Genomic DNA, 112,561 nt, shown 5'->3' on the forward strand with positions numbered 1-112,561 from the left:
GGGCACTTGGATGCTACACTGAATTTAAAGATCTGTTAAACTTTTTTTATACCTACTGTTGACGACCTATAAACTCCGTAACACTTTTCTCTCTCTTGAATTATAAATCAGGATTATTCTGTTGTTGCTCGGCATACTCTTTAGGAGATACGCCGTAATACGATTTAAATGTGGTTGAAAAGTGAGATAAGCTGGAATATCCTAATGAATAGGCCACATCACTTATATTAAGCTTTTTATTAACTAAAATATAAGCCGCTTGCTTCATCCTTACATTCTTTATTAAATCACGTGCCGACTGATTGGTAATTTCCTTTAATTTACGATGCATATGCACACGGCTAATACCTATTCCGTCGGCAAGCATCTCTACATTTAAATCATTATTAGAAATATTATCTCTAATGATTGTCATTACTTTTTGCATTAAAATTTCGTCGTGCGACTGAATTTCAATGGGCTCCACTTGGTATTTCTCCGACTTATTTTCCGATTTAGCAAATATCTTTTTTCTATTTTCGATAAGGTTGGCAATCGATTTTTGCAGAAAGTTGGTGTTAAACGGCTTAACTAAGTACATATCGGCACCTGTTTCAATTCCTTCGGCTTTGTCCTCTTCTTTACTTAAGGCAGTAAGCAGTATTACAGGGATATGATTCGTTTCCACATTGCTTTTAATTTTTTTGCAGAAGGTAATACCATCCATTTCCGGCATCATAATATCGCTGATAATTAAATCAGGTTGCTCGCTTAACACAATAGCATGCGCTTCTTTTCCATTTTCGCACGAAACAACTTTATAGCGTTTCGAGAGCTCTGCACTAAGGTAATTTCTAATATCAATTTCATCCTCAACAACCATTATTTTATAGGCCGTTTTAGGTTTTGTACTTTCCTCAAAATCAGTTTCGGGCTGCGTGTTCTTTCTGAAAGAATTGGAGGGAGCAGGCAGTAAATTTTTGTCTACAATTAAATCCTCTTCTGGTAAATGATCTTTACCTAAAGGAATTTGAATATAGAATTTGGTGCCTATGCCATTGTCGCCATTTTCTGCAAATAGCTGTCCTTTATGTAATTCAACTAACGATCTGGATAAATGAAGCCCAATGCCTGTACCAGTAATATGCCTTGTTTCTGGTGTGTTTACCTGGTAAAAACGATTAAATACTTTTTCTAAGTCTTGTTTTTTGATACCCATACCAGAATCGGATACGGTTATTTGTGCATAAGCATGGGAGGTTTCGTTATTCTGAATTAAAGCAATGTCTACCGTTATATCACCATTGTTAGGCGTAAACTTAAAGGCGTTTGATAACAGGTTAATAATCACCTTTTCAAAGTTTAAGGGATCCATCCAAATATTAATATCCGTTTCCGCTGCATTTATATTGAATTGGATGTTTTTAGAACTTGCCATGTATTTATACGATTCACAAATTTCTTCAACAAAAGCAATTAAGTTGGTTTCTTGATATTTAACTAACATCCTACCTTTTTCTATTTTTCGCACGTCCATTAACTGGTTAATCAAACGAAAAATTCTGTTGGCATTTTGCTGCATAATAGCATATAACCTTTTGGTTTCTTTATCAGGACCTAGTTCTAATAGTTTCTCCAGAGGGTCGATAATTAAGCTTAAGGGCGTTCTAATTTCATGAGAGATATTAATAAAGAACTGCATCTTTTTTTCATTTAACTTCTCTACCTCAATTCGTTTAAATGTTTGTTTATATAATTGAAAAATAGCGAAGGTTAAAATGCCCAATAAGGATACCCATAACATTTTGGCTGCATTAGTTTTATACCAAGGTGGATGAATGGTAATGGTCAGTTTACGCGGTTCAGAATACAATTTTTTATCCACGCTTCGCACCAAAAAGTTGTAAGAACCAAAGGGGAGGTTTGTATAGGTGGCCATTCTACTCAACGAATTACTTTTTACCCAAGTCAAATCAAAACCTTCCATCATATACTCGTAACTGATGCTGGACTGTTTAGCTAATTCGGCCGAAGTAAACGAAATGGAAAATACATTGTCTTTTTCGCTAAGATGAATACTATCGGCAACGGTTATCGATTTATTTAAGATGGTATACTTCCCTGACTTATCTCCAATTTTCACGGCCTGGTTTAATCGTTCAAACCCTGTTAGCATTACTTTGGGTTTGCTGGCCTTATAATTATTATAGTCTTTTCTAACTTCTGTAATCCCATTAATTCCGCCAAAGTAAATGGACTTATTGTTGGATTTAAAAACAGAGTTTCGGTAAAATTCGTTGGCTTGAAGACCATCGGAAGCATAGTAATTAACAAAGGTATTGTTTATAGGGTTTAGTCGGCTTAAGCCAGTGTGCGTGCTTATCCATAATTGGTTGTGTTCATCTTCTTCAATGGCACAAACCACATTGCCACTCATTCCATCCTCCGATGTAAAGGTTTTAAACGTCATATCTAAGGTAGATACTTTAACTAAGCCTTTGTACGTTCCCAACCAAATATTCCCCAAAGCGTCTTGTTTTATACAATACACCACATTGCTCGGTAAATAATTTTGGTATGCATTAAAAACTGAAACACGTTGCTGTTGAGGATTGGCCAAAACAATACCATCGTAGGTGGCAATCCAAAAGTTTCTGTTCTCGTCTATAAAAATATCATTAACCCAAAGTGGTATTAAACTATTTAAGGAGTCATTCATATTTAAACCAGGAGTAAACAGGTTGGTTTTGGTGTTGAGTTGCGTAATGCCATTACCAAGCGTTCCTATCCAAAGTTTTTCTTCATTTTCTTTAATAATACATCCAATCCTGTCACCAGCAATACTATTAATGTTATCCTTTTCATTTTTAAATGTGCGTACGTCACCAGTTTGTTTGTTATACTTAATTAACCCGTTGGAATATGTTCCCACCCACAAAGTATTATCGTCCGAACTATTTAAACTAAATACATTGTTACTCACATGCTCGTTGGGTTTACTCTTAAGCTGAATATGCTCAACTGCTTGAGTGCTTTTATTTAATTTGTAAACACCATCTCCATCTGTACCAATCCAAAGTGTTTCATTGTTACCATCCAAAGCTGTAACACAACTAGAGCCTATACTATTGTCGCCAAAAGCGCGATATCCGTAATGGTTAAATATTTGTTTTGATCTAGAAAACAGGAATAAACCTTTCTGAAATATTCCCGTCCATAAATTGCCATCGTTATCATCCATTAAACAGTGAACCTTACTTTTTGAAAAGTCAAAGGTGGAGTTAGATGGCGCATGTTCTTTTAATGATTCAGATTTTTCGTCATATAAATAAAGTCCTAAACCGTCGCTTCCCACCCATAATTGCTGTTCAGAGTCAATCATCAACTTTTTAACAGGTATTTGAAATTTATTGTAACGAGGTACATGTATTCGAGTTACTTCACCAGTTTCCTTGTTCAGTTTACAGAGGCCTTCTTTTAAACTACCTATATAAATATGCCCATTTAAGTCTCCTGTGATGGAGCTAATATCATTACCCGGAATGTGAAGTGCATTATCTATAGAACTGGAATAGTTTTTTATTTCCCCAGTAGTCGGATTATAAGTATTCATCCCATCATTATCTGATCCAATCCATAAAAGGCCGTCTTTATCCTCAAATAAAGCACGAATATGAAGGCTTGAGAATTTATTATTTAAACGGGTGGAGTATTTAGGTCTTCCTGTTTCTTTAGGAATTTGAACCAGTCCGTAACCAGAAGTTGCAATCCAAATGTCGCCATTTTGGCTTTCTATTATGGCTGTTACAAAAGGATTGATTTGTTGATCTTCAATATAGATTTCAATTTCACTAAAGGTTTCTTGTTGATGGTTGTAAACTTGAACACCATTTACATATCCTATCCAAATATTGTTTTCTCTATCTTGTGTTAAGGTGGTAACGTAGTTGGCCTTTAATTGATGTTTTTCTTCTGTAAAGGTGGTAAATTGAATGCCATCAAAACGATTTAATCCATCTTCGGTAGCTACCCAAATAAAACCTAAATGATCTTGATATACATCATTAATTAGGCTATTGGATAATCCCTCATTGTAATCAAAAAACTGTTTATTCTGGGCTCCTAAACCAAATGATTTTAGGAGAAAAAAAGCAATAATTAATAGAGATATATTTTTTGTCATAGAGTGCATCATCTGTTAAAAAACTAAAATAAGAAAAAAGCACCATTTGGAGCTGTCAAAAGTGTAAAACATTTAATGTAAGTGTAATATGTTACTGTTGATAAAGAATTTGTAACGTATACTAAAACGATGTTACCAGTTTTAAAGCATCTGTAACGTCTCATAATTCCCAAAGGCGGGCTTATAGGTATGTTTGTATAACAAGTTTTAACACTTGAAAACGCAAATTAAAACATACCTATAATGACAGCATTTATTAATATACGTTTTTTCATAACAGTCACTTTATTTGTGCTGTTATTCTCATGTACTCCTAAAGATAAATATACGGACGTTACTTTAAGTTTTGAGGAAAGGGTGGAGGATCTAGTATCTCGCATGACCTTAGAAGAAAAAGTATCGCAACTGGTATATAATTCTCCTGAAATTGAAAGATTAGGAATTCCTGAGTATAACTGGTGGAATGAATGTTTACATGGTGTTGGAAGAGCTGGTGTAGCAACTGTATTTCCGCAAGCCATAGGAATGGCCGCTATGTGGGATGATAGCACCATGTTTGAAGTGGCAGATATTGTATCGGATGAGGCAAGAGCTAAACATCATGCGTTTTTAAAAGAGAATAAAAGAGGCATTTATCAAGGCTTAACTTATTGGACTCCTAATATTAATATTTTCAGAGATCCGCGATGGGGTAGAGGTATGGAAACCTACGGAGAGGATCCTTATTTATCTGGAAAATTAGGAGTGGCGTATATTAAAGGTTTGCAAGGAGACGATCCTAAATATTATAAGTTAATTGCTACAGCTAAACACTTTGCAGTACACAGTGGTCCAGAGTCTACCCGACATAGCTTTAATGTTGTACCGAGTAAATATGATTTTCTGGAGACTTATAGTCCTCAGTTTAAAATGGCTGTAGAAGATGCGAATGTATATTCAGTAATGTGTGCCTATAACCGCTACGAAGGCCAGCCTTGTTGCGGAAATACAACCCTATCTAATTTACTTAGAAATGAATGGGGTTTTAATGGATATATTGTTTCTGACTGTTGGGCTGTTAAGGATTTTTATGCACAAGATGCCCATGAAATAGTAAATACAAAAGCTGAAGCGGCGGCTATTTCAATAAAAGCAGGTACCGATTTAAACTGTGGAGATTCTTATCCTGGTTTAGTAGATGCAGTAAAAAAAGGTCTAGTTGACGAAGAGGTAATTAATACTTCTATTAAAAGATTGTTTATTGCCAGAATGAAATTAGGGATGTTCGATTATCCTAATGATGTACCATTTTCAAAAATACCATATGAAGTAGTAGATTCAAAAAAGCATCAGCAAAAAGCTTTAGAGGCAGCTCAAAAATCGATGGTGCTATTAAAGAATGAAAATTCTATTCTTCCATTCTCTAAAAAAGTTAGTACGGTAGCCGTTATCGGACCTAATGCAAATGATAAGGATGTACTACTTGGTAATTATAATGGATATCCATCCAATTCAATTACGCCATTCGAAGGAATTAAATCTAAACTTCCTAACGCTACTGTAAGCTATGCAGCGGGTTGCCACCTTGCAGATAGTCTTCCATTACTATCAGCAATACCTAATCGTGTATTATTTACCGATGAATCAAAAAGCTCTAATGGTTTAATGGGGGAATATTATAACAACAAAGCCTTTGCAGGAAAACCACAAATGCATAGAATTGATGAAAAAGTCGATTTTAATTGGTGGAACGCTTCTCCAGATGTAACCATTAACACAGATACATTTAGCGTAAGATGGACCGGTGTAATTATACCCGAAGTATCAGGTACATATGCTATAGGAATTGAGGCTTTCCCAAAGATGAGCCTTTGGATTGATGGAGAAGAAATAGTGAATTATCAGAGTGAGCACCATGCTAATAAAGAGTACGAACATATTGAATTAGAGAAAGGTAAGAGCTACCAGTTTAAGTTGGAATATGTACAGCTAAAAACAGAATATGCCAAGGTGAGATTTCTTTGGGAAGAACCAGGGAAAGACTTAAAAAACGAGGCATTGGCTTTGGCAAAACAATCTGATTTAGTGGTGATGTGTATGGGCTTGAGTGCCATGTTGGAAGGGGAAGAAATGAAGGTGAAAGTGGAAGGTTTTTCGCATGGAGATAGGGAAGATATAAAACTACCTGCAGTACAAACAGAACTGATTAAAGCAATTCATGAATTGGGCAAACCTACCATTTTAGTACTGTTAAATGGTAGTGCATTGGCTTTTAACTGGGAGGCCAAAAATATACCAGCAATTTTGGAGGCTTGGTATCCAGGACAGGCGGGAGGAGCAGCAATTGCCGATATTATTTTTGGAGACTATAATCCTTCAGGCCGATTACCATTAACTTTTTATAAGTCTATAGACCAACTGCCTGCCTTTGATGATTATAATATGGAAGGAAAAACCTATAGGTACTTTTCTGGCGAACCACTTTATGCTTTTGGTCATGGTTTAAGCTACACCAAGTTTGAGTATTCAAGTTTAAACTTACCTAAAAGTATTTGCACAGGAGAGGACTTAACTTTTTCGGTACAAGTGACTAACACAGGAGAAATGACAGGTGATGAAATTGTTCAGGTTTATGTTTCTCATCCAGATACCCACTACAAAAAAGCCATAAGAAGCTTAAAAGGATTTAGGCGCATTAGTTTAAAGCCCAAGGAGAGTAAACAGCTTGATTTTAAGTTATCTCCTAAAGATTTCGCATTACTTAATAATGAGTTTAAGTACATGCTAAGCTCAGGTGATATCCAAATTTCTGTGGGAGGCAGTCAACCTTTTTCAAACTATGCTGGTCTATCGCAGCAGGTTAAAGTGGAACTAAAAGAAGGTGAAGAATACTTGATAGAATAAAGAACAAGAGGGGATTTAAAATCACTATAAATTAAAATCTAACAAAATTTAAAAAAGATGGAAAGAAAGATTCAAACTTGAAAAGGGACAGGTAATTAAGTATTTTAATTATGCCATTGGCAATAGATCGTTATTTATCTAACAAAAATGAAATGAACCCATTAACGAGCTATAAATTATTTTAAATCTATATTTTATGAAATTTAAAGAAATGTTGAAGAAAGGGATTATGCTCATCTTTTTCGTTTGTCTGCAAATAACAATGTTTGCACAGAATATGCAAGTGTCAGGTAAGGTAGTTGACTCTACAGGAGAAGCTATACCTGGTGTTAATGTATCAATACAAGGAACCACCACAGGTACAATTACAAATTTTGATGGAATTTATACGTTAGAAGTTCCTTCAGATGCCAAGTTACAATTCAGCTTTATCGGTTTTCAACAACAAATTGTTGAAATTAACGGTCAAATGGTTATTGATGTAACCTTAGTTGAAGATCTTAAAAACTTAGATGAAGTAGTAGTTGTAGGGTATGGCTCGCAAAGTAGATCTGCCGTAACAGGAGCTATTGCAACGGTTGATTCAGAGAAAATTACGGCCGTTCCAGTAACCAATGCGGAGTCTGCATTACAAGGTAGAGCTGCAGGTATTACTGTTGCCAATAGTGGTGTGCCAGGATCTTCACCATCCGTTTTAATTAGGGGATTAGGTTCTGTAGGAAATAACTCACCTTTATATGTAATCGATGGAGTTATTGTTGGTAACCTATCTGGTATCAGTCCAAACGATATAGAATCTGTATCTGTTTTAAAGGATGCTTCTACTACTGCGGTTTATGGGGCGCAAGGTTCAAATGGAGTTGTAGTTGTTACCACCAAAAAAGGTAAATCAGGAAAAGGACAATTAAATTTTAACGCTTATACTGGTTTTCAAACCGTATCTAAAAGGTATGATGTACTAGGAACGGTAGATTACTTAAAATATGCTGCAGAATTAGGAACATTTCCGAATAGACCATTATCTACTTACAAAACCAATACAGATTGGCAAGATGAAATTTTTAGAGTAGGTATGATTCAGGATTATAACCTAAGTTATTCTGGAGGAAATGAAAATTCATCACATCTTTTCTCTGCTGAATATTTAGAGCAAGAAGGAACTTTAATTAATACTGGATTCGAACGTTACTCGTTTAGAGCTAATAGCTCAGCAAAATTCGGAAGACTTAAAGTCGGAGAATCAATGTCTGTTTCTTTTGGAAAACAAAATCCGGAGTTAAATTCAGGAGGTAGAACCGTTGTAGAACATGCGATTAAATCTGCACCTTATTTGTCTGTATATAATCCAAATAACTTAGGCGGTTTTCAAGGACCTTCTTCATCAGCAGATGGACAAGATGCTGAAAATCCAGTAAGAGTTCAAACGCATAGTGATGCCGTAAATAAAACAGTATCTATTATTGGAAATATTTACGCTGAGTTAGAAATTATCAAAGGATTAAATTTTAAAACTCAAGTAGGTTTAGATTATTACTCTTACAATAATAGCAATTTCACACCTTCTTATAGTGATGACAGTGTTGAGGGAAGTACTACGCACGCACAAAATTATGCCAGCATTGGAAGATATAGTGGTTATGGGCAAACCATCATATTTAATAATAGTTTAACATATAATAAAACCATAAATGATGTACATAATTTTGAATTATTAGCATTGGTTGAAAAATATGAAGGAAAAAACCAAAGTCAAAGTGCTAGTAGTAGAAATGCTGTTACCGATGAAGTAGATCAACTTTCTAATGAAGATTCTAGTCTTAGTTCAGGTTCTTCTGAAGTAAATAAAATTGGATACTTAGGGCGTGCAAACTATAATTATGACCGTAGATATATTGCATCTGTATCGTATCGACGTGATGCTTCATCAAGATTTGGGGCAAACAAACGTTGGGGTAGCTTTTACTCAGCATCTGCTGGTTGGAATATAGCTAAAGAGAGCTTTATGCAAGACTTAAATTTTAGTAATCTAAAATTAAGAGGTAGTTACGGTACGGTTGGTAGTGATGCTATTGGAGATTATTTATATGCTCCTTCTTTAACTGGTGGTTTTGAATATCCTATTGGTGGCGAAGTTGGATTTGGTGTAACGGCTAACGGAGGTGCAAATCAGGATTTACAGTGGGAAACTAAAGAAATGATAAACGTAGGTTTAGACGTAGGTTTATTTAATGAAAAATTCACGGGTTCTTTTGAGTATTACAAAAATACAAGTAACGACCTATTAATTTATATACCTGCGGTATTATCAAGTGGAATTAACGCTGGAAGTTTACCTGTAAATGCAGGTTCTGTTGAAACAAAAGGTTTTGAAATTATTTTAGGATATAATGATTTCGAAGGAGACTTTACTTGGTCAGCTAACTTAAACCTTGGAACTTCAAGAAACGAAGTATTAAGTTTAGGTGCAAGAGATAACATTACAGGTTCTCCTCATAAACTTGGAGGAGCCGATATTACACGTACAGTGGTAGGCGAATCATTATTCCATTTTTATGGTTTGGAATCTGATGGTATTTACCAAACTCAGGAAGAAGTTGATGCTGTATTTTGGGCAAATCCAGGGCAAAAAACTGTAAAACCAGGTGATATTCGTTTCAAAGATTTAAATAACGACGGATTGATAAATGCGGATGATAGAACTATTATTGGTAATCCATTTCCAGATATAACTTACGGTTTAAACTTAGATGCTCAATATAAAAATTTCGATATGAGTCTGTTTATTACAGGCGTTGCAGGAAACGAAATTTTTAACACCAGTACTTACGATTTAGTAGGAGGAGCAAACAGATTATTTAATGTAAGTGAAACTTACTACAAGAATAAATGGTCTGCAGCAAACCCTTCAGGAACAGAACCTAGAATTTTAGGAGCACCTCAAAACAATGGAGTATCTGACCGTTTTGTGGAAGATGGATCATACACTAGGTTAAAAAATATCTCTTTAGGCTATACCTTACCAGAGGGAATGTTAACAAATTACGTTTCAAAATTACGCTTGTATGTTAGTGCTCAAAACCTTATAACCATAAGTGATTATTCTGGTTTAGATCCTGAAATTGGAGGTGGTGAATTTGGAATTGATAGAGGTAGATATCCACAACCTAAATCTGTTTTGGTAGGAGTTCAAGTTTCATTTTAGAAATTAAACAATTATGAAAAAATATATATTTATAGTTATAGCACTTTTCGGAATTATTTTAACCTATTCTTGTTCCGAAGACGATTTGGAGTTGTCAAACCCAAATCAATTATCACCAGATACTTTTTTCTCTACTGAGTCTCAAGTAGAATCAGCAGTAAATGCAGCTTATGCAAATTTACAACCATTCGGCTTGTATGGTAGGTTGATGTTTTATATGTTAGACAATATGTCTCATGAACAATCTGGTAACGGACAGCAAGAAGGTGACAAAGTAACCTTTGCCGATTTTTCATTCGATTCAAGTTTAAATTCTATCAAAGATTATTGGGATGGATGTTATAGAGGTATTAATAAAGCAAACTTCGTAATTGCCAATGCCGATAAAATTAATGCATTGCCAGAAGGTACATTAAGCGCTGCTAAAAAAGCCAAATTTATAGGTGAAGCACGTTTTTTAAGAGCACATTATTACTGGCTTTTAGTAACTCGTTATGGAGGAGTTCCTATTTATTTAGGTGATGGAACAGATAATCCATTAGGTCAAGCAAGAAGTTCAAAAGCAGATGTTATTAATTTAATTATATCCGATTTAGCATATGCTTCTACTCATTTATTAGATAAAAGTATAGAAACTCCAGGTAGAGCAACAGTGGGCGCTGCACATGCCTTTTTAGGAAAAGTATACTTATATGAAAAGTCTTATGATTTAGCTTTAGCTGAGTTTAAGAAACTATCGGGTTACGCGCTTGAAACAAATTACTACGATAATTTTATGGAGGAAACGGAGCATGGTATCGAATCAATTTTTGAAGTTGAGTACGATATCGCTTTAGGAACCGAGCAATTTTGGTGGTCTCCAGTTAATGGAACAGGTCCAAACCACTGTACAATGAGAGGTCAAGATTATGGCGTGTTAAATTGGTTTAACGTATATCCATCAGATGATTTAGTGGCTGAATTTGAGTCAGGAGATAATAGGTTTGCCGGTTGTTTTTATGTAGTAGGAGACACATATAACAATGGAGAAAATACTTTTGTAGAATCAGATTTTGCTGAAAATGGAGGTAATATTAGACCTGTAGCTTGGAAAAAATATCAAAATTATTACAAGCAACCTTCTGAGAATAACGAATCAGGAATTAATGTGAAAATCATCCGTTATTCTGATGTTTTGCTAATGATGGCAGAGTGTGAAAATGAAGTTGGTACTCAAGCTACAGCGGTTGGATATATTAATGATGTTCGAGAAAGAGCTGGCTTAGCTGATTTAGCAACAAGCCTGTCTAAACAGCAAGTGTTTGAAGCCATTGTTCATGAGCGTAAAGTTGAGCTTTGTGGTGAGCAGGTACGTTTTGATGATATGATTAGATGGGGAATTGTGGCAACAGAGTTGGCAGGTACCAATTTCCAAGAAGGAAAACATGAATTATACCCAATACCAGATGCTGAGATTAGCTCTAATGCCAATATCTCTTCTAAGGATCAAAATCCTGGGTACTAGCATTTGAGTCTTAATTTAAATGGTTAATAGTTTTTAGTAATGGTGAATAGTAACCATCACCATTACTAAAGCTTTTTAAAATAGAGGATAGCCTTTTAATTGAATAAACTTCCGAAAAATTGCTTATTCAATGATGTGCTATTCTTATTAAAAAATAATTATTAATAAAATACATTATGAAAATATATAACATTGTAGGCTTATTATGTGTGATTATATCTTTTTGGTCTTGCTCAGACGATGATGAGGTAGAAGCAAAGCTACAGCAACCCACATTTACAATTACACAATCAGAGGATAATTCAGCACTTTATTATTTCGAGAACACGACTCCAAATAAAGATCAATTTTATAGTTATTGGGAATTTGAAGTTGCAGGTGAAAAAGCGGCAGATTTAGCAGGACCGGTAGAGCATACGTATAAAGTTGATGGAGATAAATTGGTTACTTTAACTATGGTTAGTAGTGTTGATGCATTACAAGCTTCAGAAACTATTTCTGTAACAGTACCAGTGGATGAAGGATATCCTGAAAATGCTGAAAACTTATTGGTTAATGCTTACTTGGTTGAAGGTAGCGGCGATGATTTTGATAATTGGGCTAAGCAGAATGGAGGAGATAGAATGTCTGCAACAACTGATGCACTTATTGGTGGAAGAGCAATTTACGTTAATAACGCAGCAGCAGGAAATGCATGGGATGCACAATTGATAAGTGATGCTATTGAAACTGTTGTAGGTGACGAGTATACTTTTTCTTTCTGGGCTAAGGGTGAGGGTGTAATAAGATTTTCAACAACACCTAGTGCGCAATATGGACCAGATTATACATTAACTTCAGATTGGCAACAATACTCTTGGACAATTACAGCTAACGAAGCTAATACTAGCATTGCGCTTGATATGGGAGCAGCAGCAGGTTCTTTTATTATTGATGTAATTGAAGCTGTAAAAGGAGCCGAAGCATTGCCATTACCGGGTGATAATGGTTTAATACTAAATGGTGGATTCGAAGAAGGAGAAGGTGATGAGTTTACAAATTGGGCGGTATATAATGGAGCCGTTAGTGAAGAAACTGAAAATGTTAAATCAGGCTCAAGAGCAGTTTATGTGAACAATGCAGCTGATGGAAATGCATGGGATACCCAATTTGTAAGTGATGCTGTTGAAACAGAAGTTGGTGCAGATTATACTGTTTCATTTTGGGCAAAAGGAGATCCTTGTGCTGTTCGTTTCTCTACAAAACCTGATGCAACTGCATTATATGGGCCTGACTATACCGTTACAGAAGATTGGACACAATTTTCGTGGACATTTACCGCAGTTGAAGCTATGACAAACATTTCACTTGACATGGGTGCAACAGCAGGTTCTTTTGTATTAGACGATGTTAAAATGTCAAAGGACTAATTAATTAATAACGAAAAGAATAAATTATGAAAATAAGTAAGCTGATACTTTTATTATTTACAGCACTTTTAGCTTTTTCTTGTTCAGAAGATAAGGAAGAAGAGTTTGTACCTCCTGTAAATATTCAGGCATCATTTGAGTATACTATTTCTGAAGCAGATCCATTTGTAATACAGTTAAATAATACAACGGAAGGAACAGTTTCTTTTACCAGTGTATGGGATTTTGGATTGGGAAATGGTTTAGAAGATGATATGCCAGGAATCGAGGAAGTTCGATACAATGAAACAGGAGAGTATGTTGTTAAATTGTATGTGATCTATGATGGATTAACAACTATAGATAGTAAGATGGTTAAAGTGGATGAAAATGGAATTTGTCCAGATGGATTTTGTGGAAATGCTGATGATTCAAGTTTAAAAGCAGCAGCAACTACTTTTTCAGTTGGAACAATTACACGATCAGGATGGGTAACTGCCGGAGGAAAGCACACTGATATTTTAAAGAAGGAGTTTAACAATTTAACTTCGGAATATGAAATGAAAATGAATGTGATGTATCCTTCAGAAGGAAGTTACAATTTTAGTGCTGGAGATGCCATTGTTGATTTTGCAATGGCAAATGATATGAATGTTCATGGTCACGCTTTAATATGGCACAATGCAACGCCTTCTTGGGTTCAAAATTTTTCAGGTACCAATGCTGAATTTGAAACCATGGTGGAAGATTATATTACTACCACTGTTACTAGATATAAAGGAAAGGTACGCTCTTGGGATGTTGTAAATGAAGCATTGGAAGATGGAAGTGGAAACCCTTTAAGAAACTCTGTATTTAGACAAAAAATGGGAGACGACTACATTAGAAAATGTTTCCAATTTGCTCGAAATGCCGATCCTGATGTATTGCTTTTTTACAACGATTATAATATGGCATCTAGTTCTGGAAAAAGAGCAGCTATGTTTGATTTGGTGGATGATCTTGGAGATTTGATTGATGGAGTAGGCGGTCAAATGCATATTTCATATGATGGACCTTCAGCTTCTCAAATTCAAAGTTTAGCAGATGGTGTTGTTTCAAGAGGTTTAAAACTTCATTTTGCTGAATTAGATATTAGAGCAAATCCTAATAAAGATCAAACATCATTAACTTCTCAGAGAGCTGAAGAACAAAGAGCAAAATACAAAGAGGTGGTGAAAATCTACAACTCAATTCCTTTGGATAATAAATTTGCTTTAACTGTTTGGGGAGTAAGAGATAATGAATCGTGGTTGATAGATTTTTGGGGAGCTCAAGACTGGCCTTTATTGTTCGATAAAAACTACAATAAAAAATCAGCTTATTTCGGATTCTTAGAAGGTTTACAATAATTAAGATTAAAGAGTCAATTAGCTGTTGACCAGCGATTGTTAGAGTTATAAATTAATATTCCACGGTATTAATAAAATGGTTTAAGCATGTCAACGGGAACATGTTTATATTTCGATCCATGAAAATCAAGAGGGTGTTCATTAAATTGAACATCCTCTTTAAATAAAAAAAATGAAAGCAAAATATCTTATAAAACAAGCTTGCATAATGCTGATTTTTATGTGTTTTATAGCGTGTAATAATTCTAAAATAAAAAAAGAGAATATTGGGTTAAAGAATGCAGCAACTTTTCCAATAGGTACAGCAATAAATATTAGTACCTTACTTAATGATGCTAAACTTCAAAAATTACAAATTGAAAATTTTAATAGCATTACAGCAACAAGTGATATGAAAATGCATGCCATTTTACCTGCTGAAAATAAGTACAATTGGAAAACAGCTGATACTATACTGTCTTACGCAAAAAAACATAAGCAAAGATTATTTGGTCATAATTTAATTTGGCATAGTTCTACCCCAAAATGGGTGAGCGAAAAGGGTGAAAAAGATAGTGTTTGGCTGGATGATTTTATGCAACAGTATATCAAAACGTATGTAAACCGCTACAAAGGTAAAGTAGCTGCTTGGGATGTAGTTAATGAAGCTTTTGAATCTAGTGGAGGAAATTACAGAGAATCGTTTTGGTATAAAAATCTAGGTAAGAGTTATATAGAGAAAGCTTTTAGGTATGCACACGAAGCAGACCCCAATGCAGTATTGTTTTATAACGACTTTAATATTGAAAGAGATACAGTTAAGTTAAATGCTGTGTTGGATATGGTAAACGAATTTAAGGCCAAAGAAGTCCCAATTTCCGGAATAGGTTTTCAAATGCATATTAGAATGGATATTCCTGACGAAATAATCGCCTATTCGCTTAAAAAAGCTGCGGCAACAGGTTTACAAATACATTTATCTGAAGTTGATATTATTTTTAATACACATAATGATGAACGATTAGGCGGTATTCAAAACTATAGTGTTTTAAGAGATGAAATGAAACAAGCACAAGCCGAGAAGTATAAAAATCTGATTAGAATGTATAAAGAAATTGTGCCGAAAGAACAACAATTTGGGGTTACTTTTTGGGATTTTACAGATAGAGACTCTTGGATAAAGGGCTTTTTTAATATGAAAGATTGGCCTTGTATTTATAACGATAGCTTACAGCCTAAACCAGCCTATTATGGTGTGCTAGATGGATTATTACAATAAAAAAACAACATGGATAATAACACAAATAAAATATCGGTAATCGAAAAAATAGGGTATAGTCTAGGGGATTTGGCTGCTAACCTAATCTTTCAAACGCTAATGACCTTTTTAGCATTTTTCTACACGGATGTATACAAAATTCCACCAGCTAGCGCTTCTGCTATCATATTTTCAGGGGGTATGATTGGGGCTTTTTTTAATCCTATTATGGGAGCCATTGCAGATCGTACCAATACCCGTTGGGGGAAATTTAGACCATGGATTTTATGGACAGCCGTACCTTTTGGAGCAATGGCGATTTTTGCCTTTAGTACACCTAATTTTGGTCCACAAGGTAAAATTGCTTATGCCATGATCACCTACGTTTTGTTGGTGTTAGTTTATTCGGCTAGTAACTTGCCATATTCTGCCTTGAGTGGAGTAATTACAGGTGATATGGCTGAGCGAAATAGTATTTCTTCCTATCGTTTTGTGGCGGTAATGGTTGCACAGTTTACCATTCAGGGACTACTGTTGCCGTTAGTGCTAATTTTTGGAGAAGGTGATAAAGCACTTGGCTTTGAAAAGGTAATGACAGTATTTGCTGTGGTAGGTGTTATTTTCTTACTGATTACTTTTTTTACCACCAAAGAAAGAATTGTTCCTACGCAGGATCAAAAATCATCATTAAAGGAAGATTTAGGCGATTTATTTAAAAATAAACCCTGGATTGCTATGTTGGTGCTTACCATTTTAGTTTTTATAACGCTCGCACTTAAAGGGGGTATGTATATTTATTACTTCGATAATTATCTGGATGAAGCTGCATTAGCCTCTTTTTTAAATAAAGTGGGTTTTATCGATTTTATTGAATATCTAAAGGTGTCGTTTTCTGGTTTTGATTGGCCTAAAGATCCTGTAACATCTGCATTTAGTTTGTTTAACGCGGGCGGAATCATTTTTATGATTGTAGGTATTGGTTTTTCAAAACCATTGGCCGATAAATTTGGAAAGCGTGATGTATTTGTAGTTGCTTTAATCATCTCTACATTATGTGTTTTAGCATTTTGGTTCTTTCCTGCGGATAAAATCGGGGTTGTTTTTATATCTCAGATATTACATGGTTTTTTCTATGGTATTACCATCCCATTACTATGGGCTATGATTGCCGATGTAGCTGATTATTCTGAGTGGAAGAATAACAGACGTGCTACAGCCATTATTTTCTCAGCTATGATATTTGGATTAAAAGCAGGTTTAAGTATTGGAGGTTCTTTAGTTGCTGGCATATTAGCAGGATATGGTTACAATGAGCAATTAGTTACTCAAGCTCCTGAAACTGTAAATGGAATTAAACTATCGGTAAGTGTTTTTCCAACCATCACGTTTTTAGCCAGTGCTGCATGCCTTTTCTTTTATGAGATTAATAAAAAAATGGAAGTGCAAATAGAAGAGGATTTAAAATCTCGCAGAAATTAATTTTAAAAAAAAAAGACACATGAAACGACCAAACAAATTCAATTAATAGAGTTTCACAAAGGGCAATGATTGAATTTATTTGGGAGTTCCATCTGACAAATAAAATAAATTTAAACAGATGAATTTAAAGACAACATTATCATATATACTAGTAGGAATAATAGCATTAGGTTCAATTTCTTGCCAAACTACTGCAAAAAAAACTGAAGTTAAATCGACCTCTCTTGCACAAACATTCGAAGGTAAGTTTTTAATAGGAACAGCCTTAAATACAGCTCAAGTTTTAGGTGAAGATACATCATCCTTAAAAGTTGTTGGAACTCATTTTAATTCAATTGTGGCCGAAAACTGCATGAAAAGCGAGGTGCTTCAACCACAACAGGGTTTATTTGACTTTAAACAAGCAGATGGTCTTATAAAGCAAGGAGAGCAAACGAACTCTTTTGTTGTGGGACATACTTTGGTTTGGCATTCGCAAGCTCCTGCGTGGATTTTTGTGGATAAAGCAGGCAACGAGGTATCTAGAGATACATTAATTGAAAGAATGAGAACCCATATCGCAACCGTTGTTGGACGCTACAAAGGTAAAGTTCATGGTTGGGATGTGGTTAATGAAGCTTTAAATGAAGATGGTACTTTACGTGAAAGTAAATGGTACAACATAATTGGACCTGACTTTATAGAGCTGGCTTTTAAATTTGCCCATGAAGCTGATCCAGAAGCTGAGTTATATTACAATGATTATAACATGTATAAACCGGAAAAGCGTGAAGGGGCAATTAAGCTAGTTAAAAGTTTAAAAGAAAAGGGAATTAAAGTAGATGGCATTGGTATGCAAGCTCATTATGGTTTAGATATGGAAGTAACTTCCGATATTGAAGCAAGTATTAAAGCTTTTGCTGCTGCAGGTGTGCATGTAATGATTACCGAATTAGATGTATCCGTTTTACCTTTCCCTGCAGAGGAACTAACTGCAGAGGTGAGTCAGTCTTACGAAAATAAGCCTGAGTTCAACCCATATGTTACTGCAGTACCTGACTCAATTCAACAGGCTTTAGCTAATCATTATGTAGACTTATTTAAAGTTTACTTGAGGAATCATGATAAAATTAGCAGAATTACTTTTTGGGGAGTTAATGATAGTCAGACTTGGCGTAATTACTGGCCTATATCTGGACGTACTGATTACCCTTTATTGTTTGATCGTAACAATCAAACCAAACCTGCTTATGATGCCCTTATTGAGTTAAGCAAAAATTAAGATACAACTATATTAAAGTGGTGATTATTGATAAGAAGATAGTCACTATGAGAAAAATATAACAACATGAAACGACCATGCAAATTTGATTATCCAATTTACACACAGGAGGATGATTAAATTTATTTGGGAGTTCCATCTGACCATTGAAAAATAAAATTTAAACAGATGAAAAAAGCCAAATATTTAGTTAAAGATTTATTTACAGCTGATCCTTCAGCTCACGTTTTTAATGATAAATTATTCATCTATCCTTCTCATGATTTTGAGTCGGGAGTTCCTGAAAATGATAATGGTGATCATTTTAATATGCGCGATTATCACTCTTATTCTATGGATACTATAGATGGGGAAATTACAGATCATGGAGTGATATTAGATGTGGAGGATGTACCATGGGCAAGCCGTCAAATGTGGGATTCTGATGTGGCAGAAAAGAATGGTAAATATTATTTATATTTCTCGGCGAAGGATTATAATGATGTTTTTCATATAGGTGTTGCAGAAAGTGATACGCCAGAAGGGCCATTTGTTCCTCTTACTCATCCAATGCGTGGTAGTTATAGCATCGACCCATGTGTTTTTAAGGATGATAATGGTGATTACTTGATCTATTTTGGCGGTATTTGGGGAGGACAGTTGCAGCGCTATCGAAATAACAAAGCCATTGAGTGTGGTGCTGAACCAGCAGATAGCGAGCCTGCTCTAAACCCTATAGTGGCAAAGTTAAGCGATGATATGTTGGAGTTTGCCGAAGAACCTAAACAGTTGGAAATTATTGATGAGGAAGGCAAACCTCTTTTAGCAGGAGATCATGATCGAAGATTCTTTGAAGCTTCATGGATGCATAAATACAAGGATAAGTATTACTTTTCTTATTCAACAGGAAACACACATTTGCTGTGTTATGCCACAAGCGATAGTCCTTATGGGCCATTTGTATATCAAGGGGTGATATTAACACCTGTAGTTGGTTGGACGACCCATCATTCCATTGCCGAATTTCAAGGAAAGTGGTATTTGTTTCATCACGATTGTGTTCCTTCGGGAGGTAAAACATGGTTACGCAGCATGAAAGTGGTAGAGTTGGAATACAACGAGGATGGAACCATTAAAACGATAGAAGGTGAAGAATAACAGAAGAACTTTCATTCAATATTTATTCCTTGCCTGTATTGTATTCAGTGTTGTTGCCTGTGGAAATAAAGAAGGGAACTCGCAAGAAGTAATTCATAACCCAGTACTGCCTGGGTTTTATCCCGACCCTAGCATATGCAGGGTTGGTGATGATTTTTATATGGTAAATTCTACCTTTAGTTACTTTCCTGGTATCCCAGTTTTTCATAGTCGCGATCTGACCAATTGGAAACAAATTGGGCATGTTCTCAACCGTCCGTCTCAAATTGATTTGGAAGGTTTAGGTGTTTCTCAAGGAATTTTTGCGCCAACAATAAGGTATAATAAGGGTACATTTTACCTTATAACAACTTTAGTCGGGAAAAATGGTAATTTCTTTGTCACAGCAAAAGATCCCTCAGGCCCTTGGTCGGATCCGGTATGGCTTCCTGAAATTGATGGGATAGATCCGTCTATTTTTTTTGATGATAATGATAGTTGTTACATTGTTAATAATGGACCAGCTCCTAATAACGAACCATTATATGAAGGTCATCGTGCTATTTGGATTCAGCAGTTTGATTTGAATGCAAATAAACTTGTTGGAGAACGAAAGATTATCGTTGATGGCGGATCTGATATTGGCAAAAAGCCAATATGGATTGAAGGTCCTCATATTTATAAAAAAGAGGGTAGTTATTTTCTGTGTGCTGCAGAGGGAGGAACTGCTGAAGATCATTCGCAAGTAGTATTTAAAAGTAAATCCGTTTGGGGGCCTTGGCAGTCATTTTCAGGTAATCCCATTTTAACACAAAGTACCCTTCCTGTAGATCGTCCACACCCAATAACTTGTACAGGTCATGCGGACCTAGTGGAATTACCTAATGGTAACTGGTGGGCTGTTTTTCTTGGTTGTCAGCCTTATGATCCATCGAATGAAAATTATTTCAATACAGGTCGAGAAACATTTATGGCACCAGTTGATTGGACTTTAGGTTGGCCAATTATCGGCGAAAAAGATAAGGCGTTAAAACGTGAATATCCTAAGCCTATGTTGGACGAATATGCACCTGAAGGTTATCAAGCTTTGAATGGAGCATTTACAGTAAGGGATAACTTCGAAAAGGATACGCTTTCGTTAATTTGGAATTTTTTGCGCGTTCCGACGGATGATTGGTATGAATTAGAAAATGAAAAGTTGGTGATTGAATGTCGCCCAGTGCCATTAACCGAAGCTGGGAATCCTTCTTTCATCGGTCGGCGACAGCAACACGCTTTTTGTTCATCAACGGTTAGTCTGAATTTTCAAGCGCAAAATCCAAAAGAAGCAGCAGGATTAACGGTTTTTCAGAATGAAAATCACTTTTATGGCTTACTCGTTTCTAAATCAGAAGGACAAGATATTGTTCGGTTCGTCAAAACAGAAGAAGTATTGGCTGAAATGCCCATTGCAGACGAAGACTTTGACGGCTCCATTCAATTGCGTATAACAGCTCGTGGTAATTCATACGATTTTGATTATAGTACGATTGATGGAGAATGGGTTTCTATTGCTGCTAATATGGATGCTACTTTTCTGAGTACACGTACCGCTGGCGGTTTTGTAGGCGCTTATTTTGGCATGTATGCCTTTGGAGATTTGGGTAATCAGGCTGCTTTTGAGTGGTTTGAATATTCGGGTAAATAGAGAGGGTTATTTAGCGTGAACCCATGAAGTCATTTTATGCCAGCGGCGGTCTTTTTTGTTTACTCGACTGAAGGAAGAAAGTAAAAGCCTGTCTGGCTTGAAGACAAGGTTCTGCATTATATAAGCATAAAGATTTTGTTGGGTACTTGTGAAAGACTAACACTAATAAAAGTCTGTGGTGAAAATTAAATAGTATAAGTGGAAGTTCTAGTGGTATAGCAAAAACGTAATTCTTACTTGGGGAATATAATATACCATTAGGCTTTTGCTTACTGTATAGAAACTCAAATTATAATTAAAAACCATGCGTTATTATATACTGATTACCTTTGTTTTACTTGCTACATTTCTTAAACCTTGTGAATTATTTGCGCAAGAATATAGTATCTCCACTCAAAAAGATTGTTTGCATCAATACGCTGGTCATTGGGTGAGTACCATTCATCCTAATACCGATTCTATAGCACCCATTCCGCATCTTAAGATGATTAATACATCTAACTTTAATCATCATTCTTTAAACGTAGAAGTACTGCAATTTAAGGATGATTTGTATCAACCCATTTTACAGGAATTAATTGGTTATGATATTCTAAGTCAGAAGATTTTTGCCTCTGGGCACAATGCAAAGGGAGAATTCTTTACAGGTAAAGGCGGCTTTATTTCTCCATCAGAATGGCATATGCAAGATTCTGACTTAAAGGGTAATAAGACAATAAGTGTCGTTTTTAATTTTATGAGTCAAACCGATGTTGTTGTAGAAGGTTTTAATACTGATAATAAGAGTATATGGAAGACCAGGTATATCAAGCAAAATCCGAAAGATAAAAATATAGGTATTCAGTTAGTATCTGTGAAAGAGGCAATAGAAATAGCTCCATTAAAAACCTTAGAACAATTAAGTAGGATGGGATTTAGCTACGTGGAGACTTTTGTATACGACAAGGGTCTTTTTTATGGTATGAGCCCTGCCGAATTTAAGCAAGAAGTAGAAAAAGTAGGGATGAAATTTATAGGTTCCATGACCTTTTATGATAAACCGAGTAAGGACAAATGGGATGAGGCTTTAAATTGGTGGAACAAGTGTATCATAGATCATAAAAAAGCAGGAGTAAGTTACATTTCAACATCGAATCATCAATTGAAGCAAGTTAAAACAAAAGCTGAGTTACTGGAGTATTGCGATTATTATAATAAGGTTGGGGAGCTATGTGCCGAAAATGGAATCAACTTCGTGTATCATAATCATAGTGATGAATTTTTAGAGGTGGAAGATGTTATCATTTATGATTATTACCTCCAAAATACCAATCCCCAATGGGTATTCTTCCAACCTGATTTTTACTGGATGCACATAGGTGGCGCCAATCCAATTTTTTACTTCAAAAAATACCCCAATAGATTTATTAGTTGGCATGTAAAGGATTTTCAAGAATTAGGTAGAAGTGGGAAAATAGATTTTGATACGATATTTATTTTCAGCAAAATAGCAGGACTTAAACATGTAATTGCAGAGGTGGAAGATTATAATTATCCTCCTATATACAGTATCAATTTGGCATGGGAGTATTTGTACTATAATAGTTTAAAAGATGAATAAAGCTTTATTGATTGTTGTTTTTATTATTTTCTCATTAGTAGATATGTGCGCACAAGATCAATTTAAATTATTGCTATTTACACATCATGACGAATGGCATTCTGAATGTATTCCTGCAGCTGTTCAGGCTTTTGAAAAGATGTCGGAAGAAAATCAATTTCATTTTGATTGGACACAATTACCCAAAGAACTAGAAACTAAGTTACCCGAATATGATATTGTGGTATTTGTAAATGCGAATACAGATGTGTTAGATAGTGCTCAAATACAAGCCTTAAAACGTTTTGTAAATCGAGGGGGTGGTTTTGTAGGAATACATGCCGCCTCTGCTGCAAAAATAAGAAACGAATGGTTTGATGGATTAATTGGCGGCGTTTTTACAAACCATCCAAAATTTCAAACAGCTCTTGTAGAGGTAAAGGAAGGTACTCATCCTTCAGTTTTACACTTACCTCAAAAGTGGCTTTGGAGCGATGAATGGTATAATTTTGAAAAAATAGAAGTAGATAAGCTTAACGTGGTTTTAACCGTGGATGAAACATCTTACGATTATTCGGCAGGTTATGATGATATTCCGCTTAGTGGAATGGGAGATGAACATCCTATAGCATGGTATCATGAGTATGAGGGAGGAAGAGTTTTTTATACATCTCTAGGTCATAAACCTGAAGTATATAAAAATAACAATTTTTTAAAGCATATATTAGGTGCCATATATTGGACATTAAATGAAAAATAATACCGAATTATACTATTTGCGAAATGATTTTATTTAAACGTTTTCCCCTTGTTTATTGGGTTATAATCATGCTTGGTTTTATCTCGTTTCATTCGAGTGCTCAAAATTTAATTCCATTACAATGGACTGTTAAATTTGAAAAAAATGCTATTTCAAAAGATGTATCTCTTCTTAGATCATGGGAAAGACAAGGAGTTGGATATATCAATTGTAAAGGGGCAATTTCAACAAGTTTTAAAATTCCACCTGCTCATCAAGATTCGAGCTATACGTTGGAGGTAAGTTTACGAATGGATATTGAAAATATCCTTATTAATGGAAACAAAATTGGAGGTGATATTGTGAATCATTTCCAATGGTCTAAAAAGCCTAAATACCCTATAAATACTTTTTCAATTTCGGCTGAGCAGTTAAATGTAGATCAAGTAAATACGATTACCATTCAATTTTCATCGCTGTCATATACAGGTGGTTTTAGTCATAATCAGGTAAGCTTATTTCCACAAAACGGAAAAAAAACTTCAGAACTTCAGCTTAGTTTAAATAAAGAAGATCATTGTTATTCCAGAGGTGAAGAAGTGATTCTTCAGGTGAATAGCAATATTGCGGAAAGGGGTAATGCCATTATAAAAGTAAGAAATGATTTTTCAGAACTTCTTTTAACTAAAGAGGTAGCGCTTAATAAGGAAGGAAGCAACACTTTTTGTTTAACAGATTTTCTGTCATTACCTGGGTTTTATGAGATATCTGTTACTTGTAATAATAATGGTTATACAGGAGGTGTAAAGTGGCTAACTATCGCTCCAACCGAAGTTGAAGATATAGATGTGGCCCCTGTGGGTTTTAATGCGTATTGGTCACAGGCCTTGGATGAATTAGCTCAAATTGAACCAAACTTTAGTGTTACGCGAGTAGATAGCTTATGTTCTGATGAGAAAAATGGATATGTAGTTGAGATGCAATCATTGCAGGATAAAAAGATCAAGGGGTATTTTTTCACTCCCAAACAGGCTGGAGTATATCCTGCTATTTTGCACTTACCCGGGTATGGATATGGCTTTAATAATATCAAGGGCTTTAAAAATAATTCGGATAATGTAATAGAACTGGCCTTATGTGTTAGAGGACACGGAATAAGTAAAAATGCATTTCCATTTGATAATTCGCCTGGATTTTTCGGTCATGAAATTTGTAATGTAGATGAGTTGGCTTATCGATCTATATACATGGATTGCATACGGGCTGTCGATTTTTTATATAGCCAAAAGATGGTGGATACAACCAGAATTGGTGTATTTGGAGGTAGCCAAGGAGGAGGCTTGGCTATAGCAACTGCAGGTTTAGCACATGATAGGGTTAACGCTTGTGCCTATTTTGATCCATTCCCATGCGATTTAAATAATCACATTAAAACCAGAACTATCGTAGCAGATGAAATAAAAGGATTCCTTGATTTTTATAACAATTCATGCTCATATGAACAGAGTATACAAAATCTAAGTTTTATCGATACAAAATTCTTTAGTCAAGCGATTACTTGTCCAGTATATTATACTACTGGCTTATTTGATGATGACTGTCCTTCTCGATTAGGTTTTTCGGCTTATAATAAGATGTCTGCAGAAAAAAAATATACCATTTTTCCCAATGATAGCCATATTGGAGAATCTGGATATTACGAAGAATCTATGTCGTTTCTGAAAAAGGAACTTCATTTTTAGGAAAAAACAAACATCTTAATAATCCTTTAGCTAGAGTCTATTCATCCAGTGGGGTATATTCCAACATTAAGTCGCCATTAACTAATCTATTTTCGTTATCTACTCCACTAAAAACACCTTCTTGCTTTGATTTACCTCCTTTTAAAAAGTATGTTTTAACGTAAATATTAACCCTTTCCATAATAATGATTCCTGAAAAAGTAAAACGAAAATTTAGAATAGAACCTTTGTTAATCATTTCAAAGCGATCCTTTTCAATATGAACATTCTCAGTTAGTGATATAATTTTATAGTTGTATGGTAGAATCTTAAATTCAATTACCTCGTTAAAAACATCTTTAAAACCAAAAACAAACTTATAAATACCAGGGATTTTACCGTATATAGAAGCATAAGGCGTATTATGTGATAGTTCTAAATAATGTTTACCCACAATATTGTTACTATTTACAATTCGCTTGTCACGGACTTCCATAGCAATATATGCAGGAATTTTTTCATTTTGGGCTTGGTGCTCCATCATTTCTTTTGTCTCGCAACGTTCTAGGATGGTTCTGCCTGCTACGGTATTGGTATAAACATCAAAGGTGCAATAGGTGCCAACCATATAGTTAATGCTCGACGGCGATTTGTGTCCGATGTAATAGATTTCGCTTGCTCCATCTAGGTTTTTTCCTCCAGATATAGTTTTGGTGCGCATGTAAATGGTATCACCCTGGCGATGAACGGTGCCGTTACTGTAATGTTCTCTAATGGTTCCATCAGGCAGTGGGTAAAGAAATATGTGTTGAATTCTTTTCCAATTATTACTGATGATGGTTTTTCCTTTAATAATTATATCATCTTCACCAAAATAGTAGTTGATATAGTAAAAACTAATATCCTCTTTATTATCCTGAATTAAACTGTTTTGTCGGTCAATATCGTAATCCGATATGGGATTATCGTTAATAAATTGTTGTATGTCATTGTAACCCAAGTAAAGCAGAATGATGTTTTTATAGTGCTCATTAATTTTTATAGAGGACTTACCTTTTTCAACATCCCTATACTTATCGTATAAGTATTTACCATTAATAACATCTGAGCCAATTTTTTCGAAGTCGGATTTTATACTAGGTTTCGTTTCGTCAAATGCTCCATATCCAAATAATTGAAACATTTTAGGAAGCTTTTGTAGCTTATGCTTCGATTTATATGTTTCAATAACCTGGTCAATTAGTACTTTAAAATACTCCGAGGTTAACTCTATAGCTCCAGATTGTTCTTGCATAAATATATTCCTAAAATAAGATTTAAAATTATTGAAAATATTAATCGTAAGCAAAATGAATAGGAATTAATTTGTGCGATTTAACTTTGTATAGAATTCAGATGGATATTTACTTTTGGTACAGTAATAAACACATGATGAAAAGGCAATGATAAAAAAGTTCTCACCTACTTACTGTTAGGTATACCTATTGGTAATCAAGTAGCACATGAGAATAATACTTTTGAGGAGTTGCATTTATGACCATAAAAATTAAAATCTAAACAGATGAAAAACGTATTCCTTTTATTATTAATGCTGTTGTCTACCGAAATGTTTGGACAACATCGTGTGAGTGGTAAAATTACTGACAAACATGGAGACCCGCTGCCAGGAGCGTCGGTTATCATTAAAGGTACTACAATAGGCGAAATTTCCGATTTTAACGGGAATTATAGTATTACTGTATCGGGTAGCGAGGTAATGCTGGTGTATTCGTTTATCGGATTTACGGATCAGGAAATAAGTGCATCTGGAAAAACACAAATCAACATTGAATTGGTGGATGCTATGGAATCACTCGGAGAAGTGAAAGTAAGAGGGTTTGCTGGTGTTGTAGGTAAAGCGCGTAAAAGAACAGAATCTGTTCAAAAAACTCCGGAATCGGTAACTGCATTAAATGCTGATGGTATAGAGAATGCTGGTATTACGGATATTAATACATTTTCAAACTTAGTGCCTAACTTAAAGTTTAATACAGCGCAGGCAGTAGGATTTAATTTTATTACAGTTCGTGGAATTCCGCAGGTAAGAGGTGGAGATGCCCCTTTGGCTTTTGTGGTTGACGGCGTTACTATTCCAGATCCGAGTTTATTAAGTCAAGAACTTTACGATTTAGCATTAATTGAAGTGGTGAAAGGACCTCAAGGTGCATTGTACGGAAAGAATGCCATTGGTGGAGCTATTAATGTTTACTCAAAAGACCCAACCAATACCATGAAAAATAAGGTACAGCTAGGCTATGGAAATGGTAATGCTAAACAGGCTCAGTTTATTTCGTCTGGTGCTATTAAAGAAGATAAAGTTTTTTACCGTTTTTCATCCCAATACAAAGAGTCTGACGGTTTATTAACCAATGAGTTTTTAAATAAGAAAGTGGATTTTAACAAGGATATTAACCTTAGAGGTCAGATTAAAGCAAATATTACTGATAATTTTACTTTATCTGCTACCTACCAACACTTTAATATTGAGGGTGGGGCTGCTTATTATTCTGTAAATCCCACGGGGTTCGAAGGTTTTCCAGGTGGCTCGCTCAATCCTAACCCAAAAAAGGGTAACAATGTAATTGTTGCGGATGAGCTAGGTAGATCAGATATGATTAATAATTATGGGAACGTGAAGATGGATTATGTTTTTGGTAATGTTAAGCTACAAAGTATTACTTCATATAATAAGGTGGATAAGTCCATGTTTGGAGACCTGGACTTTTTGGATATACCTTTATTTACTCAGAGTGAAGAAACAAATACTTCCATCTTTAATCAGGAATTCAGATTTAGTAATACAAATAGTGATGCCAGACTAGATTGGAGTGCAGGAACTTTTTACCAGATTACCAAAGAAGACTTTTATGCTTGGGGTACAGAATATGATGAAGTGGAGGATGAAGTATACGAATATATGGTAGCTGATATTACTAACGAAACTAGAACCATGGCCATTTTTGGTTTTGTTGACTACCAGTTGACAGAAAAATTAACGGCCTCTGCTGGATTTCGTTACGATATGGATAAGTTCAGTCAGGATGATTATTTATTCATGACAGCACCATCCAGAAATAATAACGAGTTTCAACCAAAGGTATCTATTTCATATCAAGCAGCACCTAGCGCTTTATTGTATGCTAACTACGGTAGAGGGTACAGAACAGGAGGCTTTAACCCTGAAGCTACCGATTTATTTAACAGAGATTTCGAAGATGAAATTACCGATAACTATGAATTTGGTTTTAAAACCACTTCATGGGATAATCGTTTTATCTTCAACGGATCTGCCTTTTATACAGATTTCCGTAATCAACAACAGTACATCCTTGATTTAAATACATTCTTATCAGGAATTTACAATTACGAAAAAAGTACCATCGTAGGCTTCGAGCTTGAGTCGCGTATTCGTATAACTAATTATTTAGATGTATTTGCAAATTATGGACTAACCAATGCCAAAATTGTAGAAGGAGGTAAAGCAGGTGGTGAAAATGGTGACGAGACAGATAATACTCAATATAATGGTAATAAAACACCTTTTGTTCCGGTGGATAATTTTACTGTTGGGCTAGAGTCTTCGTTTGATATTACATCTGATATTAAATTCAATGGCTTTGTGAATCTGGATAGAACAGGCAAAACCTATTGGCATGAGAGTAATCAAACTAAACACACTTCCGATGCTTACTCTTTGTTATCCGCCAAATTAGGTTTTGCCTATAAAAACTGGGATTTGAACTTATGGGGTAAAAACTTAACTGATACACAATATTATCAAGAGTTTTCTCCAGGAGAATATGTGGGGAGTCCTGATGATGTGGCTTGGCGTGGTCAGCCATTATCGTTTGGAACTAGTGTATCTGTAAAATTCTAGTGGATGTTACAAAAATCAAATCAGGAAAGAGCAAAGGTCTCCAAAATTATCATGGAAGATATGTTCCAGATAAAAAAAGGAGAGACCGTTGCTATAACGGCTGATTCAGGAACAGATAAAGACATTGCAAATGCCTTAGCTGCAGCAACACTTGCCTGTGGAGGTATTCCTTTGCTTATGTGGATTCCAAGAGCCGAGAAAGAAAGTCAGGCAGGAATGAAATATTGGCCTTCAAAAGCATTAACAGCAGCTTTACGTGAAGTAGATGTTTGGATAGAAATGAACTCAATGGTAATTCTCTATTCCGACATATGGGAAATTGCGATGAAGGAGAATAAAAAGCTCCGTTACCTGATTATAGCCGACAGTACCATCGAATCCTTAAATAGAGTTTTTACAGGCTTCAGCGTTCCATTACTTGGCGAGCTTTTAAGTAAAGTTCGCGAAATGTCTATGGCTTGTAAAACGGTTCAAATAACCAGTACTAACGGAACTGATGTATCGTACGATATAGACTTAAATAACTTTTTTGACATTGATAACGGAGACTATTCGGAACCTAAATTTGGTACCGCACCAGGTTTTGTTAATATTGTTCCTAAAGTAGGAAGCATGAATGGAACTATTGTTTTTGATATGCTTCAGAATGCGGACGCCAATAGCCAACTTAGTTTTGAAATGAAAAACGGTAGTATTACTGATGTTAAAGGAACTAAGCCTAGTGTAGAAAAATTTAATCATTATTTAGGCTCGTTTAAGGATGAAAATATGTACAAGATATCGCACAATATGTTGGGTTTAAACCCAAATATTCGCGAGTTATCGGGCGAACTGGTAGAAGATGAGCGTATATGGGGAGGTGTTGATTTTGGTTTTGGACATACCAGCGCCATGGATTTACCTCCGCATGGGCAGGAAGCAGCTTCTCATTTTGATGGAATTGTAACAAAAGTGAGTATCTTTTTCGATGAAATTCAGATTATGGATGATGGCGTTATCTGTCACACAGATTTGATACCTTTAGCTAAGAAGCTGATTTTGTAAATTATAATTGAGGTTCATGTCAGAGAACAACCAGTATACCAAAACAAAAGTACAGCCAAAAGATTTTACTTCGGGCTGGTTGGTGGCCTTAATCATAGCAGGAACGGGATTAACTTTGCCTATTCTTTTTCTAGGCTCAGAAATAGCGTTAGGTGTTGGTTTTAAGAAGAGCATGTGGGCTTTCGGAATTTCTACACTTGTGCTTACTGTATTATGTATGGCTACTACTATAATTGGTCATCGTTCTCGCTTATCTACTTATATGATTTTGCATTTTAGCTTTGGTAGTTATGGTGCGAAAATTATGAATGTGATATTCGGAATCACCTTACTAGGCTGGTTTGCTGTGGCATTGGAATTATTGTCTCTGGCGGTAAAGGATACTGCTTTGGAGATGCTTCAGTGGAAGGTTCAGCAATGGCCAGTTATTGTAATATTGGGTACTTTAATTATTATCACTACCAACTATGGTATCAAAAGTTTGGAGAAACTAGCAAATATTTCTGTTCCTATTTTAACTGCATTTTTAGCCTATGTGGTATATAAATCAATGGCAGTTACTTCATTTAGTCAAATAGTAGAATTTGTGCCTTACGAGCCTAATATGAGTTTGTTTAAGGCTACTTCAGTTTTGGTTGGCTCTTCTATACTTTTTCCTGTACTAATGGCCGATTTTTCGCGTTTTGTGTATAACGACCGTCAGAGTATGATTGCTGTACTTGGTATTACTATTGGTTTTCCTATAGCCTTGCTATTTAGTGCAATCCCGAGTATACAAACAGGTGAGGTGGATATAATCAAGATAATGAAAGACCTTGACCTAGTGTTACCTGCCTTTATACTCCTTTTTATATCTACGTGGGTAGGAAATGCATCAAACTTATACTCTACAAGTCTTACTTTTTCAACTGTAAAAGAAGGTTGGGGTTATCAAAAAGTGACTATTATTTGTGGTTTATTGGGGATTGGCGTGGCACTTCTTGGTTTTTCTAATTACTTATTCGATTTTTTAGATTTTCTAGGGATTCTTTCGCCATCTATTTCGGCGATATATATTATTAATTTCTTTTGGATAAAGAAACAAAACTATAATCTTGATGAATTGAGTAAATGGGAACCTTCAGCTCTTATAAGCTGGGCAGTTAGTTCTGTTATTACGGTGTTCACTTATCTAGAAGTGTTTGAACTAACGCATGCCTATTTTATTGATTCATTCTTGCTGGGGGGAACCTTTTATCTAATCATGAACTATAAGTATTTACTTACGGCACCAAAAGATAAGTTATGACGAAATTTAAATAGAATAAAAAAACCATTTGAAATACATCAAATGGCTTTTAATTTTTGGGGTGGATATCTCTTACAATAAACCTTTTGCTACTTCTAAAGCTTTATCGTAATCAGGATCATTTGTAATTTCTGGCACGTACTCTACATATTTTATAGTATTATCTTTGTCTATAATTACAGTACCACGTGTTAATAATCTTAGTTCTTCAATTACATAACCATACTTTTTACCAAAGTCTAAATCTTTATGGTCAGAAAGTGTGATGATTTTATCTAACCCTTCAGCTCCACAAAAACGAGCCTGCGCAAAAGGTAAATCAACTGATACAGATAATACTACTACATCTTCTAAGTTGTTTGCTTCCACGTTAAAACGTCTGTTTTGTGCAGCACAAACACCTGTGTCAATAGAAGGGTAAACTACAATTATTTTAACTTTTCCGTCAAAATCAGATAGGTTTACTGGTTCTAATTTATTGCTTAAAGCTGTAAATTCAGGTGCTTTGTCACCAACTTTTACTGCATCTCCTAAAACGGTTACTTTTCCACCTGCAAAGGTGATATTTGAATTTGAGTTACTCATTTTGTCTATTTTGTTTATTTAATTTTGTTGAGAGGTAAACATGCATTACGCAAAAAGGTTTATACTCGAACTTTTAAATCTTCAGATTTAACATTTCTTAAAGAATCCATGTTGTCGGTCGAAATATGACGTTGGGCATATAGTTTAATGGAAAATATACTTCCTGTTTTGCCATCCGAGTTTAAATTAATTTCGCCGTTTATTTTTGTAGCCAATTCGTTACAAATGGCAAGTCCCAAGCCAACGCCTTCTTTTTTCTCTTTTAATTCAAAGTTACCTTGGTTAAACCTTTTAAAGATATCAGTTTTACTTTCTTCCGAAATGCCAGGGCCACTATCTTCTACGTTTATCTGAATCCATTCAGGTTCTTGGGCGTTATCTGCTTCCACGCTTAATTCAATAAAACCAGTTTCGGTAAACTTAATGGCATTACTTATTAAATTCGATAGGATTTGGTATATTAGTAATTCATCCGAGTAAAACTCAAGATTTTTTAATTCATTAGGAATTTTATGGGTAAAGTATAATGATTTTGTCGCAGGTATCTGATTCACAAAAGTGGTATATATACGCTCGAATAAGGATTTTATTTTTACCATTTTGTAGTTGACCTCAATCACTCCAGCCTCTAACTTAGAAGCATCCATTACGTTAGTTAGCAGTTGTAATAAAACGTTGCCATTATCTTTAATAATATCTATAAACTGATTTTTAGATTTCTCATCTAAATCAGGACTTCTTAATAATTCAGAAAAACCAAGAATGGCATTCATCGGTGTTCTGATTTCGTGACTCATATTGGCCAAAAATGCAGATTTTACCTTCTCTGAATTAATAGCTTTCATGCTTTCAGCAATAAACTGTTTTTGGGTAAAATAGAGCAAAGGAACCTCAAAAGCAAAAAATATGATGGAGATAATAAACACATCAATGAGTCTTTCCGAATCTGAATTATATCCCATAATCAAATCGGGATAAAAATATTCCACGCCAAATAAAATAATTGTATTTACGCAAAAAAGGAAAATGATGAGCGTACGATTTCTTACTTCGCTAAAAAACAAGAATAGAGGAACAAAGGCCTGAACAATTAATAAAGTAGGTCCATGGCTTCCTGCATTTACAATCCATAAGGTGTTTAATATAAAAAATAGGATAATAATAAATGCATTGAGTGTAAATCGATAAAGCTTTTTAAACCTGCATAAATAGTACAAAAAAGCTAATACAACTGTTATTATAGCAGTCGCATTAATCATAATGTCGGCCAAACCCAATGCCATATTGCAAATAGTTGACACCAAAGCCAACATAGTACATATAAGTAATATCTGTTTGAAAATTTCTTCCGAGTTTATTCTCCCAACTTTTAAGTCTATCCACTTATCTAGAAATATCCCAAATAAATTTGATATTTTTTTCCTTGCCATTCTTGTCCCATTAAAACGCGATGCTAATATAAAGTTTTAAAGGAATTATATAAACCATTTTTGAGTAAATAGAAAAAAATTATTGTTTAAATGCTACTTTTGTGGGCTTAAATTAAACAATAGTACTTATGTTGCATGGTCACGGTAATAGTACCATAGATTGTTCCTATGATATTAATGTAGATTTTAGTTCTAATATTTGGTATGAACCTTTAAATTCGGGTTTACTAAATTACTTAAAATTAGGACTGGATAAAATATGTGATTACCCGCCTGTGGATGCATCTAATTTGCAAAAGAAGTTGGCGGAAAATAACGGCATCCGTACTAAGCAAGTATGTGTAACTAGTGGAGCTACCGAGGCATTTTATTTAATAGCACATGCTTTTGAAGCCTGTAACTCCACGATTATTACCCCTTCGTTTTCTGAGTATGAAGATGCAGCTAGGATGTACAAACATTCAATAACGCATATTAGTAACCAACAGGATATTACGAAACTTACTTTTGAGGAGGGCTTAATGTGGTTAGGTAATCCTAATAACCCGGATGGAAAGGTTTTTCAAGTGAGCCAAATAGAGGCAATGCTCATCAATAATCCTAAATCTATTATAGTGGTTGATGAGGCTTATGGCGAATTGTGTTATGGTTTTGAAAGTGTATTAAAACTAGTTAATAGTTATGATAATATTATTGTAGTGAAATCGGTTACCAAACTATGTTCTATACCAGGTTTGCGTTTGGGCTACATCATGGCTTCTGAAAAGCTGATTGAGACGATAGCTGCTTATAGAATGCCTTGGAGCGTGGCGACTTTAGCTTTGGAAGCAGGTATCTATATTTATGACCATTTTGATGAATTTAAAATTGACTTATCTAGAATAAAAGAGGAGAGTGGTTTGTTTCAGGAAGGTTTGGCTCAATGCGAAGGAATAACAGTAAGGAGTTCTAATACCAACTATTTATTGTGCCAGATAAAAGGAAAGACAGCAGCAGAGCTAAAAGAATATTTACTAAAAGAGCACGGTTTTTTAATTCGGGATTGTTCCAACTTTCAGGGACTTAACGAAAACTATTTTCGAGTGGCTGTGCAAGGGAATAAAAATAATGAGGCTTGCGTAAAAGCCATTCAAGAATTTATGAGTTTATGTTAGATGTAGAATATATACCTGTTTATGCCCTGGTATTAGGTTTTGTTTTAGATGCCATCATTGGCGATCCTTACTCTTGGCCACACCCAATAAAAAGATTTGGTTGTTTGATTGCTTACGCCGAAAATAGATGGAATAAAGGAAGCAACAAGACTTTAAAAGGAGGATTAGTTAGCTTAGTATTAATCAGTGGTACTTGGGTTATATACTATGGACTGCAAGATCTATTATTAAGTGTGGATAAATGGTTTCTACTGATAGCCAGTGTTATTCTTGTTTTCTACGGTTTAGCAAACAGAACGCTAATTAACGAAGGTTTAAAGGTGATTAATGCGCTAGAAAAAGAAGGCATTGAAGCTGGACGAAAGCAGGTAGGTTTCATAGTGGGCAGAGACACATCTCAGCTTAGTCCGCAACAGATTTACACGGCAGTACTTGAAACCCTTTCGGAGAATTTAAGCGATGGAGTTATTGCACCCTTATTTTATTATGCCATAGGAGGCTTTCCATTAATGTTTACCTATAAAATGATAAATACATTGGATTCGATGATTGGTTATAAAAGTGATAAATACAAACAATTTGGTATGGTGGCGGCTAAAATTGATGATGTGGCCAATTATATTCCTGCGCGTTTAACGGCCTTAATTATGGTTGTCATCTCTTTAAGTTATAGAGGATTAGCTTTTATTTTTAAATACGGACATAAACATGCTAGCCCCAATGCAGGGTATCCAGAATCCGCTTTAGCGGGAATACTAAACTGCAGGTTTGGAGGCCCCAATGTATATCATGGTAAATTAGTTGAAAAGCCATTTATTGGTGAAAATAACAGAGATATCGTTCATGCAGATGTGATAAAAACATGTTGGATAAACGCAGGTTCAAGCATAATTATGGTAGCACTTGCACTTTTGTTTTTATTGTTATAATTTGTATCGATCTTAAACTAATAACATAATAATCATGAAGAATTTGATTGCAAGCATTGCCATAATGTTTATAACTGTATTTACTGTTCAGTCTCAAACTTGTAAAGCCTACATCCCTTATCAAGAGGGAACTAAATTAGAAATTACCTCATACGATAAAAAGGGCAAAATCACAGGAATTGATAAACAAGAATTAACGAAGGTTTCTGAAAGTGGAAATACTACTTCATTTGTAATGCATCACAGTAATTGCGATAAAAAAGGAGAAGAACTTTTTAATGGCGATTTAAAATACAAATGTAAAGACAATGTGTTTTATGTAGATATGAGTGGCTTTGTTAATAGCGAGCAAATGGAAGCCTATAAAGACATGGATGTGAAAGTAACCATGGACGAAATTGATATTCCGGCTGATTTAAGCGTGGGGCAAAAGTTGAAGGATGGATCTGTAAAAATGGATATATCGGGTAATTCTCCTGTAAACTTAAGTTTTGTGGTAAATGTTGAAAACAGAAAAGTGGAAGCCAAAGAAAGCGTTACCACTGAGGCAGGAACTTTTGATTGCGTAAAAATTAGTCAAGATATTATTACAAAATCGATGATGAGTTTTAAAATAAGCAGTGTAGAATGGTATGCCGAAGGAGTAGGAGTAGTAAAAACAGAGACTTACCGAAAAGGAAAATTAATGGGCTCGAGCAAGCTAACTAAGCTGGAGAGACCATAGTTATCGAATAAAAAATATTACTGAATGAAAGGCTGTCTTGATAGATAGCCTTTTTTGATAATATGGAATGCAAACTGTTTTGGACTTGAATTTGAATGATAACCTATGCGTAAACCTCAAGATTCAACTGCAAAATGATCTTATTATACTTTACCTATGACCAAATTATAAGATATAATAGAGCTGTACTTTCGATTAGTAGTAATTTAACCCCTTTTAACAGTTGAGTATGTGTGATGGTTAGTTTTCTGAAAATAAGATAGATAGATGTTTTTTGAGGGTGGCTTATAACAATAATAGAGATTGCATGAGCTTTGTCGTTTGCACAGCCCGTTTACAAGGTCTATTTTTGTGGCTTTTTTACAGGAAGAAACTAATTTAAGTTGATATGTTTGAGATAATAAGGAAAACGACAGCGAGTGCAAAAAATGATTTGCTGGCAGGTATGACTGTTTCGTTGGCCATGATTCCAGAAGTGGTAGCATTTGCTTTTGTGGCGAGGATAGATCCGTTGGTGGCATTGTCAGGTGCGTTTATAATTGGATTAATTTCTGCGATTTTTGGAGGTAGACCAGGATTAATTTCAGGAGCCGCTGGTGCTGTGGCTGTTATCTTTGTTCACTTAATTTCAGAAGGACATGCCAAAGGGATGGCTTTTGATACGCCTATCGAAAACATGGGTTACTTCTATTTATTAGCTGCAGTGGTATTGATGGGGCTAATTCAAATATTATCCGGAGTATTTAAATTGGGTAAGTTTATTCGATTGATACCACATCCGGTAATGCTTGGTTTTGTAAATGGTTTGGCCATTGTTATTTTCTGGGCTCAAATTAAAATGTTTACCCATAAACATTTAGAAGTAGCTGCGGATGGATTAAAAAGCTACGTAGATGTATGGATGACAGGACCTGAATTATTTACCATGATTGGTCTTGTTGTATTTACCATGGCTGTTATCTTGTTACTACCAAAACTAACTACCAAATTGCCAGCTGCATTAACCGCTATTTTAATTACAACTATTGTTGTTATAGTGGCCGATTTAGATGTTTCTACTGTTGGTTCTTATATCAGAGAAGGTGGAGGTGATGGTTTAAAAGGTAAATTTCCAACGCCTAATACGGATTTGTGGGCTAACCTTCCTTTTAATTTAGATACCTTAAAGTTTATTCTTCCTTATGCGTTTTTAGCTGCATCGGTAGGTTTAATTGAGTCCTTAATGACCATGAACCTAGTGGATGAACTAACCGAGACCAGAGGAAATGGAAATAAAGAATGTATTGCGCAGGGAGCAGGTAATATGCTAAGTGGTTTATTTGGCGGAACCGGCGGTTGTGGTATGATTGGCCAAACTGTAATTAATATTAACTCAGGTGGTAGAGGAAGACTTTCGGGGGTTACTATGGCAGTTACCTTATTGATTTTTATTCTGTTTGCCGATAAATATATTGAGCAGGTACCTATTGCTGCCTTAATTGGAGTAATGTTTATCATGGTGATGGAAACCTTTGCATGGTCAAGTTTACGAATATTGAATAAAATTCCAATTTCAGATGCAGTTGTATTGATAGTTGTATCAGCTGTAACGGTAATCTTTGATTTAGCTATTGCAGTTTTTGTAGGTGTAATTATTTCGGCATTGGTATTCTCTTGGCAAAGTGCAAAACGCATTAGTGCCCGTAAAAGAAGAATTGAAGAAGAAGATAAAGCAATCTACGAAATATGGGGGCCGCTTTTCTTTGGTTCTACCAAGGAGTTTAACGAAAAGTTTGATATTAAAGCTGACCCTACCAATATAGAAATAGACTTCTTAGAATCTAGAGTTACCGATATTTCGGGAGTTGAGGCTATTACTACCTTAATTGAAAAATATATGAAGGTGGAAAAGAATGTTACCCTAAAGCATTTAAGTGAAGATTGTATTAAGCTTATTGTTAAGGCAGATGCTGGTTTAGAGAAAAATATTATTAAAGATATTGATGATCCAAGATATTATGTAGCAGCTAACCCTGCTAAGTTTGAATAATACATTATTGAATGATAACTAAGAAAGCCTGCTTTGTTTTTAAAGCAGGCTTTCTTGTTTTTTATTATAAATCATTGGTGTCCGGTAAACTTTTTAAAGTTGATGACCTAAGCGCTGTCAGTTATGGTGTACACAATATTTCTCTCGCTGAGGGCTTGTTTTTCCACCTCTGATAAAATGTGTTAAGAAAATCGGAGTATGAAGCGTAAAAAATCAAAGCTGTTTGAGCGTAGCGAGTTCTTTGATTTTTAACGATTTTATCAGCAGTGGCGGCATCTTTTGTTTACTTTTCTTTGCTGTAGAAAAAAAGTAAAAGCCCGTCGGCTAGAGACAAAAAAGAGATGCTTCTTCTAAAGAATAATATTACCGGACAAGAGTGATTATAACTTACAAAGTTCCCTTTACAGTACCTCCTTCTATAGCGTAAACCTGTCCGTTAACAAATTCGGAATAGTCGGATAATAACCAAGCTGCCAGTGAGCCCAGACCTTCGGGAGTTCCCATTTTTTTTGAAGGTTGTTTATCTATAAATGCAGATTTGGCATCTTTAAAATCAACACCTTGCTGCTCGGCCGATTTTTGTATTAGGCGGTCAATGGCTGGCGTGGCATGCGAACCTGGAGCAATCATATTAAAGGTAATTCCATGGCCTGCCAGTTCTTGCGATAAGGTCTTCATCATACCCACAACCGATAAGCGTAAAGAGGTGCTTAAAACCAGGTTTTCGATGGGTTGTTTTACAGAGGCACTTTCTAAATATACGATTCGCCCATATTGTTTTGCTTTAAAATGGGGAAGCAAAGCTTGAGTTAGTTCAACTTTCCATCTAAGCAGGTTTTTGTAGGCATTATCCCAGTCTTCCAATTCGGTTTCTTCAAATAATTTAGCCGGAGGTCCACCAGCATTTATAAAAGCACCAGCAATATCTTTTTCTATACAAAGCTTAGCCACCTTTTGTACCGTTTCACTTTGGCTAATATCACCACAAATAGAAGTCAGCTTATCCCGATATTTTGATGCAAACTCATCTAATTTAGATTGAGTTCTGGCCACACCAATAACATGAGCTCCTTCCTGAATGAGGTGTTCGGCGGTTGCTTTACCAAAACCACTACTTACTCCCGAAACTAAAAAGGTTTTATTATTTAGATTTAAGTCCATTGTTTTGTTTTATATGATTCAATTATACCAATTTTATTTTGGGATGAGCCTTAAATTGTTTTGAGGATTTTATGTTTAGGCAAGGCGGAAAAATGAGTCATAGCCATAGCTACGACGATGTTTTTTTAACGCTGCATAAACTTAAAAGGATAAAAAAATAAGGCTCACTTCAAGGTAATATTGGTATTATAATACAACTAACAACTTCGATGGTTCATAACAAATGATTGTTTTTTGTTTCTTGAATCCTTTTGTTCTTTAGTTTAGAAAATGGTTCTTCCACCTCAGATAAAATTCGTTAAGTAAACCGAAGAGTGTAACGTGAAAATCAAAGCTGTTTGAGCGAAGCGAGTTCTTTGATTTTAGTGGAATGATTAGGTTTATAGGATTTTATCTGGAGTGGCGGTCTTCTTTGTTTCCTTTCTTCGACTGTAGGAAGAAAGGAAAAGCCTTTGCGGCTTGAGCAAAATATGGTTTTATACCTTATTAAAGGATGTTTCATATAAAATGTTTTAATGTAGAGGTATAGGTGTTTTTTTTGCATATTCTCGTCAGGAATTCATGCCTTAAACGTCCATTTCTAAAAACTAAAACTATGCTTCGTATTTTATTAGTTATAATCATATTAACATTAGTGACTTTATCAATTAAAGCGCAAGGTTGCAGCGATGCTGGTGTATGCAGTATTGATTCCTATAAAAACACTAATAATCAGTTGGCTTGGTCAGTATCGCAAAGTGCTGAATTAGGGGAGAATTTTATTTTATATCTTCATACCACTATAGGTATGCGTTTACCATTGGGGGAAAAGGCACAGGTTTCCATGAGTTTACCATACAGAAACAGTATTTATAAAGGAGAATTATATACAGGATTTAGCGATGCAACTGTAGCAAGTTCATTTAATATTACAAGCGAATATAATATCATAGCTGGACTTAAAATACCTCTTTCCGAAAGTAATAATAGTAAGGATGGTGTGCCCTTACCTATGGCGCTTCAGCAAGGTTTAGGAACTTTTGATGCCATAATTTCTATCGATAGAAGATGGAAACAGAATAAGTTGAGTATGGGTTATCAGTATGTGTTTGGTACCAACAATAATGCCTTTATGGGTAATGATAATTTTGGAGCAAGTGCCAATTTAGAACGTGGTGATGATTTTATGTTGAGATACGATAGATATTGGGGAAAAGAGCATCGTAATTGGAAAGCTTCATTGGTAAGTGTTTATCGAATTGGAGGTGATAAAATTAATGATGGTGAATTCGTAGAAAAATCAAAAGGTTTATCTATAAATGTTGCCATGGTACGCAGTATTCAACTTAAAAATAATGAATTAGAATTAATGATGGCTGTACCCGTAGTAGCGCGTAAGGCAAGGGTTGATGGTCTTACCCGAAATTTTATTTTGAGTGCTAAACTGAATGGTATTTTTTAGTATGTCTTGCTTTATAATGGGCATATGCTTATTTTAGCGCAAAATTATTTTATGCCACGAACCAAAGGGTGCCGACGTATAGGTGGTTCTCCCAATACTTATTTATTTAAACCAGCAGGGATTAAAGCTTGCGAGCTGCAGGAAGTAGTTTTAGCAATGGATGAATTTGAAGCTATTCGTTTGGCTGATGAACAAGGTTTGTATCAGGCCGAAGCAGCTGAAAAAATGGGCATTTCTAGACAGACTTTTGGAAGAATAATTGAACAGGCTCGAAAAAAAGTAGCTACTGCCTTGGTCAATGGATATGTATTAAGGGTGGATAAAGGCTCGGGTAAAGATATTTTTGTGAATGAACAGACAGAAACAAAATAACAAACAAAATTATGGACTTTAAACTAAGTACAAAAAAGGTGGCCTTACCTTCAAAAGGTGAAATGATTGATAATCACTTTGGGCATTGCGAGAAATTTACCATTTACACTTTATCAGCAAAAAATGATGTATTGGATACCTCTTTTTATAAGGCTCCAGAGAGTTGCGGATGTAAATCGGATTTAGCATCAGAGTTGGCCAAAGAGGGTGTTGAAGTATTGTTGGCAGGAGGCATTGGTCAAGGTGCTATCAATAAACTTAAGGCTTCTCAAATTGATGTTTTTATGGGCTTTTCAGGAGAAACTAAAGCTGTGTTAGAGCAATGGTTAAAAGGAGATAAAGGAACTTCGGATATCTGTCCTCCGCACGACCATGAAGGTGGGCAAGAATGTAATCATCATTAATAGCATAATACTCTCATTGGGTGAATATGGCTTAGCGTTTATTCGCCTAGTGAGTTAATAAAGCTTTTTTTCGATAATATACTTATATGCTTCCTGCGGAATTAAGTATGGATAGTTCTTTCCTTCTTTCAGGCCTTTTCTAATACTGGTAGAATCCATTTCAAAGACGGGAGCTTCTATCACAGAAACATTTTCCAATATATCATCTTCATTAATCTCATAGCCTGGTCTAGGATAAACCATAAAGGAGTAATTGCTTAATATTTCCTCTGAGTTTTTCCACCTAGACAAAGCAGGAAGGTTATCTGCACCCATTATAATGGTAAAGTTGTTATCGGGATGTAGTTTAGATAATTCTCTTAGCGTATTATATGTGTAAGATGGGGTAGGAAGTTGAAGCTCTATATCACATACTTTAAAATTAGCATAGGCTTGAGTAGACAACTCCAACATACGTAATCTATGCTTTGCTTCTATTAATTCACTGCTTTTTTTATATGGATTCTGCGGACTAACAACAAACCAAATTTCTTGTAAGTGGCTGTTTTCAACAACATAATTAGCCAAGGCTAAATGGCCAATATGAACAGGGTTAAATGAACCAAAATATAAACCTATGCTTGCCTGCTTAGTCATTTAAAAAGTCATTCAGTAGTTGTTCTGTTTCTACAATAGCCGTGTTTAAATCTGTATTTACAATAATATGGTCAAATTCAGGAGCGTAGTTAAGCTCTTCTTCTGCTTTGTTGATGCGTTGTTCAATAACTTCTGCAGAATCTGTTCCACGACCATTAAGTCTATTTCTTAGCTCATCAATAGAAGGCGGCTTTACAAAAATGGCAATGGCTTTTTCACCATACATCTTTTTAATGTTTAAACCTCCCACTACATCCACATCAAATACAATATTATTACCCTTTGAGGTGATACGTTCTACTTCGCTTTTTAAGGTACCGTAATATTTATCCGTGTATACTTCTTCCCATTCTAATAGCTCATCAGCATCAATTTTAGTCCTAAATTCATCAGGACTTAAAAAATAATAATCAACACCATCTTTCTCAGTCCCTCTTGGACTTCTGGTGGTTGCTGATATCGAGAATTGCATTTTAAAATCTTTGCTTAAAAGACTTTTAACTATGGTTGTTTTTCCGGAACCCGATGGCGCTGAAAATATAATAAGCTTACCTGTTGACATTTTAAAGTACGATTGTTTCCAATTAAACGATAGGATTAATAAGCGCTTTGTTAGTTAACTATTAACCAATGACGATGCACTAGCAACAAAACACCAATTTCCAATAAAATTAAAGTACGTTTAAGTTTTGCTCTTTAATTTTCTCCAATTCATCCTTCATCTGAATAACTAACTTTTGAATTTCGGAATGATTGGCTTTAGAACCCATGGTATTTATTTCTCTACCAATTTCTTGCGTAATGAAACCTAGTTTTTTACCTACTAATTCTTCTTTTTCAATGGTTTCAATAAAATAATCTAAGTGATTCGTTAGCCTAACTTTTTCTTCCGTAATATCTAATTTCTCTAGGTAAAAAATCATTTCCTGTTCAAAACGATTCTGATCTAAGTTAATTTTCTCCTGAAGTTCATTTAATTGGTCCAGTATACGCGTTCTTACTTTTTCAATTCTTTCTTTCTCAAAAGGCTCAACCGCTTTTTGGTAAGTACGTATTTTATTGATTCTTGCAATCACATCCTTTTGCAACACTTCACCTTCTTGTGCTCTAAAGCTGATTAAGTTCTTTAACGCATTTTTAAAAGTCTCAAAAATAAGCTTCCATTCTCCTTCGTCTAATTCGGCTTGTTCTATTTTAACCGTATCAGGTAAAGGCATAATGGCTCGTAGTATATCTGTATTCTCTTTTATCCCAAGTTTATCAGCAATAGGAGATATTTGGTTGTAATATGTTTCAATGACCTGACTGTTAATAGAAGCATTTTTCTCTGCACCTAAAAAATCTACGTAAAAACCTACATCAACTTTCCCTCTTCCTAATTTATTAGCAAGCTCATTTCTAAGCACTAAATCCTTTTCTCTATAAATATTAGGTAAACGCATATTTACATCAAGCTGCTTGCTGTTAAGCGATTTGATTTCAATACTTATTTTCTTCCCAGAAAGTTCACATGTGGCTTTACCAAAGCCTGTCATTGATTTTATCATATGCTTTATTGCTTTTTAGAAGCTGCAAAGTTAATCTTTTATATGAAACGAGCCATCAGAAATAGTTATCGCATATGAGAACTGTAAAAATGGTGAGTTGCATGTAGTAATTGAAATTTATCTAAAAAAAAAAAGTTTTATTTTGGGTGTAAGTGTTCAGTAAATCAGTTATTTATGTTTTCCAATTAAATAATGTTTAATAAATATTAAAAAATAATAAACAAAAGCGAATTGATCGTGTTTAACTTTTGAATTTAATAATTAAACAAAAATAAACTGACATGTTTTCAATTTTATCGCGCGGTTCTGAAAGCAGTCAAAATTTAAGTCAACACTAAATAATACAATTATGAAAACTTTAAAATTTAATTGGTACTTCGCCTTAGCTTCAATATTAATGTTTAACCTAGCATTTACGGCTTGTGATGACGAAGATGATAACATGGAAAAGGAACCTAAAGAAGAGATGACTAATACCATTGTAGATATTGCTGTGGCCGAACCATCGTTCTCTATATTAGTAGATGCTCTTAGCAAAGCTAATTTAGTTTCAGCCTTAAACGGCTCAACAGAATATACCGTTTTTGCACCAACCGATGACGCTTTTCATGCTTTATTAACTGATCTTGGAGCTTCATCTTTAGATGATATTCCAACAGAGCAACTAAAAATGATTTTATTAAATCACGTGGTGAGCGGCAGTAATACCTCCAGTAGTTTATCTACAGGTTATTACTCATCCATTAGCGAAAAGCAAGACGGTTACTTCTATTCATTATACTTTAATAAAGAGAGTTTAATGATAAATGGAATGGCTAAAGTTACACAAGCTGATGTGATGGCAGATAATGGTATTATTCATATTGTAGATAAAGTTATTTTACCTGCATCTATTAAAGATCATGCCGTTGCCAACCCTGCACTGTCAAGTTTAACAGCTGCTGTTGTAAAGGCAGAGCTTGCTATGACATTGGATAATGATGACAATAACTTTACAGTTTTTGCTCCTACAGATGATGCTTTTGCTATGCTATTGGAAAACTTGGATGCCACCCTTGATGACTTATCGAAAGAAGATTTAACTCCCATATTGTTATATCACGTAGTTAATGCTTTTGTACCTGCAGCTAATGTTACCACTTCATATGTAAACACTTTAGCCATGGGGCAAGATAATTACCTAAGCATTAATATTGAGGTTGGAGATAATGGTGTGATGATTAATAATAAAGCCAAGGTTGTTTTAACAGATGTAGTAACTACTAATGGTGTTGTACATGTAATTGATAAAGTAATTATGCCTGGAACAGTGGTTGATGCTGCCATTAACAATAGCGCATTTTCAATATTAGTTGAGGCAGTTGTAAAGGCAGAATTAGCCACAACATTATCGGGAGAAGGAGCTTTTACCGTATTTGCGCCAACCAATGCAGCATTTGAAGATTTATTTGCAGAGTTAGAGGTAACTGGAATTGCAGATTTATCGAAAGAAGCTTTAACGCCTATATTGTTAGCTCATGTAGTTTCGGATAATGTTCGTTCAACAGATTTATCAAGTGGTACTGTTCCAACTTTAAACACCGAAAAATCAATAGTTATTGATATCAGCAATGGAGTAACTATCGATGGAGATATCAATGTAATTATTGCAGATGTTCAAGCCACAAATGGGGTGGTACACGCTATAGACAAGGTAATTGTTCCTTAATCGGGTTCAGTTGTTGACAGAAAGGTTGGTTATAGCCGAGTTGTATAACTGACCTTTCACTTTTTACGATATTCACTGTTTTTGCCAAATAAAAAATTAAATTTGATGAACAAAACTAAAACATCATCCGTTAGGAAAACAAACTTATCGGTTGTTAAAATGACAACCAATATATTACATCAAGTTGAAACAATGGCAGTATATTCTATTAAAGATTTAGAAAAAATATCAGGTATCAAAGCGCATACTATACGTATTTGGGAAAGAAGATATGGGGTAATTGAACCTATGCGGAGTGATACCAACATCAGGAAGTATAACGATAATGACCTCAAACGCATTTTAAATATTTCTATTCTAAATCAAAATGGTTTTAAAATATCTAAGATTGCCAATTTAGATAATGAACAGCTCAAAGAGAAGGTGATTGATTTGTCTTTGGATCATGGTAACACAAATGTTCAGGTAGAAAGTTTAGTGGTTTCTATGTTGGAACTTAATGAGCATAAGTTCAACAATGTTTTAACAACTTCTATTATTAAAAGAGGATTTGAGGACACGGTTGAAACTATCTTATTTCCTTTTTTAGATAGAATCGGTATTTTATGGCAAGCAGGAACCATTAATCCAGCGCAAGAACACTTTATCAGTAATTTAATTCGTCAAAAGATTATAGTGGCGATTGATAACGAAATGAGTGCAAAGGATAATGGTAAAAAAATAACCTTCTTCTTAGCGGAAAACGAATTGCATGAGATAGGGCTACTTTTTTATAGCTTGTTAGCTCGTAAAGAAGGATATGGTGTAGTTTACTTAGGTATGTCTGTTCCTTTTGAAGATTTAAAAGCCGTAAACGAGATACAGAAGGCCGATGCTTTTTTTACCTCATTTACTAGTCCTCCTTCAAAATCTGAGCTCGATGAAATTTTGACTTTTTACAAAAAAGAGTTTCCTAAAACACCATTTATGATTACTGGGCTTCAAGTAAAAAATAATGAAGACCAAGTTCCTTCAGGATTTCATTCTGTAACCAGTGCAAGCGATTTTAAATCGGTACTTAAATCTCTATAGTAATAATCGTAGCCTACTGTGTTAAAATAGTACTAAAATGCACAATGCTAATTAATTGTAAAATTATTGTAATTTTATGGAAGCAATAATAGGTTTGTATAATTATTGACTTATATTGCGAATGAATTGAAGTAAAAGATGCCTTTTTATAAAGCAGTGATATTCACTGTTTTTTTGTCGTAAAACTTTTAAAAAGCGACATGCTGGAGCTAATATCTTATACTAATAAATTATACAATGAACGAAATCTTAATTGGTAAAGGATTCGATGAAATCCGATTCGGAATGACTCGCGATGAGGTAAAAAAAATCTTAGGCGAACCAGATGAAATTGATAAGTACGCTAGTAGCGACGAGGCTGAAGACAACACAGAAGCTTATCATTATGATGAGCAAGAATTATCTGTATCATTTGATGAGATAGATGGTTGGAAGCTAGGTTCTATTGCTGTGAGTAGCCCTGATGCTCTTATAGAAGGACTTAAGCTAGTAGGGATTAATGATGAAGAACTACTTGAAAAAGTGGCAGGTCTTGAATTGGGTGACAATGAAAGAGAAGATGTTTCTTCGGAAGAAAGTCCGGACCATGAGGTGATTTCATTTTATGAATCGAGCATTAACTTTTGGATAGAGAATGGTGCAGTTACTGAAATTCAGTTTGGTCCACTTTGGGATGACCAAAATGAAGAAGTAATCTGGCCACAAGACTAGATAAACAAAGCTTTAAAATATAAAACCCCGTTTTGATGATTCAGAACGGGGTTTCTTTTTATGTAACAACTTTGTTATACTAAAATCTTAACCACTACCTTTTTTACAGGTTTCGATTCTTCAATTTTCATATTTGGTGCGTGTACGTCAGTAGGGAAGAATAAAGCAAACATACCTTCACTCATTTTCATCAAGCTTAATTCCGAATGATAGAATACCACATCTTTTTCAACATTGTAAGGAACCATTACCTCTTGGTCCTCTAAGGGTGCATATCCAATATATTCTTCACCTTTAACAATGTATTGTATATCTAAATATCGCTCATGCGCCTCTGGCTTTGCGTCAGGATGTTCTTTTGTATTATACTCGCTTACAATGGCAAATATATCATCTCCATCAACGTTATATTTACCTGCTTCAATGGTTTCAAAATCAATTTCTTCAAGAAACTCAAAGCCTTTTTTAATTCGTTCGTTTAAGCTTCTGTAGTGCTTAACGTTATCCAGACTATCTAGAATCATTTTTGCTTGTTTATAGGTTTATATTTTACGAGCAAAGATACATTTAAATTAGAGGGAGATGAAGTATAGATAATTAATATCGCAAAAAAGTATTTATATTTAGTTCTCCGTTTTAAAGCTTCATGAATTGTAGGTATTAAAACAGACTTTGTATCTAAAAACAATTTAACCGCTAAAATAAATGATTAGAAAAGATTACATCCTCCGAATGATTGAAGAAATTGGCAAAATGATTGCCGCAATGTTGGGTTTGTTGAAGAAAGAGCATATTCAACAAGCACAAAATATGTATGGAGAAGGATTAGAACGAGTTTTTGGCCTAAATGAAAATGATATGATGGAGAAGAGTATTAATGAGCTCAAAACCATTTTTGATATAAAATTCGGAGAAAGCTATGAGGGCTTAGAAATGGTGGCTAGCTTAATTTCTAGAGGCGGGGATATTCATTTAAAGAAAGGCGACGTGGAGAAAGCCAAAGCTTCCTACTTGCGTGCTCTTGAATTGTATAATATGGTTGAAATTGAGTCTGGAACTTTTTCTATAAATAGACAAGCTGATATGCAAAAAGTAACTCAACTGGTAGATCAGATTTAAGGTAAGAGTACGACTTGCTGTACCGAGAAGTGTGTTATGGGTATCTTAACTTTTATTTCCGTAGAGTTTGATTGTATAAAAATGTTACTTAACTTATAAAAATTAATTGGGAGCCAAAATCCAACCTAAATGGAGCAACAACTAAAGGAGATAAATACTGTTTATGATAGAATTCTAAATAATGGACTGCTGTTCGGTACCATATTAGGAGCTTTTGTGTACTCTATTAGTTGGATTACTTTTTACAGTGTTGAGCTGTACTTTAGTTATATTACAGATGCTGTAGTTCTCCTTTCTTTTTTTCTGGTATATTTTTTCAAAAAACGTATTTCTTTTAAGTATAAAACAATAGTTATTGTATTGGGCATCATAGGTCTTGTTGTGCCTGATTTACTCAAGTTAGGTTTAATGTCCGAAAACAAAGTATTATTGATCTTAATTCCTTTGTTTACGTATTTAGCTTTCGATATTAAAAGAACTATTGCTGTTTACCTATTAGTCATACTTATATTTATGACATGTGGTTATATGGTGGTCAATCAAATGTTGTTTGATTATCCAGAAATGGCACCACATCAAATGCAACTGACTACTTGGCTGGTAAATATCTTATTAATGTCGGTTGTGTCAGTCATATTTGTGATACTGGTAAAACAATTTCATGCCACGTTTTATGGATTGATCAATGACTTAAAAAAGACTAACAAGGAGCTTTCAATTAGTGAGGAGAATTACCGAAAAATATTTAATTCAGCTGTTGATGCTATTTTTATTCAAGATACTAAAGGAAATGTAGTTGATGTGAATGATGCCATGCTAGAAATGTATGGTTATAAGCGCGAAGAAATGGGTTTAATAAACCTAGAAAGAGCCAGTGCTCCTCTGCCTGAATATTCGCAAGAAAAAGTGATAGAGCATTTTAAACGGGCAGTAGAAAAAGGTAAAGCTGTATTTGATTGGATGGCACGGAAAAAGGATGGCACTTTGTTTTGGGTTGAAGTGGCCCTTCGGTTAACCAAAATTGGTGATGAGGAAAGAATATTGGCTGTGGTTAGAGATAATGATGAAAAAAAGAAAAATGCTATTCAGCTAGAAGTATATAAAGAGAAGTTGCAAGAACTGGTGTTAGAGCAAACCAATGAATTAAAAGAAGCTAATGAAGAATTATTGGTGACGAATAATAATTTAAACAACAAGAATGAAGAGCTAAGTAGTGCATATGATAAACTAAAAAATGCACAGGAAAGAATGATTCAAAGTGAGAAGTTAGCCTCTTTAGGGTTATTGGCTGCAGGTGTTGCGCATGAAATTAATAACCCCCTTAATTTTATTCAGGGTGGAGCAGTAGGGTTGGAAAACTACTTTAAAAATAACTATAGCAGTATGCCAGCTGATATAGAAGATATTCTATTTGCCATTAATGAAGGGGTTAGGCGATCTGCTACTATTGTTGATAGCTTAAGTCATTTTAGCAAAGGTTCTGATGCGGATAAAAAGGAAAAATGCGAATTGCACGAAATCATTGAACACTGTTTGGTTATTCTTAACAACAAGTACAAAAACAGAATTACAATAGTTAAGGATTGTACTTCGGATAACAGATTAACAAATTGCAACGAAGGTCAGCTACATCAGGTATTCCTAAATATCTTATCCAATTCCGTTCATGCCATTAAAGGCGAAGGAGAAATTAAATTATCTTCTAAAGTGGAGGGTGCATTTATAACGGTTACTATAGCGGACAATGGCTGTGGTATGGACAATGAAACGCTGACTCAAGTAACAGAACCCTTTTTTACCACCAAAGTGCCTGGCGAAGGAACAGGTTTAGGCATGTCTATTACCTCTAATATTATAGCAGAACATCAAGGGCAGTTATCTATTCATTCTGAATTAGGTAAGGGTACTATTGTTCGAGTTAGTCTACCTTTTTTATCCAATTAACCTTGATTAAGTTCTCCTATTGTAAAGAGGAGGTTTAATAAAGTACTTCTAACTTTAAGTACTTTATAAATTTTCAACTAATTGAGCTGCTTGATCTTTTTAGATTGCTTTACCAATTTGTTGCTTACTGCAGCAATATTATACTTTAAACGTAAATACTGTCTTTCTTCATTTGGTTCAGAATTATCAATAATGTTTTTTAGCTTAATCAAAACTGGTTTCAATGAACTAATTTTGCGATCATCATTATTTTTAATTTTCTCGGCTGTTTTATTGAGTGTTTCTTCAATAATGACATCGAATTCGTTATTTAAGCTGGTATATTTTTTTTCATCGTAAAACGCACCCAGTGCCGATAAGTGGGAAAGCAAGGCGTGATTCAGGTAGGTGAGCGTAAATGTTTTATTTGTAGCATGCTCTCTTTTTTTAGGTTCTACCTGCATACTTTGCCAAGCTAGTGTTAAGGCATTATCCGATTTGTGAGCTAACCTTCTGGCTAATCTATAATCATAATCATCGTTCTGGTTCTCCGTATTTTCAGTGATCTGCTTAAAATAAAAAGCATTGTTTTGTAAGGCTTGTGCTAGTAAGTTAGGAATCTGTTTGTGTTGCCAATTGGGCCACAAGAAGCGAATAGCTAAAAAGGAAAATAAGGCGCCAGCTAAGGTGTCCATTATGCGAGGGATAAATATGCCTTCCAGCGTAATAGAAGTGAGTTGATTGCCAGCCAATACAAATATACTAATGAATACAACAGCATAGGAATAATTCAGATGTCGCCAGTAGAAAAAGCTATAGATACTAGTCAATAACAATAATATTTGTCCTACCTGAGTTGGTAAAAGACCTAAAGCGAGAATACCTAAACCAACGCCAGTGACGGTTCCAATAATTCTATCAAAGAGTTTCTTCCGTGTTTCGCTATACGTAGGTTGACTCACGAATAATGTGGTAAGCATCATCCATTCTCCTTTTGGTAATTTAAAGTACCAAATCAATAAATACTCAATTAAAAAACAAGAACTCAGTCTGATGGCATACCTTAAACGAGGATGGCTCCAGGATAGTTGGTACGTAAATCGTTTCCACGCACTTCTAGTATCTTGCCCTAGGCGTGGTATAGATGTACTTCGCTCTGGCTTATTTAGGTTACTCAAGGATTGATGAGATCGGGTTAAGTTGTGTAAGAGTAATTCCAGCAACTGTTTGTCGTGCTCTGGTAATTTATCAATTTCAAACTCCAGTGCATTTACAATCCAGCCAATAGAAACGGGGTGTTCATATTTTTCGCCAGTGAGCATTTTTTCGGCCACAAGCTGGGTGGCATGCGATAGCTGATGAAGCAACTCAGAAAAGCCTTCTAATAATTCTTTATATTCAGCTTTACTACCTAATTCCTCATATTCTTCATGCGCTGAAGCAGCTCTTTCGTGCAAACTCTGCAATAGCATAAAGCGTTGAAGGTAAGGAATCAATTTTTTTTGATCGGATACTTCTTCAGAATATATATTAATGACTTCTTTACACTTTTCTAGTGCGGTTACCACTTGTATATTTAAGATGGCTTGTTTGTTGGCTTGTTCTGATTTTTCGTAAGGGAAATTATTGGCTTTCTCTTCCAGGTAGTTAGAGAGGGCAATAAAACCTCCCGATAACTGTTCCTCTAAGGGCCGCCAAGGTTTACGAGCCAATAAAATCAAGGATAATAAACCATAAAATAAAGCCCCTGCGCATAGATATAAGGATTGCTCGTGCCAATTGTGTTGCTCTTGATATCCGAGCATGGCGTATATGCCAATTAAAACAGCACCGTACGATATGCCTCTGTAGCGCTCACTTATTCCGCCAATTAAAACAAACAAAATGGTGGATGCAATAAAGCCTATGCCAAAATATACAGGGTAGGGTTTTAGTAGGAAGACGGATAAGGTGGTGATGGCAAAACTTACAATAGTAATGACGAGTGCTTTATATCTCCCTTTAGGGTGGTCATCTGTTTCGGATAGAGCTGCAGCAACAACACCTAACGATAAAGCTACCATCATATTTAGGTTTCCCCAAACAATAGCAGGAATAGCCACCACTGTTGTGGTTATCATCACTTTTGCAGCGGTTAAGCGGTTGGGGTTTTTCCAAAATCCACGAATCAGTCTTTGATACCAGCTTTTACCCTTTGTTTTTATTGCTCCGTCTATCATGGCCATATTTTATGCAAAGAAATTGTTTTTAAATTACTTTTTTACCATCTATACTAGGATTGTTTATATTTAGCTTTGATTATGCTAAAATAAAACTGGAGGAGAGGTCTGACTAAAAAGATGTTTTTATTCGGTTTAGTTAAAAAATAATGACTAATAGACAACCATGATGGACTATATAAAAATTAATCAAAACCTTTGGGATAAAAGAACCGATATTCATGTTGAATCGGATTTTTATAATGTAGGTGAGTTTAAAGAAGGAAAGGATTCTTTAAATTCTATTGAAATTGAATTGCTTGGAGATATTAAGGGTAAAAAGATATTACACTTACAATGTCATTTTGGTATGGATACCTTATCATTGGCTCGACGTGGAGCTGAAGTTACCGGAGTTGACTTATCTTCAAAGGCCATTTCTAAAGCATGTGAATTAAATGAAGAACTAGGTTTGTCTGCAAAATTTATTCAGAGTGATATTTACCAGCTACCTGAAGTATTGGATGAGCAGTTTGATATTGTTTTTACTTCGTACGGTACCATCGGGTGGTTGCCTGATATGAAAAAATGGGCCGATGTTGTTGCGAAGTTTTTAAAACCTGGAGGTCAATTTCTCATTGTAGAGTTTCATCCGGTAGTTTGGATGTTTAGCTATGACTTTAAAAAAGTAGAATATGGCTATTTTAATACAGGAGCAATTGTGGAAGAGCTGGAAGGAACTTATACTGATGCCAAAGATGAGATTAAAGAAAAAGAGGTATCATGGAATCATGGTTTATGCGAAGTTCAAGATGCTTTAATAAAGTCTGGACTAACCTTGAGAGATTTAAAAGAGTTTGACTATTCGCCGTACAACTGTTTCGAAAATACCATTGAGTTGGCTTCTAATCAATTTCAGATAAAAGGCATGGAAGGAAAAATACCGATGGTATATTCCATAGTGGCGACAAAGTAAATATGTAAAAATATAGATATTTGGATGATTGGTTTTAATGTATTTAATTTGTACTCAATAATCATTCTAAATAAGAGTGTAATTATTTTAATTATTGAGTACAGATATGGAAAATATATTATTAGAAAATGAAATAGTTGAAGAACGAATGGATATTAAAGAACCCAAAGAAAGAAAACGTTTTTCAACCAAGAAGGAGCCTAAAAAAACTTTTACCAATTTTCAACGAAACCAGTATAGAGCATTATTTAGCTCCATGGCACTATCCGACCGTAAGTCAATGATATTAGTGAGGATTAATACAACCTTATTATCATTATTAATAGCATTTCACGGGTATATTGCCCAAAATGTTCCGTTTGGTAATTGGGTAGTTATAGTTGCTGTTTTAGGAACAGGTGTTTCTTTAATTGCTGGTCTATTGTCTTCTAAACCTGGTGGTATAAGAAAGACGCTGAAACAACAAATATTAGTGCACCATCCCAATCTAAAATCTAATGTATTGCTTCATTTTGATACTCCAACACTTGAGGAATATGAAGAGGCGATGGATGAGGTTGTAAGAAGTCAATCCTTACAAATAGGTAATCAAACCCGTACAACATATTTAATAAATAACATGTTGTTGCGTCAGTATAAATGGTTGTCTTTTTCGTACAATGCATTTATTACCACCTTTATTGTTGTAATAAGTATTTTTCTTGTGGGAAGTTTAGTTGCTTAATAAAGTTCTACAAAGTGTTCTGCTATGTTGAATACTTTAGTCATCTAACAAGTATGTAATAATCTGAGTTCGATTAAAATTAAAGAGCTCAGATTTTCTTAGATGATTGATTTACAATTCAAATTTGAGAAGCATAGCGAGCTATGGTGAGAAAATTTAAAGCAGTAAATTGATTATATAAGAAAAAACAATGTTGTTTCACTTATAAACATCAATTTTCATCGTCATATTAGTTTGTCGTAGCCCGCTACGTCTTTACTAACATTCCTTGAAGCTTAATATTTATAAGTGATCTGAGCCAATAATTTTATGTCGAAATCGGGTTAATAGTTACTATGAAGTTTTCGGAAAACGCTTTTCTGAATATATCATCAGTAAAATCGCCAGCATTAAAAAGACTACACCAACAGCATAGGTAAAACTAAAGCCAAACCATTCGTATAGTTTAATACCAATAATGGGAGCAAATAAAGCTCTGGAGCCTGTTAAAAATAAATGTACCGATTGGTAGTCGGCAGCCTCATGTGGTTCGCAAAAATAGCTACTCCCAATTCCCCATAAAATAGGCATACTCCCCATAAAAATGCCGTTAAATATTACTGCTATTAAAAGCATGTGGTACAGCTTTAACCCCCAAATCTCATTGAAGCCAGTGTAATACTCCGTAAGTCCTGTAAATACAATAAACATCATTAATGCCCCAAAGGTGAGGATACCAAAGCGGCGAGGGTCATTTTTACCAATGAGCTTACCAAATAAGGGTAAAAGCAAAATGGCAAATAGGTTGTATGCATTGTTGTAAAAGGAAACCGATGAGTAATTTAAGTCTAATGCTTCCTTATAAAAGATGGTAATAACGGCATGTGTACTCATCCAAGCAAAACCGTAAAGGATAAATCCAATTTCCAAGTGACGGAACGCTGTATTATTCCTTAAAATAGAAAGAATTCGCTTAAAGGATTCACCAAGTGCTTTAGAAATAGGTGTTGATTTGGGTTCTACTTTCTGATTAAAATCAATTCGAGTAAGCTGAAAAATTGAAAGTACACCAAGTATCCCAACAATAGGATAAAAAATACGGTACGAATTTGGGTCGTAATCCAATAATAGACCAACCGCAAAAGTCGATACCATTACTAATATCTTATTAAGCGTAGTTGAATAGCTGAATAATTTACCAAAATTCTCATGTCTGTAATTCCCCTTTAAATATTGATTAATAGAAGGAATAACAGCAATTTGGGAAGAGTAGAATAAAAGAAATACACCCAAAAATAAGAAATGAAATTTAGGTGATAAACCAACATCTTCGTTAACTGCAGGAAATATTGAAAATATAACCAATGGCAAACGTGTTAATACGCCTACGGTCCGCAATAGCTTTTTACGATTAGGATAACGCCGCATGATTTCGTTGGCTAGCATAGCAAACAAAAATACCACCATACTAAACTGAAAAAGAAAAGCCAACTGTACGTTAGAGCCCTTTAGGGATTTAATAAAAATAAACTCATTTAAAATGAGGGCACCACGAGCCACTCCATCAATACTACTATAAAATAAATGTAGTTTAAAAGCTTTGCGTTCTGTGTTGTTGAGTTGTTGTAGTATCTGCATATATGTATTGAAGTGGCGCAAAAATACGGATTATAAAAAGAGCAAGGAAGAGGTGTTGGATTATTTAAAGTAATTTAAGATGTTTATATTGTATTTGAATTTTACTGTAAACTTAATACGTAAGAATATTGAAAGGAATTGGTTCACATATGCCCATTGAAAAAAGACGATTTATACATAGCCTTATTTTTCCCACCTTGTTTTTACTGGTTATTTATGTCGTTAAATTAGTAGAAACACTCGAAGGTATTTCATTTGCTGAATATGGTGTTCGACCATATAGTAAAGAGGGATTATGGGGAATTATATTGGCTCCACTTATCCATGGCGACTGGGATCACTTGTTTTCTAACTCTGCATCTATATTTGTGCTAAGTCTCGCTTTGTTTTATTTCTACAACAAAATAGCCTATAAAGTATTTTTTTTAATTTATCTGATGGGCGGTATAGGTGTATGGCTAGCAGCGCGCGACTCCTGGCATATTGGTGCGAGTGGCATCATCTATGGCTTAAGTGGATTTTTGGCAGTCAGTGGTATCATCCGAAAACACATTCGTTTGGTAGCCATCTCTTTTTTGGTCATCTTTTTATACGGAAGTTTATTCTGGGGAGCCTTTCCTTTTGAAATAAATATGCCCTACTCGTGGGAAGGTCATTTTTGGGGAGGATTAGCCGGTGTATTAGTTGCTCTGGTATATCGTAACGAAGGTCCGCAACAACCTCGTTCTCCTTTGGAAGATGAGGAGGATGAAGAGGTGGATGAGGAAGATGCTTACTGGCTAAAAACCGATATTGAACCCTAATTAAACGTTTTATTTCTCCAAATAAGGAGGTTTGATAAATGTGATATTTCTATAATGTCTAGTCTTGAAATAAGGTTTCAACAAGAAATATGCAATAGAAGACAGGATTAATAGTTTAATCAATAAATAAAATCTGGTCTTAGGTAAAACGCCAATTAAAAAAGTTACCGTAATATTACTGTAACTTTTTGTGCTTGTAAGTGCCTGTATTGCAGTAGGTAATAATTTGATCAATTCAAAAAACTACTTTGTAAAATCCTGAAAATACCCTTATAATTCCACTTTTAGCCGGAAATCGGCATTTTGATTCCAGTTTTTACCCAAAAACGACTATTATGATTCCACTTTTCCTCGTTTTTGCACTTTATCGTACTTTTCTTCGGGACCGCTTCGCAAAACCTTCGTAACCGCTTCGCATTTCTTCGCAGCTTGTTCGCAAACTGTTCACAAAAGCTTCGCCTTATAATTGCGAATATTCTGTGAAGCTCATGTGAGTAAATTGCGATGGTATATAAAAGTAGGAGCGACGTATATACCATTCTTTATTTAAAATTAATCTACCATTGAAATATTAGATAATATTGAGTGTAATTTATATGTTTATATACATCATATAAGGCGTACAATAAGATTGTTTGTTTATTAATCGAAAGATAAGTAGGAATTAAAAAATAGAAGAATAGTGATAAGTAGTTCAAATATAAAATCTTGGTTAAGTTATTGGAAAAAAACACTAATTGATGTTGATAGAAAAAGAATTGATGTTACCACATATCCAATACCTGTAGAATCTTACTTTATAAAGCAAGCACCTCAAAAGCATGCGAGATTCTTATGGAATGCATCTCAGACAAATAAAGAAACACAATGCATCAATGTTGACATATGCCCCTGTTCAATACAGTCGGAATTTGAACATGCAAAATCAAAAGAACTTGAAGAAGAAGTGTTTTATCCTTTCTGGATTCCTGCAATCATGTACAAAGACGGAACACTTGCTCCTCAAAAATCAAACAAAGGAGTAGCTAAACCCTTCTTTGTAAGAGAATATCTGAATCCTAATCCGAAAGATACCTACAGAATCGCATCAATCAAAGATGTTGACACAGCCCTTCAGAAAGTCGAATTTAAAGATGAATCATGGAATTCTTATTGGGAGAAATGTGAATCTTTCTTTTCAATTATTACAGGAAAAAGTTTTGAGGAATTCAATGTAAAGCATGAAAAACACATTTTCATCCAAAAAGGTGAGTTAAGAGGATTGACAGAAAATATTAGAAAACTCTATAACAGACTTGAAGATACTCCTCCAGATAGGAGTTTACTTAATAATCTTGTAGATACAGAAAAAATTGTATTTTCAAATATTCCTAAGAAATCCGAAGTCGTTAGAAATAGGAACCACATTGGTCAAATGAGTGGCGAATTTCCTTTGTCTGTATCACAGAGAGAAAGTATTGCATGTTTCAATTTGTTGAAAGAATCAAATGTTTTAGCAGTAAATGGTCCTCCAGGGACTGGAAAGACTACGTTTTTACAGTCAGTTGTAGCTAATAGTGTTGTTTCTACCGTAATAAATCAACAAAGACCTGAATTAATAATCGCTTGCTCGGCAAACAATCAAGCAATCACAAATATTCTCGACAGCTTCGTACTTGACTCAAAAGATAAATTAACACAACGTTGGTTGCCCGATTTGACTTCTTTAGGTTTGTATTTATCTACGAATGAAAACAAAAAATACCAAACATGTACTTCCGAGTTCGGAAATGGCTTTCTAAATGATTTTGAAAGTGCCAATGTCGAAGATAAAAAAGAGCACTTTTTAAAAGAGTTTAAAGCATATCTTGGAGAAAGTGATAACATAGAAGAATGCAAATCAAAATTACTAAGTATAGTACAATTAAAAGTTTATAACATAAAAGAGAGCCTTGAGATTGCCGAAGAATTTGAAACTATTAGTCCACTATTGAAGGAAGCTGGATTTTCCAGCCCAGATGAATTATTTGAAAAGATTTCCTCATTTCAAGACAATATCAATCAAACAAATACTGAAATCCAACAAACATCTGTTGTAGAGGAAAAACTTACGGAAGCGAAAGAAAATCAACCATTTCTTCAAAAAGTTTTTTCTTTTCTTGCAAAATTCAAGAAACGTAGAGCTTCTCTATTTCAAAGAGTGCTTTTAGATATTAATTTAGATAATGTTCCTGACTACAGTAATTACAACGCTTTGATTTATTTGCTTAATGAAAGGATTATAGCTAAAACCAATTTAATTAAGCAGTATAACTTTGAATTAATTCCATTAGTTGAATTAAAAAACAAAACAGAGGAATTAAAATCCAATTATTTAACCTGCCTTAGCAATTGGAACGACAATTATGGTGAAATGCTAATTAAGCTTCAAGCTATGACAGGTAAAGAATATAAAGATTTGCACCCCTTGGAAGATATGCAGGTCAGAATGGATTTTTCTTATCGTTATGAAGCATTTTGGTATGCAATACATTTTCGAGAGGCAGAATACTTGATAAACTTAGAAGCAAAGCAAGAAAAGAATAGCAAAGATAAAGAGAGAGGTAAAATAGGATACAAAGAAAAATTGCAACGGTTTGCAGGAGTTACACCTATTTATATTTCTACTTTTCACTCCATTCCAAGGTTCAGTACATTCTATAACAATGCAGAAGGTGAAAAAGCATATTTTGATTTATTTGATTTGCTAATCGTTGATGAAGCAGGTCAGGTTGCTCCCGATATCGCCATTCCTTCATTTTCTTTGGCAAAAAAAGCTATTGTTGTAGGTGATGTATTTCAGATAGAACCAGTGTGGTCAGTCGAAGAAAAACTAGATATCGTTAATCTAAAAATGAATAACTTATTATTTGAAAATGCTTCAGATGAAACAATCAATTCCTATAAAGACTCAGGGAAGCTCTGCTCTTCAGGCAATATTATGAAATTAGCACAAAGAGCATGTTTTGTTAAAGATGGAGATGAAGGAGGTACGCTTTTAAAAGAGCATAGAAGATGCCCTGACAAAATCATTTCTTATTCTAACAGGAATGTTTATCAAAATAAATTGATTTTAACGAAAGGAAATAAGAGAAAAGCTAACACTGACCTCCCATTAAAAGGGTTCATGCATATTGATAGTGCTAGTGAGAAGATTGGAAATAGTAGAAGAAACATTCAAGATGCAATTATAATTGCTAAATGGATTGAAAATAAAAGGTTAGAACTTGAAAATTCCTTTGGGAAAAAGCCAATCTCGGATGTTTTGGCAATAGTTACTCCTTATAAATCACAAGCTTCACTTATTAAAAATGAGTTATTGAAATTAAATAAGAAAGTTTATGCAAAGATAATATCAGGTACTGTGCATGCTTTACAAGGTGCTGAAATTGATGTCGTTATTTTTTCAACGGTTCTTACTCCAGGTAATAGTACTTTCTTTGCAGATAACCTTAATATGCTTAATGTTGCTGTATCTAGGGCTAAATCAAGTTTTTTGGTTTTTGGTAATTTGAACACAATAGACGCAACAAAAAACAATCCTTTGGGGCGTTTAAAACAATGGCTACAGGAAGATGAAGACTGTGAACTTTCAAACAAAATTATATTTGATAGCAAAGAAACTGAAGATGGTGTAAAGCGAATAAATGATTTGAAAACACATGTAGGCACACTAAATCGGGCATTTGAAATTGCAAAATCAGAATTGATAATAGTTTCTCCATTTATTTCATCAAATGCAATAGAATGTGAAGCGCTTAAATGCTTCGATAATAGTGCGAAGGAAACGATAAATTCTATTGAGATAGAATCTGTTAAAAAACAATTAAGAGCTACGGTAAATAAAGGTGTGAAAGTCTTAATAATTACTGATTCAACACTTGATACAAATAACAATCAATTAAAACCTAATGCTAAAAAAGGTCGTGAAATAATTGAACAAAGCGGAGCTAAGTTAAAGCTTGTAGATGGCATACATAGCAAAACCATAATAATTGACAATGATATTATAATAGACGGTTCATTTAATTGGTTTTCGGCTCTACGTGATGAACAAAGTAAGTACTTTAGAGAAGAATCTTCCATTGTTGTGAAAGGTGAGCCAGCCAAAACAATGATTAAAAAGGCTAAAGCATATTTAACTAAGGTGGTTAAATAGCTTAAGGGTTGATGGTGTAGGTGTTTGTTTACAAGGGTTATGTTTAAATGTTTGTTAAGGGTTAAGGGTTTATGGTTATATTTATAAACCTTTGATCGGCTATGTTTTAAACAATATTGATCCTGTTCGACTTTTATTACCACAAGTTTTTATGATTGTTTTCATTTAAAACTTATATTTTTGCAAAATAAGAGAATAAAATAATCTAAGATTCTAAACGCAATAAACTAAATAGAATGAAAAACTATTGGAAACAGATATCAGTCATAAGTATTTTGGCTGCAGTTGTTGTAGCTTGCTCTACAGTGCCTATTACAGGGCGTTCGCAATTAAACTTATTCCCAGAGTCACAAATGACTGAAATGAGTTTAAGTAATTATAGTGCCTTTTTAAAAGAAGCTAAGCTATCTACCGACCAAAAGCAAACCGCTATGGTAAAAGAGGTAGGCGAGAATATTGCTTCTGCTGTTGAAAAATACTTAAAAGATAACGGGCTAGGTAGTCATGTTGAAAACTTTAGTTGGGAATTTAATTTAGTAGATGATCCTACGCCAAACGCTTGGTGTATGCCTGGTGGTAAAGTGGTTTTTTATACAGGAATTCTTCCTTTTACAAAGGATGAAAATGGTTTAGCTGTAGTGATGGGCCATGAAATTGCGCATGCAGTTGCACGTCATGGTAACGAGCGTATGAGTCAGCAAATGGGTGTGCAGGCAGTAGCCACAGGATTACAGGTAGCCATGCAAGAGCAACCAGAACAAACACAGCAAATCTATATGGGAGCCTTTGGTTTGGGAGCACAATATGGTATGACATTGCCATTTTCTAGAACGCATGAAACCGAAGCGGATAAAATGGGATTGGTATTTATGGCTATGGCAGGATACGATCCGGCAGGAGCAGCTACTTTTTGGAAACGTATGTCAGAGAGTGGAGGTCAAAAACCACCAGAATTTATGAGTACTCACCCAGCGGATGATACACGAATTAAAGATATTCAGGCATATTTACCAGAAGCATATAAGTATTTAAAGAAGTAATTTAGTCTACAGTCTTTAGTAATTCGTACGCTGAGTGTGTGTTGATACTGTTTATTGCTTACTGGAGACTGTGGCCTTTAATGGAATAGGTGTTTTGTGTATAAATCTTTATACTTGATACTTAATACTTGATACTTTTTTTTACATTTGTGATCGTTAGAATTTTCGGTATAAAAATGAAGAAAGATTTTTCAAAGTTTAAGGTTTTAGGAATCACGCTATTGGTGACGATGTCGTCGTGCGTGGGTGGTTCTTTAGAACTGAATGCCGAAACACTTCGTAATTATGGATTTGAGTTAGATATACATGCTGCGGATAGGTTACAAACTGTTGGCAAGCAAAAGAAATCTAAATCTAATTCTAAATTTAAGATTAATAAGCTGATAGAATCGGGGAGGGCCCAAGTAGCTACTTCTGCCTATTCTATCGATTATGTACCCATTGTATTTTATTTAAGGTATCAGCACTATCTGAGCCCTTGCATAAATCCTAATATCAAAGCTGGGGAACTTCTTTTCTCAAGCACTTACCAAGGAATCAACTTCCAAAATAGAGCAGGACCTCTATCTTGCTAATATAAGTATATTCCCATTCGGTGATAAATATTACCATTCGTTATAATTCATAGTAAATTAAATATTGAATGAAGCATTGATTATTGGTGCGCATTCAAGTTATATTATATAAATCATGGCATTTTTAAATAATGTGGTTACCAAGTTGTTTGGTAGCAAATACGAAAGAGATTTAAAGGAATTAAATCCAGTAGTAGATCAGGTAAAGTCTGTTTATCCTGAAATAGAAAAGTTAAGTAACGATGATTTACGTCAGCGTAGCGAAGGCTTAAGAGCTAAAATTAATGAAGCAATAAAAACTGAGAAAGAAGAAATTGCTCAACTAAAAGCTAAAACAGAAGACCCTGCAGTTGGAATCACTGAGAGAGAGAAGATATATGCAGAGGTTGACAAAATAGAAAAAGATATTGATGAGAAGTTAGAGAAAGTATTGGGCGACCTATTACCAGAGGCTTTTGCTATTCTTAAAGATACAGCGCGTCGTTTAACGGAAAACGAAAAAGTAGAGGTAACAGCTTCTCAGTTTGATAGAGATTTAGCGGCCAGCCGCGATTTTGTAGATATTGAAGGTGATAAAGCCATTTGGTATAACACATGGGATGCTGGTGGTGCACCGGTAACCTGGGCAATGATTCACTACGATGTGCAATTGTTTGGAGGTGTGGCACTTCATCAAGGTAAAATTGCTGAGATGGCAACGGGTGAAGGTAAAACGCTTGTGGCTACCTTGCCTGTGTTCTTGAATGCACTTACGGGTCGTGGTGTTCATGTAGTAACCGTGAATGACTACCTAGCAAAACGTGACTCCGAATGGATGGGACCTCTTTATCAGTTTCATGGTCTTTCAGTAGATTGTATCGATAAGCACCGTCCTAACTCCAATGAGCGACGCACAGCTTATAACAGCGATATTACTTTTGGTACCAACAACGAGTTTGGTTTCGATTACTTACGTGATAATATGGCCATTTCTCCAGAGGATTTGGTACAACGCAAGCATAATTATGCTATTGTGGATGAGGTGGATTCTGTATTGATTGATGATGCTCGTACGCCTTTAATTATTTCTGGTCCTGTGCCTAAGGGCGACGATCAGTTGTTTGAAGAACTTAAGCCAAAGGTTGAAAAGCTAGCAGAAGTGCAGCGCCAGTTGGTTTCAGGTATTTTGGTAGAGGCCAAAAAGAAAATGAAGTCGGAGGATAAAAAAGTTGCTGAAGAAGGTGCTTTGGAATTACTTCGTGTATTTAAAGGTCTTCCGCGTAATAAACCATTGATTAAGTTTTTAAGTGAGCCTGGCGTTAAGGCAAGCATGTTAAAAACAGAGAACTTCTATATGCAGGAGAATAACAAAAACATGCATATTGTTACCGATCCGCTGTATTTTGTTATTGATGAAAAACATAACTCGATAGAGTTAACCGAGAAAGGTATTGACTTAATTACAGGTGATACGGATGATCCAAACTTTTTTGTATTACCAGATATTGGTTCTGAAGTGGCTGAATTAGAAAAATCAGACATAGAGGATCAAGAGAAGTTAGAAAAGAAGGATGCTTTACTACAGAGTTATAGTGTAAAATCGGAGCGCGTTCATACCATCAATCAATTATTAAAAGCTTATACTTTATTCGAAAAGGATACCGAGTATGTAGTGATGGATAATAAGGTAAAAATTGTAGATGAGCAGACAGGTCGTATTATGGACGGTCGTCGTTACTCTGATGGTTTACACCAGGCAATTGAAGCAAAAGAACGTGTGAAAGTAGAGGCAGCTACACAAACCTATGCTACCATTACACTTCAGAACTACTTTAGAATGTATAACAAGCTTTCGGGTATGACGGGTACTGCCCAAACGGAAGCGGGTGAGTTATGGGATATCTACGAATTAGATGTGGTTCAGATTCCTACCAACAAACCTATTGCCAGAGATGATAGAGACGATAAGGTTTATAAAACCAATCGTGAAAAATATAATGCTTCCATTGAGGAGATTGTAGGTCTTGTGAAGCAAGGTCGTCCAGTATTAGTAGGTACTACTTCGGTAGAAATTTCGGAGTTATTAAGCCGAATGTTAAAGATACGTGGTATCAAACACAATGTACTGAATGCGAAATTACACCAGCGTGAGGCCGATATTGTGGCTGAAGCAGGGGGAAGTGGTATTGTAACCATTGCTACCAATATGGCTGGTCGTGGTACCGATATTAAGCTTTCGGATGAGGTGAAGGCCGCAGGAGGTTTAGCCATTGTAGGTACGGAGCGTCACGAATCGCGTCGTGTCGACCGTCAGTTAAGAGGTCGTGCTGGTCGTCAGGGAGATGTGGGTAGTTCACAATTCTTTGTATCATTAGAGGATAACTTAATGCGTCTGTTTGGTTCAGATCGTATTGTAAAATATATGGATAGACTAGGTGTTGAGGATGGTGAAGTGATTCAGCATTCGATGATTACTAAGTCTATTGAGCGTGCGCAGAAGAAAGTTGAAGAGAATAACTTTGGTATTCGTAAGCGTTTATTAGAGTATGATGATGTGATGAACTCGCAACGTGAGGTGATTTACACCAAACGTAAACATGCCCTATACGGAGAGCGTATTCAGGTAGATTTATCTAACATGATTTACGATACATGCGAGAGCATGGTATCAGAGCATCATGCCAATGCCGACTTCGAAGGTTTTGAAATGGACTTGATTCGTATTTTCTCGGTTTCTTCACCTTTCGACGCTCAGGAGTTCTTAAAAGGAAATCCTGTAGAAATGTCAGAAAAGCTTTATGGTGATGTGTGGAGTGCGTACCAACGTAAAATAGAAGCTATCGCTGAGCAAGCAATGCCAGTGATTAAAGATGTATACGAAAATAAGTCGCATCAATACACCAATATTGTGGTTCCATTTACCGATGGACAAAAGATGATGCAGATTACTACCAATCTTGAAAAAGCATATAAGTCAAATGGTGCTGAGTTGGTGAAATCTTTCGAGAAGTCAATTATCTTAATGACCATTGATAATGCTTGGAAAGAGCATTTACGTGAGTTAGATGATTTGAGAACGGCGGTACAAAATGCATCTTATGAGCAAAAAGATCCGTTATTGATTTATAAGTTTGAGTCTTTCGAGTTGTTTAAAACCATGTTAGATCAAGCCAATAAAGATGTTGTTTCTACTTTAGTAAAAGCAAGTATTCCAGTTCGAGATTCTGAGGATATTAAAGAGGAGGAAGAGCGCAAACGTCAGGATTTAAGCCGGTTGGTCGCAAGTCGCCAAGGGTATGACGGAGCCGAGCAAAAGGAAAAGCCTAAAGCGGAACCTGTAAGAGTAGAGAAAAAGGTAGGACGTAATGAGCCTTGTCCTTGTGGAAGCGGTAAAAAGTTTAAGCAATGCCACGGTAAAGGTTTACCCGCATAGTGAAAACTAACAAATAAATATTCAGCTTTTTTATGTTGAATAAATGATTAAAGATGAGTAGTTTTATGAACGAGAGTTTCATTTAACTACTCATTTTAACTTAAGCAAGTTTTTAATGGTTTGTAACCAGCTTGCGTAACAATATTAAATTATTGAAATGGTATTAAATTCTATTACCTGGACTGTTAAACCTGAAATATTTAGTCTTGGACCAATATCTGTAAGGTATTATGGCTTATGCTTTGCCATTGCATTTATGTTGGGTTACCACATATTAGAAAGGATGTTTAAATCCGAAAAAATTCCTTTGCCTTGGTTAGAGAAGCTATTTATATACGTAGTGTTAGGAACCATTGCTGGAGCTCGTTTAGGTCATGTATTCTTTTATGGATGGGACTATTATTCGCAAAATATTGGCGAAATTTTAATGGTTTGGAAAGGAGGACTAGCGAGTCATGGAGGCGCTATTGGAGTGATTACAGCAGTTATCATATTCTCTAAAAAAATATCTAAAACAAACCCTTTATGGACTTTAGATCGTTTGGCGGTACCTGTTGCTTTAGCGGCATTTTTCATTCGTTTAGGTAATCTATTTAATTCAGAAATATATGGTCATCCAACGGATAAGCCTTGGGCTTTTAGGTTTGTAGATAATATGTACCAATGGATTCATTTAAACGCAGAGCCTATTTTTACAGCGCCTTCTCACCCAACTCAATTATACGAAGGACTTGCTTACTTGGCATTATTTGGTTTATTGATGTATATGTATTGGAAAACGGATGCCAAAGAGCGTACAGGTTTACTTTTTGGCGTTTACCTAATAGGAATATTCGTTTCTCGTTTCTTTATCGAGTTCGTTAAAAATAATCAGGAGGATTTTGAGGCTGATATGGCTTTGAATATGGGACAGTGGTTGAGTATCCCATTTATATTAGTAGGTGTGTATCTCATTTATCAATCTACTAAAGTAAAAATAGCTAAGAAATAGATAAAGTATATAATTTTATATTAAGCCCATTGAGTTGATCTCAATGGGCTTTTTTTTATTGTTAGAGCTCGTTTACAAATAAGGGGGTATATTAATATATGTGTAGGTGGTTTATTCTGATGCCTATGATAAATCTATATCTATTTGAAAATAATTGCTTTATCATACTCGCTTATTCAAAAATATTATATATTTTTCTAATGATTAAAAAAGCTAACTTTTAGTAGTGGCTTAATAATGTCTTCTTTTAAACCCTTAACTATTGAAAATAATTACAGAGCAATCGTTCTGTAATAGATATTATATACCAATATATTTTAATCATTAACTAAATTTTAAATGAGAAGAAAAATCTTATTGTTTTCATCATTATGCATGATGAGCTGGTCATTGATGGCCTCTGGCACTGTAAAGGATAAGGAGCTAGAAACAATTCAAACCGAACTAAACAGAGAGTTTAAAATCTTGAGCGAACAAAGCCCTGCCGTATATTATATGGACTATCGGGTTGAATCACGTCAAACGTGGTATCGCAATGCTTCCATGGGCCAGATAACTGGTTCAAACATGTCAAAGCAGTCCTTCTTTAACCCTACCGTACGCGTAGGTAGTGCTGATTTTGACAATACTCACCTGATTAAAGGCAAGCGACCACAAAACGCTTATACACTTAAACAGTACCCAATTGAATTTGATGAGATGGCGGTTCGTCAGTTACTTTGGAATGCAACTGATGGTGCTTATAAAAAGGCCGCTCAGGAGTTTCGTTTTAAGAAGAACAGTATTAAAGTAGAGGATAAAACTTCTATTCCAGATTTTTCTAACACTAAAGCAGTAGAGTATATTGAGCCTGTTTCACCTATCACAGTCAGTGATGAAAAACTACAAGAGTTTGAGGCAATGGTAAAAGAAGCATCTGCACTTTTTAGTCAGGATAAGGATTTTACCAAGGGCAATGTAAACTTTAGGTTTGAGAAAAAACGTAAGTACTTTGTTTCTTCAGAAAACCAGTTGTTGGCTCAAAATTATTTGACAGCCCGAATTATGATTCAGGGTACTATTCGTTCCGAAGAAGGAAATCAAATGAGTTTGCACCATATTATGGATGCTTTCGATCCGAATGATTTACCAGGAAAGGATTCTGTTTTAAATGCGACTAAGCAGGTTGTGGCTAAGTTAATTGAACTTAAAAATGCACCTATTGCTGACCCTTATTCAGGACCAGCTATTCTTTCTCCATCAGCCGCAGGCGTATTTTTTCACGAAATTTTTGGACATAGAATTGAGGGCCATCGTTTAAAGGATGAAACCAATGGTCAAACCTTTAAAAGCAAGGTTGGAGAAATGGTACTTCCTAAAACTTTTAGCGTAACCTTTAACCCTCAAATTAAAACCTATCATGGATTCGATTTAAATGGATATTATAAATACGACGATCAAGGTGTTGAAGGTGGAGAAGTGAAAGTGGTTGAAAACGGAGTGTTAAATAACTTTTTAATGTGCTCTAGCCCTATCGAAGGTTTTACAACATCAAATGGTCATGGTCGTGGCGATATTTTCAGAACACCAGTTTCACGTCAGTCAAATATGTTTATTGAAGTGACTAAGAAATATACCGATGAGCAATTACGAAAAATGTTAATTAAAGAGTGTAAGAAGCAGAAATTGGAATATGGGTATTACTTTAAAAAAGTGACAGGAGGTTTTACCATGACAGGGCGATTTATACCTAATGCTTTTAACGTTACACCTAATGAGGTATATAAAGTTTACGTTGATGGCAGACCTGATGAACTGGTAAGAGGTGTGGATTTAATAGGTACTCCATTGTCGATGTTTTCAAAAATTGAAGCAGGAGGTAATACGGAAGGATTATTTAATGGAACATGTGGAGCTGAATCAGGCGGTGTTCCTGTAGCCACAGTTTCTCCAGCTATTTTGGTGGGTAAAATAGAAACGCAAAAGAAATCACAGAAGTTTTCTACAGGCCCTATCTTAACTCCTCCAGGGTTATAGTATGTGGATGTTGGAAAAGAAACTGATTTTGAAATTAATTAATGCTAAGAAACATGAGAATCATAAATAAATATATAATAGCCGCATTTGCTTTATTAGTAAGCATAAGCGCAATAGCTTCAGAAAAATCTTCATCTACAAAAGTATTTAAAGCTATGGAGGATGAGCTGGAGCGTAATATGACCCAGTTAGAGCTGGATGATAGTGGGACTCCATTTTATATAGGTTACTGGGTGACCTCCGCTCAGCGAGGTAAGGTTGCTGCTACAATGGGTTCGTTAGTAGAGTCTAGTTTAAGCGACGGTGCCTGGTGTAGTGTCAATGTAAAAATGGGAGATTACGCCTTAAATGATGAGAAATATTGGGATAAAGTAAATAAAATAAACCACAACGATGGGTATTTTTCTGTACCTCTAGATTTAAACTACGATGGTATTAGAAAGTCTCTATGGATCATGACTAACAATGTTTATAAAGGAGCTGCAGAGAAATATAAAAATAAGACGGAACAAATGGAGCGTCAGGGTATTGCGGTAGATGATTTGCCAAGTCCTGATTTTAGTAAAGAAGAAGTCAAAGAAACCATGCAGGATGAGTTGGAAAATGAAATATCGAAAGTTGCATTTGAAAGAAACATCAGAGAATTATCAGCCCATTTTAAAAACTTTAGCGATATAATTGAATCGGATGTTGAGCTCAATTATCAGCATATCATGCACTATAGTGTAAATAGTGAGGGTATCAAATTTCAAACGCCTTACCGTTTTTATGTATTAACAGTAAATGCAACAATGTTGGATAATAATAACCATACTTTTAATCAAAGTTTGGAGTACTATCATAATAGCTTTAAAGCTTTGCCATCTGTAGATGAAATTACTTCTGATATTAATCTGCTAGTAGAAAATATGCAGGCCTATAAAAAAGCAGATAAGTATAAGGATGTATATAATGGACCAGTTTTGTTTATGGATAAAGCAGGAGTAGATATGTGTTATAGCAAAACTTTCAAAAAAGGTATGGGGCTGGTAGGCAATCCACGTAACCTTGTATTTAAAAAGAAAGAAGGTTTAGTAAGAGCAGAATTTAAGACCTGGGAAGATTACATCAGTAAAAAGGTAGTGGATAAAAAGCTATCTGTTGAATTAAAACCTTTGATGAGCGAGTATAAAGGGCAACCGATGTTAGGTAGTTTTAGTTTAGATTTAGATGGTCTTGTTCCTGAAGAAACAACCCTATTAATTAAAGATGGAATGTTGCAGCAGCAAATAGTTGGAAGAACCCCTACGGCTATTCAGCATACTTCGTCGCGCCATAAGCGTTTTTATGTGCAGAAAAATAGTGTTTCGCATAAAATAGCTCCTTCTGTGGTTAAAATTAGTACCAACGAAGTAAAAACTGATGAAGAGATAAAAGCAAGTATGTTAGCCCTTGCTGAAGAGGAAGGCTTAGAATATGTTTTTATTGTTAAAGCATTGGATTGTCATGCTGATAAAGCACCTGTTAGTTATGTAAAAATGAATGTGAGTGATGGCTCTGAAGAGGTAGTGAGCGGTGTAAGTTTTAAGTATAGCGATAGAACCTTAATGAAAGTTGAAGCCTTAGGTGATGGGGAATATGTAACTAACGCTTTATTGCCTGATTATGCTGAAATTGAAAATAAGATGAAGCGATACAAAGGAGCTCCACCTGAGATTTTGGAAATTATCAAAAAGCAAATGATAGGAATTCAGGGAACACCAATATCTGTAATTTGTCCAGATGCTTTATTGCTAGAATCAGCGGAACTAACTGGCGTTAAAAATAATATTAAGTCAGCCAGCAGAGTCGTACCGAGTCCAATGATGGAGTAGTTTATTGTTAGGAGCGATATTATAATATAATTTATGCCCGTTGAACTTTTGTTTAATGGGCTTTTTTTATTTTTGAACGAATGTGCTCATGGTAGTTTCATTTTATTGTTATTTTTAATGCCGTTATAAGTATTCATGTTCTATGAAATCCTTTAAAAACTAATTATATCACTAATGAAAAAATCTATTTCAGGCTTATGCCTAATGATGTTACTTGCACTTATGGCATGTAATACACCAAACCCCAAACAAATTCCCGAAGCTACACCGTATGAAGCTAACTGGGAATCCTTATCAAAACACCAGCAATCGCCAGAATGGTTTGCCGATGCTAAGCTCGGTATTTACTTTCATTGGGGATTATACTCGGTACCTGCGTATGGAAACGAATGGTATCCAAGTAATATGTATCAGGAAGGGCATGATGTGATGAAACATCACAAAGAGACTTGGGGCGACCCTAAAGACTTTAATTATCACGACTTTGTTCCGATGTTTAAAGCAGAGCATTTTGATGCTAAGGACTGGGTGCAGCTGTTTAAAGATGCTGGAGCTAAATTTGGAGGCCCTTGTGCGCAACATCACGATGGATATGCCATGTGGGATAGTAAAGTAAACCCTTGGAATGTTGTGAATAGAGGTCCGGGTAAAGATATTACAGGAGAGATGATGAAAGAGTTAAAAGCAAACGGACTGAAAACCATTGCCACCTTTCATCATGCACGTAATTTGCAACGTTTTAAAGACAGGCCAGATTATTGGGGAGCCAATGATAGCCATTATGCATATAACCCAGCTTGGGCAACATCATCTACCGACCCAGATACGGCTAAATTGTACGGAAATATTCCTGCAGAAGAGTTTCATCAGTATTGGTTTGCGCAACTAAAAGAGGTGATTGATCAGTATTCGCCAGATATTATTTGGTTCGATTCATGGTTAAACCTAATACCCGAGCAATATCGTCAGGAGTTTGCAGCGTATTATTTAAACGAAGCTAAAAAGACCAATCAGGATGTTGTTATTGCTTATAAGCAGTACGATATGCCATCTTCAGTTGGGGTATTGGATATTGAGCAAGGCGGTAAAAAAGACCTGTCAGAATCAGTATGGTTAACGGATGTTACTTTAAGCCATGGTTCGTGGTGTTACACCGAAGGTCAGACCTATAAAACGGCTGATATGGTAGTGCGTAATATGATTGATGTATGGAGTAAGAATGGTGTGGTGTTATTAAATATATCACCTAAGGCCAATGGCATTATTCCTGAAGAGCAACGTACTGTATTGCACGAAATTGGTGCTTGGATGAAAGAATTTGGACAGGCTGTGTACAATACGCGACCATATTATATCTATGGTTTTGGAAATGCCAAAGTAAGCGATGGTCATTTTGGAGGACAATCTGCATCTACAGAATATACTGCAGATGATTTTAGGTTTTTGCAATCTAAAGATGGAAAAACCATTTACATGTTTATGCTCGGAAAACCAGAAGTAGGTAAGACTATTGAAACCATGAAACTCATTCCATGTCACTTTATGCCAGCAACGCCTATTAAACGAATTTCGGTTATGGGTTCAGATGTTGAAGTAGATTGGAAAATGGGTAAACGTGTGTTTGAGTTCACTATTCCTGATGCACCAATGAATGATATTGCAACGGTGTTTAAAATAGAGGTGGAGTAGGTGATATTTTTAGATAAAAGACATGAGATAGAAAATAGATGGGTATGGTGTAATTAATAGTTTCTCGCAGATGAATGCAGATTGTTGTCGCACATTTATGCGGAGAAAAATATAATTCGCAAAAAAAACATCAACCTATACAAATAAGCCCATTGAATGTATTTTCGATGGGCTTATTTTTAAATGATTTACAATGTTAATGTGTTTGGAATTGATGCCAGCGGCATCACATGTTTATAGTAGAAACGCAAATTAGAATACTGACTCCAGGGGAGTCACATATGTATAAAGCTTATTTAAATATTCGACTCCCCTGGAGTCGTTTCTTATTCGTTCCTAATATTCTATAAGCATGTTACCCCTCTAGGGTAATTTTCAAAGCAAAGGAGGTCTGTTTCTACACAACAAATGAGGGCTTTAAACTCTGTCTATATGAACAAAAAATCCCAAAGGAACTAAGTCCAATGGGATTATATTTTAAGATATTACATCATCACTATTGACTAATATCTACTGACCAATTAACTATATTATTAATGTGTGCTCTCTTCTCCAGGAAGTTTCTTCATTTTTAACTTTTCACCAGTTTCGTCAACAATTTTCTGATAATACTCTTTGCTATAGCCAGGGAATTCTGCGTGATAAGGATTACCGTGTTCATTCTTCAAGAAAACACCGTTCTCTTCTTTGTGCAGATTCCCATCCAGGTATTTAACCATTAAAAACTCATCCAAATCTTTCCAGGCATCAAACGTAAGTTTGCTTTGTGCTAAGGAGTATTCAGTAATAAACTCTTTCGCTTTAGCTGGATCTAACTGATGAAGATGTTTGGCAGCCTGCTCAATGACAGGAGCATAATCCTCAAACTTGTCCTCCAAGCGTGTTTGTACCTTTTTAATATCTTCAATCATTAAGTTATATCTGCTATAAGCCTGATTAGATACACGGTTAAAAATCCAGAATGCCGAAGTTGAAGAATACTCCAATAAGCTTCCGTTGCCCACTTTAAAGTTTTCGGGTATGCTGTTGATGCCGCAATAAATAGGTACATATACCGAAGTGGCTGCATCGTCAACACCAAACCAAAGTACACCACCAACTGCGTCAGGTACAATGTAGCTACGTAGTTGAGCCACAAACGAAAAACCGGTTTGTTGCGTGGCAATAGCTCTTTCGTTAAAGTACTCTTTCTCGTCAACTTTCCAGGTTAATGGACGGAAACGATAAGGTTTGCCAAAAGCACCAGCACCAGCATCCTTGGTCATATCCATTGACGTACCCTCAAAATGGTCGCGCATGATGTTTTGTAAGTCTCTGTACGAAACAGGTTTTGAAGGCTTAATCCATAAAGGAAGTCTTTCACTAGATTCACCTTTTACGTAGTCCTCGTATTTCTCCATTTCAGGATTCATCAATCTAAACCCTGACCATACACGAGCCTCGCAAAAGCGTAAAGCACCATAATCTAATGGCGCATAGGCATCGGCAAAACTAAAGTTCTTCTTTTTGCCATCGAAGTATTTTTGAGTCTTAGCAAATTCAATCACATCTTCAGAGAAAAGACAATTTTCAGGATCGTTCATCGGGAAGTTAGTAATACGTGCCTGGTTAGCATGTCCCGAAACCATTCCATCCGGAATAAGACGAGCTACCCAAACAGCGCCCTTGTTACCTACGCCTTTTCCAATCATCTCCATCACCCAAGCTTCGTTTTTATCCGCAATAGAAAACGATTCGCCCGAACTGTAATATCCATATTCAGCCACCAGTTCAGTCATTACTTTAATGGCTTGGCGTGCCGATTTAGAACGCTGAAGTGCAATGTAAATAAGACTACCATAATCGATAATGCCTGTGGTATCTCTTAGTTCTTTTCTTCCGCCAAAGGTGGTTTCGGCAATGGCCACCTGATGCTCGTTAATGTTACCAATAACCGTATAGGTTTCGCTGGCTTGCTTTATTTTACCCAGGTATTTGCCCGTATCCCATTCGTATACATCTAGCATAGCACCTTCGGGCCATTGTTGTCCGGGCCAGTAATAAAGCTCTCCGTATAAATCATGCGAATCGGCTGCGTACGAAATCATCACCGACTTATCGGCGGAAGCATTTTTGGTAATTAAAAAGTTGGTACAGGCTTTACTCATTTGGGGAAATAAAAGAGCAATACCCATAAAAAGCGATAGTAAAATTTTTACTTTACTCATAAATGATATTTTAAGTTGATTGAATATACTGTTGTTCACAAAAATAAACTTTTTTGGCAGACTGCAACATGATATATGTGGTACGAGGGAGTAAAGGTAAAAGGTATTGTGGTGTTAGCACATTATCGGAGAACAAGTGGTGAGTAAATACTAGAGTCTTAAAAGCTCATTGTTGGTACCTTGGAAAGGTAATTCTTGCTTTAAAAATGAATACTTGGTGCTTAAAATTGAAAAATGATTGAAAAGTGAAGATCTTTGTTTTTGTAATTGATTAAATTAGGCATGGGCGATGGGCTTAGCTTTTTGTTGGTCAATTATTAAATGTTATTAAATCGATTAATGATGCATAAAATGAAAAAGAATTTTAAAGACAGGAAGGTAATTCTTTCTACCCTGTGGATATTTGTAATGTTTAATTACGTGTATTGCGACATCTTGGGCTTTATGGATTCGTCGTTGTTAAAGCAATACCTAACAGGCACGGTAGAAGGGCTTGAATTAACCGAGAATTTTTTGTTTTTAGGTGCCATTTTAATGGAGATACCTATTGCCATGATTTTACTATCGAGGGTGTTAAATTATAATGCCAATAGGTGGAGCAATATTGCTGCAGGCTCAATAAAAACATTAGCTATGGTAATGACCATGTTTGTTGGCACTCCTTCTCTTTATTATTTATTCTTCGGAACAATAGAAATTGCAACCACCATTTTTATAGTTTATTATGCATGGACATGGAAGCAGAATGATTTGTTTGAGGAATAGAGAATGACAACTCTTAAAAGTATAATGATGGGATACTATATTGATTTAGAAAAAGTGACAATTGATGCATATCGAATAAAATTAGAGTCGGCGTATTTGCCACCAAGCAGAAGGGTTTTAAAAGATCAACTAGAGGAGCGATTCGGGTATTTTAAAAGCATTGGTATTGATAATGTTCAGGCTTTAGTTCAGGTACTAAAGAAAAAGGACAGATTAGAAGAGTTGTCCAACGTTCCATGTTTAAATGCTGACTATTTAAAGATATTACTAAGAGAAATTAATAGTACACTACCTAAACCCAATAAGATTGCTGATTTTTCGGGTATACCCGAAGATGCTGTGATGAAGTTGGAAGAAATTGGAATTAAAAACACGGTTAAATTATACGATAAAGTTTTAACCTTAAGCGACAGGCAAAAACTGGCTCATCAAACAGGGATTGGTGATGCAGATATTTTGAAACTTACCAAACTTACCGATTTATCAAGGATAAAATGGGTGGGTGTTGCTTTTGCACAAATGCTTTATGCCTTGGAAGTTGATACGGTAGAGAAGGCATCAAAATCAGACCCTGTAGAATTGCATACCAGAATAAATCAATTAAATAAAGAAAAAGGCTTTTACAAAGCTAGTATTGGCTTAAACGATATTAGAATATTTGTTGATGCTGCTAAAGAAACTCCCATTGAGGTGGAGTATTAAGATAATGTAAATTCTAAGTTTTTGCCTGTATTTATCATTCGTATGAAAATACCATATGGATTAAGTATAATATATAGGAGACGGTAAATTGTATATGTCAGTTACTTTGATGAAAACTGCACTTGTTACGCTGTGTGTAGTGCCTCATTATTGTTATCTTTGCGGCTTCATTTGAAAAAATCCGTACGTGAATCATTTATCAGTCAATCATATTATCATTAAGTATAGGGTGGCTATCTTGCTTGCTATTTTATGTTTAACCCTATTTTTTGGTTATCAGGCTCGTAAAGTTGAGCTCGATTATAAACTTGCTCAACTACTTCCTAAAACAGATTCTACCTTTGTAGAATACGAAAACTTTAAGGAAGTTTTTGGTGAAGATGCAAAAATGATTTTGTTGGGGTTTAAAGACTCTACTATATTGCAGTTAAATCATTTTAACGCACTTTATCAGCTTACTGATGATATTGCAGCTATTGGTATCAAGAGCAAAGAGGGCGAATCGGTGCTGGGAACCAATAGTGTACTATCCTTATCAAAAATTACCTCACTTAATAAAGTTGATGAGCAACTAGAGCTAAAAACATTGTTTCCCCAAAAACCAAGTTCTCAGGAACAATTGGACAGTGTTCTATCAATAGTTAATAAACAACTCTTTTATAAGGATTTATTATATAAAAAATCGGATAGTACTTTTGTTACTATTTTAACGATTACGCTACCCAATGATATGGTTAATTCGAAAAGCAGGATTGCTTTAGTGAATAAAGTATATGAGGTAGCAGAAGCGTTTAGTGAGCATACGGGAATAAAGGTTTACTATTCGGGTTTACCATATATTCGAACCCGAGTAATGGATAAAGTAAGAGGAGAGCTTAGCCTTTTTATTATTTTGGCCGCCATTGTACTGGCAATTATACTTTATCTCTTTTTTCGTTCGTTCCGTGTAGTTGCAACCTCTTTACTTATTGTAGGCATTTCAGTGGTTTGGGTGTTTGGCTTTATTGGTATTTTTGGTTTTAAAATAACCGTTTTAACCGGATTAATTCCGCCATTAATTATAGTAATAGGCATTCCAAACTCTATTTTTCTAGTTAATAAGTACCACCAAGAATGCAGTAACCATGGCAATCAATGGGCCGCATTGGAACGCATGATAAAGAAAATTGGAGGTGTAATTTTCTTAACCAATTTAACAACAGCTTCTGGTTTTGCTACTTTTATACTTACGAGCTCTTCTATATTGGTTGAGTTTGGAATTATTGCGGCCATAAATATTATTTGCCTGTTTTTAATTTCCATCACCATTTTCCCTATTATTACAAGTTTTCAAAGCATGCCTTCGCCCAAGCATATTAAGCATCTTGAAAATAAATCATTGAATAATATTATTAAATGGTTGGTGATGAATGCCATGAAAAATAGGCGTTGGGTTTATATGGGAACAATATTGTTGGTGATAATAAGTGGATTAGGTATTAGCTTTATTAAAACATCAGGTAATGTAGTCGATGATATTCCTCAAACGGATGATATTTACAAAGATTTACTCTTTTTTGAAGATCAGTTTAATGGGGTATTACCTTTTGAAATTGTTATTGATACGAAGTCTGAAAATGGTGTTTTTAGCAATGGAGGGCGCACTTTGTATAAAATGAAAAAATTAGAGAAGGTGCTTAGTCGAGACACTTTATTTACGCCCTATTTTTCAAAGCCCCTTTCTGTTTTAGATGGTATTAAATATGTGTATCAGGCGCATAGAGGAGGCGATTCTAAATATTACGTATTGCCTCCACCCAAAGGTTTACAGAGTCTTAAAAAATACCTAACAACAGATTCATCAGCAAGTAATGACGGTTTTAATGCTTTTGTAGATTCAACAAAACAAATTGCCCGCATGACAGTAAAAATGGCCAATGTAAATACAACTCAAATTCAAGCTTTACAAGATTCGTTGCGCATACGAGTAGATGAAATTTTTGATCCTAAAGATTATACGGTGAGTTTTACAGGTACAAGCTTAGTGTTTTTAAAAGGCACTAATTTTTTAATCCGTAACCTGTTTTTAAGTTTGGCTTTAGCTATTGTACTAATATCTCTGTTTATATCGGTTATGTTTAGGTCGTTTCGTATGGTTTTTATATCCTTGTTACCTAATATAATTCCGTTGTTGTTTACGGCTGCGGTAATGGGGTATGCTGGAATTCACATCAAACCGTCTACTATATTAGTGTTTAGTATTGCCTTTGGTATATCCATTGATGATAGTATACATTTTTTAGCTAAATATAGGCAGGAGCTTAAGATGCATGGAGGTAGAATAAAAATTTCCGTTGTAGAGGCCATTAAGGAATCCGGAGTGAGTATGATTTATACTTCTATTGTGCTCTTTTTTGGTTTCTCCATATTTACTGCTTCTAGTTTTGGAGGTACTATAGCGCTCGGTTTATTGGTGTCGTTGACATTGCTTGTAGCTATGTTTACTAATTTAATATTGTTACCTGCATTGCTTTTATCATTAGAAAAAGCCAAGCATAAAAAGTTAAAGAAAAAATGAATTATCATTTGCTAAGATATACAATGCCAATTACGTTGCGCTTGTATTTTAAGAAGATATTCTTTGTTAATCTAGAAAATATACCAAAGAAAGGGCCTGTAATTTTGGCTTCAATGCATCCTAATTCATTTATCGACGATTTTGTAATTGGTATTTTTGCAGGACGAAAACTTCGCTTTTTAGCTAGAGGTGATGTGTTTGCTACTAAGATAGCACGCTTTTTTTTGGCCTCTATGCGTGTGTCGCCTGTGTATAGAGCCATGGATAATGCTCAGGATGTAAAAAAGAATCTTGATGCGTTTAATATATATACAAATACACTAAAGAAAAAAGGCACGTTGCTCATCCATTCAGAGGGAATATGTGTGGTGGAAAAACGAGTGCGTCGACTTAAAAAAGGTACAGGACGAATTGCTTTTGGAGCAGAGGAGGCAAATGATTTTAAACTGGGAGTTCAAATTGTACCCATATCATTAAACTACACTAATGCACCTAAAATTAGAGAGAATCTGATGGCGCAATGTGGAAAACCCATATTGGTAAGCGATTATAAGGATTTATATCTTGAGAATCCTGCTAAAGCCATTAATGCCCTAAACGAAGATATTTATGGCGCATTAACAGAAGGTGCCATTGTTATTGAGGAGAAAGAATCAGAAGAGACAGCAGAGTATTGTTTAGAAGTTGCACGCAACAACAATTTAAAAGCAGCTTTACCCATTGTTAGTAAGGATTCAAGTGCTTTTGAGTTAGAAAATAAGGTGACCAAAAGAGTAAATCATCTTTATTCAGCATCTCAGAATAGTTTTTTAGAACTTAAGGAACAGACTCATATCTATTTTAAGAAATTAAATAAGTTTAAAATTACTGATAAGCAGGTAGCAATAAATCCTGATTCGTATGGTTGGCAATTATTGGCATTAGTACTCATGGGGCCTCTATTTGTTTTAGGATACGTGAGTAATATTTTACCTATCTATTTGGGTCGTAAAGTGGCTGATAAAGTCGTAAAAACAGTAGAATTTTACGGTTCAGTTTATGTTGGAGCTAGTTGGTTGTTTGTACAAATATATTATATTATTTTATTGGTAATTGCAGGTTTAATGTTTGGAGTAACTGGCATAATTACAATTGTTGCTCTGGGTATTGTTGGATTTTGGTCTGTTCTTCTGCGCGATCAGTATTTACTTCTATTTGATAGAATTCGTTTTGTAACGTTTAAAAATAAACAGGCCAATGAACTGGCCTTATTACAAACTGAAAGGGCAAATATTAATTCTGCTATAGAATCTGAATAAGTTTGTTTATTCGTGGTTAAGGGCTTATGTATTTGTTATTATATTTTATTGGTTATAGATATCTTTTATTATAAACAATAATTACATTTGTGTGTAACTAAATATTAATTGATTTGATAGGGAAAGTAGTTTGGATTACAGGAGCTTCATCTGGTATTGGAGAAGAGTTGGCTTATGCTTACGCTAGAGAAGGAGCTCGGTTGGTGCTTACTGCAAGACGCGAAGATAAGCTTAATGCGGTCAAAGAAAGGTGTCTTAAATATACCAAAGAGTGTTTTGTATTTCCTGCAGATTTATCTTCAACAGACCATTTGCAAGACCTGGTACAGCGGGTATTACAGAAAATGGGAGCAATTGATATTTTAGTGAATAATGCAGGGATGAGTCAGCGATCATTGGCTAAGGAAACACCTTTAGTGAATGATAGAAAAATAATGGAACTGAATTTTTTTAGTGCAATTGCATTAACTAAATTAATACTTCCTGTTATGTTACAAAATCAGTCAGGACATATTGTGGCAGTCAGCAGTATTGTAGGTAAATTCGGATTTCCTATGCGTAGTGCTTATTCGGCAGCCAAACATGCCTTACAAGGGTATTTTGAATCCTTACGAGCAGAAGTTAAGGCTGATCATATTAAGGTGACCATTGTTTCGCCAGGTAGGGTTAAAACAGAGGTTTCTAAAAATGCATTAACAAAAGATGGAACAGCGCATGGCCAAATGGATGCAGGTCAAGAGAAAGGAATGCAGGCAGATGTTTGTGCTAAAAAGATAGTTAAGGCTATCAAAAAAGGAAAGAAAGATGTGTTGATAGGAGGTAGTGAATTATTGATGGTTTACATCTATAAATATTTACCATCCCTATATTACAATTTAGTAACAAAGATAAGTAGTAAGTAATATAACCCATATGACAAAAACAATTAGCGGTATTCAACAGATTGGTGTTGGAGTAGATGATGCTAAAGAGGCATGGAAATGGTATCGAGCCCAATTTGGAATGGATATTAATGTTTTTGAGGATACAGCTGTAGCTGAAATTATGTTACCTCATACCGATGGAAAAACAAGAGAACGTTATGCTGCATTGGCCATGAATATGGAAGGTGGAGGTGGATTTGAAATTTGGCAACATACAGGAATTAAACCTAAAGCACCTGCCTTTGAAGTGATGCTAGGTGATTATGGGATTTTTATTTCCAAGATAAAAAGTAGAGATATAGAAAAGTCCTATCGTACGCATAAAGAGCGAGGATTAGATATATTAGGTGAATTGTACAAAGACCCCATGGGTAATGCTCATTATTTTGTGAAGGATCCTTATGGAAATATTTTTCAAGTTGTATATGAAAAGGTGTTTTACAAAAAGCAAAAGTCGCTAACGGGTGGTACTGTTGGATGTGTAATAGGTGTGTCTGATATTGAGGCTTCTAAAAAAGTATATGCCGATATATTGGAGTATGACGAGGTTGTTTACGACGAAGAAGGTGTATTTGACGATTTTGCTCAATTACCTGGGGGAGATATCAAGTGTAGGCGTGTTTTGTTAAGACATAAAGAGGCTCGTACAGGAGCATTTAGTCGTTTGTTTGGTCCTACTCAAATAGAGTTGATACAAGTAAAGGGACGTACGCCACGCAAAATATTTGAAAATAGAATATGGGGTGAGTTAGGATTTATCCATTTGTGCTTTGATATAACAGGTATGGATAAATTGCGTGCAGAATGTCAGTCAAAAGGTTTTGCTTTTACTGTGGATAGTGCAGATAGCTTTGATATGGGAGTTGCTGCAGGGCATTTTGCATACATTCAAGATCCAGATGGTACATTGATTGAATTTGTAGAAACACATAAACTACCAATCATCGAAAAAATTGGATGGTATATGAATTTAAAAGGACGTGATCCTAAGAAGAATCTTCCCAACTGGATGGTAAATACACTGGTTTTTAGTCGTATTAAAGATTAATGCCAAGTTGTTAAATTTAGTTTTTGGATAAAATATTTTTAAGCCATTTTTCTGTTGAGATAGAAAAATGGCTTTTTTGATTATTATACTCAAACCTTAAGTTGTTTTATATCCATTAAATATTTATTGGCGCCGCCAAAAGGTTTAATACCTCGAAGCTTGCCTCGTTAATGCAGTTAGTATTCAGATTTATCCCTCTGGACTTACCTCGAGTTTTCTTGAGCTTTTATCCTATTCAAAAAGACATAGTTTGATAAATTATCTTTGAGATGATTTGAACCTATTTTTAAGATCACGAGTTAATAGACTTCCAAATAACTATTCTTTTTATAAACTATAAGCAACCATTTCTAATACTTACCATCTTATATTTGTCAGTTGTAATTGATGCAGTAAAGACTGTATTTATTGATGAATATTATTCCTAAATCCTAAAAAAAACAATCATGACAAAACCTAAATTTCTATTTTACCTCTTTGTGTGCTTTTTGCTGCAAAGCTGTTATCCATGGTGGGAGCCAACAGAACCAGAATGGGAAAGTCAATACGAGCCTGTTGCTATAGCTAGGGCTGAATTGGATAAAGCCATTGAATTAAAGTCTCCTCAAGAAATTGTCAACTCTGGCAAAATATACGTAAAAGATGATTTATTATTTATTGGAGAAGAGGGCAAAGGTTTTCATGTATTTGATAATTCCGACGTTCTGAATCCGGAAAAATCAGGTTTTATTTCGGTATTGGCATGTACGGATATTGCGATGCGTAATAATGTTTTGTATATCAATCAGGCCACCGATTTAATTACCCTACGTTTTAACCCAGAAGAGGAAAGTTTGGCTTTGGTAAAACGAGTAAAAAATACATTTCCTGAACTACGCTCTCCTGAAGGAGAAAGGGCTTATGATGTAGAGAATAATAGTGTAGTAATTGATTGGAAACTTATAAATCTGGAAAAATGAGAAAGCTAGTTTTATTATCATTAGGGGTATGCTTATTTTTTTCTTGTTCTAAGGATGGTGCACAGGGTGATGCAGCTGCCCCAGATGGTCAGGGAGGTTCGTTGGCTGCATTTACTTTAAAAGGCGATTATCTATATGTAGTGGATGAGTATGACTTAAACGTTTTCAGTATCTCAAATACTGAAGAGCCGGTATTAGTGAATAAAGTAGATATTGGTTTTGATATTGAAACACTTTTTGGGTATAAAGACTACCTATATATTGGTTCGAGAAATGGGATGTTTATATACAGTTTAAACGATCCTGAGTTTCCTAAAAAGATGTCGGGCGTGCAGCACTTTACCGCATGCGACCCAGTTGTTGCTAACGATACACATGCTTATGTTACTTTGCATAGTAATTCCTTTTGCGGAAATAATATTAATGTGCTCGAGATTTATGATGTTCAATCTGTTACAGAACCTGTTTTAATTAGTTCCAGAAACCTAATTGCTCCCAAAGGGCTTGGCTTATATGGTAATTATTTAATTGTTTGCGATGATGAAATTAAGATATTTGATGTTAGCGATCCGCTTAGGTCAAAGCTGATAAATTCTATTGATAAAGAAGCGTTTGATGTTATTGTACGAGGGGATGTATTAATTGCAGTAGGTAAAAGTGGCGTGTATCAATATAAACTTGAAACAACCCTTGAGGGAGTTGCCTATTCGGGCTTAAGTGCGATAAGTTTTTAGAGTATAGGTTTTAGTTAAAAGGAACGGGCTTATTTCTGAAGCATAAAGGTTTGTAAGCTTTATATTTAAAAATAAGCCTGTTTCTTTACTTATTTTCTTCTTTTAACTTTCGGATGATAGGGGCAAATTCTTCTTTTATGGTTTCTGCATCCCATCCTAAGTCTTTGTCTTTGGCTTCGTTTTCAATATCTTCAAGCATCATCAGTTCTAGTTCTTCCATTATTTTTCGACTTTGCTTAATCATTGATGTTTCTTCGTGGCGCGATTTCGATAATTCTTTCAAAAAGGATTCGTCGTGCTTTCTAAACTTTTTTAGGGAACGTTGCACCTGATTTTTCCGATAGCCTATTTCACCTAAAACATCCGCAGCCATACGTAAGGCTACATCCGAAAACTCTCGATAAACACCTAGAATTTCTTTATCGAGTAACTCAAAATACGAATTCCAGTTTTTAGCTCGGGCAACAATTTTTAAATGCGGAAAGTGCTTTTGTGTGGTATTTACAATTTCAATGGCCTTTTCGGGGTCATCTACCGAAATGATAAGTAATTTGGCGCTATCCGCTCCAGCGGCATGCAATAAATCATGGCGCGAAGCATCGCCGTAAAATACTTTTAAACCTAACTTACGCAGTAAATCAACGTTGTTCGGATCCATATCTAAATAAGTGGCTTGGGTTCCGTTGGCTTGCAAAAATCTACCAATGGTACTGCCATACCTTCCAAAACCAGCTACTATTACTTCGTTTTCTACATCAATGGTATCCGATTCTCTTTCTACAGACTCTTTAGTTCCAAAGTTGGGCTGAATAAGCTTTTCGTTTAGTAACATTATGAGTGGCGATAATGCCATAGAAATAGCTACGGAAGCAATCATTGGGTTGGCTACTTCGCTACCCATAACACCGTTTTGCAAGGCGTAAGAAAACAGAACAAAGGCAAATTCGCCACCTTGCGCTAGTCCAAATGCAAATAGAAAATTGTTATCCATTCGCATGCCAAACAAACGGCCAATCACCATTAACACAATCAACTTAACCAAAATAAGTCCCAATACTATGGCAGCAATTGTTCCAGGATTTCCTATGATTAGGTTAAAGTCGATGGAAGCTCCTACTGCAATAAAAAATAACCCGAGTAATAATCCTTTAAAGGGTTCAATATCCGTTTCTAATTCGTGCCTGTATTCGCTTTGTGCCAAAACAACACCCGCTAAAAATGTACCCAAGGCAGGACTCAATCCAACCATGGTCATTAATAGGGTAATGCCAATTACTAACAGGAGTGCTGCAGCAGTAAAAAGCTCACGAAGTTGTGTTTGTGCAATCAATCTAAATACATAACTAATGGCATATTTACCAATGAGGATGATGGCTGCAATAACCCCAAAAACAATGAGAGTTTGCAATGCAACAGGCAAACCTTCGGTTAATGTATGCGTGCCGTGTCCCTCGGAGCTGGTTATTTCTAAGGTGGCCAATAAGGGCATAAAGGCTAAAATGGGTATTACCGCAATATCCTGAAACAACAGAACCGAGAAAGCATTTTGTCCGCCAATGGATTTAAGTTGACCTTTTTCGTTTAGTGTTTGCAAAACTATAGCGGTTGAGGAGAGTGCTAAAGTTAAGCCCAGCGCTAATGCAATTTGCCACGAAAGAGAACTAACCATTAATACTATCATCATAATGAGGCTTGCGGTAACAACAACCTGTAATCCTCCAATACCCAATATAGGCACCCGTAATTTCCATAGCAGCGAAGGCTGTAATTCTAAGCCGACTAAAAAAAGCATCATAACCACACCAAACTCAGCAAAATGCATAACATCTTGTCCTTCTTCGCCAATAAAGCCAAACACAAAAGGGCCAATAATAACCCCTGCAATCAAGTATCCTAAAACAGAACCAAGTCCTAGTTTTTTGGCCACAGGAACAGCTACAACTGCGGCAGCTAAATATACAAATGCCTGGTAGAAAAAATTGCCTTCCATAATACTCCGATTACTTTTTAGTGATATAGTCGTTTAAATACTCGTATTTTTCTGCCTCCTCAAAACTAAAATTGTCATTGGTCAATTCGTACAAAAGCTTAAGCAGGTTAACCTTTTCTTTTTTTACCTCAGTTAGCTCTATAGCGTGGGTTCCATGCACAACAAATGGAGGTAAGGGTTTCATTTTGCATAGTTTTGCTGTTTGCTTTAAAGGTGATAACAACTGATGTAAAGTATGACTATGAAAATCTTCAATACGATAAGCGTTTCGCGGACCTCCAGCGGTTATAGCACATAAAAACCATTTATCCTTTAAAGCATTTCCTTTACTGCCAAAAGCCCATCCGTGTTCTAATACTAAATCTTGCCATTCCTTTAAAAGAGAAGGAGTGCTGTACCAAAAAAGAGGAAACTGAAAAACGATTAAATCATGTTGAGATAAAAGTGTTTGCTCTCGTTTTATATCAATATCATTATCAGGATACTCTTGGTATAAATCATGAAAGGTAACGTGGTCAATGTCAGATAATCCATCCACTAACACTTTGTTTACTTTAGATTTATGGAATGCAGGATGAGCAAATATGATCAATACTTTCATGGAATTATAACTTTGGGTTTATGTCAGCGACTGACACAAGTTAAAACATATAACTTGCTTAAAATGTTTTTGCTTGGCAACTGACTAATCGATTGATTTTTTCATCATTTTATTCACCTTAGGTTGTATAATCCAAAGGCCTATATAATAAAACCAAAGCAGAAAAAACTCACCTACGAAATCAGAGAATTTTACTTCTTTTTGTAGTTCTACCGTTTTAATAGTTTTAGCCGCAAAGTATAGCGAATAAAAAATACAGAATACTGAGAATAGATGCATTGGAACGATAATGGCCAATGCGATTCCAACAAAAGATAGGATTGTTTCTGAATTTGGTTCAATATGGCCTTTAAAAGCAGCTATAATAACAACGCTTACAAGGGTAAGTATAATGATTAAATATGCCACAGGTATAAAAAAGAATATTTTAAATTTTGTGGTTTTCATTTTTACTTCCTCAGGAATTTTATTTTGCAAGCCCATAGCTAATGACCAAAGCCAGCCGAAAAATAGACCCATAAAAATAAACATGATTACAGGCAGATATTTTAACATGCCTATCATTGTTTCTGGATTTGGGTTGCCTTGGGTTAATATGTTTCCAAATACTTCTTGCATTACATAAAATTGAAATACCAAAGGAATACCCATCATTAAAATAAATAGTTGCCAATGTTTAGCTTTTAGGAATAGTTCTTTCATCTGTTTAATTTTTTTGTGTAGTTGTCTCGTTTAGCATGCAAAGACCCAACATTTCTTTGTGTTACGAATCTTTTGTTATGCTTGTTGAATGTCTAAATTAAAGGCATAAATATAATAAAGTATTTGGTGGTTTTGTTTACAGATTTTCACACTCAAGTTAATGTGTGTTAATGCATAAAAAAGTGCTTTTTATGGCACAAGCTTTGCTTTAAACAAGAGTGTATAAAGCAATAGAGTTTTTCATACATTAGGTTAGGGTTTAGGTTTAAGATTGGAACGTCCAAAGGGGCGTTCCTTCTTTAAAAATTCTAGCATACAAAAAAGATAAGTAGAGTTTTTTCATAGATTAGGGTTTAAGTTTATAAAAGGAATGTTACAACGGTAGCGTTCCTTTTTTTATTGACGCCGCCAAAAGGTTTAGTAACTCGAGGCTTGCCTCGTTAATACAGTTAGTATTCAGGTTTATGCCTCTGGGCTTGCCCCGAGGTACTTTACTATCTCACCATAAAATGACTGCTTAGTGTTTTTTCATTTCCACAGTTATCTTTTATCACCAGTTTAAAGTTATAGTTTCCCCCTTTTTTTACTTTGGCTTTAGATAAAGGACAAGTCAGTTTATTGGATTTTGCATCGTATTCACACAATACCCAGCTATCGTTTAAATACACATCATATGATTTAATTCCAGAGAAATTATCTGATATTTTGAATAAGAATTTAGAGTTTGTATTAAAAACTCTGCCTTTAATGTTTTGCAATGCTCTTATGGTTGGGGCAATAGTATCCGTTTTAAAAGTATAGTTGCCAAAACTGCGGGTAGTTAAAATTAGGCTATCTTCTTTTATATTACCGCCAGCATAATAATGCTTTCCAGAACCATTTACACTAGCCAAACAAAGTTTATCTTTATATAACCTCAATGAGTCTGGAATTTTTACAGATAAACGAATGCATTTGTGTAATGGTATTTCTTTAGCTCCAATTTGATAACTTGCTACATTCGTATTTTTCTTCTCAAATGTTATTGCTGCATTTTCATATAAAGCCCCATTAGGGATATCGCAAGTAGCTCCATCTGCTTTTAAATGATGATGTTGGTTATAGGCTAGCTTTACTTTTTGTGATGCGCTACTCTTGTAATCATTTCCTTTAAGCAAAGTAAAGTTCAGTTGGGATAGATTGTTGGCGGCATCAGCAGCTTTAATAAATATAATCTTAGATGAATCCATATGGATGATGCCATCATTAGTTAGCTCACCATATATGCGCATCTTATTACCTGGTTGACGAAAACATCGTTCAAACCTTTTGCCGTATTTGGCCCTGTATCCATAATCAATATGACTGTTAATATATCTCGATTCAGAAAACGAAAACTGATCCAACTCCCAACTGTAATAGTCATGACCGTTTACTTTCATATTCAATTTATATACGCCACATTTTTTCCACGAACCAGTCATGTAATCCAACATTTCAATGGCGACACCTACTTTGCCGCTAGCATAAATTTTAGGGTTTCCTTTTAAATGATATTGTCCATCGTAAAATACAATGGTGTAGTTCTTGGGGATAGGACTGCCGTTAATTGCACTGTTTTCATCTACGGGATAAACACGTAATGTGAGCAGTTTGGGTCTAACGTCATCCTTAATTTTATTCTGATAAAAAAATGGGTTAACAGGTTCCTCAGATACTGTTTCTCTTATTTCGTAATGAAGATGTGGTCCGCCCGAACTTCCCGAATTACCTGTATAGCCAATAATTTCGCCTCGTTTAATATGGATTTCAGAAGTAGGAAAAAAATCGATGCCAAATGATTCTATTTTGTATTGTTCGGCGGTAATAATTGAATCTATTTTAATTGAATAGTTGCGTAGATGACCATAAACGGTGGTGTAACCATTGGGATGTTTAATATAAACGGCATTTCCATAACCCACTGCAGAAACTTTAATCCTAGATATGGTGCCTACTTCCATACTTTTGATAGGAATACCCAACTTGCCCTGTGTAGATAAATCAATGCCCGAATGAAAATGGTTACTTCGGAGTTCTGCAAATGATCCGCTAACACTTGGAGGAATATCTAAAGGAAAAAGAAAATTAGCATCTCTATTTTTTTGCGCAAAAACTACTAAAGTTGCACAAAATAGGAATATGGAGAATATGTAATGTTTATAACTCATCTTTATTTTTTGTTTTCAGAAAAAGAAATTTACACCGCTTTTAGTTCATGCTTGCCTAATAATAGGCCTTCTGGAAGCAGTGTAATCAGCTAATGTTAACTTTTTTTAAGGGTGTAAATCGTTAGTATCTAATGCTTCACTTTACTTACCTAAACACTTTGTGAAAAGAAAGCAGGCCTTTGTTTTTATTTTTTAATTGCAATGTTAACTTTGTATGGCATTTTTGTAAATATGGCGAACGAAAGTATAGAAATAGTACACAATTTACAACAAAAAGTATCGAAGTTGGTTGATCGGTATAGAAGTGTAAAAACGGATAACGATCATTTGAAATCGGAAAACGATCAACTTGCTTTACAGTTAGAGGAATCGGCGAGAGAAATGGCCGAGTTAAAGGAAAAATACAATACATTAAAATTTTCTAAAACGATTGAAGCAAAGAGTGGAGACGTTCACTTTGCCAAAATTCGAATAAATCAGATTGTGCGGGAAATTGATAAATGCATTGCTCTTTTAAACAGATAATAGTTGCCCATGGATGATATGCTTTCAATACGAGTAAATGTGGCCGATAGGTTTTATCCTTTAAAGATAAAGCGTGTGGATGAGGAGCGTATTCGAAAGGCAGCTAAGATGATCAACGATAAAGTTTTACAATATAAACAACACTATTCAGATAAGGATCTGCAAGATTTTTTAGGAATGGCGTCATTACAGTTTGTAATTAAACTCCTAGAGTTGGAAGAAAAACAAGATACATCACCTATTATTGAAGCAGCTAGAGAGTTGAATCATGAACTAGATGATATTCTTGCAAGAGAGTAGCATAATTTTAGTCTATTATATATCAATAAATATCCGCATTGTTTTTACAGTTTGGTCATTGCGACCAGATTTATGTAATGAATGATTGCGGTTTTGTTTTATTAAACACAAGAGAAATGGAGATAGCAATAATTGGAATTGTAGCCCTGGTGATAGGAGTTTTGGGCACATGGATAGTATATGGCAAGGTATTAAAATCACAAAGCCACAAAGTATTACGAGAAGCGGAGTCTAAAGCAGAAGTAATAAAAAAGGATAAAATACTTCAAGCAAAGGAGAAATTCTTACAACTGAAGTCGGATCACGAAAAGGAGATTAACTCTAGAAATAACAAGGTTTTAACCATTGAGAATAAGCTTAAACAACGTGAATCATCATTTAACCAAAAGCAAGAGGAGTTAACGAGAAAACGCAAGGAAACTGACGTAATTAAGGAAAATTTAGAAGGTCAATTAGATTTAGTAGAAAAGAAATCAATCGACCTAGATAAGATGCATAAGCAACAAGTGGAGCAACTTGAAGCTATTTCAGGACTTACTGCGGATGATGCAAAAAATCAATTAATTGAATCGCTTAAAGAAGAAGCTAAAACAGAAGCAATGTCGTTTGTAAACGATATTATGGATGAGGCTAAGATTAATGCAAATAAAGAGTCTAAGCGAATTGTATTACAAACCATTCAGCGTGTAGCAACAGAAAATGCTATTGAGAATTCAGTAACTATTTTCCATATTGATTCAGATGAAATAAAAGGTCGAATCATTGGTAGAGAAGGACGTAATATCCGTGCTTTAGAAGCAGCTACAGGTGTTGAAATTATTGTGGATGATACACCTGAAGCGATTGTTTTAAGTGCATTTGATCCTATGCGTCGCGAGATTGCTCGTTTAGCACTTCACCAATTAGTTACCGATGGTCGTATTCACCCTGCTCGTATCGAAGAGGTAGTGAACAAAGTGCGTAAGCAGGTTGAGGAAGAAATGATTGAAACGGGTAAAAGAACAACTATTGATTTAGGAATTCATGGATTGCATCCAGAGTTAATTAAATTGGTAGGTAAAATGAAATATCGTTCGTCATACGGACAAAACTTATTACAGCACTCCAGAGAAACCGCTAACCTTTGTGCTGTAATGGCTAGTGAATTAGGATTGAATCCTAAAAAAGCGAAAAGAGCAGGTCTTTTACACGATATTGGTAAAGTATCTGATGAGGAGCCAGAATTACCGCATGCTATATTGGGTATGAAGCTTGCTGAAAAATATAAAGAGAAAGCTGATATTTGCAATGCCATTGGAGCTCACCATGACGAAGTAGAAATGACTACAATGATTGCCCCAATTGTTCAGGTGTGTGATGCTATTTCAGGAGCGCGTCCAGGAGCACGCCGTGAAGTGGTTGATTCGTATATCAAACGTCTTAAAGACTTAGAGAATTTAGCGATGGATTATCCGGGTGTATTAAAAACATATGCCATCCAAGCGGGTAGAGAATTACGTGTAATTGTAGGTAGTGAAAAAGTATCAGATAAGGATGCAGAAACCTTATCATACGAGATAGCTAAGAAGATTCAAACGGAGATGACTTATCCGGGTCAAGTAAAAATTACGGTGATTCGTGAAACAAGAGCGATTAATTATGCCAAATAATTAGGTGTTGGTCATAATCGACTAGTATGGATGAATAAAGATACCTACTTTTGATGCGTATTTTAAAAATCCTAAATACTAGAACATAAAATATAGTAGAAAGGAGCCGGTAGTATCGGCTCTTTTTGTGTTTAGACTTTAATTAATTTCGAAAATAGAATAAAACCATAATAATCAGAAACATCATGGCAAAGGTTGCATTAATTACCGGAGTTACCGGACAAGACGGAGCTTATCTGTCGGAATTTTTATTGAAAAAAGGATATATCGTTCACGGTGTAAAACGTCGTTCTTCTTTATTTAATACAGATAGAATTGACCATTTATATCAAGATCCACACGTAGATAATAAGAATTTCTTTCTTCATTACGGTGATTTAACCGACTCGACGAATTTGATCAGAATTATTCAGGAAACGCAACCTGATGAGATTTATAACCTTGCTGCAATGTCACACGTTGCTGTAAGTTTTGATACACCTGAGTATACTGCTAATGCTGATGGTATTGGTACTTTACGTATTCTTGAGGCTATCAGATTACTAGGATTAACTAAAAAGACGAAGTTTTATCAAGCTTCTACTTCAGAATTATATGGCTTGGTTCAACAGGTTCCTCAATCGGAAACTACGCCATTTTACCCACGTTCTCCATATGCTGTAGCTAAAATGTACGGGTATTGGATTACAGTAAACTATCGTGAGGCATATGATATGTATGCTTGTAATGGTATTTTATTTAACCATGAGTCACCTATTCGTGGGGAAACTTTTGTAACACGTAAGATTACTCGTGCAGTTGCTCGTATTGGTTTAGGATTACAGGATAAATTATTCTTAGGTAATCTTTCGGCAAAACGTGACTGGGGCCATGCCAAAGATTATGTTGAGGCTATGTATTTAATGTTACAACAAGATACTGCAGAAGATTTTGTGGTAGCTACAGGTATTACTACTGAAGTGCGTGACTTTGTGAGTATGGCTTTTAAAAATATCGGCGTAACAGTTGAGTTTAAAGGTGAAGGAGAAGAGGAAAAAGGATATGTTGTTGCTTGTGATAACGACGAATTTAAAATAGCTGAAGGAACTTGTGTTGTAGAGGTTGATCCAAGATATTTCCGTCCAACAGAGGTGGAGTTATTAATTGGTGATCCTAAAAAAGCACAAGACAAATTAGGATGGACGCCTAAGTACGACTTAAAAATGTTAGTGGATGATATGATGGATAGTGATATCAAGCTAATGAAAAAAGATAAGTACTTGCAAGATGGTGGTTATAACACTATGAACTATTTTGAATAATGGATAAGCAAGGAAAAATATTTGTTGCTGGTCACCGCGGGTTAGTGGGATCGGCAATAGTTCGTTCTTTAAAAGAAAAAGGTTACACTAATATTGTGGTTAAAACTCGTAGCGAACTTGATTTATCGGATGCAAAAGCGGTTGAGACATTCTTTTTAAGCGAAAAACCTGATTATGTATTTTTAGCTGCAGCCAAGGTTGGTGGTATTGTTGCTAACAACACTTATAGAGCTGATTTTATTTACGAGAATGTTCAAATTCAGAATAATGTAGTTCATTTTGCGTACAAAGCAGGTGTTAAAAAGTTATTGTTTTTAGGAAGTTCTTGTATTTACCCAAAGAATTGTCCGCAGCCTATCCAAGAGGATTATCTTTTAACGGATGTATTAGAATATACGAACGAACCATACGCAATTGCTAAAATTGCGGGTATTAAAACATGTGAGTCGTATAATTTACAATATGGCACAGATTTTATTTCTGTAATGCCAACTAATTTATACGGACTGAATGATAATTACGATCTTGAAAAGTCGCATGTATTACCAGCGTTAATTCGTAAAATGTATTTAGGTAAATGTCTTCAAGATGGAAATTGGGCTGGTATTGATGCTGACCTGAATAAGAAGCCAGTTGAAGGTATATCTGGAGCAAATACAGAAAGCGAAAAATTAGCTATCATTGAGAAGTATGGTGTATCAAAAGTGGATTCGTCTGTTCAGGTGAAACTATGGGGTACAGGAAATCCACGTAGGGAGTTTTTACACTCAGATGATATGGCTAATGCTTGTATTTATATCATGGATGAGGTAAGTTTTGATGATTTAAAGAAACAAAATACCAAGGAGGTACGTAACACGCATATCAATATCGGAGTTGGAGAGGATCAATCTATTAAAGAATTGGCCGAACTGATTAAAGGTATTGTTGGTTTCGAGGGTGATTTAGTATGGGATACAGAAAAGCCAGATGGAACTTACCAAAAATTATTAAATGTTTCTAAACTGAATAACCTGGGCTGGAAGGCAAGTATTGAGTTAAAAGACGGAATTGAAAAAGTCTTTGAGCAATATATACAAGCTTAAAACGTTGTCTAGGAAATAAGTTTTTAAATATTATATTTGTCAATTAATTATTAACAAAAAAGAATCAGAAAATGAAAATCTATTTCCCAAAGATGATTTCGTTATTCGCTATTGCGACAGTATTAATGCTTTCAGCATGTGGAGGCGGTAGCGATCCAAAACCAGATCCAGAACCAGACCCAGATACAACTAAACCGGTAATTGCAACAGTTGTACCAACAGCAAGTCAAGCTTTCGGTATTAATGGTGGTGGATCCTTCATGTATGAAGGAACATTTACTGATAATGAAGAGCTAAAAAGTGTAGTATTTTCATTGGATAATAGTAAACCTGCGCCAGCAGCTGGATTAAAAGCAGCTACAGGTGTTGATGATGATCCATGGGAACCAACAGACGTAACTGTTACTTTATCGGGAAAATCTCAAAAAGTTGATCAAGCAATTTTTACTAATCCAACAGTAGATGTTTGGACAGGGACTTATACTTTGACAGTAACTTGTACAGATAAAGCTGATAATGTTGCTACTGAAACAATTTCTGTTGAGATTGAGTAGTTAGAAGATTAAAAATTACTTTTACAATATAGGCATCCGATACACTTTGTGTATCGGATGTTTTTGTTTATACATATAAGTATGGTAGGAGTATTGGGGATTTAAAAGTTTAAGTTGTCGTTTCAAATTCTTTCTTTTGTATTTAATACAACAGGTTAGGGATAAAAGAAAAACTTAAATGTTCAAACAAGAGTCTTTTGTCTTTACACTAATGACTTAATACTATAAATAACATATGAAATATAACTTAGACGAAATAATTCAACGAGAAGGTACAGATGCTTATAAGTTAGAGCTAAGAGAAATGGTGTTTGGTACTAGCGAGGTATTGCCTTTGTGGGTGGCAGATATGGATTTTAAAGCGCCACCATCGGTAATAAAGGCACTGCAAGATAGGGCCGCACATGAAATATATGGGTATACCATTCGCGATAAAAAATTTACAGATTCCATTATAAATTGGTTAGGTTCTCAGCATCAATGGAATGTTAAAAAAGAATGGATTGAATTTTCGCCAGGTGTATTACCTTCTATTATGGTTGCCATTCATGAGTATAGTGAGTCGGGTGATAATGTAATCATTCAAACTCCCGTTTACCCTCCATTTTACTCTATAGTTACCGAGAATGATAGGAATATATTGAAAAATCGTTTGATTGAAACGGATGGTTATTATACCATTGATTTTGATTTACTAGAAGAACAGGCTAGCGATCCTAAAACTAAAGTATTTGCTTTTTCTAACCCTCATAACCCTGTAGGAAGAGCATGGAAAAAAGAGGAGCTAAAACGTATTGCTGAAATATGTATTAAACATGACGTTTTAATAGTGTCGGATGAAATACATAGTGATTTATGTTTGTTTGGAAATAAGCATTACGTAATGGCTGATTTATATCCAGAAGTAAGGGATAGAATAATTACATGTATGGCTCCTAGTAAAACCTTTAATGTAGCAGGTTTATCTACGGCTTATGCCATTATCGAAGATAAAAAGATAAGAGATCGTTTTCATAAGCGATTGTGGGCGATGCAACTTCATATGGGTAATCTGTTTGGAGGAATAGCTTTAGAGGCTTCGTATAATGGCGGTGCTGAATGGTTGTTGGCCTTAAAACAATATCTAGAAGCGAATGCCTTGCTGGTACAGGATTTTATAAAGGAAAACATGCCAGAGGTAGGTTTTGTATTGCCAGAAGCGACTTATTTATTATGGTTTGATTTTAGAAAATGGGGATTATCTCCATCTAAGCTAAGAAAAGCCATGGTAGAAATTGGCAAAGTAGGTATGAATGATGGTGTGTCTTTTGGAACTGAAGGAGCAGGTTTTCAACGCTTGAATATTGGCTCACCTAAAGCGCTTATTCAGGAAGGCTTAGAAAGAATTTTAAAAGTAAGAAACGAAGTCTTTAAAGGATAACTGGTCAATTGTCAATAGTCATTAGTTAGTTTAACTAGTGACTATTAGTCAATGACTGCCTTTTGTCTCTTAAGTATTGGAAATAGAAATACTGAAGCTAATATCATTACTGTTCCAGCGTAAAAACCACTGGTCATATATTCCGATTCTCCAAATATAAAAAAGGCTAGTATTATGCCGTAGATAGGTTCCATATTTATAGAAAGTATTACGGTGTAGGCAGATAATTCCTTCATTACATCTACACTTACAGCAAATGCAAAAGCAGTACATATTAACCCAAGTATAAGCAGGTAGGTAATATCACTCATCGAAGGAGAAAAGAAATCACTAGAAAATCCTCCTGTAAAGATAAGGTAAAGACTAATACCTATAAATCCCCCTACCATCTCATAAAAACTGATTAATGTTGGAGAATGTTGAGTTATATATTTTTTGTTTAATATGGTAAATGTAGTGGCTAATACGGTTGCTATAATAGCTACAATAATTCCAGATATATAGTTTAACTCGTAACTAAAGATTAAATACAGTCCAATAACAATAAATATGCCTACCAGTAACTCAAGCCAATCTATCTTTTTACGAAAGAATATGGGCTCTAATACGCTGGCAAATAAGGCTCCTGAGGATATAATTCCTAATGTAACCGAAATATTAGATATTTTAATGGCATGAAAAAAGGCAATCCAATGTGCAGCAACAACAAAGCCTATTAAAATTAGTTTTAGAATTTGCTTAGGTGTTATAAGTAATGATTTTTTCTTTAACAGAAGGTATGCTAATAATCCAATGGAGGCAAATAGCATTCTGTACCATACCATTTGAATGGCTGGCATTTCGATAAGTTTACCTAGAATTGCAGTAAAACCATAGATAATAACTACAATGTGCATCCAGATTAAGGATGATTGGTGCGATCTTTTCAAGAGTGTTCTGTTTAAGCGTGTAAAGATAGGTTATTAAAACATTAAAATAACGACAGTGAAAATTATACCAATTGCAGAAATAATTATTCCTCTTTTGAAATTCTTGGTTTTTGGTTTGTACATCCAGAAAGAAGAGAAGGCAAGGAAAAATAACAATACGCCCGAAAGTATATTTAACCAGCCAAGTGGTCTGCTTGATTTGGTTTTATGCAAGCGCGACATTTTGCTAATCCATGTTGGATACGAAGGCCAACTGTATTTCGCAATTCCTGTTTTGGTGTTATAATTCCCAATATCAAAGTAAATAACTCCATCTTCGGTTTTGTTAATATTTAGACTTCTAAAGCCCAGTTCATTGGCTAGGTTTTCTGCAGAAATATTAGGACCAATGTCTTCAATGAATTCTTTTTCAACTTTAAATAGGTCGGTGCCTCTATACGTTAGTACAATGCCGCTAAATGCATAAACCATCATTATACCAATGGTGAAAAAGCCAATATAGCGGTGTAATATTCTCATCGAAATTTTCATATTTATTTTTTATTGTATTCAGGTGATATTTAATAATGTTGCCCAGAACTTATTACTCTATTATACAAGCAACTTGTTTAATTGCCATGCGAAAGAGCGTTTGGGAAATTCTTCGTTGACTTTAGATATTTATGAACCTCAAAAGTAATATTTTTACTTTTTTCTGCAATTGATGAATGTTTTTCGTGACGTAACTATTTTGTTTAAAGCTTATTTGTTTTAAATTTTTCGGATACCTTATTTTATCTTTAAGTTGATGAAGAAAATGTTTAAGCAATTGTAAATTTTGTATTACCTTTAAACTTTGGAATGAGTAAGGAATTAACAACATCCAAAGGAGCTTTTCAAGCGAATGCATCATCTTATCCTATAGATGATTATAGACACGTTGTTGTTATTTTAATGAATTCATTTTTTAGTTGGCTGACAAGTTGTTGTCGGTCTTTTTTTTGCTTTTTATTAAAGCTTACAACCAAAGTAGATTTTTTCGAAAGTCGTTTAAGTTCTCTACCAACTCAAGATTATAATAGAATACAACCATTATTTATAGTTCAACAAATAAATATACTAGGGTTAATTAAAATTCCGTGTAAAATGATTTGCACGCGTATTGATATCCTTGTATGCGATATAAAAACATTTACATGAAGAATAGAAGTTTAGTATCCATCAATGACTTTACTAAGGAGGAAATCCTTAAGATTGTGGAACTGGCAAAGGAGTTTGAAGCAAATCCAAACAGAGATTTGTTAAAGAATAAAGTAGTTGCTAGTTTGTTTTTTGAGCCCTCTACCAGAACGCGACTTAGCTTTGAAACGGCGATTAATCGTTTAGGAGGTAGAGTGGTCGGGTTTACAGATGCATCTTCATCATCAACAACCAAAGGAGAAACGCTTAAAGATACTATTAAAATGGTGAGTAATTATGCCGATTTAATTGTGATGCGCCATCCTTTAGAGGGAAGTGCTCGCTATGCTTCTGAGCAATCTAATGTGCCAATTGTTAACGCAGGTGATGGTGCTAATCAGCATCCAACACAAACTTTATTAGATTTATATTCTATTCTTAAAACGCAAGGTACGCTCGAAAATCTGAATATTTTTATGGTGGGCGATTTAAAATATGGTCGTACTGTACACTCATTATTACAGGCTTTATCTCACTTTAATCCAGTCTTTAATTTTATTTCTCCAGAGGAATTAAGAATGCCAGATGAATATAAATTTTGGTTGGATTCAAAAGGAATAAAGTATTACGAGCACAGTGAATTTACTGATATCTTATCGAGAGCAGATATTTTGTACATGACCAGAGTACAGCAAGAAAGATTTGTTGACCCTATTGAATACGAAAAAGTTAAAAACGTTTATATCCTAAATAATGCGATGCTGGACAATACCAAAGATAATTTGCGTGTCCTGCATCCACTGCCGAGGGTAAATGAGATAAATGAAGATGTGGATGAAAACCCCAAGGCTTATTATTTTGAGCAAGCCGAGAATGGAGTTTATGCCCGTATGGCTATCATGGCATCTATTTTAGGATTAGTTTAAACGTTAAAGGTTATTGAGATGAGTAATAAAACAGAATTAAGCGTAAGTGCCATTAAAGAAGGTACAGTAATCGACCATATACCGGCAAACTGCCTTTTTAAGGTAATTAGTATTTTGGGCTTAGATAATTGTGATAACCTTATTACTTTTGGTACTAACCTGGGTAGTAATCGATATGGTAAAAAAGCAATTATTAAGGTGGCTGATAAGTCTTTCGAAAAAGAAGATTTAAACAGAATAGCTTTGGTAGCACCAGATGCTCGATTAAATATAATTAGAGACTATGAGGTGGTTGAGAAGAAGTTTGTAACTGTTCCTCAGGAAATTATAGGCATTGCTAAGTGTTTTAACCCAAAGTGCATCACGAATAACGAAACTATAATCACTAAGTTTACTTTGGTTAATTCAAATGTGATGGCATTAAAGTGTCATTATTGTGAAAAAGTAACCACCGAAGAGCATCTTAAAATATTATAAGATATGTCGAAAGTAGATTGGAAACCTGGGAATATGGTATATCCTTTACCTGCTGTAATGGTTACTGTAGGTAATGCACCCGAAAACTATAATATTATTACAATTGCCTGGACAGGAACTATTTGCTCCGACCCGCCGATGTGTTATATCTCGGTTCGTAAGGGTCGTCATTCATATCCTATACTAAAGGAAACTGGGGAATTCGTGATTAATTTAACCACCAAGGACTTGGCTTATGCTACGGATTGGTGTGGAGTGCGCTCTGGTCGTCAGTATGATAAGTTTAAGGAAATGAATCTAACACCTGGAAAAGCCAGCAAGGTAAGTGCACCAATCATAGAGGAATCTCCTGTTAATATTGAATGTAAAGTTACACAGGTGGTAGAACTGGGTACTCATGATATGTTTATGGCTGAGGTAGTTAATGTGAAGGCTGATGATAAATATATAGATGAAGCCTCAGGAGCCTTTTCTTTATTTAAAGCTAAGCCTATCTGTTACTCTCATGGCAATTATTACGAGGTAGGTAAAAAGATTGGGAAGTTTGGTTACGCTGTAGAAAAGAAAAAACGGAAAAGGCCAGTTAAAAAGAGGTAAGGATAACTGTATATAGTTATAGGTTTCAAAATATAATTAGGATATACTTTTGATAGATAGGAAATATATAAGTTTGTGAGTAGTATTTATCTTAGTTAGTGTTTTCTATTCACCATGTGTTTGGGTGGAAAACCCAATCAAATAAATAACTAAAACAAGACTCGGGCTTAGTTATCGTTAAATATCAATGAATGATTGATAACTGTTATTTGAAATAATATCTTTGCGCCTCAATTTATTCAGACAAAAACAAAATGAGCATAGAGAAAGAGTTAATTGCGCGAAGTGGTGAAGTATGCGAATTGTGCGGTGCTTCAGATGATTTATCGGTATACGAAGTGCCATCATCGCCAGCAAACGAAAGCATTTATATTTGTGCGAACTGCGAAGGGCAAATAGAAAATCCAGATAAAGTTGATATTAATCACTGGCGTTGTTTAAACGATAGTATGTGGAGCACGATACCTGCTGTTCAGGTAATGGCTTGGCGTATGCTAAATCGCCTTAAGGCAGAAGGATGGCCGCAGGATTTATTAGATATGCTTTATTTAGAAGAGGACGTACTTACTTGGGCTAAGGCGGCTGGAGATGGAGAAGAGGATGAGGATGCAGTAAAGCATATAGATAGCAACGGCGTTAGATTGCAAGCAGGAGATACAGTTGTTTTAATTAAAGATTTAAACGTTAAGGGCGGTGGTTTTACAGCCAAACGAGGAACTGCTGTTAGGGGTATAAGTTTAGTTCATGATAATCCAGAACAAATTGAAGGAAGAGTGAGCGGACAACAGGTGGTGCTATTGACTCAGTATGTAAAAAAGACGAACTAAGTAATAACTTATTGATTGATTAATAGGGAATAGTGTGTAGTACTATTTCCTATTTTTTTGTAAAAAAAAGGTGTTTTTTGAGAACAAAAACTAACGCTTAACGTACTAATGTTATCAGATGTTTAGTGTAGGGCGATGAGTGAGCAAATGAAAGGATGTGTGGTAAAGAAGGATTTTAAATACTATATTCAGAAACTAGTTGTATTTGGGAAAAAAGAACGGTCTATGCAGGACCTGATTCTGATTTATACTTTTTTCTCGTTAATAATTTTAGTTCCATTATCGTTATTGGTTAACCTGTGTATATCGGTATCAGTAAAACTTATTTATTTTGATATAGTTGCTATTGTTGTTTTTTCGTTGGCCTATTATCTTTCTAACAAGCTTATTAATTTAAGATTTCTCAGAATATTCTTTATCATAGCTGCTAATATTTTAATATGCATATCTTGGTTGATCTCAGAAGGCAGTTCAGGACCAACTATTGTATTGTATGTAGCACTTTTTTCAATCATTATTTTTATTTCTGAAGGCAGAGAATTTTTATTTTTTACGGCCACTACAGCAATGGGTATTACGGCCATGTATGTAATTGAATATTTATATCCAGAAATTTTATTGCCATATGGTACACCAAAGGATAAAATAATCTATTCTATTTCGGTGGTTACTTTGATTTTAAGTTTTGAAATTCCGTTACTAATTTATGCTAGGTCAATACTTTATCGAGAACGTGATGAGGCCATAGAAAATGCTGAAAATAAGGCCTATTTGTTAGCTAATATGAGTCATGAGATTCGTACCCCCATGAATGCTATTTTAGGCTTTACAGAGTTATTATCCGACCCACAGATTGAAAAGGATGAGTCTAAATCATATCTCGAAATTGTTAATCAGAATTCAAGAATACTCATGAATTTGCTGAATAATGTGATTAATGTTTCCAAACTTAATTCCGATAAGATTCAGGCGTATTATTCTATAGGTAATGCCAATAACATATTAAAGCACACCTACGAAACTTTAAATACATTTAAGATAAATAGTGGTATAGAATTTCGATATGAGCAAATATCGGAGCATAAAGCAGAATTTGAAGTTGACGAGAATCTATTGTTTCAAATTTTATTAAATCTAGGATATAATGCCTTAAAATTCACGCAAAAAGGGTCAGTGGTCTTTAGTGCAACAAGGCGAGATAAGTATATAACTTTCTCTGTAAAAGATACTGGGGTTGGGATTCCTAAAAAGCAACAACCATGTATTTTTAATAGCTATGAACAAGCAGATAATAACAAAGTTATAAGAACTGCAAATATTGGAGCAGGTTTGGGATTATCCATTAGTAAAAGAATAACTGACTTGTTAGATGGTGAAATCTGGTTTAATTCTAAAGAGGGAAGAGGTTCTCAATTTTTTGTTCGACTTCCTGTGGATAGACGTAAATAATAACTATAGATACATGTTAAGGTGTAATTTATTGCAGACTTTTTAAGATATGTTTTACTCAAAGTGTATTAAATGAATTAGTTAAATATAAAAAATAGACTTAAATTAGGGAATAACGTTAAACCGTTATTCCCTTTTTTTGTTAAAACAGCAGAGGGAATCATAAAGTACAAATCTAATCACGTGAAAAAAGAAGTGAAAAATCGCACATCAAATCTATTGAATACAACGATTGAGCGAGCTTTGGTCATTCGTGATAAGAATAGGCCTTTACAAGATTTAATTTTCTTGTATACCATTTTAGCCATGGTTCTTTTTACTGGCTTAGGAGCAGGTATTAATGTTATTATTGAGAGCAGTCCTTCGATCACTTACTCTAATTATGTTATTCTGAGTGTAATGATTGTGTTTTATTTGTTGGCGCGCAATGCCAAATTAATAAAATACGTACGTTGGATATTTATAACAGTGGCTGGCCCTACCATTGTTTATGTATGGATTCTTACAGAAGGTAGCGCTGGCCCTTCCATGATATTTATACATGGTTTAATAAGTCTACTTGTATTTATGCTGGTGGGTAAAGAGTTGTATGTTACTGTTGGATTAATGATTCTGATTGCCATTTCGTGTTATGGAATCGAGTATTTTTACCCTGAGATATTTCATCATTATGCCAACGATGAACAACGAACCATTGATTCCTTAAGTGTAGTAATACTCATCTTTATTTTGGAAATTCCGATTTTAATATTCGCTCGCAATGCTTTGTATATGCAACGAAACAAGGCCATTGAAGAGTCTGATATAAAAACATCTATCATGGCTAATCTCAGTCATGAAATTAGAACACCCATGAATGCCATTATTGGTTTTGCGGATTTGATGAGCGAAAAAGGAATTGATGAGGCGGATAGAGAGAACTACCTAAAAATAGTGAAACAAAACTCGCGATCGTTAATGAATCTGTTGGATAATGTTATCAGCTCTGCTAAATTGGATTCAGGAACAGCTAAGGTATTTTACGCAAAGAGTAATGCCAATGACATTATGCAATTAAGTTGTGATACGCTAAAAAGCATTGCTATTAATTCAAAGATAAAACTACTTACTAAGCCTATCGAAGAAAAATATGCAGGCATAGAGGTAGATGAGAATTTATTGTTTCAGATTTTACTGAACTTAGGCTATAATGCCATTAAGTTTACTCAAGAAGGTAGTGTTAGTTTTGCACTTAGTAAAGAGGATGAGTATCTGCAATTTTCGGTATCTGATACAGGAGCTGGAATACCTGAAGATAAAAAGGAAAACTTATTTGAGCGTTTTACTCAATTGAATCAGGAAGTAAATATGATACCTACTAATGGCGCTGGTTTAGGCCTGTCTATTTCTAAACGCTTAACAGAGCTATTGCAAGGAGAAATTTGGTTTACTTCTCAAGAAAATGAAGGCTCTACCTTTTTTATAAAAATCCCCATAAAACCTCGTAAATAAAAAATAGGAAGCCAATTTAATGACTTCCTATCTAAAAACATTATAGTAGCTTACTTAAAATTCTCTTGCTATAAAAGATTTCCGATTTTTACACCGAAGTAAATGGTTCTTGGCATTTGCGGACCATAGATATAACCAGGATCGCGATCAATGCCGTTATCAAAGTCTGATTGATAGCTGTTGAATATATTTTTAACTCCGCACGATAAGCCAACATCAAAACCCTTAGAACGAATGATGTATTCTCCTTTTAGTCCCATATCAAAAAACTGATCAGTGGTTCTTAGTTCTCCTGCAATTGAATTACCGAAGTATTCAATTTTCATTTTTCCGGTATAAGTGGCATTGGTCGAAAGGGTAAAGTTTTTAATTGGTAAATAGTTTAAGGTAAAGAATCCATAGTTATTCGGCGTTCTTAAAAACTCGTCAGTTATTACATTACCTGCATATTCCTGTTTATCCTCGAAAAAACTTTTTTGGGTTGTAAAACCAGAGTTAAAGTTCATTTTAACCGAAGGAGCATAACGTAATTCAAAGTTAATACCTTGAACTGTACCTGCTACTCCAGAGTTAAATCTGATATGGTAAAACAAAGTCTCATCATTTTCATCTTGTTCAATTCTATGAACAAATGGATTATCTAAATAGGTGTGGAAGCCTTCCATTAAAAACTCTAATTCACCATTGCCAATGTCGGTATGGTAGTTAAATGATGCCATAAAACTGTGGCTAGTCTCCTGTTTTAGGTTATCTCCATTAATGTGGAATACTTGTCTGGCAGCAGATGTTTCAATATGTAAATCCTCGTCGAAAATTTGAGGAGCTTTATATCCTTGTGAGTAGCTACCTCTAATTCGAATATTTTCGCTGGGTGAATAAAGTAAGTTTAAACGCGGACTAACAACTAAGTTGCTCAAGTCATTACTTGAATTTACTTTATTCTGTATGTCGTAATAATCACCTCTTAATCCGGCAGAAATTGTTAATTTAGGAAAGGCATATTCGTACTGGCCAAATACTCCCACAATATTACTCGTTTGGTCAGAAACTAAACGTTCGTCAATTCTTTCTCCTTTGTCATCCGTGTAGGCTTTCTTTTTATCTTTCAAAATACTTCCATTGTTTTCAACCCCTACAATAAAGTTTGATTTTCCATAGTCGGCCTTATATTGCGTTCCGTATGCGTAAGCTAAATCTGTTGTAGAACCATAACCACTAGGATCCATTTCTGCACCATAATAAGTCCATCTATCTACATGTTGCGCAGAAGCATAAATAGATAGTTCACCATTATTCTCACCAACAAAACGAGTAAAGTTAACAGCTCCTGTGTTAATGTTATGCCTGATAGATTCAGCTATTTGTGTTTCGTGTTCCGGGGTATCCAGGTCATCACCACCTCTTCTAGCTTCTTCAATATGAAAATAATCAAAGGTTATTTTGTTTCTGTAACCCATTCTATGGTATATGCTTGTACCTAGCGTTACGTTATTCAATTGAGCCAATTCGGTAAATTCATCGTCGTTATCAAAATATCCCTCTCTTTTTCTATGAGTACCATAAAGGCTCATACCAGAGTTTTTATCTTCGGAAACCACTGAAGTATGGAAATTTAAATTCAGGTCATTGGCGGTTTTGTTATTGCCAATACCTATGATACCATTGTTTATCTCTGCATTAAATGTGTTGGCGCTAGGTTCTTTAGTGATTAAATTTATAGTTCCTGCAATGGCATTACTTCCATATAATGCAGAACCACCTCCTTTAACCACCTCTACTTGTTCTATCATGTTTGCAGGTAGTATCTCTAGACCATAAACGCTAGCTAATCCTGAAAATATTTGACGTCCATTTATTAATACTTGCGAGTAACTTCCGTCCATGCCGTTCATTCTAACGCTATTGGCACCACAGTTCTGACAAGTATTTTCGGTTCGTAACCCAGGCGTAAAATTTAAGCCTTCACTTAAGGTAACCGATTGTGTTTGGCTAAAAGCTTTTGGTGTCATTGTGTTAACAACCATCGAAGCATCAATTCTTCTTTTAGGATGTTTATCTGCAGTAACAACTACCTGGTCAAGTCCTAATACATCCGCTTCCAGACTAATGTTTATGTCAAGAGGTTTCGCTTCCGTGAAATTTATGGTAACTTCTTTGGTTTTATGTCCAATTGATTTAATGATTAAAGTATGTTCACCTTCTGGGATTTCCTCAAAGAAGAATTTTCCATTTAAATCTGATGCAGAGCCTACGGTAGTTGATTTTAATTGAACCGTTGCAAAAGCAACGGGTTCTCCGTCGGCTTTAATTTCGCCCTGTAATGGTGGTGGAGTTTTGTCTGCTGCAGTAATAGTTAAGTTACCTATTAGTAGTGTAACAATAAGTACGGTGAAATATTTTAACATGATATGTGTTAGTTAGTTTAATTGTATTCTTTTCGTCTTTGATGCAAGAAGAGTAGTTTATGATGTAGTAAAACATCATAATGAATTGTAATTGACTATAAACTCGTCAATTCTCTAAAATGTATGAATAAAACTAAACTACTGGAGGACCTCTCCAACGGGCGTAATGATAAGATGATGATGAAAAGTTTTCATGAGTATCAAGATATAAACTTTGAGCCAGAAAACTGATCGAAGATTTTAACGCAATCCCTTCCGAATCGTTTAAATAAGTTAGGGTTGTTGAAAATACAAAGTTAGCAGAGGTTCCGCAATCTGAATTACTGTGAGAATGCTCACCTCCTTGCGAATTATGCAGGTGAATAAGGATTTGGTTATTGCCCAAGAAGTGCGCATGCAGTCCAAAATTCATACTGAGCGTTAACCCAATATTCAGGAACAGCACAAGTGCTAAAAATCCAGTGGCTAATATTTGATGTATCCTTTTCATAATTCTACCATGCAAAAATGTATTAATTTACACATCTACACAATCCCTATATGTAGTGATTATGTATTTCATTTACTTAAATGGCAAAAATGATACTTATTGTAGGGGGGTAGTATAGAAAATTACCGAAATTTTAATAGGTAAGTAATATACCGATGTTGATTTTTAATGAAAAGGTGTAAGACTTGATTAAATAAGAAATCCCAATCAAAAAAGACCGGGATTATCAGTTCGAATATTAATATAACAGCAACTTTACATGTGCTGTCATCTTTTTGTATGATAATATCAATTACTTAATCATTACTAGCTGTTATATCCTATCATCCGCCAGCTTTTTTGGCTTTATATCCAGCCTTTTGCAATAAGTCCATGACTTTATCTCTAAATTCCCCTTGAATTAAAATTTCACCATCTTTTACTGTTCCGCCAACACCACATTTCGATTTTAATTCTTTACCTAAGGTCTTTAGGTCATCATCGTCGCCAATAAATCCAGTAATTAAAGTAACAGCCTTGCCTTTGCGCTGTTTTTTGTCCAACATTATTTTAAGGTTTTGTTGCTGTGGAGGTAAGGTTTCCTCTTGCTGCTCTTCGTTATAGTCGTATTCGAAATCGTTACTGGTTGAAAAAACAACTCCATCTCTTAATTTCTTATTTTTCTTAGCCATAATTTGTAATTTTGCAATGCAAAAATAAGGTTTTATTCAGAGTTGAGAACCTAAAATAAGTTATTTGTCAAAAGTGATAGTGAATTATATCGTAAAACGATATTTAATAAGACTAATTCAATTAGCGTGATTAGTTTACTATAATTAAGGGTTGGATGTGAAAAGATGAATTTTGTCATATTTTTTACATCGGATTTGATAAATAAAGGAAATAAGTATTTACTTTTGCCGTCCGCCAATAAAAATTGAATGGCACAATAAGGAATTGTTAGCTAATTATATCTAATGTATAAAGTTGTAGATAAAACGTTTTTTTCAGAAAACGTAGTTAAGATTGATGTGGAAGCTCCTAGGATTGCTAAAGCCCGAAGAGCAGGTCATTTTGTGATGGTTAAAATTGGAGAAAAAGGAGAACGATTTCCATTAACTATTGCGGGTGCCGATAGAGACAAGGGAATTATTACGTTAGTGGTACAAACCGTCGGAGTTTCGTCGCGTAAGTTAGCGGCACTTGAAGTAGGTGATAGTATTACTGATTTGGTGGGGCCGCTTGGTCAGGCCACCCATATCGAAAATAAAGGAACCATATTAGCTTGTGGAGGAGGTGTTGGTGTAGCTCCTCTATTACCAATTGTTGAAGCTTACAAGAAAGCTGGCAATAGAGTTATTACTGTTATTGCTGCACGAAACAAAGACCTAATTATTCTCGAAGAACAAATGAAAGCCTTTTCCGATGAGTTAATTATCATGACGGATGATGGATCATATGGTCAGAAAGGATTGGTGACAGAAGGAATGGAAGCTGCCATTGCCAAAGAGGATATTAGTGAGGCTATGATTATTGGTCCTGCTGTTATGATGAAATTTGCATCGCTAACAACGCAAAAACATAATATTCCAACATTGGCTAGTTTAAATACCATTATGGTGGATGGAACAGGAATGTGTGGAGCATGTAGGATAACTGTTGGAGGAAAAACAAAATTTGTTTGTGTTGATGGACCCGAGTTTGATGCGCATCAAGTTGACTTTGACGAAATGTTACTTCGTTTAAATGGTTATAAAGAAATTGAAAAGGCCGCCGAAAGCAACTACTTAAAAGAAAACAACAAAAACTGTCAGGCATAATAACCCTAGGGTTAAATTCAGAATAAAAGCGAAAGACGATTCCAACATGGAAGAAAGAGATAGCTACTTAAAAGAAGAACGTGCCCAACAATGGCGCGAGGATTTAAGAAAGAAGATTAAAAATAAGGAAAGAACTCAGCAAGTTCGTGTTAAGATGAACGAAGTAGATGCCAATGAGCGCATTAAATCGTATGTTGAGGTAAATGCTGGGTTAAACGTTGAACAAGCGCAGGCTGAAGCGAGTCGTTGTATCGATTGTGCTAATCCAACTTGCATTTCTGGTTGTCCAGTAGAAATTAATATTCCTAAGTTTATTAAACGTATTGAGCAAGGGGAGTTTCTTGAAGCTGCAAAAACTTTAAAGGAAACCAGTACTTTGCCTGCTGTTTGTGGTCGTGTTTGTCCGCAAGAAAAACAATGCGAAGCCAAGTGTTTTTATACGCAAAAACTAAAGCAAGATCCAGTAGCTATTGGATATCTTGAGCGTTTTGCTGCAGATTATGAGCGCGAATCGGGGCAGATATCTGTACCAGAAGTTAAAGAAAAGAATAATATAAAAGTAGCCTGTATTGGTTCAGGCCCTGCAGGGTTAACCTTTGCAGGAGAAATGGCCAAAAGGGGTTATGATGTTACCGTTTTTGAAGCACTTCACGAAATAGGGGGTGTATTAAAATATGGTATTCCTGAATTTAGATTACCTAATAATATTGTAGATGTTGAGATTAATGCACTTAAAAAAATGGGTGTTGAGTTCGAAACTAACTTTATTGTGGGTAAAACAGCTACTATCGAAGATTTGAAGGAAGAAGGTTTTCAGGCCTTTTTTGCAGGAAGTGGTGCTGGCTTACCTCGTTTTATGGGTATTCCTGGCGAAAACTACATTGGTATATTGAGTTCCAACGAATATCTTACACGAATTAACCTGATGCATGCCGCTGAGCAGGATACGGACACGCCTGTGGTTAGTGGAAAGAATGTGATGGTGATTGGTGGTGGAAATACAGCAATGGACTCGGTTCGTACGGCCAAAAGATTGGGCGCCGATAGAGCTATGATTGTATATCGAAGAAGTATGGATGAAATGCCAGCTCGAGTTGAGGAGATTCATCATGCGCAAGAAGAAGGTATTGAATTTATGACCTTGACTAATCCTATAGAATATTTGGCAAATGATAAAGGCCGTGTAAATAGGGTTGTGGTTCAAAAAATGGAATTAGGTGAGCCTGATGCCAGTGGTAGAAGACGACCAATGCCTATTGAAGGATCAGAAGAAACGATAGAGGTAGAAACTGTGGTGGTAAGTGTAGGGGTTTCTCCAAACCCTATTGTACCAGATTCTTTACCTGATTTAAAAACTACCAAATGGGGGACAATTGCTGTTAACGAGGAGAATTTACAATCATCTATACCCGAAATGTTTGCTGGAGGAGATATTGTAAGAGGAGGAGCTACAGTAATTTTGGCCATGGGAGATGGAAGAAATGCAGCACAATCTATGGACCAATACCTTAAAAACGAATAAAAAGACTATTTTTATCCGCTGAAATGAAAATATTAGATACTAAATATATGGGACTTCGTTTGAAGAACCCTATAATTGCAGGTAGTTGTGGTTTAACTTCAACAGTAGAAGGAATAAAAAAACTAGCAGAGAGCGGTGTTGCTGCTGTAGTTTTGAAATCGGTTTTTGAAGAAGAGGTTATCAAAGAGCATGAAGAAACGCTTAAAAATAATCTTGGAGCCTTCGAAAATAATATGGAATTTCTGGATTACTTCGATTATCAGATTAAAGATGATGTATTAAAAAATATGGCATCATTAATTGAAGAAGCTAAAAAAGAGGTAGATATTCCTATTATCGGTAGTTTAAACTGTGCCACTTCTGGCGAATGGATTTCATATGCTAAGCAATTAGAAAAAGCAGGTGTTGATGCACTTGAGCTTAATGTGTTTAAACTTCCGTTTGATGTTGAAATGGAAGCCGATGCACAGGAGAAGTTATATCTATCTATTATTGAAAAAATTAAAGAGCAGGTAAAAATTCCTGTTGCTATAAAAATAGCACCTTATTCTTCAAACTTGGCAGCGCTGGTTAAGAAACTAGAGTCGGCAGGAGCCGATGCCATCACTATGTTCAATCGTTTTTATAATGTCGACTTTGATATTATGACGGATGAGGTTAAAGCAGGCAATCCATATTCTTCAGAGCAAGACTATTATAATACTTTACGTTGGGTATCCATCATGTCGGGTAAGGTGAGTTGCGATTTATCAGCAAGCACAGGTATTCATTCAGCTGAAACGGCCATTAAAATGCTGATGGCTGGTACTACAACTGTTCAGGTTGTATCTAAATTATATAAGGATGGAATAGGTTCTGTGGCTGGTATTCTTAAAAATATAGAACTTTGGATGGATAAGCGTGGATATGTTAGCGTAGATGAGTTTAGAGGTAGTGTTCATCATGAACCAACAGAAAATTCGGAACGTTTTGAACGTGTTCAGTTTATGAAATACTTCTCAGGTCATAATCCACAACAGATACTTTAAGAATCAGTTAATAGTTAGTAATCATTGGTCAATAGATGTTTGTTTAATTTTGTTCTGTTACCAATGACTATTGACTAATGACCAATGACTTGTAAATATTTTGCTTTAAAATATTTGTACTCTGCAATAAAATAATTACTTTTGCGCCCGCATTTATTAATTTAATTAGTATAATTATGTTGAATCATTATGAAGCCGTTTTCATTTTGACTCCCGTTTTGTCTGATGTACAGATGAAGGAAGCGGTTGAAAAATTCCGATCTGTTATTACAGAGAACGGAGGTGAAATGGTAAACGAGGAAAATTGGGGGCTACGTAAGTTGGCGTATCCTATCCAAAAAAAATCGACTGGTTTTTACAACCTATTCGATTTTAAAGTACAACCTGATGCTATAGCTAAGCTAGAGCTTCTTTTTCGTCGCGACGAGCGTGTTATTCGTTTCTTAACTTTTAAGATGGATAAATATGCAGTTGCTTACAGTGAGAAAAGAAGAAAAACCATCAAAGAAAAAAAGGAGAGATAGGACATGGCACAAAATCAAAGTGAAATTAGATATTTAACTCCTCCATCGGTTGAGATCAAAAAGAAAAAGTACTGTCGTTTTAAGAAAAACAAGATCAAGTATGTTGATTACAAAGATCCTGAGTTCTTAAAGAAATTCTTAAATGAGCAAGGTAAAATTTTACCTCGTCGCTTAACAGGTACATCTTTAAAGTATCAGAGAAAAGTTGCAACTGCAGTTAAACGTGCTCGTCACATTGCATTGTTGCCTTATGTTACTGACTTGATGAAATAAAAAAGGAGGACAAAAAATGGAAGTAATATTAAAAGATGATATAGCCAGTCTTGGTCACAAAAATGAAGTGATTCAGGTAAAGGCTGGATACGGTAGAAACTACCTTATTCCACAAGGGCTTGCAATTTTGGCTACTCCTTCAGCTATCAAGGTGCACGAGGAGAATATGCGTCAAAGAGCTCATAAAGAAGAAAAAATTAAGAATGATGCGCTTGAAGTAGCACAAAAATTAGAAGGTCTTTCTTTGACCTTAGGTGCTAAAACAAGTACAACTGGTAAAATCTTTGGTTCTGTAAATACAATTCAAATTGCAGAAGCATTAGGTAAAGAAGGTTATACTGTAGAGCGTAAATATATATCACTTAAAGGTGATGTAAAAGAAATTGGTAAATACGTTGCTACCATCAAACTTCACCGCGAGGTGAAAGTTGAGGTTAACTTTGAAGTAGTTGCCGAATAACTTAGTATAAACTTATACGAGATACATTTTCAAACAAACAGTAGAAAGCCCATTCGCATAGCGGATGGGCTTTTTATCTTTTATA

The 112,561-nt window shown here is 35.1% G+C and carries 87 protein-coding genes; 66 read left to right on the plus strand and 21 right to left on the minus strand.

Annotated elements, in window-relative coordinates; translation table 11 throughout:
- Positions 1 to 100: 100 nt before the first annotated feature.
- The gene (locus tag A8L32_RS13290) at positions 101 to 4,162 is read right to left on the minus strand and encodes a hybrid sensor histidine kinase/response regulator (protein ID WP_158027244.1); all 4,062 of its coding nucleotides are present in this window, start codon (positions 4,160 to 4,162) and stop codon (positions 101 to 103) included.
- A 243-nt stretch (positions 4,163 to 4,405) separates the two neighbouring features.
- On the opposite strand from A8L32_RS13290, the gene A8L32_RS13295 reads away from it, so the two are divergent.
- From A8L32_RS13295 to A8L32_RS13355, 13 genes are all read left to right on the plus strand, one after another.
- On the plus strand, positions 4,406 to 7,045 hold the full coding sequence (locus A8L32_RS13295) for a glycoside hydrolase family 3 protein (protein ID WP_075590717.1): 2,640 nt from the start codon (positions 4,406 to 4,408) through the stop codon (positions 7,043 to 7,045).
- A 196-nt stretch (positions 7,046 to 7,241) separates the two neighbouring features.
- Positions 7,242 to 10,247: a SusC/RagA family TonB-linked outer membrane protein gene (locus A8L32_RS13300; RefSeq protein ID WP_075590718.1), complete on the plus strand. Its 3,006-nt coding sequence runs from the start codon at positions 7,242 to 7,244 to the stop codon at positions 10,245 to 10,247.
- A gap of 13 nt (positions 10,248 to 10,260) precedes the next feature.
- Positions 10,261 to 11,751: a RagB/SusD family nutrient uptake outer membrane protein gene (locus tag A8L32_RS13305; protein WP_075590719.1), complete on the plus strand. Its 1,491-nt coding sequence runs from the start codon at positions 10,261 to 10,263 to the stop codon at positions 11,749 to 11,751.
- Between the two features lie 176 nt (positions 11,752 to 11,927).
- Entirely contained in the window at positions 11,928 to 13,160 is a 1,233-nt protein-coding gene (locus tag A8L32_RS13310; protein WP_075590720.1) for a carbohydrate binding domain-containing protein, read from the plus strand.
- A 26-nt stretch (positions 13,161 to 13,186) separates the two neighbouring features.
- The gene (locus A8L32_RS13315; protein WP_075590721.1) at positions 13,187 to 14,530 is read left to right on the plus strand and encodes an endo-1,4-beta-xylanase; all 1,344 of its coding nucleotides are present in this window, start codon (positions 13,187 to 13,189) and stop codon (positions 14,528 to 14,530) included.
- A gap of 172 nt (positions 14,531 to 14,702) precedes the next feature.
- Complete coding sequence (locus A8L32_RS13320) at positions 14,703 to 15,788, plus strand: endo-1,4-beta-xylanase (RefSeq protein WP_083631327.1); 1,086 nt, start codon at positions 14,703 to 14,705, stop codon at positions 15,786 to 15,788.
- Positions 15,789 to 15,797: 9 nt separating this feature from the next.
- Positions 15,798 to 17,246, plus strand: a complete 1,449-nt coding sequence (locus A8L32_RS13325) for an MFS transporter (protein WP_075590722.1) — start codon at positions 15,798 to 15,800, stop codon at positions 17,244 to 17,246.
- Positions 17,247 to 17,364: 118 nt separating this feature from the next.
- Positions 17,365 to 18,507, plus strand: a complete 1,143-nt coding sequence (locus A8L32_RS13330; protein ID WP_075590723.1) for an endo-1,4-beta-xylanase — start codon at positions 17,365 to 17,367, stop codon at positions 18,505 to 18,507.
- Positions 18,508 to 18,675: 168 nt separating this feature from the next.
- Positions 18,676 to 19,644: a glycoside hydrolase family 43 protein gene (locus A8L32_RS13335; RefSeq protein ID WP_075590724.1), complete on the plus strand. Its 969-nt coding sequence runs from the start codon at positions 18,676 to 18,678 to the stop codon at positions 19,642 to 19,644.
- Positions 19,634 to 21,310, plus strand: a complete 1,677-nt coding sequence (locus A8L32_RS13340) for a glycoside hydrolase family 43 protein (RefSeq protein WP_198931781.1) — start codon at positions 19,634 to 19,636, stop codon at positions 21,308 to 21,310. The genes A8L32_RS13335 and A8L32_RS13340 overlap by 11 nt, the downstream gene beginning before the upstream one ends.
- A gap of 304 nt (positions 21,311 to 21,614) precedes the next feature.
- A complete protein-coding gene (locus tag A8L32_RS13345) occupies positions 21,615 to 22,910 on the plus strand; it encodes a sugar phosphate isomerase/epimerase family protein (RefSeq protein WP_083631328.1) in 1,296 nt (431 codons plus the stop codon).
- Positions 22,903 to 23,649: a ThuA domain-containing protein gene (locus tag A8L32_RS13350; protein WP_075590725.1), complete on the plus strand. Its 747-nt coding sequence runs from the start codon at positions 22,903 to 22,905 to the stop codon at positions 23,647 to 23,649. The genes A8L32_RS13345 and A8L32_RS13350 overlap by 8 nt, the downstream gene beginning before the upstream one ends.
- Before the next feature lie 68 nt (positions 23,650 to 23,717).
- On the plus strand, positions 23,718 to 25,370 hold the full coding sequence (locus A8L32_RS13355; RefSeq protein ID WP_158027245.1) for an acetylxylan esterase: 1,653 nt from the start codon (positions 23,718 to 23,720) through the stop codon (positions 25,368 to 25,370).
- A gap of 37 nt (positions 25,371 to 25,407) precedes the next feature.
- Here the strand turns inward: A8L32_RS13355 and A8L32_RS13360 are convergent, their stop codons facing one another.
- Entirely contained in the window at positions 25,408 to 26,643 is a 1,236-nt protein-coding gene (locus A8L32_RS13360; protein ID WP_075590727.1) for a hypothetical protein, read from the minus strand.
- Positions 26,644 to 26,910: 267 nt separating this feature from the next.
- Between A8L32_RS13360 and A8L32_RS13365 the strand changes: the two genes are divergently transcribed.
- From A8L32_RS13365 to A8L32_RS13375, 3 genes are read left to right on the plus strand one after another with little or no spacing between them, the layout of a single operon-like run.
- Positions 26,911 to 29,265: a TonB-dependent receptor gene (locus tag A8L32_RS13365; RefSeq protein ID WP_075590728.1), complete on the plus strand. Its 2,355-nt coding sequence runs from the start codon at positions 26,911 to 26,913 to the stop codon at positions 29,263 to 29,265.
- A gap of 3 nt (positions 29,266 to 29,268) precedes the next feature.
- Positions 29,269 to 30,309, plus strand: coding sequence for a M29 family metallopeptidase (locus A8L32_RS13370; protein ID WP_075590729.1), 1,041 nt, complete (start codon positions 29,269 to 29,271; stop codon positions 30,307 to 30,309).
- A gap of 16 nt (positions 30,310 to 30,325) precedes the next feature.
- Entirely contained in the window at positions 30,326 to 31,597 is a 1,272-nt protein-coding gene (locus tag A8L32_RS13375) for a purine-cytosine permease family protein (RefSeq protein WP_075590730.1), read from the plus strand.
- A 72-nt stretch (positions 31,598 to 31,669) separates the two neighbouring features.
- On the opposite strand, the gene tpx is transcribed toward A8L32_RS13375, so the two are convergent.
- Both tpx and A8L32_RS13385 read right to left on the minus strand, forming a co-directional pair.
- Complete coding sequence (gene tpx, locus A8L32_RS13380; protein WP_075590731.1) at positions 31,670 to 32,182, minus strand: thiol peroxidase; 513 nt, start codon at positions 32,180 to 32,182, stop codon at positions 31,670 to 31,672.
- A gap of 59 nt (positions 32,183 to 32,241) precedes the next feature.
- Positions 32,242 to 33,612 carry a sensor histidine kinase gene (locus A8L32_RS13385; protein ID WP_075590732.1) on the minus strand — a complete coding sequence of 457 codons (1,371 nt, stop codon included), beginning with the start codon at positions 33,610 to 33,612 and terminating at the stop codon, positions 32,242 to 32,244.
- Between the two features lie 128 nt (positions 33,613 to 33,740).
- Between A8L32_RS13385 and A8L32_RS13390 the strand changes: the two genes are divergently transcribed.
- The 4 genes from A8L32_RS13390 to A8L32_RS13405 all read left to right on the plus strand — a co-directional run bounded on the left by A8L32_RS13390 (position 33,741) and on the right by A8L32_RS13405 (position 38,448).
- Positions 33,741 to 34,766: a pyridoxal phosphate-dependent aminotransferase gene (locus tag A8L32_RS13390; RefSeq protein ID WP_075590733.1), complete on the plus strand. Its 1,026-nt coding sequence runs from the start codon at positions 33,741 to 33,743 to the stop codon at positions 34,764 to 34,766.
- Positions 34,760 to 35,695 carry an adenosylcobinamide-phosphate synthase CbiB gene (cbiB, locus tag A8L32_RS13395; protein WP_075590734.1) on the plus strand — a complete coding sequence of 312 codons (936 nt, stop codon included), beginning with the start codon at positions 34,760 to 34,762 and terminating at the stop codon, positions 35,693 to 35,695. Before A8L32_RS13390 ends, cbiB begins: the two co-directional genes overlap by 7 nt.
- 34 nt (positions 35,696 to 35,729) lie before the next feature.
- Positions 35,730 to 36,419, plus strand: coding sequence for a TapB family protein (locus A8L32_RS13400; RefSeq protein WP_075590735.1), 690 nt, complete (start codon positions 35,730 to 35,732; stop codon positions 36,417 to 36,419).
- A 388-nt stretch (positions 36,420 to 36,807) separates the two neighbouring features.
- The gene (locus A8L32_RS13405) at positions 36,808 to 38,448 is read left to right on the plus strand and encodes a SulP family inorganic anion transporter (protein ID WP_075590736.1); all 1,641 of its coding nucleotides are present in this window, start codon (positions 36,808 to 36,810) and stop codon (positions 38,446 to 38,448) included.
- A 387-nt stretch (positions 38,449 to 38,835) separates the two neighbouring features.
- On the opposite strand, the gene A8L32_RS13410 is transcribed toward A8L32_RS13405, so the two are convergent.
- Positions 38,836 to 39,609, minus strand: coding sequence for an SDR family oxidoreductase (locus A8L32_RS13410; protein WP_075590737.1), 774 nt, complete (start codon positions 39,607 to 39,609; stop codon positions 38,836 to 38,838).
- A 595-nt stretch (positions 39,610 to 40,204) separates the two neighbouring features.
- Here A8L32_RS13410 and A8L32_RS13415 point away from each other — a divergent pair.
- From A8L32_RS13415 to A8L32_RS13425, 3 genes are read left to right on the plus strand one after another with little or no spacing between them, the layout of a single operon-like run.
- Positions 40,205 to 41,050, plus strand: a complete 846-nt coding sequence (locus A8L32_RS13415) for a hypothetical protein (RefSeq protein ID WP_075590738.1) — start codon at positions 40,205 to 40,207, stop codon at positions 41,048 to 41,050.
- 51 nt (positions 41,051 to 41,101) lie between these two features.
- Positions 41,102 to 41,422 (plus strand): DUF134 domain-containing protein, encoded by a 321-nt coding sequence (locus A8L32_RS13420; protein ID WP_075590796.1) that lies wholly within the window; start codon positions 41,102 to 41,104, stop codon positions 41,420 to 41,422.
- Positions 41,423 to 41,433: 11 nt separating this feature from the next.
- Positions 41,434 to 41,826, plus strand: coding sequence for a NifB/NifX family molybdenum-iron cluster-binding protein (locus A8L32_RS13425; protein WP_075590739.1), 393 nt, complete (start codon positions 41,434 to 41,436; stop codon positions 41,824 to 41,826).
- A gap of 54 nt (positions 41,827 to 41,880) precedes the next feature.
- Here A8L32_RS13425 and nadD read toward each other — a convergent pair whose 3' ends face one another.
- The 3 genes from nadD to A8L32_RS13440 all read right to left on the minus strand — a co-directional run bounded on the left by nadD (position 41,881) and on the right by A8L32_RS13440 (position 44,009).
- The gene (gene nadD / locus A8L32_RS13430; RefSeq protein ID WP_075590740.1) at positions 41,881 to 42,462 is read right to left on the minus strand and encodes a nicotinate (nicotinamide) nucleotide adenylyltransferase; all 582 of its coding nucleotides are present in this window, start codon (positions 42,460 to 42,462) and stop codon (positions 41,881 to 41,883) included.
- Positions 42,455 to 43,024: a guanylate kinase gene (gmk, locus tag A8L32_RS13435; RefSeq protein ID WP_075590741.1), complete on the minus strand. Its 570-nt coding sequence runs from the start codon at positions 43,022 to 43,024 to the stop codon at positions 42,455 to 42,457. Before gmk ends, nadD begins: the two co-directional genes overlap by 8 nt.
- Before the next feature lie 109 nt (positions 43,025 to 43,133).
- Positions 43,134 to 44,009, minus strand: a complete 876-nt coding sequence (locus tag A8L32_RS13440) for a YicC/YloC family endoribonuclease (protein ID WP_075590742.1) — start codon at positions 44,007 to 44,009, stop codon at positions 43,134 to 43,136.
- Between the two features lie 349 nt (positions 44,010 to 44,358).
- Here A8L32_RS13440 and A8L32_RS13445 point away from each other — a divergent pair, with 349 nt between their 5' ends.
- The 3 genes from A8L32_RS13445 to A8L32_RS13455 all read left to right on the plus strand — a co-directional run bounded on the left by A8L32_RS13445 (position 44,359) and on the right by A8L32_RS13455 (position 47,499).
- Positions 44,359 to 45,717, plus strand: coding sequence for a fasciclin domain-containing protein (locus A8L32_RS13445; protein WP_075590743.1), 1,359 nt, complete (start codon positions 44,359 to 44,361; stop codon positions 45,715 to 45,717).
- A gap of 105 nt (positions 45,718 to 45,822) precedes the next feature.
- Positions 45,823 to 46,788, plus strand: a complete 966-nt coding sequence (locus A8L32_RS13450) for a MerR family transcriptional regulator (RefSeq protein WP_233145488.1) — start codon at positions 45,823 to 45,825, stop codon at positions 46,786 to 46,788.
- 237 nt (positions 46,789 to 47,025) lie between these two features.
- Positions 47,026 to 47,499, plus strand: coding sequence for a DUF3862 domain-containing protein (locus A8L32_RS13455; protein WP_075590744.1), 474 nt, complete (start codon positions 47,026 to 47,028; stop codon positions 47,497 to 47,499).
- Between the two features lie 74 nt (positions 47,500 to 47,573).
- Here the strand turns inward: A8L32_RS13455 and A8L32_RS13460 are convergent, their stop codons facing one another.
- On the minus strand, positions 47,574 to 48,023 hold the full coding sequence (locus A8L32_RS13460; protein ID WP_075590745.1) for a YhcH/YjgK/YiaL family protein: 450 nt from the start codon (positions 48,021 to 48,023) through the stop codon (positions 47,574 to 47,576).
- A gap of 181 nt (positions 48,024 to 48,204) precedes the next feature.
- Between A8L32_RS13460 and A8L32_RS13465 the strand changes: the two genes are divergently transcribed.
- Together A8L32_RS13465 and A8L32_RS13470 are read left to right on the plus strand one after the other, a co-directional pair.
- Positions 48,205 to 48,618: a hypothetical protein gene (locus A8L32_RS13465; RefSeq protein WP_143525097.1), complete on the plus strand. Its 414-nt coding sequence runs from the start codon at positions 48,205 to 48,207 to the stop codon at positions 48,616 to 48,618.
- Positions 48,619 to 48,747: 129 nt separating this feature from the next.
- Entirely contained in the window at positions 48,748 to 50,562 is a 1,815-nt protein-coding gene (locus A8L32_RS13470; RefSeq protein WP_075590747.1) for a sensor histidine kinase, read from the plus strand.
- Between the two features lie 77 nt (positions 50,563 to 50,639).
- On the opposite strand, the gene A8L32_RS13475 is transcribed toward A8L32_RS13470, so the two are convergent.
- Complete coding sequence (locus A8L32_RS13475; RefSeq protein WP_075590798.1) at positions 50,640 to 52,760, minus strand: FUSC family membrane protein; 2,121 nt, start codon at positions 52,758 to 52,760, stop codon at positions 50,640 to 50,642.
- A gap of 169 nt (positions 52,761 to 52,929) precedes the next feature.
- On the opposite strand from A8L32_RS13475, the gene A8L32_RS13480 reads away from it, so the two are divergent.
- Positions 52,930 to 53,715 carry a class I SAM-dependent methyltransferase gene (locus tag A8L32_RS13480; protein WP_198931782.1) on the plus strand — a complete coding sequence of 262 codons (786 nt, stop codon included), beginning with the start codon at positions 52,930 to 52,932 and terminating at the stop codon, positions 53,713 to 53,715.
- Positions 53,716 to 53,821: 106 nt separating this feature from the next.
- A complete protein-coding gene (locus tag A8L32_RS13485) occupies positions 53,822 to 54,439 on the plus strand; it encodes a Pycsar system effector family protein (RefSeq protein ID WP_075590749.1) in 618 nt (205 codons plus the stop codon).
- A gap of 333 nt (positions 54,440 to 54,772) precedes the next feature.
- Here A8L32_RS13485 and A8L32_RS13490 read toward each other — a convergent pair whose 3' ends face one another.
- The gene (locus A8L32_RS13490; protein ID WP_075590750.1) at positions 54,773 to 56,056 is read right to left on the minus strand and encodes an MFS transporter; all 1,284 of its coding nucleotides are present in this window, start codon (positions 56,054 to 56,056) and stop codon (positions 54,773 to 54,775) included.
- A 128-nt stretch (positions 56,057 to 56,184) separates the two neighbouring features.
- Between A8L32_RS13490 and A8L32_RS13495 the strand changes: the two genes are divergently transcribed.
- From A8L32_RS13495 to A8L32_RS13535, 9 genes are all read left to right on the plus strand, one after another.
- Positions 56,185 to 56,859 carry a rhomboid family intramembrane serine protease gene (locus A8L32_RS13495; protein ID WP_233145489.1) on the plus strand — a complete coding sequence of 225 codons (675 nt, stop codon included), beginning with the start codon at positions 56,185 to 56,187 and terminating at the stop codon, positions 56,857 to 56,859.
- Between the two features lie 682 nt (positions 56,860 to 57,541).
- Positions 57,542 to 61,036 carry an AAA domain-containing protein gene (locus A8L32_RS13500; RefSeq protein WP_075590751.1) on the plus strand — a complete coding sequence of 1,165 codons (3,495 nt, stop codon included), beginning with the start codon at positions 57,542 to 57,544 and terminating at the stop codon, positions 61,034 to 61,036.
- A gap of 236 nt (positions 61,037 to 61,272) precedes the next feature.
- Entirely contained in the window at positions 61,273 to 62,076 is an 804-nt protein-coding gene (locus A8L32_RS13505; protein ID WP_075590752.1) for a M48 family metallopeptidase, read from the plus strand.
- Positions 62,077 to 62,252: 176 nt separating this feature from the next.
- Positions 62,253 to 62,651 (plus strand): hypothetical protein, encoded by a 399-nt coding sequence (locus A8L32_RS13510; RefSeq protein WP_075590753.1) that lies wholly within the window; start codon positions 62,253 to 62,255, stop codon positions 62,649 to 62,651.
- Between the two features lie 115 nt (positions 62,652 to 62,766).
- Entirely contained in the window at positions 62,767 to 66,063 is a 3,297-nt protein-coding gene (gene secA / locus A8L32_RS13515; RefSeq protein ID WP_075590754.1) for a preprotein translocase subunit SecA, read from the plus strand.
- A gap of 157 nt (positions 66,064 to 66,220) precedes the next feature.
- Positions 66,221 to 67,054: a prolipoprotein diacylglyceryl transferase gene (lgt, locus tag A8L32_RS13520; protein ID WP_075590755.1), complete on the plus strand. Its 834-nt coding sequence runs from the start codon at positions 66,221 to 66,223 to the stop codon at positions 67,052 to 67,054.
- A gap of 339 nt (positions 67,055 to 67,393) precedes the next feature.
- The gene (locus tag A8L32_RS13525; protein ID WP_075590756.1) at positions 67,394 to 69,070 is read left to right on the plus strand and encodes a metallopeptidase TldD-related protein; all 1,677 of its coding nucleotides are present in this window, start codon (positions 67,394 to 67,396) and stop codon (positions 69,068 to 69,070) included.
- A gap of 53 nt (positions 69,071 to 69,123) precedes the next feature.
- Positions 69,124 to 70,923, plus strand: coding sequence for a hypothetical protein (locus A8L32_RS13530; protein WP_075590757.1), 1,800 nt, complete (start codon positions 69,124 to 69,126; stop codon positions 70,921 to 70,923).
- Positions 70,924 to 71,097: 174 nt separating this feature from the next.
- Positions 71,098 to 72,612, plus strand: a complete 1,515-nt coding sequence (locus A8L32_RS13535; protein WP_075590758.1) for an alpha-L-fucosidase — start codon at positions 71,098 to 71,100, stop codon at positions 72,610 to 72,612.
- A gap of 533 nt (positions 72,613 to 73,145) precedes the next feature.
- Here the strand turns inward: A8L32_RS13535 and A8L32_RS13540 are convergent.
- Entirely contained in the window at positions 73,146 to 74,819 is a 1,674-nt protein-coding gene (locus tag A8L32_RS13540; RefSeq protein ID WP_075590759.1) for a dipeptidase, read from the minus strand.
- Between the two features lie 351 nt (positions 74,820 to 75,170).
- Between A8L32_RS13540 and A8L32_RS13545 the strand changes: the two genes are divergently transcribed.
- From A8L32_RS13545 to A8L32_RS13580, 8 genes are all read left to right on the plus strand, one after another.
- Positions 75,171 to 75,584: a DUF6326 family protein gene (locus tag A8L32_RS13545; RefSeq protein ID WP_075590800.1), complete on the plus strand. Its 414-nt coding sequence runs from the start codon at positions 75,171 to 75,173 to the stop codon at positions 75,582 to 75,584.
- Between the two features lie 27 nt (positions 75,585 to 75,611).
- On the plus strand, positions 75,612 to 76,286 hold the full coding sequence (locus A8L32_RS13550; protein ID WP_158027246.1) for a DUF4332 domain-containing protein: 675 nt from the start codon (positions 75,612 to 75,614) through the stop codon (positions 76,284 to 76,286).
- 187 nt (positions 76,287 to 76,473) lie between these two features.
- The gene (locus A8L32_RS13555) at positions 76,474 to 78,843 is read left to right on the plus strand and encodes an efflux RND transporter permease subunit (protein WP_075590760.1); all 2,370 of its coding nucleotides are present in this window, start codon (positions 76,474 to 76,476) and stop codon (positions 78,841 to 78,843) included.
- A complete protein-coding gene (locus tag A8L32_RS13560; RefSeq protein ID WP_075590761.1) occupies positions 78,840 to 80,141 on the plus strand; it encodes a 1-acyl-sn-glycerol-3-phosphate acyltransferase in 1,302 nt (433 codons plus the stop codon). The genes A8L32_RS13555 and A8L32_RS13560 overlap by 4 nt, the downstream gene beginning before the upstream one ends.
- A 113-nt stretch (positions 80,142 to 80,254) precedes the next feature.
- Positions 80,255 to 81,043, plus strand: coding sequence for an SDR family oxidoreductase (locus A8L32_RS13565; RefSeq protein ID WP_083631331.1), 789 nt, complete (start codon positions 80,255 to 80,257; stop codon positions 81,041 to 81,043).
- A gap of 10 nt (positions 81,044 to 81,053) precedes the next feature.
- Positions 81,054 to 82,112, plus strand: coding sequence for a VOC family protein (locus tag A8L32_RS13570; RefSeq protein WP_075590763.1), 1,059 nt, complete (start codon positions 81,054 to 81,056; stop codon positions 82,110 to 82,112).
- A gap of 446 nt (positions 82,113 to 82,558) precedes the next feature.
- Positions 82,559 to 83,071, plus strand: a complete 513-nt coding sequence (locus A8L32_RS13575) for a hypothetical protein (protein WP_075590764.1) — start codon at positions 82,559 to 82,561, stop codon at positions 83,069 to 83,071.
- Entirely contained in the window at positions 83,068 to 83,805 is a 738-nt protein-coding gene (locus A8L32_RS13580) for an LVIVD repeat-containing protein (RefSeq protein WP_075590765.1), read from the plus strand. Before A8L32_RS13575 ends, A8L32_RS13580 begins: the two co-directional genes overlap by 4 nt.
- An 85-nt stretch (positions 83,806 to 83,890) precedes the next feature.
- On the opposite strand, the gene A8L32_RS13585 is transcribed toward A8L32_RS13580, so the two are convergent.
- The 4 genes from A8L32_RS13585 to A8L32_RS13600 form a co-directional block, all read right to left on the minus strand.
- Entirely contained in the window at positions 83,891 to 85,795 is a 1,905-nt protein-coding gene (locus A8L32_RS13585; RefSeq protein ID WP_075590766.1) for a monovalent cation:proton antiporter-2 (CPA2) family protein, read from the minus strand.
- Positions 85,796 to 85,805: 10 nt separating this feature from the next.
- Positions 85,806 to 86,396 (minus strand): NAD(P)H-dependent oxidoreductase, encoded by a 591-nt coding sequence (locus tag A8L32_RS13590; protein ID WP_075590767.1) that lies wholly within the window; start codon positions 86,394 to 86,396, stop codon positions 85,806 to 85,808.
- Between the two features lie 84 nt (positions 86,397 to 86,480).
- Positions 86,481 to 87,098 carry a hypothetical protein gene (locus A8L32_RS13595; protein ID WP_075590768.1) on the minus strand — a complete coding sequence of 206 codons (618 nt, stop codon included), beginning with the start codon at positions 87,096 to 87,098 and terminating at the stop codon, positions 86,481 to 86,483.
- A gap of 494 nt (positions 87,099 to 87,592) precedes the next feature.
- A complete protein-coding gene (locus A8L32_RS13600; RefSeq protein ID WP_075590769.1) occupies positions 87,593 to 89,287 on the minus strand; it encodes a M23 family metallopeptidase in 1,695 nt (564 codons plus the stop codon).
- Positions 89,288 to 89,518: 231 nt separating this feature from the next.
- Here A8L32_RS13600 and A8L32_RS13605 point away from each other — a divergent pair, with 231 nt between their 5' ends.
- The 7 genes from A8L32_RS13605 to A8L32_RS13635 all read left to right on the plus strand — a co-directional run bounded on the left by A8L32_RS13605 (position 89,519) and on the right by A8L32_RS13635 (position 96,121).
- Positions 89,519 to 89,812, plus strand: a complete 294-nt coding sequence (locus tag A8L32_RS13605) for a cell division protein ZapB (RefSeq protein WP_075590802.1) — start codon at positions 89,519 to 89,521, stop codon at positions 89,810 to 89,812.
- Between the two features lie 9 nt (positions 89,813 to 89,821).
- A complete protein-coding gene (locus A8L32_RS13610) occupies positions 89,822 to 90,112 on the plus strand; it encodes a cell division protein ZapA (protein WP_075590770.1) in 291 nt (96 codons plus the stop codon).
- A 116-nt stretch (positions 90,113 to 90,228) separates the two neighbouring features.
- Positions 90,229 to 91,761: a ribonuclease Y gene (gene rny / locus A8L32_RS13615; RefSeq protein ID WP_075590771.1), complete on the plus strand. Its 1,533-nt coding sequence runs from the start codon at positions 90,229 to 90,231 to the stop codon at positions 91,759 to 91,761.
- 185 nt (positions 91,762 to 91,946) lie between these two features.
- Positions 91,947 to 93,062 carry a GDP-mannose 4,6-dehydratase gene (gene gmd / locus A8L32_RS13620; RefSeq protein WP_075590772.1) on the plus strand — a complete coding sequence of 372 codons (1,116 nt, stop codon included), beginning with the start codon at positions 91,947 to 91,949 and terminating at the stop codon, positions 93,060 to 93,062.
- Positions 93,062 to 94,147 carry a GDP-L-fucose synthase family protein gene (locus A8L32_RS13625; protein ID WP_075590773.1) on the plus strand — a complete coding sequence of 362 codons (1,086 nt, stop codon included), beginning with the start codon at positions 93,062 to 93,064 and terminating at the stop codon, positions 94,145 to 94,147. Before gmd ends, A8L32_RS13625 begins: the two co-directional genes overlap by 1 nt.
- A gap of 92 nt (positions 94,148 to 94,239) precedes the next feature.
- The gene (locus tag A8L32_RS13630) at positions 94,240 to 94,701 is read left to right on the plus strand and encodes a DUF4625 domain-containing protein (protein WP_075590774.1); all 462 of its coding nucleotides are present in this window, start codon (positions 94,240 to 94,242) and stop codon (positions 94,699 to 94,701) included.
- Positions 94,702 to 94,936: 235 nt separating this feature from the next.
- Positions 94,937 to 96,121, plus strand: a complete 1,185-nt coding sequence (locus A8L32_RS13635; protein WP_075590775.1) for a MalY/PatB family protein — start codon at positions 94,937 to 94,939, stop codon at positions 96,119 to 96,121.
- Positions 96,122 to 96,165: 44 nt separating this feature from the next.
- On the opposite strand, the gene A8L32_RS13640 is transcribed toward A8L32_RS13635, so the two are convergent.
- Both A8L32_RS13640 and A8L32_RS13645 read right to left on the minus strand, forming a co-directional pair.
- The gene (locus A8L32_RS13640) at positions 96,166 to 97,050 is read right to left on the minus strand and encodes a DMT family transporter (RefSeq protein ID WP_233145490.1); all 885 of its coding nucleotides are present in this window, start codon (positions 97,048 to 97,050) and stop codon (positions 96,166 to 96,168) included.
- Positions 97,051 to 97,083: 33 nt separating this feature from the next.
- Positions 97,084 to 97,569: a hypothetical protein gene (locus A8L32_RS13645; protein ID WP_198931783.1), complete on the minus strand. Its 486-nt coding sequence runs from the start codon at positions 97,567 to 97,569 to the stop codon at positions 97,084 to 97,086.
- 656 nt (positions 97,570 to 98,225) lie between these two features.
- Between A8L32_RS13645 and pyrB the strand changes: the two genes are divergently transcribed.
- From pyrB to A8L32_RS13680, 6 genes are all read left to right on the plus strand, one after another.
- Complete coding sequence (gene pyrB / locus A8L32_RS13655) at positions 98,226 to 99,134, plus strand: aspartate carbamoyltransferase (protein ID WP_075590779.1); 909 nt, start codon at positions 98,226 to 98,228, stop codon at positions 99,132 to 99,134.
- Between the two features lie 18 nt (positions 99,135 to 99,152).
- Positions 99,153 to 99,611 carry an aspartate carbamoyltransferase regulatory subunit gene (pyrI, locus tag A8L32_RS13660; RefSeq protein ID WP_075590780.1) on the plus strand — a complete coding sequence of 153 codons (459 nt, stop codon included), beginning with the start codon at positions 99,153 to 99,155 and terminating at the stop codon, positions 99,609 to 99,611.
- A 3-nt stretch (positions 99,612 to 99,614) separates the two neighbouring features.
- Entirely contained in the window at positions 99,615 to 100,208 is a 594-nt protein-coding gene (locus A8L32_RS13665; RefSeq protein ID WP_075590781.1) for a flavin reductase family protein, read from the plus strand.
- A gap of 254 nt (positions 100,209 to 100,462) precedes the next feature.
- The gene (locus A8L32_RS13670) at positions 100,463 to 101,035 is read left to right on the plus strand and encodes a PhnA domain-containing protein (protein WP_075590782.1); all 573 of its coding nucleotides are present in this window, start codon (positions 100,463 to 100,465) and stop codon (positions 101,033 to 101,035) included.
- Between the two features lie 135 nt (positions 101,036 to 101,170).
- Entirely contained in the window at positions 101,171 to 102,484 is a 1,314-nt protein-coding gene (locus A8L32_RS13675; RefSeq protein ID WP_075590783.1) for a sensor histidine kinase, read from the plus strand.
- A 183-nt stretch (positions 102,485 to 102,667) separates the two neighbouring features.
- Positions 102,668 to 103,975 carry a sensor histidine kinase gene (locus A8L32_RS13680; protein WP_143525100.1) on the plus strand — a complete coding sequence of 436 codons (1,308 nt, stop codon included), beginning with the start codon at positions 102,668 to 102,670 and terminating at the stop codon, positions 103,973 to 103,975.
- 68 nt (positions 103,976 to 104,043) lie between these two features.
- Here the strand turns inward: A8L32_RS13680 and A8L32_RS13685 are convergent, their stop codons facing one another.
- The 3 genes from A8L32_RS13685 to A8L32_RS13695 all read right to left on the minus strand — a co-directional run bounded on the left by A8L32_RS13685 (position 104,044) and on the right by A8L32_RS13695 (position 107,541).
- Positions 104,044 to 106,380 carry a TonB-dependent receptor gene (locus A8L32_RS13685; RefSeq protein ID WP_075590785.1) on the minus strand — a complete coding sequence of 779 codons (2,337 nt, stop codon included), beginning with the start codon at positions 106,378 to 106,380 and terminating at the stop codon, positions 104,044 to 104,046.
- A 133-nt stretch (positions 106,381 to 106,513) separates the two neighbouring features.
- Positions 106,514 to 106,870 (minus strand): hypothetical protein, encoded by a 357-nt coding sequence (locus A8L32_RS13690; RefSeq protein WP_075590786.1) that lies wholly within the window; start codon positions 106,868 to 106,870, stop codon positions 106,514 to 106,516.
- A 323-nt stretch (positions 106,871 to 107,193) separates the two neighbouring features.
- Complete coding sequence (locus A8L32_RS13695) at positions 107,194 to 107,541, minus strand: translation initiation factor (RefSeq protein WP_075590787.1); 348 nt, start codon at positions 107,539 to 107,541, stop codon at positions 107,194 to 107,196.
- A gap of 285 nt (positions 107,542 to 107,826) precedes the next feature.
- On the opposite strand from A8L32_RS13695, the gene A8L32_RS13700 reads away from it, so the two are divergent.
- From A8L32_RS13700 to rplI, 6 genes are all read left to right on the plus strand, one after another.
- On the plus strand, positions 107,827 to 108,669 hold the full coding sequence (locus A8L32_RS13700) for a sulfide/dihydroorotate dehydrogenase-like FAD/NAD-binding protein (RefSeq protein WP_075590788.1): 843 nt from the start codon (positions 107,827 to 107,829) through the stop codon (positions 108,667 to 108,669).
- Between the two features lie 46 nt (positions 108,670 to 108,715).
- Positions 108,716 to 110,191, plus strand: a complete 1,476-nt coding sequence (gene gltA, locus A8L32_RS13705; RefSeq protein WP_075590789.1) for an NADPH-dependent glutamate synthase — start codon at positions 108,716 to 108,718, stop codon at positions 110,189 to 110,191.
- A 23-nt stretch (positions 110,192 to 110,214) separates the two neighbouring features.
- Positions 110,215 to 111,219: a dihydroorotate dehydrogenase-like protein gene (locus A8L32_RS13710; RefSeq protein WP_075590790.1), complete on the plus strand. Its 1,005-nt coding sequence runs from the start codon at positions 110,215 to 110,217 to the stop codon at positions 111,217 to 111,219.
- 176 nt (positions 111,220 to 111,395) lie between these two features.
- A complete protein-coding gene (rpsF, locus tag A8L32_RS13715; protein WP_143525101.1) occupies positions 111,396 to 111,743 on the plus strand; it encodes a 30S ribosomal protein S6 in 348 nt (115 codons plus the stop codon).
- A 3-nt stretch (positions 111,744 to 111,746) separates the two neighbouring features.
- Complete coding sequence (gene rpsR / locus A8L32_RS13720; protein WP_027471639.1) at positions 111,747 to 112,016, plus strand: 30S ribosomal protein S18; 270 nt, start codon at positions 111,747 to 111,749, stop codon at positions 112,014 to 112,016.
- Positions 112,017 to 112,032: 16 nt separating this feature from the next.
- A complete protein-coding gene (gene rplI / locus A8L32_RS13725; protein ID WP_075590791.1) occupies positions 112,033 to 112,476 on the plus strand; it encodes a 50S ribosomal protein L9 in 444 nt (147 codons plus the stop codon).
- The last annotated feature ends 85 nt before the right edge of the window (positions 112,477 to 112,561 follow it).

Origin of the sequence: Labilibacter marinus (genome assembly GCF_001659685.2) — a bacterium.
Lineage (GTDB): Bacteria > Bacteroidota > Bacteroidia > Bacteroidales > Marinilabiliaceae > Saccharicrinis > Saccharicrinis marinus.

Excerpts from the sequence above, each read along its gene's own strand:
- A8L32_RS13290 (WP_158027244.1), bottom strand. The coding sequence starts at position 4,162 with ATGACAAAAAATATATCTCTATTAATTATTGCTTTTTTTCTCCTAAAA.
- A8L32_RS13295 (WP_075590717.1), top strand. The coding sequence starts at position 4,406 with ATGACAGCATTTATTAATATACGTTTTTTCATAACAGTCACTTTATTT.
- A8L32_RS13300 (WP_075590718.1), top strand. The coding sequence starts at position 7,242 with ATGAAATTTAAAGAAATGTTGAAGAAAGGGATTATGCTCATCTTTTTC.
- A8L32_RS13305 (WP_075590719.1), top strand. The coding sequence starts at position 10,261 with ATGAAAAAATATATATTTATAGTTATAGCACTTTTCGGAATTATTTTA.
- A8L32_RS13310 (WP_075590720.1), top strand. The coding sequence starts at position 11,928 with ATGAAAATATATAACATTGTAGGCTTATTATGTGTGATTATATCTTTT.
- A8L32_RS13315 (WP_075590721.1), top strand. The coding sequence starts at position 13,187 with ATGAAAATAAGTAAGCTGATACTTTTATTATTTACAGCACTTTTAGCT.
- A8L32_RS13320 (WP_083631327.1), top strand. The coding sequence starts at position 14,703 with ATGAAAGCAAAATATCTTATAAAACAAGCTTGCATAATGCTGATTTTT.
- A8L32_RS13325 (WP_075590722.1), top strand. The coding sequence starts at position 15,798 with ATGGATAATAACACAAATAAAATATCGGTAATCGAAAAAATAGGGTAT.
- A8L32_RS13330 (WP_075590723.1), top strand. The coding sequence starts at position 17,365 with ATGAATTTAAAGACAACATTATCATATATACTAGTAGGAATAATAGCA.
- A8L32_RS13335 (WP_075590724.1), top strand. The coding sequence starts at position 18,676 with ATGAAAAAAGCCAAATATTTAGTTAAAGATTTATTTACAGCTGATCCT.
- A8L32_RS13345 (WP_083631328.1), top strand. The coding sequence starts at position 21,615 with ATGCGTTATTATATACTGATTACCTTTGTTTTACTTGCTACATTTCTT.
- A8L32_RS13350 (WP_075590725.1), top strand. The coding sequence starts at position 22,903 with ATGAATAAAGCTTTATTGATTGTTGTTTTTATTATTTTCTCATTAGTA.
- A8L32_RS13355 (WP_158027245.1), top strand. The coding sequence starts at position 23,718 with ATGCTTGGTTTTATCTCGTTTCATTCGAGTGCTCAAAATTTAATTCCA.
- A8L32_RS13360 (WP_075590727.1), bottom strand. The coding sequence starts at position 26,643 with ATGCAAGAACAATCTGGAGCTATAGAGTTAACCTCGGAGTATTTTAAA.
- A8L32_RS13365 (WP_075590728.1), top strand. The coding sequence starts at position 26,911 with ATGAAAAACGTATTCCTTTTATTATTAATGCTGTTGTCTACCGAAATG.
- A8L32_RS13370 (WP_075590729.1), top strand. The coding sequence starts at position 29,269 with ATGTTACAAAAATCAAATCAGGAAAGAGCAAAGGTCTCCAAAATTATC.
- A8L32_RS13375 (WP_075590730.1), top strand. The coding sequence starts at position 30,326 with ATGTCAGAGAACAACCAGTATACCAAAACAAAAGTACAGCCAAAAGAT.
- tpx (WP_075590731.1), bottom strand. The coding sequence starts at position 32,182 with ATGAGTAACTCAAATTCAAATATCACCTTTGCAGGTGGAAAAGTAACC.
- A8L32_RS13385 (WP_075590732.1), bottom strand. The coding sequence starts at position 33,612 with ATGGCAAGGAAAAAAATATCAAATTTATTTGGGATATTTCTAGATAAG.
- A8L32_RS13390 (WP_075590733.1), top strand. The coding sequence starts at position 33,741 with ATGTTGCATGGTCACGGTAATAGTACCATAGATTGTTCCTATGATATT.
- cbiB (WP_075590734.1), top strand. The coding sequence starts at position 34,760 with ATGTTAGATGTAGAATATATACCTGTTTATGCCCTGGTATTAGGTTTT.
- A8L32_RS13400 (WP_075590735.1), top strand. The coding sequence starts at position 35,730 with ATGAAGAATTTGATTGCAAGCATTGCCATAATGTTTATAACTGTATTT.
- A8L32_RS13405 (WP_075590736.1), top strand. The coding sequence starts at position 36,808 with ATGTTTGAGATAATAAGGAAAACGACAGCGAGTGCAAAAAATGATTTG.
- A8L32_RS13410 (WP_075590737.1), bottom strand. The coding sequence starts at position 39,609 with ATGGACTTAAATCTAAATAATAAAACCTTTTTAGTTTCGGGAGTAAGT.
- A8L32_RS13415 (WP_075590738.1), top strand. The coding sequence starts at position 40,205 with ATGCTTCGTATTTTATTAGTTATAATCATATTAACATTAGTGACTTTA.
- A8L32_RS13420 (WP_075590796.1), top strand. The coding sequence starts at position 41,102 with ATGCCACGAACCAAAGGGTGCCGACGTATAGGTGGTTCTCCCAATACT.
- A8L32_RS13425 (WP_075590739.1), top strand. The coding sequence starts at position 41,434 with ATGGACTTTAAACTAAGTACAAAAAAGGTGGCCTTACCTTCAAAAGGT.
- nadD (WP_075590740.1), bottom strand. The coding sequence starts at position 42,462 with ATGACTAAGCAGGCAAGCATAGGTTTATATTTTGGTTCATTTAACCCT.
- gmk (WP_075590741.1), bottom strand. The coding sequence starts at position 43,024 with ATGTCAACAGGTAAGCTTATTATATTTTCAGCGCCATCGGGTTCCGGA.
- A8L32_RS13440 (WP_075590742.1), bottom strand. The coding sequence starts at position 44,009 with ATGATAAAATCAATGACAGGCTTTGGTAAAGCCACATGTGAACTTTCT.
- A8L32_RS13445 (WP_075590743.1), top strand. The coding sequence starts at position 44,359 with ATGAAAACTTTAAAATTTAATTGGTACTTCGCCTTAGCTTCAATATTA.
- A8L32_RS13450 (WP_233145488.1), top strand. The coding sequence starts at position 45,823 with ATGAACAAAACTAAAACATCATCCGTTAGGAAAACAAACTTATCGGTT.
- A8L32_RS13455 (WP_075590744.1), top strand. The coding sequence starts at position 47,026 with ATGAACGAAATCTTAATTGGTAAAGGATTCGATGAAATCCGATTCGGA.
- A8L32_RS13460 (WP_075590745.1), bottom strand. The coding sequence starts at position 48,023 with ATGATTCTAGATAGTCTGGATAACGTTAAGCACTACAGAAGCTTAAAC.
- A8L32_RS13465 (WP_143525097.1), top strand. The coding sequence starts at position 48,205 with ATGATTAGAAAAGATTACATCCTCCGAATGATTGAAGAAATTGGCAAA.
- A8L32_RS13470 (WP_075590747.1), top strand. The coding sequence starts at position 48,748 with ATGGAGCAACAACTAAAGGAGATAAATACTGTTTATGATAGAATTCTA.
- A8L32_RS13475 (WP_075590798.1), bottom strand. The coding sequence starts at position 52,760 with ATGATAGACGGAGCAATAAAAACAAAGGGTAAAAGCTGGTATCAAAGA.
- A8L32_RS13480 (WP_198931782.1), top strand. The coding sequence starts at position 52,930 with ATGGACTATATAAAAATTAATCAAAACCTTTGGGATAAAAGAACCGAT.
- A8L32_RS13485 (WP_075590749.1), top strand. The coding sequence starts at position 53,822 with ATGGAAAATATATTATTAGAAAATGAAATAGTTGAAGAACGAATGGAT.
- A8L32_RS13490 (WP_075590750.1), bottom strand. The coding sequence starts at position 56,056 with ATGCAGATACTACAACAACTCAACAACACAGAACGCAAAGCTTTTAAA.
- A8L32_RS13505 (WP_075590752.1), top strand. The coding sequence starts at position 61,273 with ATGAAAAACTATTGGAAACAGATATCAGTCATAAGTATTTTGGCTGCA.
- A8L32_RS13510 (WP_075590753.1), top strand. The coding sequence starts at position 62,253 with ATGAAGAAAGATTTTTCAAAGTTTAAGGTTTTAGGAATCACGCTATTG.
- secA (WP_075590754.1), top strand. The coding sequence starts at position 62,767 with ATGGCATTTTTAAATAATGTGGTTACCAAGTTGTTTGGTAGCAAATAC.
- lgt (WP_075590755.1), top strand. The coding sequence starts at position 66,221 with ATGGTATTAAATTCTATTACCTGGACTGTTAAACCTGAAATATTTAGT.
- A8L32_RS13525 (WP_075590756.1), top strand. The coding sequence starts at position 67,394 with ATGAGAAGAAAAATCTTATTGTTTTCATCATTATGCATGATGAGCTGG.
- A8L32_RS13530 (WP_075590757.1), top strand. The coding sequence starts at position 69,124 with ATGAGAATCATAAATAAATATATAATAGCCGCATTTGCTTTATTAGTA.
- A8L32_RS13535 (WP_075590758.1), top strand. The coding sequence starts at position 71,098 with ATGAAAAAATCTATTTCAGGCTTATGCCTAATGATGTTACTTGCACTT.
- A8L32_RS13540 (WP_075590759.1), bottom strand. The coding sequence starts at position 74,819 with ATGAGTAAAGTAAAAATTTTACTATCGCTTTTTATGGGTATTGCTCTT.
- A8L32_RS13545 (WP_075590800.1), top strand. The coding sequence starts at position 75,171 with ATGAAAAAGAATTTTAAAGACAGGAAGGTAATTCTTTCTACCCTGTGG.
- A8L32_RS13550 (WP_158027246.1), top strand. The coding sequence starts at position 75,612 with ATGGGATACTATATTGATTTAGAAAAAGTGACAATTGATGCATATCGA.
- A8L32_RS13560 (WP_075590761.1), top strand. The coding sequence starts at position 78,840 with ATGAATTATCATTTGCTAAGATATACAATGCCAATTACGTTGCGCTTG.
- A8L32_RS13570 (WP_075590763.1), top strand. The coding sequence starts at position 81,054 with ATGACAAAAACAATTAGCGGTATTCAACAGATTGGTGTTGGAGTAGAT.
- A8L32_RS13575 (WP_075590764.1), top strand. The coding sequence starts at position 82,559 with ATGACAAAACCTAAATTTCTATTTTACCTCTTTGTGTGCTTTTTGCTG.
- A8L32_RS13580 (WP_075590765.1), top strand. The coding sequence starts at position 83,068 with ATGAGAAAGCTAGTTTTATTATCATTAGGGGTATGCTTATTTTTTTCT.
- A8L32_RS13585 (WP_075590766.1), bottom strand. The coding sequence starts at position 85,795 with ATGGAAGGCAATTTTTTCTACCAGGCATTTGTATATTTAGCTGCCGCA.
- A8L32_RS13590 (WP_075590767.1), bottom strand. The coding sequence starts at position 86,396 with ATGAAAGTATTGATCATATTTGCTCATCCTGCATTCCATAAATCTAAA.
- A8L32_RS13595 (WP_075590768.1), bottom strand. The coding sequence starts at position 87,098 with ATGAAAGAACTATTCCTAAAAGCTAAACATTGGCAACTATTTATTTTA.
- A8L32_RS13600 (WP_075590769.1), bottom strand. The coding sequence starts at position 89,287 with ATGAGTTATAAACATTACATATTCTCCATATTCCTATTTTGTGCAACT.
- A8L32_RS13605 (WP_075590802.1), top strand. The coding sequence starts at position 89,519 with ATGGCGAACGAAAGTATAGAAATAGTACACAATTTACAACAAAAAGTA.
- A8L32_RS13610 (WP_075590770.1), top strand. The coding sequence starts at position 89,822 with ATGGATGATATGCTTTCAATACGAGTAAATGTGGCCGATAGGTTTTAT.
- rny (WP_075590771.1), top strand. The coding sequence starts at position 90,229 with ATGGAGATAGCAATAATTGGAATTGTAGCCCTGGTGATAGGAGTTTTG.
- gmd (WP_075590772.1), top strand. The coding sequence starts at position 91,947 with ATGGCAAAGGTTGCATTAATTACCGGAGTTACCGGACAAGACGGAGCT.
- A8L32_RS13625 (WP_075590773.1), top strand. The coding sequence starts at position 93,062 with ATGGATAAGCAAGGAAAAATATTTGTTGCTGGTCACCGCGGGTTAGTG.
- A8L32_RS13630 (WP_075590774.1), top strand. The coding sequence starts at position 94,240 with ATGATTTCGTTATTCGCTATTGCGACAGTATTAATGCTTTCAGCATGT.
- A8L32_RS13635 (WP_075590775.1), top strand. The coding sequence starts at position 94,937 with ATGAAATATAACTTAGACGAAATAATTCAACGAGAAGGTACAGATGCT.
- A8L32_RS13645 (WP_198931783.1), bottom strand. The coding sequence starts at position 97,569 with ATGAGAATATTACACCGCTATATTGGCTTTTTCACCATTGGTATAATG.
- pyrB (WP_075590779.1), top strand. The coding sequence starts at position 98,226 with ATGAAGAATAGAAGTTTAGTATCCATCAATGACTTTACTAAGGAGGAA.
- pyrI (WP_075590780.1), top strand. The coding sequence starts at position 99,153 with ATGAGTAATAAAACAGAATTAAGCGTAAGTGCCATTAAAGAAGGTACA.
- A8L32_RS13665 (WP_075590781.1), top strand. The coding sequence starts at position 99,615 with ATGTCGAAAGTAGATTGGAAACCTGGGAATATGGTATATCCTTTACCT.
- A8L32_RS13670 (WP_075590782.1), top strand. The coding sequence starts at position 100,463 with ATGAGCATAGAGAAAGAGTTAATTGCGCGAAGTGGTGAAGTATGCGAA.
- A8L32_RS13675 (WP_075590783.1), top strand. The coding sequence starts at position 101,171 with ATGAGTGAGCAAATGAAAGGATGTGTGGTAAAGAAGGATTTTAAATAC.
- A8L32_RS13685 (WP_075590785.1), bottom strand. The coding sequence starts at position 106,380 with ATGTTAAAATATTTCACCGTACTTATTGTTACACTACTAATAGGTAAC.
- A8L32_RS13690 (WP_075590786.1), bottom strand. The coding sequence starts at position 106,870 with ATGAAAAGGATACATCAAATATTAGCCACTGGATTTTTAGCACTTGTG.
- A8L32_RS13695 (WP_075590787.1), bottom strand. The coding sequence starts at position 107,541 with ATGGCTAAGAAAAATAAGAAATTAAGAGATGGAGTTGTTTTTTCAACC.
- A8L32_RS13700 (WP_075590788.1), top strand. The coding sequence starts at position 107,827 with ATGTATAAAGTTGTAGATAAAACGTTTTTTTCAGAAAACGTAGTTAAG.
- gltA (WP_075590789.1), top strand. The coding sequence starts at position 108,716 with ATGGAAGAAAGAGATAGCTACTTAAAAGAAGAACGTGCCCAACAATGG.
- A8L32_RS13710 (WP_075590790.1), top strand. The coding sequence starts at position 110,215 with ATGAAAATATTAGATACTAAATATATGGGACTTCGTTTGAAGAACCCT.
- rpsF (WP_143525101.1), top strand. The coding sequence starts at position 111,396 with ATGTTGAATCATTATGAAGCCGTTTTCATTTTGACTCCCGTTTTGTCT.
- rpsR (WP_027471639.1), top strand. The coding sequence starts at position 111,747 with ATGGCACAAAATCAAAGTGAAATTAGATATTTAACTCCTCCATCGGTT.
- rplI (WP_075590791.1), top strand. The coding sequence starts at position 112,033 with ATGGAAGTAATATTAAAAGATGATATAGCCAGTCTTGGTCACAAAAAT.